Here is a 115,343-nt window from a genome sequence, read left to right on the forward strand (position 1 = left end):
CTCGTCGTGGACCCAGTCGTGCAGCGGGGAGCCGAGATCGGTCGGTGACGTGGCGCCGCCGCTGCCGGTCACGATGCTGCGGAAGCGTTCCGGCGCCCGTGCGGCGGCGAACAGGGAGGCGCTCGTGCCGACGTCGGGGGCGACGACGTGCGGCCGGTCGAGCTCGAAGGCGTCGGCGATTTTCAGGAGGAAGTCGCCCATCCGGCTGGGGGACAGCAGGTCCTCGCGCAGTTCGGAGTGGCCGAAGCCGGGCAGGTCGACCGCGATCAGGCTCGCGTGCTCGGCGAGCCTCGCCCAGGTCGCGTCGTAAGCGTAGATGCTCTCGGGCCACGGACTGAGCAGGAGTGCGGCGGGCTTGGCGCCGCCGCTCACGGCGTAGCGGACGGACAGGCCGTCGATGGTGCGGAACCTCGGGTTGATGTCGCTCATGGGTTCAATATGACCGGTCGTCTTGGATTGCGTCAAGGGGGTTGAGACGATCGGTCATATTGGGTCGGTGCGGGGTGCGGGGTGCGGGGTGCGGGGTGCGGGGTGCGGGGTGCGGCGTGCGCGGAGTCGGCGCGACGCGTTCGCCGCGGCTCGCGATGGCCGCCGCCGGCGCTTCGTCGCCGGTGGAGAGGCGCTTGGTAGGTGTCTCCAGCAGCCGTTGCCGGCCGCAGGGCTGCGGTCTCAGTGCAGGAGGGTGCCGAAGACGACCGTGAAGAACGCGCCGAACGACGCCCCGTCCTTGGCCGCGCGTTCGCCGACGATGGCGCCCTCCCACGCGTTCAGCACGAACCTCGCCAGCGTGCTCGCGCCCTGGGCGGTCCTCAGCGACCCGTCCGCCTGGGCCTCGTGGATGACGGCCCCGATCGCGTCCGCCCAGTGGTCGAAGGCGGCTTTGACGCCCTCGCGGATGGCCGGGATGTGGTCCGCGGCCTCGGTGCTGAAGTTGCCGAAGACGCAGCCGCGTTCGTAGCCGACGTCCTCGATGTCGCTCGCGAGCGCCTCGAAGTGGTCGCGCAGCCTGGTGAGCGGCGGGGTGCCCGCCGTGCGGAGCAGGTTGAGGTGCCGGGTCTCGCCGTAGCGGTCCATGATCACGAGAGCGAGTGCTTCCTTGCTCTCGAAGTGGTTGTAGAACGAGCCCTTCGGCACGCCGGCGCTGTCGGTGATCAGCTTGACCCCGCACGCGTTGTAGCCGTGCCGGTGGAACTGCTCGAACGCGGCGTCGACGATCTGCTCTCGCACACTTGCCCTGGGCATACCGCCAATATGAGCGGTCGTCTCGGTCGCGTCAAGTGAACGCCGTCCTTTCCGTTGGATGGAAAGCGCCATCGACTCGGGCGGGGTCGCTTGCCTAGCGTTCGATCACGTGACAGCCAGCCAGCACGAGATCAGCGACGAGATCGCGAAGATCCAGGCCGACTCACCGGGAGGTGCGCCGCTGCTGGACTTCGCGCCGTACCGCAGCACGCTCCTGCGCCACCCCACCAAGGAGCCGCGGCACGCCGACCCCGAGGGCGCCGAGCTGCTCGCGCCGGTCTTCGGGCACTCCGACGTGGACGCGGTCGAGTCCGATCTGACGATCCAGCGCGGCGGCGAGCCGATCGGCGAGCGCATGCGCGTGCACGGCCGCGTCCTCGACGGCGACGGCCGTCCGGTGCGCCGCCAGCTCGTGGAGATCTGGCAGGCCAACGCCGCCGGCCGGTACTCGCACCAAGGCGACCAGCACCCGGCGCCGCTGGACCCGAACTTCACCGGCGTCGGCCGCTGCCTGACCGACGACGACGGCTGGTACTCGTTCACCACGATCAAGCCCGGCCCGTACCCGTGGCGCAACCACCACAACGCCTGGAGACCTGCGCACGTTCACTTCTCGTTGTTCGGCACCGATTTCACCCAACGGCTGATCACGCAGATGTACTTCCCCGGCGACCAGCTGCTGGCGCTGGACCCGATCGCCCAGTCGATCACCGACCCCGCCGCCCTGGCGCGGTTGATCGCCTCCTACGACCACGCGCAGTCGGAGCACGAGTGGTTGCTCGGCTACCGCTGGGACATCGTGCTGACCGGCAGCCACGCGACCTACCTGGAGCCGTCCGATGACTGACTCGACTCCCGGCCAAACCGTGGGCCCGTTCTTCCACCACGCCCTGGCGTTCCCCGGCGACTCCGAACTCGTGCCGTTCGGCTCGGCGGGATCCGTGGTGCTGCACGGCTACGTGCACGACGGTGACGGTGCCGTCGTGCCGGACGCGATGATCGAGATCCGCCAGGCCGACGCGGCCGGTGTCGTGCCGCGCGTCGGAGGCTCGTTACGGCGGCGGGGCGCCGGGTTCACCGGGTGGGGCCGGTCCTGCACGGACGGCGCCGGCCACTACTGGTTCAGCACGGTGGAACCCGGCCTGCCGTTCTTCGCGGTGACGGTGTTCGCCCGCGGCCTGCTCGACCGGTTGTTCACGCGCATCTACCTGCCGGGAGCCGAAGGCGCCGTCGACGGACTGGTCGCCGTGCGGGAACCGGACGGGCGGCTGCGGTTCGACATCCACCTGCAGGGACCGTCCGAGACCGTGTTCTTCAAGTTCCCGCGGACGTGACCGTGCTCCCCGGATCTCATCGCGCCGCCGGCCTCCTCGACGACGCCGCCCTCGTGCGGGCGATGCTCGCCGTCGAGGTCGCGTGGGCTGAGGTGCTCGGTTCGCAGCTCGACTTGGGCGACTGGGTGCCGTCGCTGGACCCGGTGGAGGTCGAGGCCGCGGGCAATCCCGTGCTGCCGCTGGTGAAGGCCTTGCGCGCGCGGGTTTCCGTGACCATCCACACCGGACTCACCAGCCAGGACGTCCTGGACACGGCCTTCATGCTGCTCGCACGTGGTGCGCTGGAACGGGTCTCGGCCGATCTCCGCCGGGTGGCCGCCGCGCTCGCCTGGCTGGCGATCGAGCACCGGTCCAGCGTGATGGCGGGCCGGACGCTGACCCAGTTCGCCGTGCCGATCACGTTCGGGCTGAAGGCCGCCCGCTGGCTGGCCGGTGTGCTGGACTCGCTCGACGAGCTGGACGCCGTGGCGCGTTCGTTGCCCGTGCAGTGCGGTGGTGCCGCCGGGACGTTGTCGCGGGTGGCCGAACCTGCTGCTGTGCCGGCGTTCGCCGCTTCGCTGGGCCTGGTCTGGCCGGGGATGCCCTGGCACACCTACCGCGCGCCGGTCACGCGGCTCGGCGACGCGGTGGTGCGGGTCTGCGACGCGCTCGGGGTGGTGGCGGCGGACCTGCTGACGCTGGGACGGCCGGAGATCGGTGAGGTGCGCGAGGGGGCCGTCGCGGGCCGCGGCGGGTCGTCGACCATGCCGCACAAGCGGAACCCCGTGCTGTCGGTGCTGGTGAACAGCGCGGCTCTGCGGGCTCCCGGGCTCGGGGCGCAGCTGCACCTCTGCGCGGCGCGGGCCGTGGACGAACGGCCGGACGGCGCGTGGCACGCGGAGTGGCCGGCGCTGCGGGCGTTGCTGGAGCTGGCGGTGGTGGCGTCGTCCCAGGCCGCCGAACTGGTGGAGGGGCTGGAGGTGCACGCGGACGTGATGGCGCGCCGGGCCTCCGAGGCCGCGGGGGAGCTGCTGGCGGAACGGGGCGGTGGCACGGATCCGGCGTCCTACCTCGGCCTGGCGGAGACGTTCGTGGACGGTGTGGTGCAGCGGTGGAAGGGGAGTCGGTGACGTGTCTTACGACGACGGCATGAAGGTTCGGCGCGAGGTGCTGGGGGACGCGCACGTCGACCGGGCCGCACCGGACGCTTTCACGCGCGACTTCCAGGAGTTCATCACGAAGTACGCGTGGGGCGAGGTGTGGACGCGGCCGGGGCTCGACCGGCGGACGCGGAGCGCGATCACGTTGACGGCGTTGATCGCGCGCGGCCACTGGGACGAGTTGAAGCTGCACGTCGCCGCCGCGGTGCGGAACGGGCTGAGTCAGGACGAGATCGCCGAGGTGATCTTGCAGAGTGCGATCTACTGCGGGGTTCCCGCGGCCAACCACGCGTTCTCGGTGGCGCGGCAGGTGTTGCGGGAGGAGCAGTCGTGACGCGCACGCGGGTCGGGATCGTCGGGGCGGGCCCTGCGGGGTTGATGTTGTCGCACCTGTTGTCGCTCAACGGGATCGACAGCGTTGTTGTCGACAACAGAACCCGGACGGAGATCGAGAACACCGTGCGGGCGGGCATCCTGGAGGCCGACAGCGCACGGCTGCTGGTGGACACCGGCGTGTCGGACCGGGTGCTGCGGGACGGGCATCCGCACGAGGGGATCGACCTGCGGTTCGGCGGCGAGAGCCACAGGATCGACTTCCGCGCGCTGGTGGGCGAGTCGGTGTGGCTGTACCCGCAGACCGACGTGTTCGTCGACCTCGCCGATGCGCGCGAACGCGACGGCGGCGACGTGCGGTTCGGCGTCAGCGACACGTCGGTCGACATCGCCGAGCCCGCGATCAGGTTCGTCGATGCCGACGGGGTGCGCCAGGAGGTGCGGTGCGACCTGCTCGTCGGGGCGGACGGGTCGCGGTCGATCTGCCGCGAGCAGGTGCCGGAGGCGTTGCGCACGCACAGCCGGCGTGAGTACCCGTTCGCCTGGTTCGGGATCATCACGCAGGCACCGCGCAGCGCCGACGAACTGGTGTACGCGCACTCGCCGCGCGGGTTCGCGCTGATCAGCCAGCGCACGGAGACGCACCAGCGCATGTACTTCCAGTGCGACCCGGGGACCGACGCCGCGCGGTGGTCCGACGACCGGATCTGGGAGGAGCTCCAGGCCAGGGTCGCCGGGCCGGACGGGTTCACCCTCAAGGAGGGCCCGATCACCGAGCGGACCGTGCTGCGCTTCCGGTCGTTCGTCGCGGAACCCATGCGGCACGGCAACCTGCTGCTCGCCGGGGACGCCGCGCACACCGTGCCGCCGACCGGGGCGAAGGGGCTGAACCTGGCGCTCGCCGATGTGCGCGTGCTCAGCGAGGTGATCGAACGCGCGTTGCTCAAGAACGACGGGGACGCGCTGGACGAGTACGGGCCGCGCGCGCTCGCCAGGGTGTGGAAGGCGCAGCACTTCTCGTACTGGATGACGACGATGCTGCACGCGTTGCCCGAGGCGTCGGACTTCGACGTGCGCCGGCAGCTCGGCGAGCTGGGGTCCGTGACCGGGTCCACCGCCGGCTCGAAGTTCCTCGCGGAGGGCTACACCGGCTGCCGGCCCGCTTGAGCGAGGCTGGAGCGCGGTCGGCCATGCTGGCCCGATGGACATCGCGGCGCTGCGCCTCGGCAACATCGGGCGGCTCCAGTCGGCGGAGGACGTCGTGCGCTCGCTCGGCGCGATGCAGGGCCAGGACTACGGCCAGTCGCTCTGGGCGATCGGCCTGCGCACCGACTCGGCCCGGATCGCCGACGTCGAGGAGGCCCTGCAGTCGGGGCGTGTCGTCCGCACCTGGCTGATGCGCGGCACGATCCACTACGTCCTGGCCGAGGACGTCCGGTGGATGCTGGGCCTCTTCGGCGCGCGCGATCTGGCCCGCCTCACCCCGAAGGCGTGGGCGTACCACCACATGACGCCCGAGCTGATGTCGTTGGCGCGCAAGACCTTCGTCGAGGCGCTGACCGGCGGCGGCTGCCTGACGAGGCGCGAGATGATCGACCTGATGGCGGGCGTCGGCATCCCGGACGACCGGCAGCAGAGCTACTTCACGTTCATCCACCTCGCCCAGGAGGGCCTCGTCGTGCCGGGCCCGCCGCGCGGCAAGGAGCAGACCTTCGTGCTGCTGGACGAGTGGGCGCCCGCTCAGCGCTCTCTCGACGGCGACGAGGCACTGGCCGTGCTGGCGGGGCGGTTCTTCGGCAGCCACGGCCCGGCGACCCTGGCGGACTTCGCCAACTGGTGCGGCATCGGCGTCCGCGAGGCGTCGCGCGGCCTGGACGCCGTGAAGTCGTCGCTGGTGTCCGAGGTGGTCGACGGCAAGGAGTACTGGCTGCCGCCGGACCTCACGCCGGGCTCCGGCGCGTTCATCGTGCCCGCCTACGACGAGCTGGTGATCGGCTACAAGGACCGCGCCGCGTTCTTCGGCCGCTACGACGAGATCCCGATCTCCACGTACAACGGCATGTTCTACGCGACGATCATCGAGGACGGCCAGATCGCCGGACTGTGGCGCCGGGTCATGAAGAAGACCTCGGTGGACGTGGAGCTGCGGCCGTTGCCCGGCTTCGACGTCGACCGCCTCGCCGCGCACGTGGAACGCTTCGGCGACTTCCTCGGCCTGCCGGTGCGCACGGTCGTGAAGGACGCACCGGAGTCGGGTTCGTCGAAGGTCAGCTGGCGCTCCCGGAAATGAGCTCGACCTCCCCGCCCTCGTAGCCGGGCGGCACGACCGCGAGCACGTCCGCCAAGGCCGCACCCCACAACGACCCGGGCTGGTCGTGGCCCACCGGTGTCACCCCGCCGCCTGCTCGCGTGACCGGGACCAGGCGGGTGTCCCGGGGGTGAGCGCCGGGGTTGTCGAGACGAGCGGTGATCTCCGGCCCGGGGGTGTGGCCGCCGAGCGCGTCGAGGAGTGGGTGCAGGAGGGTCAGCACGGCGGCGTAGGCGGCGAACGGGTTGCCGGGCAGCCCGACGACGCACCGGCCGTCGGGGAGCGCGGCGAGCAGCATCGGGTGACCGGGCCGGCAGGCGACGCCGCTGACCAGGATCTCCGCCTTCAGGTCCGCCAGAACGCCGCGCAGGTGGTCGGCCGGACCCTTCGAGGTGGCGCCGCAGGTGACCAGGACGTCGGCGTTGTCGCAGGTGAGGGCGTCTTTGAGTGCGGACGGGTCGTCGCGCAGGTAGGTGGTGCCGAGGAGATCGGCGCGGGTGAGGAGGCCGGGGAGCAGCGGGCCGATGGCGTCGCGGACCCGGCCCGGGGCGGGTGGGCCGGACCGGAGGAGTTCGTCGCCGGTGACGATCACGGCGACCCTCGGCCGTCGGTGGGCCAGCAGGGTGTCGTGGCCTGCGGCAGCGGCGAGGCCGAGGACGGCGGGTGTGATGAGAGAGCCAGAAGGGATGAGTTCGTCGCCCGCCGACCAGTCCTCGCCGCGGCGGCGGATGTGTTTGCCGAGCGGCTGTGGCGGTGCGGAGGAGAGATGTGAGGTGCCTGGTGGCGGCTCACAGGCATCTGTCGCACCGGAGGTGTGGTGCAGCGTCGTGCCGTCGGCAGAGCAGTGCTCCACCGGGACCACTGACTCCGTGCCCGCCGGAACCGGAGCCCCCGTCGCCACGCCGAACGCGTCGCCCGGCCGCAGCACCACCCGCGGCTCCGGCTCTCCCGCCGCCACCCGCCCCACCACCGTCCACGGCCCCGGCCCGCACACGGCGTACCCGTCCATCGCCGACGTGTCGCAGGTCGGCTGGCTCGCCAACGCCCGCACGGCCGACGCCAGGGCCAGGCCCAACGCGTCGGGCAGGGGGAGTTCGGCCGCGTCCAGCGGCTTGGCCGCGGCGCGGGCCGTCTGGCGGGCGAGCTTCCAGGGCATGTTCATCAGGGCTCCCGTGGTATAGCCTACCGGATACTGTATGCAATCCTCGGGACGGGGTGAAGGGCATGCCAGTCGCGACTTATGTCCGTGATCACGTCGGCAGGCTCTACCGGGTGGGGGAGACCGACGTCGAGGTGTCCGGGCGCTCTCGCCGCACCGTGTTGTGGGCCGCTTGGGCGGCCATGCTCGCGGCCGGTGTCGGGCAGTACGGCTTCGGGGCGCTGATCCCGCAGTTGCAGGACCGGTGGAGCGTGCCGGAGTTGTTCTGGGCGCTGGCCCTGTGGACGTTGTGCCAGGCGGGCACGGCGTTCCCGGTGGCGTGGCTCAGGGAGCAGAAGCGGCTCACGTCCAGCGGCGCCATGTGGATCGGCGCGGTGCTGTGCGGGGCCGGGCTCGTGACGCTCGCGCAGGGGCAGCTGATCGGGTACTCGATCCTGGGCGGCGTGGGGGCCGGGCTGGTCTACGCGACCTGCCTGAGCACCGTCGTCCGGTGGTATCCGGAGAAGGTCACGCGGAAGGTCGCGTTCGTGAGCGGCGCGTTCGCGTACGGGTCGGTGCCGTTCGTGCTGGCCGCCGGGGCCTTCTTCGGGCAGGAATTTCTTTGGCAGGCAGGCGTTGTCATCGCTCTCATCACGGCGACGGCGGGTGCGGTGATGAAGGATCCGCCCGAGCACTGGTGGCCGCCGGACGTCGCGCCGCGCGAGTGGGCGCTGGACCGGGCGCGGGTGCCGAACCGCAGTGCGCTCAAGGAGTTCCGCACGCACGAGGCCATGCGGTGCGGCACGTTCTGGTGGCTGTACGGCGGGGTGGCGTTCGCGGCGGCGGTGTCGTTGTACGACCTGGTGTACCTGCCGTTGTTCGTGGGGGACCGGGCGCTGGGCGTGGTCGCGCTGGCGACGCTCGCCGCGGCCACCGGCACCGGGCGGGTGCTGGTCGGGTGGATCTCCGAGCGGATCGGGCGGCGCAGGGCGCTGGTCTGGACGCTCGCGACGGGCGGGCTCGCGCAGTTCGTGTTGCTGTACTCGCAGAACGTCGCGGGGCTGATCATCGGCGCCACGCTCGCGGGCCTGGGCACCGGGTGCTGCTACTCGTTGCTGGTGGGGGTCAGCCGGGAGTACTTCGGCGAGACCAACGGCGCGCAGAACTTCGGCGTGCTCTACACGGCGAAGGCCGCGGGCGCGCTGATCGCGGCGGTCGTGCTGGCGTCGCAGGGGCCGATGTTCGCGTTCACCGCGGCCGGCGTGCTGGGGCTCGCGGGCGCGGTGCTGAGCAAACACCTGTCGCAGCCGGGAAGGCCGCGGCTGTGAGCCGGGTGCCGCGGCTCGCCAGGGGCTGGCACCAGACGCCCGCCGACGGGTGCTGCCTGATGGAGCTCACGTCGGTGCTCGCCGGCGAGGTGTGGTCGGACCGGCCCGCCTGCGTGCACCCGGTGCTGGCGTGCGTGGCCCGGTGCGTGAACGACCAGTCCACTGAGGAGGGACGGCGGAAGCTCCTTCCCTTCGCCACCAGGGTGATCGGCACGCGCAGAGCATCAGCGGACCTGCTGGTCGCGCACTGCACGAGGAGAGCCGGGATCGCCGTCCCGAGGTGGTGGCCGCGCAACTGGGTGGTGGCCAAGGCGGTCAGGGCGTTGTCCGGGGACGAGGTGTTGCGGCGCTTGCTCGACGAGTGCGTCGCGATCTGCAGGGAGGTGAGCCGTGGGACGGGTGACGAGCAGGCGGCGTGTGGTGCGGCTGGTGGACGACGCGGCCACCGCGCGACCGGACACGCTGGCGGTCGAGGAACCGCTGGAGATCCGCGTGCGGGGAAGGTCCCTCGCCGTGACCATGCGCACGCCGGGTGACGACTTCGACCTGGCGGCGGGCTTCCTGGTCAGCGAGGGCGTGGTGCGGGCGCCGTCCGACATCGCGGCGATCCGCTACTGCGCGGGCGCCACGGCCGATGGGAGCAACACCTACAACGTCCTCGACGTCGGCCTCGGCGAGGGCGTCGCGCCACCGGACCCGAGCATCGAACGCAACTTCTACACCACCTCGTCGTGCGGCCTGTGCGGCAAGGCGAGCCTCGACGCGGTGCGCACCGTCGCGACCTGGCAGGTGGCGAACGACCCCATCCGCCTCGACCCGAAGCTGATCACCGAGTTCCCGGCGAAACTCCGCGCCGCGCAACGGGTCTTCGACCGCACCGGCGGCCTGCACGCGGCAGGCCTGTTCGACGAGCACGGCAACCTGCTGTGCCTCCGAGAAGACGTCGGCCGGCACAACGCCGTCGACAAGGTCGTCGGCTGGGCCACCCGCAACGGCCGCCTGCCGCTGACGAGCACCGTGCTGATGGTCAGCGGCAGGGCGTCGTTCGAGCTCGTGCAGAAGGCCGTCATGGCCGGAATCCCCGTGCTCACCGCGGTGTCCGCGCCGTCGTCGCTCGCCGCCGACCTCGCCGAGGAGATGGGTGTGACGCTGGTCGGCTTCCTGCGCGGCTCCTCGATGAACGTCTACACCGGCGGCCACCGGCTGGGGGTCGCGGCCGGCGCCCGCTAGTGGATGACCAGGCCGCCGACCGGGACCGCAGCGACATGCCCGGTCGGCGGCCTCCCCGCCGCCAGCGCGAGACCGACGTCGACCAGGGCCGCCCGGCGCAACGACGGCACGTCCGCGAGCGGTGTCCACACAGGATCGGTGGTCGACCCGTTCGGCTCCGGCCGCGGCTCCCCGGTGACGCGCACCTGGTAGAAGACGCCGATGTTCTGGTGCACGCCCTTCTCCGGCAGGTGCCGCTCCGCCGCGGGGATGACCCGCGAGTCCACGCCGAGCAGCCGTTCGACGACGCCGGTGCAGCCCGTCTCCTCCAGCACCTCGCGCACGACCGCGTCGAACGGGTCCTCGGCGTGCTCCACGGCGCCACCGGGCAGCGACCAGTGGCCGTCGTCGAACGCCGAGGTGCACCGGACGAGCAGCACGCGGTCGTTCTGGATGCTCACCGCGTAGGCGGCCAGCCGGAAGGTCGTCATGCGCGCACGTTAGCCCGGAAGGGGTCCTCCGCGAGGATGATGCCGCGCGGCGGACGCGATCTTGGTGTCCGCGATCTACCGTTCTGCCCATGTTGACCGTCAGGGGGATCAGCCGGAGCTTCGGCGATCACAAAGTGCTGGACGAGGTGAGCTTCGACGTCCGGCCCGGCCGGATGACGGGCTTCCTGGGAGCCAACGGGTCGGGCAAGACGACCACGATGCGCATCGTGCTGGGGGTGCTCGCCGCGCACGGGGGCGCGGTGAGCTGGAACGGCCAGGAGCTCGACGCGCAGAGCAGGCCCGACTTCGGCTACATGCCGGAGGAACGCGGCCTCTATCCGAAGATGAAGGTGCGCGAGCAGATCACGTGGCTCGCGCGGTTGCACGGCGTGGACCGCGAGACCGCGCAGCGCAACACCGACGCGCTCCTGGAGGACCTGGAGCTGACCGGCCGGGCGAACGACCGGCTGGAGGAGCTGTCGCTCGGCAACCAGCAGCGCGTGCAGATCGCGGCGGCGCTGGTGCACGACCCCGCCGTGCTGATCCTTGACGAGCCGTTCTCCGGCCTCGACCCGATCGCCGTCGAGACCGTGCTGGACGTGCTGCGCAAGCGCGCCGCCGCCGGCGTCCCGGTGCTGTTCTCGAGCCACCAGCTGGCGATCGTGGAACGGCTCTGCGACGACGTCGTGATCATCTCAAAGGGACGGATCGTCGCCAACGGGTCGCGGGAGGACCTGCGCGCCCGGCACGCGGGCAGCCGCTACGAGATCGTCGTCGAGCAGGACGCGGGCTGGGTGCGGGACGTGCCCGGCGTGCGGATCATCGAGCTCGACGGGCCGCGCGCGGTCTTCGACGGGGAACCCCAGCAGGTCCTGCGGGCCGCACTCGACCGGGGCGAGGTGCGCGCGTTCACACCGGTCGTGCCGACGCTCGACGAGATCTTCAAGGAAGTGATCTGACATGGCACGCGCCTCCTTCGGTCAGGCGACGTGGCTCGTCGCCGAACGCGAGATGAAGACCCTGGTCACCACCAAGGGGTTCTGGATCGGCTTCGCCTTCACCATCGTCGCGTTGTTCGCGCTCACCGTGCTGCCGACCGTCTTCGGCGGGGACGACCCCAAGGTCGCGGCGGTCGGCTCGGCCGCGCAGGCGGTGCAGGGCAAGGCGCTCGACGTCAGGGAGGTCTCCACCGTCGAGGAGGCGGCCGGCCTGGTCAGGTCCGACGACGTCGAGGCCGCGATCGTGCCGGACGGCGCCGGCATCAAGGTCCTCGCGCTCAACGACCCGCCCAACGACGTGATCCGCCAGCTCGTCGAGTCGCCCCCGGTGGAGCTGCTCGACCCGTCCGCGGTGACCTCGGCCCAGCGGTCGGTCACGGTGATCGTGTTCGGGCTGGTGTTCCTCATGTTCGGCATGGGCGGCGCGGCGATCGCGCAGAGCACCGTGACCGAGAAGCAGACGCGGATCGTGGAGATCCTCGTGTCGACGGTGCCGGTCAGGGCGCTGCTCGCCGGCAAGATCCTCGGGCACACGATCCTGACGCTCGGCCAGGTCGTGGTGCTGGCCCTGGTGGCGCCGATCGCGTTGCGGGTGGCCGATCTCGGCACTCTGCTGGGGGTGGTGGCGCCCGCGCTGGGCTGGTTCGTGCCGTTCCTCATGTTCGGGTTCGTGCTGATCTCGTCGATGTGGGCGGTCGCGGGCGCGCTGGTCAGCCGTCAGGAGGACCTCGGCTCGACCATGGGCCTCGTGATGATCGCGGTGATGGGCCCGTACTTCGGCGTGCAGTTCTTCTACGAGAACCCGACCGTGCTCAAGGTGATGTCGTTCGTGCCGTTCACGGCCGGTGTCGCGATGCCCGTGCGGCTGTTCTCCCAGCAGGCGCAGGCCTGGGAGGCGCTGCTGTCGCTCGTCGTCCTCGCCGGCACCGTCGTGGTGATGCTGCTGGTCGCGTCCCGCCTCTACACCGGCTCGCTGCTGCAGACCGGCGCGCGGGTGAAGCTGTCGAAGGCGTGGGCACCGGCAGAATAGGCGCATGATCGCTGACCCGATTCGCCTCGCCGTCGTCGGCCTGGGAGCCATGGGCACCCGGATGCTGACGGCGGCGCAGGCACATCCCGAGTACACCGTGGTCGCGGGCGTCGACGTCGCACCCAAGGCGCTCGACGTCCCCGTCGTCACGAACCTCGACGACGTCCTGTCCGAAGTGGACGCCGTGTACGTCTCGACGCCGCCCGCCTCGCACGCCGGGCTGGTGCTGAAGGCGTTCGCCGCGGGCAAGGCGGTGTTCTGCGAGAAGCCCCTGGCGGTCGACCTGGACGAGGCCCGCGCGATGGCGGCCGCGGCCGAGGGACGGCCGAACGCGGTGAACTTCGCGCTGTCGGACATGGTCGCGACGGTCGAGATCGAACGCCGGTTGCCCGACCTGGGCACGCTGCGGGGTGTCGAGATCCGGCTGCAGTTCCCGGTGTGGCCGCGCGCGTTCCAGGCCGAGGCCACCTGGCTGTCCCGGTCCGAGCAGGGCGGGTTCGTGCGCGAGGTGCTGTCGCACTTCGTCTACCTCACGGATCGGATGCTCGGGCCGCTCACCGTCGAGTCGGTGTCGTCGGACTTCCCCGGTCCCGGTGCGGCCGAGGTCGCCGCGCGGGGTGTGCTGCGGGGGAGCGGCGTGCCGGTGCACGTGTCGGCGTTCTCCGGGCTGGCCGGGCCCGAGATCTACGAGTGGACCGCGTGGGGCACCGAACGGTCGCTGCGCCTCGGCCAGTGGGCGTTGCTGTCCACTTCGGACGGCGGCCCGTGGGAGCCGGTGCCGCTGGAGCAGACCGGTTCCGACTACGCGCGGCTCACGCTCTTCGCCCAGGCGATGAGGGGCGAGCACCCGCGTGACCTGGCGGACTTCGCGAGCGGCCTGCGGGTCGCCGAGGTGATCGAGGCGTTCCTGCGGTAATTCGCTTGCGCGCGTTCGGCAGGATCAGGGCAATGGGGATCCTGTTCGTCACGCTTGCAGGCCATGGCCACGTCACGCCGACCCTCGCGGTCGTCGCGGAGCTGGTCGCAAGGGGTGCCGACGTCGAGTACGCGACCGGCGCCGAGCACGCCGAGGCGGTGACCGGAGCGGGCGCGCGGTGGGTGGAACTCCCCGCGCTGCCCGACTTCCGGCCCGTCACGGCCAACCCGATCGACGAGTGGTTTCCGCACTACTTCCGGGCGATGGCCGCGACCTACCCGGTCCTGCTCGACCACTGCGTCGCCACGAAACCCGGCCTGATCTGCTACGACTCCACCAACTGGCCAGCGAGGCTGATCGCGCACGCACTCGGTATACAGGCTGTACGCACGGTGCCGCACACTGCATCCAACGCGCATTACAGCCTCATGGACGCGAGCGTCGCGCAACATATTGCCGACGACCTCGCGCGCTTCGTGGCTGAATACGACGTCGACCTCGACATCCCGAGCACGATCGAGGCGCCCGAGGCGTGCAGCATCGTGTTCGTGCCGCGCGAGTTCCAGCCGTACGAGGAGACGTTCGACGACTCGTTCCACTTCGTCGGGCCGGTGCTGGGGGACCGGGCCGCCGAGAACTGGCGGCCGCACCACGCCGACCTGCCGTTGCTGTTCGTCTCGCTCGGCTCGGTGATGAGCGACGCGGACTTCTACCGGGCGTGTCTCGACCAGTTCGGCGACGGCGCCTGGCAGGTGGCGATGACCGCTCGGGACGTCGAGGGGACCGAGCACGTCGACGTGCGGCCGTGGTTCCCGCAGCCGGCGGTGCTGAAGCACGCCAGCGCGTTCATCAGCCACGGCGGCATGAACTCCACCATGGAGGCGCTGCATGCGGGAGTGCCACTGGTCGTCGTGCCGCAGACGCCGGAACAGGCCGCGAACGCCGACCGCGTCGTCGAACTGGGCCTGGGCGAACGGGTCGACGACCACGCCGGCCTGCGCGCGGCCGTCGACCGGGTCGCGGCGAGCGGCACGATCCGGCGCAGTCTCGACCGGATGCGTGCCGCCGTGCACGGCAGCGGCGGCGCTGAACGGGCCGCCGACGTCGTTCTCAGCCGAACACCTCGCGGAGCTTGACCGCGAACTCCTCCGGCTTGCCCGCGTAGCCGTACTCGCCGCCGATGAACCCGCCGTGGTGGCTGGGGAACACGACGGCCTCCTGGCCGAGCAGCCGTGCCGTGTGGACGGCCGTGCGCGCGGTGAACGCGTCGCCGGTCTCCTCACCGACGGCGATCACGATCCGCGTGGGCGAGGCGGCCAGGTCGTCGACGCGCGGGTGGTAGTCGGTGATGGCGAGCGAGGCAGTCCCGAGCAACGGGTCGTCGCGCTTGCCGTCGTCCTCCGCCGGCATGCCGAACTGCGCGGGATCGGGCAGCGGCAACGCGAAGTACTCGTCGGTGTACTCGCCCTGGTACGAGCTCATCTGCATGAACGCCGCCATGCCCGCGCCCCAGCCCTTGGCCTGGTACGCGTCCATGAACCCGTCACGGGCCTTGCGCGCGGCGTCCGCGTCGGGCAGCACGTTGATCAACGGCGGTTCGTGCGCGACGAGCGTGACGACGTCGTTCGGGTGCGCCGCGACGAGTTCGAGCGCCGTGACCGCGCCGCCGCTGGACGCGAACAGGTCGACCGGGCCGCCCACGGCCTCGATGACCGCGTGCACGTCGCCCGCCTGGATCTGCGGGGTGTTCTCGGTGAGACCGTCCGAACGGGTGCTGCGGCCGAGGCCGCGCGGGTCGTAGGTGATGACCGTGCGGTCGGGGAACTGGGCGCGCAGCGCGGTGAAGCCGCTCGCGTCCATCGGCTGGCCGATCATCATGAGTGGACGGCCACCGGAGCCGCTCACGTCGTACGTGATGATCGCGTCGTCTGTGTCAAGTGTGCGGGTTTCCATTGTGATTCTCCCCAGCGGAGTCGGGTGTGAGCAGCCTAGTCACAGACGTGAACCGCGCTGGGCTGACAAGCCGATCGACCTGCGTGTATTCCACTGTTAAGAAAGAGCGCATGACGCGTACAGCAGTGGTGACCGGCGGCGGCACGGGCATCGGCAAGGCAGTGGCGGCCCGGCTCGTCGAGCAGGGCCTCGACGTGGTGATCACGGGACGCCGGGAGGACGTCCTGAAGGCGGCGGCGGAGGAGATCGGCGCGCGGGCGGTCGTGTTCGACGCTGCGGACCCGGACTCGGTGGAGGCGGCGCTGAGCGACCTGCCGTCCACTGTGGATGTCCTGGTGAACAACGCGGGCGGCAACATGACCCGGCGCCTGCCTGCTCCGCGGAACCTGACCGACGTGAAGAACCTGTGGCTCGCGAACTACGAGTCCAACGTGGTCAGCGCCGTCCTCGTGACGACCGCGCTGGAGCCGCGCCTCGCGGACAACGCCCGCGTGGTGACGCTCGGGTCGATCGCCGGACGGCGTGGTTCGGGTGCGTACGGCGCGGCCAAGTCCGCGGTCGAGGCGTGGACGGCGGACCTCGCGTTCGCCCTGGGGGCACGAGGCATCACGGTCAACGTGGTGTCGCCCGGCGTGGTCGAGGACACCGAGTTCTTCGGCGGCACGCTGTCGGAGGAACGGCGCAAGAAGCTCGTCGGCAACCCGGCGAACGGCCGCGCGGGCACCCCCGCCGACGTCGCCGCGGCCATCACGTTCCTGACCACACCGGAGGCAGGGCACATCACCGCCCAGGTCATCGGCGTGAACGGCGGAGCCGGGCTCGGACGCTGAACCCGATGACCGCGAGCAGCACGACCAGCAGCGCGACCCACGAGAACTCCGCGAGGTAGTGCTCGGCGGCCTCTCCGACGAAGTAGACCGCCGCCGTCGTGCCGCCGGCCCACGCAACGCCGCCCGCTGCGTTGGCCAGCAGGAACTTCCCGTAGTGCATGCCCATGGTGGCCGCGAGCGGACCCGACAGGATCCGCAGCAACGCGACGAACCGGCCGAAGAAGACAGCCCAGGCGCCGTACCGCTGGAACAGCGCCTGGGCTCTCCCGACCTTGTCCGCGCTGAAGTGGCTGGGGAACTTCTCACCCGCCCAGCCGAAGATCCGCGCGCCGAACCGCTTGCCCAGCGCGTACCCGATGCTGTCGCCGATGATCGCCCCCGCCGACGCCGCGACGCCGACCCACAGCGGTGAGACGCCGTCGTGGTGCGACGCCATCAGCGCGGCCGCGACGAGCACGACCTCGCCCGGCAGCGGGATTCCCATGCTCTCGACCCCGACCACCAGGCCTACGACCACGTAGACCAGCAACGGCGGCACGGCGTGGAGCCACTCGGTCAGCACACCCGCGATCTTCCTCCAACCGGGCGCGATCGGCCACGAGACGGGGCCGTCTCGGTGGTGTGGTGGTCGTTCGGCTGGGAACGGGGTGGCTCGGGCCTCGGGCCCCAAGACCCGAGCCGGCCCGTCTGCTCAACCGGCCAGAGCCGGCGCGGTCTCAGCTGGTCAGGATCGCGCGGGCGAGCGCCGCGGTCTCGGACGGCGTCTTGCCGACCTTGATCCCCACCGCCTCCATCGCCAGCTTCTTGGCCTCCGCCGTCCCCGACGAGCCCGAGACGATCGCACCCGCGTGCCCCATCGTCTTGCCCTCGGGCGCGGTGAACCCGGCGACGTACCCGACGACCGGCTTGGTCACGTTGTCCCGCACGAACTCCGCCGCGCGCTCCTCCGCGTCCCCGCCGATCTCGCCGATCATCACGATCAGCTCGGTCTCCGGGTCGGCCTCGAACGCCGCGATCGCGTCGATGTGCGTGGTGCCCACGATCGGGTCGCCGCCGATGCCGACGCACGTGGTGAAGCCGAAGTCCTTCAGCTCGTGCATCAGCTGGTACGTCAGCGTGCCCGACTTCGACACCAGGCCGATCGACCCGGGCTTGGTGATGTCGGACGGGATGATCCCGGCGTTCGCCTTGCCGGGGCTGATGATCCCGGGACAGTTCGGGCCGATGATCCGCGTGGACTTGCCCTGGGCGTGCGCCCAGAACCGGGCCGTGTCGTGCACCGGGACGCCCTCGGTGATCACCACGGCGAGCCCGATCCCCGCGTCCACCGCCTCGATCACCGCGTCACCGGTGAACGCGGGCGGCACGAAGAGCACCGACACGTTCGCGCCGGTGGCCTCCATCGCCTCCGCCACCGTGCCGAACACCGGCAGCGTCACGTCGTCGAAGTCGACGGACGTCCCGGCCTTGCGGGCGTTCACACCGCCGACCACCTGCGTGCCGGCCGCGAGCATCCGGCGGGTGTGCTTCGCACCCTCCGAGCCCGTCATGCCTTGGACGATCACACGGCTGTGCTCGTCGAGGAAGATCGCCATCAGGACTCCTTACCAGCGAGGGCGGCGGCACGGCCTGCCGCGTCGTCCATCGTGTGCGCCACGGTGATCAGCGGGTGTCGTGCCTCGTCGAGGATGCGGTGGCCCGCCTCAGCGTTGTTGCCGTCGAGCCGCACGACCAGCGGCTTGTCGGCCTTCTCGCCCAGAATCCCCAGGGCCTGCACGATTCCGTTGGCCACCGCGTCGCACGCGGTGATGCCGCCGAACACGTTCACGAACACGCTGCGGACCGACGGGTCCGAGAGGATCACGTCGAGGCCGTCCGCCATCACCTGGGCCGACGCGCCGCCGCCGATGTCGAGGAAGTTCGCGGGCGCGGCTCCCGCCAGCGCCACGACGTCCAATGTGGACATGACGAGGCCCGCGCCGTTGCCGATGACACCGACGGTGCCGTCGAGCTTGACGTAGTTCAGGCCCTTCTCGGCGGCCCGCACCTCCAGCGGGTCACCGTGCACGTCGTCCGAGGTTCGAGAGTGCCGGAACGACGCGTTGTCGTCCAGCGTCACCTTTCCGTCCAACGCGACGATTCGCCCGTCTTTCGTGCGTGCCAACGGGTTCACCTCGACCAGGGTCGCGTCTTCGGAGACGAAGACCTTCCACAACGCGGAAGCGACCTCGTTGATCTGTGAAGCAATTTCCGGGGGGAACACTCCAGCTGCGTCGAAGGACGAAGCCGGCATCCGGGTGATGGAGTCCGTCATCTCCTCGATCTCCATGCCGCCCGTGGCCGATGCCATCCCGATGAACGTCCTGTTGGCACGGTCGAGCAGGAACGACAGGTAGTACTCCTCGGCGATCTCGCTCGCCTCGGTGACCAGAACCTTGTGCACCGTGTGGCCCTTGATGTCCATCCCCAGGATGGCCGTGGCCGCGGCGAAAGCTTCGTCGGGCGTCGAAGCGAGCTTGATGCCGCCGGCCTTGCCGCGGCCGCCTGTCTTCACCTGGGCCTTCACGACGACCGTGCCGCCCAGGCGGGAAGCGGCCTCGCGCGCGGATTCAGGAGTGTCCGCCACGAGACCACGCGGAACGGGCACCCCGTACCGCTCGAAGAGGTCCCGCGCCTCGTGTTCGAAAAGATCCACCGTCTACGTCCTCTCGCCGAAAACTTGCGGCCATCTATGGACATCCGGTTGGTAGCGGAGTAACGATATGCCTACCTCATACGGTATGCAATCTACAGTCGAAGCGCCAAGGGGAGCTGATCGCCGATGACGAGTTCCGCGGAGCCGGAGTCGATTCCTGAGTCCATCTCTGGTGGCCACCTGGTGGCGAAGGCACTCAAAGCTGAGGGCGTCGACACCATCTTCACGCTGTGCGGCGGGCACATCATCGACATCTACGACGGCTGCGTGGACGAGGGCATCGCCGTCATCGACGTCCGGCACGAACAGGTCGCGGCGCACGCGGCCGACGGCTACGCCCGCATCACCGGCAAGCCCGGTTGTGCCGTCGTCACCGCGGGGCCGGGCACCACCGACGCCGTCACGGGCGTCGCCAACGCCTTCCGCGCGGAGAGCCCGATGCTGCTGATCGGCGGCCAGGGCGCGCTGAGCCAGCACAAGATGGGCTCACTGCAGGACCTCCCGCACGTCGACATGATGACGCCGATCACCAAGTTCGCGGCGAACGTCCCGCACACCGCCCGCATCGCGGACATGGTGTCGATGGCGTTCCGCGAGGCCAACGCGGGCGCGCCGGGGCCGTCGTTCCTGGAGATCCCGCGCGACGTCCTGGACGCCAAGGTGCCCGTCTCCCAGGCGCGGGTACCGGAGGCGGGCCACTACCGCGCGTCCACGCGCAGCCTCGGCGACCCGGCGGACGTCGAGAAGCTCGCCGACCTGCTGGTGAACGCCCGCAAGCCCGCGATCCTGCTGGGCAGCCAGGTGTGGACGACGCGCGCCACGGACTCGGCCATCGAGCTCGTGCGCACGCTCAACATCCCCGCCTACATGAACGGCGCGGGTCGCGGCACCCTCCCGCCCGGCGACCCGCACCACTTCCAGCTGTCGCGCCGCTACGCCTTCGACAACGCCGACGTCATCGTGATCGTCGGCACCCCGTTCGACTTCCGGATGGGGTACGGCCGCAGGCTTTCCGCGAACGCGACGGTCGTCCAGATCGACCTCGACTACCGCACCGTCGGCAAGAACCGCGACGTCGACCTCGGCGTCGTCGGTGACGCCGACCTGGTCCTGTCCGCCGTCACGCAGGCCGCCTCCGGCCGCGAGGACAACGGCGCGATGGGCCGCAAGGTGTGGCTGGAGGAGCTCCAGGCCGTCGAGGAGAAGGCGCGGCAGAAGCGGGCAGAGCACCTGCTCTCCGACGACACGCCGATCCACCCGTACCGCCTGGTGAGCGAGATCAACGACTTCCTCACCGAGGACTCGATCTACATCGGCGACGGCGGCGACATCGTCACCTTCTCCGGCCAGGTGATCCAGCCGAAGTCGCCAGGCCACTGGATGGACCCCGGTCCACTCGGGACGCTCGGCGTCGGCGTCCCGTTCGTGCTGGCCGCGAAACTGGCCAGGCCGGACAAGGAGGTCGTGGCCCTGTTCGGTGACGGCGCGTTCAGCCTCACCGGCTGGGACTTCGAGACGCTGGTCCGCTACGACCTGCCGTTCGTCGGCATCGTCGGCAACAACTCGTCGATGAACCAGATCCGCTACGGCCAGGCGGCCAAGTACGGGCTGGAGCGCGAGCGCGTCGGCAACACGCTCGGCGACGTCAAGTACGACCAGTTCGCCAAGATGCTCGGCGGCTACGGCGAGGAGGTGCGCGACCCCAAGGACATCGGGCCGGCGTTGCGGCGCGCCCGCGAGTCCGGCAAGCCCTCGCTGATCAACGTGTGGATCGACCCCGACGTGTACGCGCCCGGAACCATGAACCAGACGATGTACAAGTAGGTGAGCTGAGATGGCCAAGGCCCTGGAGGGCGTCAAAGTCCTCGACATGACGCACGTTCAGTCCGGACCGTCCTCGACCCAGCTGCTCGCCTGGCTGGGCGCGGACGTCATCAAGCTGGAGACTCCCGGCAAGGGTGACATCACCCGGGGGCAGCTCCGCGATCTGCCCGAAGTGGACAGTCTCTACTTCACGATGCTCAACTGCAACAAGCGGAGCATCACGCTCAACATGAAGTCTTCCGAGGGCAAGGAGGTCTTCGAGAAGCTCATCGGAGACGTCGACGTCCTCGTCGAGAACTTCGGCCCCGGCGTCGTCGAGCGGTTCGGCTACCCGTGGGAGAAGCTCCAGGAGATCAACGAGAAGCTCGTCTACGCGTCGATCAAGGGCTTCGGGCCCGGCCGCTACGCCGACTTCAAGGCGTACGAGGTGATCGCGCAGGCCATGGGCGGCTCGATGAGCACCACCGGGTTCGAGGACGGTCCGCCGCTCGCCACGGGCGCGCAGATCGGCGACTCGGGCACGGGAATCCACCTGGTGGCCGGAATCCTGGCCGCGCTGTACCAGAGGACGAACACGGGACGCGGCCAGCGCGTCCAGGTGGCCATGCAGGACGCCGTCCTCAACCTGTGCCGGGTGAAGCTGCGCGACCAGCAGCGGCTCACCCACGGGCCGCTGGGGGAGTACCCGAACGAGCAGTTCGGGGACGAGGTGCCCCGCTCCGGCAACGCATCCGGTGGTGGCCAGCCCGGCTGGGCGGTGCGCTGTGCCCCCGGCGGCCCCAACGACTACATCTACGTGATCATCCAGCCCGTCGGCTGGGCCCCGCTGACCGAGCTGATCGGCAGACCCGAGCTCGCCGACGACCCGGCCTGGGCCACGCCGGAGGTGCGGCTGTCCAAGCTGGACAAGGCGTTCGCGCTGATCGAGGAGTGGACGGAGAAGCACACCAAGTGGGAGGTGATGGACAAGCTCAACGCCCACAACATCCCGTGCGGACCCATCCTGTCCACCAGGGAGATCATCGAGGACGAGACGCTCGCCGAGCTGGGCACCGTGGTCGAGGTCGAGCACCCCGAGCGCGGCACGTTCAAGACGGTCGGCAACCCGCTCAAGCTCTCGGACAACTCGGTCGAGATTCAGCGTCCGCCGCTGCTCGGTGAGCACAACGACGAGGTTCTCGGAGCACTCGGCTACAGCGCGGACCGCGTGGCGGGCCTGCGCGCCGCCGGCGTCATCTAATCCTCGAGGGAGAAGAACTCTCATGCCGGACAACGGCTACGACCGCGCCGCGGTCGAGAACGTACTCGCGAAGGTGCGGGCCGAGGGACGCAGCTCCCTCACCGCACCGGAGGGCAAGCGGGTGTGCGACGCCTACGGGATCGCGACCCCGGCCGAGGCGCTGGCGAAGTCGTCGGAGGGCGCCGTCGCGTTCGCCGAGGAGATCGGCTACCCGGTCGTGCTGAAGATCGTCTCACCGGACATCCTGCACAAGACCGAGGCCGGCGGCGTGCTGGTGGGCCTCAAGAACGCGGCCGAGGTCGCCGAGGGCTACCGCACGATCATCCACAACGCCAGGAACTACAAGGCGGACGCCGACATCACCGGCGTCCAGGTCCAGCAGCAGCTCCCGACCGGCAACGAGGTCCACGAGGTCATCGTGGGCGCCACCACCGACGAGACGTTCGGCAAGATCGTCGCGTTCGGCCTCGGCGGCATCCTCGTGGAGGTGCTGAAGGACGTCACGTTCCGGCTGGCGCCCACCAGCGCCGAGGAAGCGCTCTCCATGGTGAACGGCATCGCGGCCGCCGAGATCCTCAAGGGCGTCCGCGGCGCCGAGGGGGTGGACGCGGGCAAGCTCGCCGACCTCATCCACCGCGTGTCGGACCTGGTGACCGACTTCCCGCAGCTCGCGGAGGTCGACCTCAACCCGGTGCTGGCGACGCCGGCGGGTGCCACCGCCGTCGACGTCCGCATCCTGGTGGACGAGGACGCAGCCAAGGAGCCGGTCCGGTTCACCCAGGACGAGATCCTCGCCTCGATGAACCGGATCATGAAGCCGTCCGCGATCGCCGTGATCGGTGCCTCGAACGAAGAGGGCAAGATCGGCAACTCGGTGATGAAGAACCTCGTCAACGGCGGCTACGGGGGCACGATCTACCCGATCAACCCCAAGGCGGACGAGATCCTCGACATCAAGGCGTTCGCGAGCATCGCCGACGTGCCGGGGGACGTCGACGTCGCGGTGTTCGCCATCCCGGCCAAGTTCGTGCCCGCCGCCCTCGAAGAGGTCGGCAAGAAGGGCGTCGGCGGCGCGATCATGATCCCGTCCGGCTTCGGCGAGACCGGGAACGTCCAGCTGCAGAACGAGATCGTGGAGATCGCGCGCAGGCACGGCGTCCGCATCCTCGGACCGAACATCTACGGCTACTACTACACGCCGGAGAACCTCTCAGCGACGTTCTGCACGCCGTACGACGTCAAGGGCGGCGTCGCCCTCACGTCGCAGAGCGGCGGAATCGGCATGGCGATCCTCGGGTTCAGCCGGTCCGCGGGCATGGGCGTCTCGTCCATCGTGGGCGTCGGCAACAAGGCCGACATCGACGAGGACGACCTGCTGACGTTCTTCGAGTCGGACCCGAACACCCAGCTCGTCGCGATGCACCTGGAAGACCTCAAGGACGGTCGTTCCTTCGCGGAAACGGCGAAACGCGTCTCGGAAAAGAAACCGGTCGTCGTGCTCAAGGCCGGCCGGACCGACCAGGGCGCCAAGGCCGCGAGCTCGCACACCGGCGCGCTCGCCGGCAACGACCGGGTCTACGACGACATCCTGCGGCAGAGCGGCGTGATCCGCGCACCCGGCCTGAACGACCTGCTGGAGTACGCGCGCGGCATCCCGCTGCTCGCGACGCCGAAGGGCGAGAACGTCGTCATCATCACCGGCGCGGGCGGCTCGGGCGTGCTGCTCTCGGACGCCTGCGTGGACAACGGTCTCAGCCTGATGAGCATCCCGGACGACCTGGACGCGGCGTTCCGGGAGTTCATCCCGCCCTTCGGCGCGGCGGGCAACCCCGTCGACATCACCGGCGGGGAACCGCCCTCGACGTACCGGAACACGATCGCGCTCGGTCTCGCCGACGAGCGGATCCACTCGTTGATCCTGGGCTACTGGCACACCATCGTCACGCCGCCGATGGTGTTCGCGAAGCTCGTGGTCGACGTCGTGGAGGAGTACCGGGCGAACGGCATCCACAAGCCCGTCGTCGCCTCGCTCGCGGGGGACGTGCAGGTCGAGGAGGCCAGCGAGTACCTGTACCGGAACGGAGTGGTTGCGTATCCGTACACAACGGAGAAGCCTGTCGCAGTACTGGGTGCCAAGTACCGCTGGGCTCGTGCTGCCGGCTTGCTGTAGTTAGTCGGTCGTGGGTGGTTTCTCTGCTCTGGCAAGGAAACCGCCCACGACCTGCAAGGAAGGGATGGCCCGTCCGCGACCGCGACACGCCCGCGGTCGCGAACCCGCCAGGGAGGTCAACGAAGACAGCCGGTCCTCTGGAGGTTGTTAACCGTGGATGATCCAAATCTGGCAGCCCGCACGGAAACCAGTTCGCCTCCTGCGAAGGAGCGCACCTGGGCCGCGGGCAAGCTGGAAGCGATGCCCATCAGGAAACTCCCCGACGCACCACCGTCGATCCACCTGCTCGGTCCCACGGTGTTCCTGGTGGCTCTTGGCGTGGGCATGGGCGAGTCCTACATGTGGCCACGACTGGTGCTGGTCTTCGGACCGGACATCAGGTGGCTCTTCCTGGTCGGCGTGACGCTGCAGGCCGTCGTCATGCTCGAGATGGCGCGGTACGCGATGGCGACGGGGGAGAGCATCTTCTTCGGCGCCGCACGCGTGTTCAAACCGATCATGTGGTTCTTCTTCGTGGTCGCGATACTCGTCTACATCTGGCCGGGTCACCTCTCGGCCGGTGCGGCGGCGCTGGAAAAGATCACCGGCATACCGTGGACGGTCTCGGCGTGCGTGGGACTGATCCTGGTCGGGGTGCTGTTCAGCCTCGCCAAGGTCATCTACAACCTGCTGGAGAACCTGCTGTCCATCCTCATCGGACTGCTGGTCGTCAGCACGGCCGTGGTGGCGGCGATGGTCGGCACCTGGGGCGACCTGACCAGCACGATCAGCGGCATGTTCCAGTTCGGGTTCTTCCCGGCGCAGGCCATGTCGCCGGAGTGGTTCCCGATCATCGTCGGCTCGATCGCGTTCGCCGGCCCGTCCGGCATGCAGCAGATGTGGTACACGCTGCACCTGCGCGACAGCGGCGCGGGCATGGGCGCGCACATCCCCAAGCTCCGCGGGCTGCGGCACGCGGGCGAAGAGGAGCAGATGCCCAGCCGGGGCTTCATGTTCGACACCGAGGACAAGGACGAGCTCGCCAAGTGGAAGGGCTGGCGGCGCTGGGTCACGTTCGACGCGCTGCTCCTCTTCTGGGGCATCACGATGCTCGTCACGGTCTCGTTCACGGTTCTCGCGCAGTCGGCGTCGCGGACGTCCCCGGACGTCAAGGCGCTGATCGAGTCCGGTGAACGCGAAGCGGCGTTGAACGCGATGTCGGACGCGTTCGCCTCCGCCGGTGGACCGGTGCTCGGCGGGGTGTTCCTCGGCTTCATCGCGTTGATCGGCCTGAACGCCACGCTCGGCCTGTTCGACTCGTTCTCCCGCGGCCAGGCGGACATGACGTACCACTTCGTGAAGGGCGCGAAGAAGTTCCGCATGTCGCACCTCTACGCGGGGTTCCTCTGGGGTGTCATCACCTTCGGCATCCTGATCCTGCTGTTCGGACCCGCCGACGGGCCGGGCGCGATCCTCGACGTGCTCGCGTTCCTGTCGACGTTCGCCATGGGCGCCTACTGCGTGGTGCTCCTGCTGGTGAACAACCGGATGTTGCCCAAACCCATTCGCCCCAAGCTGGTCACGAACATCATCATCGGCTTCGGAGCGTTGTTCTACCTGGGCATGCTGTTCTTCAGCCTCATCAAGTTCGGTGTGGTGGTGGGCTGAGATGCAGATCCGCGAAGGGTTTCTGAAGGAAGCGGTCCCCGGCGCGTTCGTCGGGCTGGCCGCCGGGCTCATCGCGGGAGGGCTGGCCGCGCTCGTCGGCCAGCCGCTCGGGTGGGCTCTCGTGACGATGGTGGCGCTCGGCCTGCCGCTGGGCGCGTTCGGTGGCGGGTTCGGCCTGCTGACGGCGTCGGGCCGGCTGCCGGCCGGGCGGTTCGCTCCCGTGGCGCTGTACTGGCTCGTGGCGTTCCCACTGGCCAGACTGATCCACGAGACGACCGTGAGCCTCGTGCTCACCGGGCAGGTCCGCCTGCCCGCCGATCTGGCCGGTTTCCTCGCCTACCAAGGGATCGTGAGCTTCGGCTGGGCCATCGGTTTCCTGTGGCTGCACGAACGCATCGCCATGCGGCTGCGTGCACGGGCCACCGCCTCCCGCTGACCTTCCCTTCCGCCGAAGGAGCCACGGATGTTGGATCTTCCTGTCTGGGTGTGGATCGCGACGATGGGCGGTATCGCCGCCATCATCGCGTTCGACTTCTACCTCGTAGTCCGCAAACCGCACGAGCCGTCGTTCCGCGAGTCCCTCTACTGGGTGCTCTTCTACGTCGGCCTGGCCATCGTCTTCGGACTCGGCGTCACGGTGTTCGCCGGGCCCGGCCACGGTGGCGAGTTCTTCGCCGGCTGGATCACCGAGTACTCGCTGAGCGTCGACAACCTGTTCGTGTTCGTCATCATCATGGCCCGGTTCGCGGTGCCACGTGAGTACCGCCAGAAGGTGCTGATCGTCGGCATCATCCTGGCGTTGTTGCTGCGCGCCGTGTTCATCGCCGCCGGAGCACAGGCGATCGCACGGTTCGACTGGCTGTTCTACTTCTTCGGCGCGTTCCTCATCTTCACCGCGTGGAAGCTGTTGAAGCAGGACGAGGCCGAGGAGGCCGACGTCAAGGAGAACGCCGCGTTGCGCGCGGTGAAGAAGTTCCTGCCGGCCACGACGGTCTACCACGGTGCGGCGTTGACGACGCGCATCGACGGGAAGCGCGTCGTGACACCGATGCTGATCGTCATGGTCGCGGTGGGCACGACCGACCTGTTGTTCGCGGTGGACTCCATCCCGGCGATCTTCGGGCTCACCAAGGAGCCGTACCTGGTGCTGACCGCCAACGCGTTCGCGTTGATGGGCCTGCGCCAGCTCTTCTTCCTGGTGGGCGGTCTCCTGGATCGCCTGGTGCACCTGAGCAAGGGCCTCGCGGTGGTGCTCGCGTTCATCGGGTTCAAGCTCATCTTCGAGGCGATGCACCACCACGGCGTCTCGTGGGCTCCGGAGATCCCGATCGTGGTGTCGCTCGGGGTCATCGTCGTGACGCTCGTGATCACGACGGTGTGGAGCCTGCACACCTCGCGGCGGGCAGCCCAGTCCGCCGTGGAGGATGCCGAGAGTGCGCGCAGGAGCGAGGAAGACGCTCCCGTGAAGGACTCTCAGCCGTGAATCGTGTGGCCTTCGGCGTCCTTGCGGAGCGTCTTGGCCACAGCCGCCTGGGCCTCGGCGTCCTTGCGCTGCTCCGTCAGCGCGGTGGACAGTCCGAGGCCCAGCGCGCGGCCGTCCGCGGAAGCGCCGTTGCGGGGCTCCGTGAGCGAACGCGCGAAGTTCTTGAAGCGGGACATGGTCTTCCTCCTGACGATGGTGGCCCCCAGGGCGCGCAGAACCTGACCAGGCAGTTGCCCGGTGGGCGCTGCGGCACGGGAGGAGCAGGGGTGCGGCCGGGGTCTGTTCCACCGGATGCCCATTGCGTGGATACCCGGCGGGAAACCTCTTGCGGGTCTCCGTTGACCCCGCCCCTGACGCGATTCAGCATACTGCGTTTTGTATGCAATCGTCTGCCATCGTGTCGCGGATCACCCGTACGGTACCAAATGACCGATTTGGGTGATCCGAGAGTGATCGATCAGTCGCTGTCCGTGGAACTTTCGGACATCTTGCGGTCGTGGTACGTCTGGCGGGTCTGCTCCGCGTGGTTGTGCATGACCTCGCCGGCCCGTTCCGCGTCGCCCTCGGCGATGGCCGCGACCAGCTCGGCGTGCTCGTTCCAGGAGTCACGGCTGCGCGGGCGGGCGATCGGGGTGTAGTACCAGCGCACCCGGCGGTCGACCAGCCCGATCATCTCGGACAGGACCTTGTTGCGGCCGATCGCCGCGACGGCCGCGTGCAGGTCGGCGTTCGCCTTGACCAGGCGCTCGACGTTCGCGGCCACCAGGGCCTCCTCGCCCGCCTTCTGCAGCTTCCTGAGGAGCTTCACGTCGGCGGCGGTGGCGTGTTCGGCGGCGAGCTTCGCCGAGTACGTCTCCAGCACGCTGCGCACGGCGAGCAGCTGGTCGGCTTCTTCCTCGGTCGGGGTGTGGACGAACGCGCCCTGAGCGGGCCGGAGGTCGACCCAGCCGTCGGTCTGCAGGCGCTGCAGGGCCTCACGCACCGGTTGCCTGCTCACGCCCAGGTACTCGGCGAGCTCCGCCTCGACCAGGTGCTGACCGGGGGCGAGGGTGCGGTTGACGATGAGTTCCAGCAAGGCGTCGTAGACGGCTTGTCGCAGCGGTGCGGGCCGTTCGACCCTGCGGGTCGCCGCGGCGCTGAGCGAGCCGCGCGGTGCCCGGCGGCCACTGGGCGAAGAGGTCATGTCGGACAGCCTACAGCTTTTCGTATGCAAAAAGCACTTCTGGAACAATGCGGGTGTCGTACGTATACTGTATGCAATCTTGCCGTGTGGCAGAGCGGGGCGTGCTATGAAGATCGCTGTTCTCGGAGCCGGGGCGATCGGTGCCTACGTCGGTGCGGCGTTGCACCGGGCCGGCGTGGAGGTCCACCTGATCGCGCGAGGAGCCCATCTCGCCGCAATGCGCGAGCACGGCGTGCGGGTGCTGAGCCCGCGCGGTGATTTCACCGCGCGTCCACATGCGACCGACGATCCCGCCGAGGTGGGGGAGGTCGACTACGTCTTCCTCGGTCTGAAGGCGTACTCCTACGCGTCGTCAGGCGATCTGCTGGCCCCGCTGATGGGGCAGGACACCGCCGTGATCGCGGCGCAGAACGGGATTCCGTGGTGGTACTTCCACGGCATGACCGGACATCCCTTGGAGGGGCACCGGATCGAGGCCGTGGACCCCGGCGGGTCCGTCACCGCCGTGCTGCCGATGGAACGGGCGATCGGCTGCGTCGTCTACTGCTCGACGGAGATCGAGGAGCCAGGCGTGATCCGGCACCTGGAGGGCACCCGGTTCTCGATCGGCGAGCCGGACCGCAGCATCTCCCCGCGGTGCGTCGCGCTGAGCGAGGCGATGGTCGCGGGCGGGCTGAAGTGCCCGGTGGAGAAGGACGTCCGCGAGGACATCTGGATCAAGCTCATGGGCAACGTCGCGTTCAACCCGTTGAGCGCGTTGACCAGGGCGACGATGGTGGAGATCTGCGACCACGACGACAGCCGCGACCTGGTGGCCCAGATGATGGCGGAGACGCTGACCATCGCCCGTGCCGCGGGCTGCGACCCGCAGATCTCCATCGACAAGCGCATCGACGGCGCCCGCAGGGTCGGGCACCACAAGACGTCGATGCTGCAGGACCTGGAGGCGGGCAAGCGGCTGGAGCACGACGCGATCATCGCTGCGGTGGTGGAGATCGCCGAGCTCACCCGCGTGCCGGCACCGACGCTGCGGCACGTCTACGCGGCGATCGACCTGCTCTCCCGCACGTCGCTGGTGTCCTGAGTTGTTGCTGCGACAGCTGGAGTACCTGGTCGCCCTGGCCCGCGAACGCCACTTCGCGCGTGCCGCCGCGGCCTGTCACGTGTCCCAGCCGTCGTTGTCGGCGGCGATCAGCAAGCTCGAACGCGAGCTCGGGGTGCCGATCGTGTCCCGCGGCCGCCGGTTCGAGTCGCTGACGCCGGAGGGGGAACGGGTCCTGCTGTGGGCGCACCGCATGCTCGCCGACCGCGACGCGCTGCGGCAGGACCTGTCCCGCATGAGGGAGTCGCTGTCGGGAATCCTCCGGATCGGGGCGATCCCGACAGCGCTTCCGACCGCGCCGCTGCTGACGACCCCGTTCTGCGAGCGCTACCCCCACGTCCGCGTGACGCTGGAGTCGTTGTCCTCGCAGGAGATCGCGCGGGGGCTCGAGGAGTTCGAGCTCGACCTCGGCATGACCTACGTGGACAGTTCGGTGCGGGCCATGCCGTTGTACGAAGAGCGGTACGTCCTGCTGACGCCCGCCGACGAGGAGATCGCCGAACGCCCGGTGGCGCGGTGGGCGGACGTGGCCGCGCTGCCGCTGTGCCTGCTGACGTCCAAGATGCGCAATCGCCGGATCTTGGACGGGGTGTTCGCCGACAACGGCGTGCAGCCCGTGCCGGTGATCGAGGCGGACACCGTGGCGACGTTGTGGGCGCACGTGGCGACGCGCAAGTGGTCGAGCGTGATCGCGCACGCGTGGTTGCAGATGTTCGGCACGCCGGAGGGGATGCGGGTGGTGCGCATCGAGGATCCCCAGCGCGTGCCGCGGATCGGGCTCGTCGTGGGGGACCAGGAACCTGTGTCGATGCTGGCGCGGGCGATGCTCGGGCTGACCCGCGGCCTGGACGTGCGCGGGGAGCTGGACCGCATGCTGCACAAGCACCTCGACCGCCGGGACCTGTGACGGTGGTGGAAAAAACGGGGACCGGAGCGTCACCCACCGGTCCCCGTCCCCCCTTCCCCCGGGTCTCAGCCGACGGTCACCTCGCGGTGTCCCCACGGCGTCACGCGGGCGTTCCCTCGGTTTTCCCGGCCGCGAGGTGTGCAGCCCCGGCCGGACGGCGCCGGCTCTGCCGCCGTGCTGACGGCGGCAAGCATCCTTCCCATCGTGGAATCCCCCTCCATTTGTCTCAGTTCATGAGGCAGCCCGCCGCAGTAAACTGAGATGTCCAGCCGCTGTCAACTGGTGTGCGGGAGAAGGCACTCTTTCGTGCCACGGGAGTTCATGAGCTGATCGGTAGGATGCCCGCATGTCAGAAGACGAAGGCGTGCTCGCGTCGCGGGTCGACCACCTGTTCCGCACGGTGCGGGCGGACGACGGCGGCGAGTACACCTTCGAGGAGGTCGCCGAGGCGATCAGGGCCAAGGGTGGCCCCACGATCTCCGCCACCTACCTGTGGCAGCTGCGCAAGGGCGTGCGCGACAACCCCACGAAGCGGCACGTCGAGGCGTTGGCCGGCTTCTTCGGGGTGCCGCCCGCGTACTTCTTCGACGACGACGAGGCGGCCCGCATCGACGCCGAGCTGTCGCTGCTCACCGCGTTGCGCGACGCGCCGGTGCGGCGGCTCGCCCTGCGCGCGAGAGGACTCTCGGACAAGAGCCTCGCCACCATCGCCGAGATGGTCGAGCGGGTGCGGGAGCTCGAAGGCCTGCCCCAGGAGGACGGCTCGAAGTGAGCGCCCGGAGGCTGAGAAGGCTCCTGCGCGGTCTGGACGTCCCGGTCCCGTTCGACGTGAGGTCGTTCGCGGACCGCATCGCCGCGCGCCGCGGCAGGCCGATCCACCTGATGCCCGTCGCCGGGCTCACCGGCGTGTGCGGGCTGTGGATCGCCACCGACGACGCGGACATGATCTTCTTCGAGGAGGAGACCGCGCCGTTCCACCAGGAGCACATCGTGCTGCACGAGCTGAGCCACGTGCTGTGCGACCACTACCCGGCGTCGGCGAGCCTCACCGAGCTCGCGGAGCTCCTGCTGCCCAGCCTCGACCCGGCGCTGGTGCGGCGCGTGCTCGGCCGCGCGGGCTACTCCACGGCCGAGGAGCAGGAGGCGGAGCTGCTCGCCACGATGATCCGCCAGCGCGTGCACACGGGCACCACGCTGGCCGACCGCCTCCGGGACACGTTCGACGGTTTCCATGGGTGAGCTGCTGCTGCGGTACGCGCCGCCCGCCGCCGCGTGGCTGCTGGTGTTCAGCTGGCGCGGTGGCCAGGACGCGATCCGCCGCCTGTTCCTGGGGCTCGCCGTGTCGCTCACCGTGCTCACCCCGGCGGGTCAGCACGTGCTGGAACGCCTGACCGGGCTGGAGACGTTGTCGCGGTTGCTCGGGCACGCGGGCATGGTGCTCGTGGCGTGGTCGGCGCACGACCTGCTGGCGCACCTCAACGGCCTGCGGCGCAGCCGGTGGAGCGCGTGGTGGACGGCCGGCATGTTCGGCGTGATGTGCCTGTTCTTCGCGCTGGCGCCGAGCCTGCTGCCCCAGGCGCCGTGGGTGCTCGAGTACTGGGTGGCGTACCTGCTGACGCTCACGCCCGCGTTCGGCAACGTGATCCGGCTCGGCCTGCGGTACGCCCGCACCACGTCCGACCGCGTGCTGCGGCTGGGGCTGCACCTGATCGTGACGGGCGCGGCGATGGCGTTGGTGTACCTCGTGAACCGGGTCGTGCGGGTCGGCGCGAGCCGGTTCGAGTACTCCTACCCGCTGGGGTGGAGCTTCTGGATGAGCGCGGTGCTGCCCAACGCCGCCCACGCCGTCGTGCTCGCCGGCGCCGCTCTGCCTGCCGTCGCGGCCTGGCGGCGCCGGCACCGCCAGTACGTCCGGCTCGCCCCGCTCTGGCGGGCGCTGGCCGACGCGGACCCGCGGATCGCGCTCAACCCGCGGGTCGGCTGGTGGAACACGCGGATGCGGCTGTACCGGCGGGTGATCGAGATCCGCGACGGCCTGCTCGACCTCCAGCCGTGCCGCGACGCCGGCGTGGCCGATGCCGCACGGGCTCTCGCGGCGAGCCCGGCGGAGGTCGAGGCGGAGGTCGTCGCCGCGGCCATCGACGCGCGCGGGGTGCCGCCGGCCAGGGTCGAACCCGGTGCGGGGGCACCAGATCTGGACGGGGACACCGCGTTTCTGTGCGAGGTGTCGGACGCCTTCGCACGCTTGGGTGATCGCCGCGCCGGCGCGTCTGCTTAGATTTCTCCGAGCCCGTTCGCGGGCGCGATTCTGGGGGAACACGTGAACACGAGGATTTGTGCTGCCGTCGTGGCGGTCGTCGCGCTGACCGCCGGGTGCGCCGGCGAACCCGCCGCGGCGCCGCCGGCCGCGACCACCACCACGACGACGGCGGCACCGACGCCCGCCGAGCTGAACGAGCGGGCCAAGGCGGCGATCGCCCCGCCGGACGCCTTCGCCGCCGTCGGCGGCCAGGTCAAGACGAACACGCCCGCGACCGACGCCGAGATCGGCGCGGAAGGCCAGGCCGTGGCCATGATCTGCGGCGGCCGCGAGATCCACGCCGACGGTGCCTCGGTCGCCCGGTCCCGGCTCTGGACGGGGCGGACGACGGTCTTCCAGCAGGTCCACGCCATGGCCGATCGCCCGGCGGCCGTGCTGGTGAAGGGTGTGGAGACCGGGCTCGCCGCCTGCGCCGGCACCAGGAGCGTCGAGCAGCTCACGACGCTCGCCAAGCCGGAGGGCGTGGACGACTTCTACGCGTACTGCGAGGCCACGCTCGACCAGACCGTGGCGCCGTTCGCCTGCTACGCGTACCTGGGTCGCGGCACGCTCATCTCCGAAGTGATCATGTTCGGTCGGACCAAGGCGGAGGCCGGGGCCGAGCTCGCATCTGTGCTGCCGGCCTTCGTTCCGTCGTTCACGAAGGCGTGACGCACCGGCCGGGCTCGAGGGCCCGGCCGGGTTCCGTTCACGCGTTCAGGAACTCCGACACCTGTTCGACGAACAGCTCGTGGTGCTGGAACAACGCGCCGTGGCCCGCATCCGGGTAGATGCTCAGCCGGGCGTTGGGCAGGTGCTGCGCCAGGGTGAACGAGCTGAGCGTCGGCAGCATGACGTCGTTGTCCCCGTTGACGACCAGCACCGGCTGCCGCACGGACGCGAGGCCGTCGGGCGAGCCGTGCTCCCACTTGGCGAGCGCGGCCGCCTGCGCGCCGATGGTCTCGTTCGTGACCTCGGTGTCGCGGTCCTCGGTCCGCTCGTTCAGCCTGGCGAGGAACTCGTTCGCGGCCTGCTGACTGGTCGCGGTGGGGGAGAAGAACAGCAAGTGCTTGGGGTGCTTGCCTTCCGCCGCCGACTGCTGCAAGGCGCTCTGCAGCAACGCCAGCGCGTTGGCGGGTCCGGCGTCGCCGGCGGGTGAGGTCCCGGCGAGCACGATCCTGCGCACCAGCACCGGTTCCCGCTGGGCGAGCACCTGGGCGATCATGCCGCCCATCGACACTCCGAGCAGGTCCACCTCGGTGAGCTCCAGTGCCCGCAGGAACCGCGCGAGGTCGTCGGCCATCGCCTCGACGCTGTCCGGCGTCGTGCCACCGGAACCGCCGACGCCGCGCAGGTCGACCAGCACCACGCGGCGGTGCGCGGCCAGGCCGTCCACCACGGCGGGGTCCCAGTCGTCGAGCACCGCCGTGAAGTGGTGCAGGAACACCAGCGGCACCCCTTCCGACGTGCCGACCTCGCGGTAGGCGAACGGCGTTCCGTCCACGTCGACGGTGCGTGTGACAGCGGAGTTCGCGGTCATGGTCCCCTCGGATTCATAGAATAACGATCGCTATGTAACGAGCGTTATCGTATGATCATGACCCCGGTGGGAGTCAAGTGGGGAGCTCGGCGTGCGGTACGCGAAGGACCACAAGGAGCAGGCCAGGGCCGCGATCCTGGCCGCCGCCGCGCGTCCGTTGAAGGAGAAGGGCTTCCACGGCGTGGGCGTCGACGCGCTCGCCGCCGCGGCGGAGGTCACCTCCGGCGCGATCTACTCCCACTTCGGCAGCAAGGAAGGCTTCCTGGAGCAGGTGATCCGCGCCAACGTCAGTCCGGAGTTCGAGGCTCTCGACGTCGCCGACGAGGACGAACGGCGGCGCGCGCTGCTCGCGTTGGTGCGTGCCTACCTGAGCGCGGAGCACTGCGAGTGCGTCGCCGACGGGTGTGTGCTGGCGGCGCTCACCGCGGACGTCGCCAGGGCGGGCGACGCGGTGCGCGAGGTCTACCAGCTGCAGGTCTCGCGGATGGTCGCGCTGATCATGCCCGCGCTGCCCGGTGAGTCCGACGAACGCCGGCAGCGCGCGTGGACGGTGGTGGCCTGCATCATCGGCGCGGTGACCGTCGCGCGGGCGTTGCCGGCGGGGGCGCACCGCGATGCCGTTCTCCAGTCGGCGTTGCGGTCGATCGAGGACTCGCTCGCGCACGGCTGAGCCCGGTCGTCAGCACCCTTCGCAGACGCGATCTATGGGTAGACGCGGGTGCCCAGCCCGTCGGCGCGGCGGGCGGCGTCGAGGTCGCGCGGGTCGTCCGACGCGGCCGAGTGCGTGCCCAGGTTCAGCGTGATGCCCAGCGACGCCACCCCGCGCGACCGCAGTTCCTGCGCTGCCAGGCCGTGCGCCAGCAGCAGGTGGTGCGTGGCGCGCATGGCCTCGGCGAAGTTCGTGCGGCCGGGAGCGTGCCTGCCGGTGTCGTAGCCGAGCATCGCGGAGCACCACGGCTCGTTCAGCGTCGTCCACGTCGGCACCCGGTCACCGAGCGCGTCGTGCACGAGGCCCGCGTCCTCCAGCTCCTGCGGCAGGTCCCAGTGGTAGAGCGTGAGCCACGGGTCGACGCCCTTGGCGTTCACCGGGCCGCGGCCGCCGGGCTGGATGTGCGGCCACGACTCAAGCGCTGGAACGTTTTCCGGCCGCGGCCCGCGGTCAAGAAACCGCAACGGGGGCTAGCGCGGACTGAAGATTGCATACAGTATGTGGGGAGGAGGTGCAGACGATGAGCAGGCGGAAGAAGACCGAGCCCTACGTGCGGCTCACCCAGCCCCTGGTGCGTGATGCGGGCGTCCTGCGACCGGCGAGCTGGGACGAGGCGCTGGACAAGGCAGCGGAGGGCTTCCGCAGGAACGTCGCGCTCGGCGGCCCGGACGCGTTCGGGATGTTCTCCTGTGCGCGGGCCACCAACGAGATGAACTACATGGCCCAGAAGTTCACCAGGGCCGTCATCGGGACCAACAACGTCGACTCGTGCAACCGCACGTGTCACGCGCCGAGCGTGGCCGGCCTCGCCAAGGTGTTCGGCAGCGGCGGCGGAACCTCCTCCTACCAGGAGATCGAGGACGCCGACCTGATCGTCCTGTGGGGGTCGAACGCCCGCGAGGCGCACCCGATCTTCTTCCAGCACGTGCTGAAGGCCGTGCACAAGGGCGCGAAGCTCTACGTCGTCGACCCGCGGCTGACCAGCACCGGCAAGTGGGCGCACAGGTGGTTGCGGCTCAAGGTCGGCACGGACATCCCGCTGGCGCACGCCATCGCGCGCGAGATCATCGCGTCGAACCTGACGAACATGTCGTTCGTCGAGCGCGCCACCGAGGGCTTCCAGGAGTTCGTGAAGGCCGTCGAGCCGTGGACGTTGCCGGTGGCGGAGCTGGAGACCGGGGTGCCCGCCGAGCTGATCCGCGAGCTGGCGCACGCCTACGCCAAGGCGGACCGCGGCCAGCTCAGCTGGACGCTCGGCATCACCGAGCACCACAACGGCACCAACAACGTGCTGAGCCTCATCAACCTGTCGCTGCTCACCGGCCAGGTCGGGCGCTACGGCGCGGGCCTGAACCCGTTGCGCGGCCAGAACAACGTGCAGGGCGGCGGCGACATGGGCGCCATCCCCGACCGGCTGCCCGGCTTCCAGGACATCACCGACCCCGCCGTCGCCAAGAAGTTCAACGACGCGTGGGGCTCGAACTTCAAGGCCGCCAAGGGCTGGAACCTCACCCAGATGCTCGAGGCGATGGAACGCGGTGACATGACCACCGTGTACATCATCGGCGAGAACCCGGTGCAGTCCGAGGCCGACTGCGAGCACACGATCAAGCGACTGTCCAACCTGGACCACGTGGTGGTGCAGGACATCTTCCTCACCAAGACCGCGCAGCTCGCCCACGTCGTGCTGCCCGCGGCGGCCGCCTGGTGCGAGACCGACGGGACGTTCACCAACAGCGAGCGCCGGGTCCAGCGCGTCCGCAAGGCGTTGACGCCACCGGAAGGCGCGCGCGACGACATCGAGATCATGGGCGAGATCGCTCACCGGCTCGGCGCGGACTGGCAGCACAAGACCGGCCAGGACGTGTGGGACGAGCTGCGCGGCCTCTCGCCGATCCACACCGGCATGACCTACGACCGGCTGGAGGAGCTCGGCGGCATCCAGTGGCCGTGCCCGGACGAGGACTCCCTCGAACCCAGCTTCCTGCACGGCAGGCTCTGGGAGGAGGACCCGGTGAAGCGCGGCATGCCCGCGACGTTCTCTCCGGTGCCGCACAGCCCGCCCGTCGACGAGCTCACCGAGGAGTTCCCGTTCCGGCTCACCACCGGCCGCCGGCTCGACTCCTACAACACCGGGGTGCAGTCGCACGGTTTCGAGTCGCCGTTGCGCGTCGGCGAGACGCTCGACCTGTGCCCGGAGGACGCCCGTGCACTCGGGGTGGAGGCAGGCGAGGAGGTGTCGATCACCAGCCGGCGCGGGCAGATCGTCGCGCCGGTGCGGATCGACGAGGGTCTCACGCCGGGGCTCGTCTTCATGACGTTCCACTTCCCGGACGAGATCGACGTCAACGTCCTGACGATCGAGGCCACCTGCCCGATCGCGGGAACCGCGGAGTACAAGGCCGCGGCCATCCGAGTCGACAAGCTTCCGGTGAAGGTGGGCTGAGTGGATCTCAAACTGCTCGACGTCGAACCGTCCGAGGCCGAACGCGTGGTCGTCGACCTGTTCGCGGGGATGGGCAGGGACCAGCTCCTGCCCGCCCTGCACGCGGTCAACGACCGGGTCGGCTGGATCAGCCAGGGCGCGCTGAACCACATCTGCCGCGTCCTGCACGTCCCGCCCGCCGAGGCGTACGGGGTGGCGAGCTTCTACTCGTTGTTCTCGCTGACCGAACGCCCGGCGAGGGTCACGCACGTGTGCGTCGACCTGGCCTGTCAGGTCAACGGCGCGAAAGCGTTGTGCGACAGGCTGACCAGCGAGCTCGGACCGGCGGGGGCGAAGAGCGGTTGGTTGCGCAGCCCGTGCCTCGGGGTGTGCGAGAAGGCTCCGGTGGCGCTCGCGTTCGAGGCGGGGGAGGTGGCGGCGGAGCAGCTCCTGGCGCCCACCACCGCCGAGGAGGTGATCGCGGTGGCGGCCGCCGGTCCCTCTCATGTGGACGGTGGGCGCGCGGAGCTGCCGCAGGCCGGATCCCCTGGTCTGCGGCTGCTCAAACGGGTTGGCGTCGTCGATCCGGAGTCGCTCGACGACTACCGGGCGACGGGCGGCTACGCGGCGTTGCGGACAGCTCTCCTCCTGGGGCCGTCCGGGGTGATTCGCGAGGTCACCGACGCGAAGCTGATGGGCCGCGGCGGTGCGGCGTTCCCGACAGGACGCAAGTGGGACGCGACCGCCCGCCAACCCGTGCGACCGCACTACCTGGTGTGCAACGCGGACGAGAGCGAGCCCGGCACGTTCAAGGACCGCCTGCTGATGGAGGGCGACCCCTACGCGGTGATCGAGTCGATGACGATCGCCGGGTTCGCGGCCGGCTGCTCGCGCGGCTACCTCTACCTGCGCGGCGAGTACCCGAGGGCGTTGCACCTGCTGCGCAATGCGATCGCGCGGGCGAAGGAGCGCAACTTCCTCGGCGAGAACATCATGGGCCACCAGGGTTTCTCGTTCGACATCGAGATCCGGCGCGGCGCCGGCGCGTACATCTGCGGCGAGGAGACGGCGATCTTCAACTCGATCGAGGGCTACCGCGGCGAACCGCGCTCGAAGCCTCCGTTCCCGGTCGAGTCGGGCCTGTTCGGCAAGCCGACGGTGGTCAACAACGTCGAGACGCTGGTCAACGTGCCGGTGATCCTCACGGAGGGGTGCGAGGCCTACACCGCCATCGGCACCCCCGGCTCGGCCGGGCCGAAGCTCTTCTGCCTGTCGGGCAACGTCAGTCGTCCGGGCGTGTACGAGGTGCCGTTCGGCACCACGCTCGGAGAACTCCTCGATCTGGCGGGTGGCGTGCCGCCAGGCCGGGAGCTGCGAGCGGTACTGCTCGGCGGGGCGGCAGGCGGGTTCGTTCGCCCGGACGAGCTCGACCTGCCGCTCACCATGGAGGACGCGCGGGCGGCGAGCACCACGCTGGGATCCGGCGTCGTGCTCGTCCTCGACGACACGGCCGACCTGGGCGCCTTCCTGCTGCGCATCGCCGCGTTCTTCCGCGACGAGTCGTGCGGGCAGTGCGTGCCGTGCCGGATCGGGACCGTGCGCCAGGAGGAGGCGATGGCCCGCCTGGTGGGCAAGCGCCCGCTGAGCACGTCGGCAGAGGACCTCCAGCTGTTGAAGGAGGTCGGGCAGGTCATGCGCGACTCGTCGATCTGCGGTCTGGGCCAGACCGCCTGGAACGCCATCGAATCGGCCCTGTACCGGCTCGGCTACGCGGAGGAGGCGGCATCGTGACGATCGTCGAAATCGGCTTGCCGAAGCGCTTGGTCGAGCTGACGCTGGACGGCGAGTCCGTCCGCGTGCCGGAAGGCGCCACGATCCTGGATGCCTGTACGGCGCAGGGGAAAGCGATCCCGACGCTGTGCTACGGCGACACGCTGAAGCCCGCAAACGCTTGCCGCGTCTGCATGGTCGAGGTCGAGGGATCGCGCACGCTCGTGCCGTCGTGCTCGCGCAAGGCCGAGCCCGGCATGGTCGTGCACACCGACTCCGACCGCACGAAGCACAGCCGCAAGCTGGTGCTCGAACTCCTCGGGTCCGCCACGGACCTCTCCACCACGCCGCACGTGGACGAGTGGATGTCCGCGTGCGGTGCCGACCCCTCCCGCTTCGGTCCCTCGGCACCGCCGTCGACCGACCGGGACGACCGCCGGCCGGGTGAGCACGACGAACCCGACGGCCAGACCGCCGCCACCGTGCGGCAACCGGCCAAAGTGGACAACCCGCTGTACGTCCGGGACCTCAGCAAGTGCATCATGTGTTACAAGTGCGTGGACGCGTGCGGCGACCAGTGGCAGAACACCTTCGCGATCTCGGTCGCGGGCCGCGGGTTCGACTCGCGGATCTCCACGGAGTTCTCCACGCCGTTGCCTGAAAGCGCTTGCGTCTACTGCGGCAACTGCATCGAGGTCTGTCCCACGGGTGCGCTGAGCTTCAAGCGCGAGCACGACAAGCGCGAGGACGGCACCTGGGACGAAGAGGCCCAGACGCAGACCACGACCATCTGCACGTTCTGCGGGGTCGGGTGCAACCTCACCCTGCACGTGCAGGACAACGAGATCGTGAAGGTCACGTCTCCGCACGAAAGCACTGTCACGCACGGAAACCTCTGCATCAAGGGTCGTTTCGGCTGGCAGCACGTGCAAAACCGCTGATCGCGCAACACCGGGAGGGCGCTCCGATGTCGTTGATCCTCAAGCCTGGAACCTCTTGGAACGACGTGTACGCGCGGTGCGTTTCGGTGGCACCGGAAGCGTTCCACGAAGACCGGCTGCTCAACCACTTCGGCGGCGAGTGGAGTCGTTCCGGCGAACCGATGCCCGCCACCAGCCCGGTCGACGGTTCCACCATCGCGGGCCCGCCGTTCCTCGACTTCGACGTCGCGGGACGGGCGGTCGTAGCGGCCGTCGACCAGCACATCGAGTGGCGCAACGTCACCCTGGCCGACCGCAAGGCCAGGGTGACCGAAGCCCTCGACGCCCTCACCGAGCACCGCGACCTGTTGTCGTTGCTGCTGGTGTGGGAGATCGGCAAGCCGTGGCGGCTCGCGACGGCGGACGTGGACCGGTGCATCGAGGGGGTGCGCTGGTACGTCGAGGAGATCGACTCGATGCTGGCCGGCCGAGGACCGTTGAACGGCCCGGTCAGCAACATCGCGTCGTGGAACTACCCGATGAGCGTGCTGATGCACGCGATGCTGGTGCAGGCGCTGGCGGGCAACGCCGTCATCGCCAAGGCGCCGACCGACGGCGGCGTGAGCTGCCTGACGCTGGCGACCGCGCTGGCCGTCCGTTCGGGGTTGCCGCTGACCCTGGTGTCCGGAAGCGGGTCGGAACTCGCGCCGGTGCTGGTCGGGTCCTCGTTCCTGGGCTGTGTGTCCTTTGTGGGCGGTCGCGATGTCGGCAGCGCCATTGCGACGCGCCTGGTCGACTCGAACCGGCGGCACGTCCTGGAGCAGGAGGGCCTGAACTGCTGGGGTGTCTGGGAGACCGACTCCTGGGACATGCTCGGCACGCAGATCCGCAAGGCGTTCGACTACGGCAAGCAGCGGTGCACCGCCTACCCCCGGTACGTCGTGCAGCGGTCGTTGTTCGACAAGTTCCTCAGCGTCTACCTGCCCGCGGTGCGGGACGTGAAGTTCGGGCACCCGCTCGCCGTCGCTTCGCCCGGCGACGAGCTGCCCTCGCTGGACTTCGGGCCGTTGATCAACGACGCGAAGGCCAAGGAGCTGGGGGACGTCGTCGAGGAGGCGGTGCGGGCGGGCGGTGTGCCGTTGTACCGGGGAACGCTCGACGGCGGGCACTTCCTGCCGGGGCAGCAGACCGCGGCCTACCTGGCGCCGGTCGCGATCCTCGACCCGCCGCGGTCATCGCCGCTGCACCACGCGGAGCCGTTCGGGCCGGTCGACACGATCGTCCTGGTGGACACCGAGGCCGAACTGCTGGCCGCGATGAACGCCTCGAACGGTGCCCTGGTCGCATCTTTGGCTTGCGACGACGAGGCCACGGCCCGGCGGCTGAGCGAGGACGTCCAGGCGTTCAAGGTCGGCATCAACAAGCCTCGGTCGCGGGGTGACCGGGACGAGGTGTTCGGCGGTCGTGGTGCCTCGTGGCGCGGTGCGTTCGTCGGCGGTTCGTTGCTGGTGCACGCCGTGACGGAAGGCCCGCCCGACGAACGGCCGTACGGCAACTTCCCCTCCTACTCGCTCTACCCACCGACGTGACCTACCGGGCGGACCTGCTCCGCATCGTGCAGACGGTGGTGGCGCCGAACGCCGCGGACGTCGACCAGCACTCCAGGTTCCCCCGCGCGGCGTTGAACGCGTTGGGTGCCAAGGGGTTGCTGGGGATGACGATCTCCCGGACGGTCGGCGGGGGCGGCCAGGACGTGCGCTCGGCCGGCCGGGTGGTCGAGCAGGTCGCGCGGGTGTGCGCCGCGACCGCCTCCGTGTTGCGGTCGCACTACTCGGCGGCGGCGGTGCTGGACCGGTCGGGCCCGCACTGGCTGCGGGCCGAGATCGCGGCCGGACGGCACCTCTCGACGCTGGCCGCCTTCGGTTCGGCAGGCGAGGCGTCGTCGCACGGTGACGTGGTGCAGGTGCGGGCGCGCAAGAACTGGGTGATCGCGGCCGGCGAGGCGGACAGCTACGTCTGGTCGTGCGGCGCGGCGTTGTGGCTCGTGCCCGCCGAGGCACCGGGGCTGCTGGTGCCCGCCGACCACGCCGGGATGGGGCTGCGCGGGACCGTCGCCACGTGCGTGCGGGCCGATCCCGTGCGGGTGCCTGCGTCGAACCGGCTGTGGTCCGAGGAACTCGCGTTCCCGTGGTTCATGGTGCTCGGGGCCGCGGTCTCCCTCGGTCTGATGGAGGGGGCGTTGGCGGCGGCCGTCGGCGTGCTGGGCCGCGACGACCCGCGCACGCGGCCGGACCTCGCGCGCATGCGGTTGCGGACGGACTCGGTCAGGGTGCTGTACAACGACACCCTGTCCGCGGTGACGTGGCATCCGGAACGGTCGCTGGACCGCGTGCGGCTGCTCGCGGTCACCGCGACCGAGGCCGCCGTGGCCGTGACGGACCTCGCGATGAAGGTGTGCGGGGACGCGGCGTTCCGCCGTGACCTCGGCATCGAACGCCGGTTCCGGGACGCGCGGGCGGCGGCCGCGATCGAGCCTGCCGTCGACGTGCTGCTGGACTCAGTCGAGATCTGAGGCCAGCGGCAGGAAGTAGACGAGTGCGTCGTCCACGCCGTCGAGCCCGATGACGTCGTGGGCGATGTCGTCGTAGAACCCGCCCACCAGCCCCGTCCGGATGCCGAGGTTGGCCGCCGTGACGGTGAGGTTCTGCGCCAGGTGCCCCGCCTCGGTGAACGCGAACCGCAGCGCCCGCAGTCCGTAGGTCTGCCGGAGGCTGCCGAGCCGGATGTAGAGGGCCAGGACGGCCGGGGTGCCGGCGAGTTCCGTCGTACCGGGGCCGAACCACATCGACGTCGCTTCGAGGTCCTCGATGGACGGAGCCTCGCCGAACCAGGTCAGTGCGCGCTCGACCTCGTTGACCTCGTAGCGGCCTCTGGCGAGGCCGTCGACGTTCAGGGCGATGAGCCTGATCCTGGCGCAGTACTGGGCTCCGGCGCTCGGGTACGGCCACCTGCCGTTGGTCGGGGACATGGCGTTCCAGAGCAGGGTGCCGAGCTGTTCCGCGGTCAGGTCGCCGGTGAGGTCGCGGCTGGTCCTGCGCGCTCTCAGCGTGTCGGTGTCCACTGTGGACGGCAGTGAGGTGGTGGCCGGCCACGACTGCCTCGGCGTGCTCGACTTCCTCGGCAGCTGGTCGGTGAAGCCCGGCAGGAACTTGCTCGCTTCGAGGTAACGGCGGTCGGGCGCGGTCTCGTTGTCGTCGTGGAAGTCGGTGAGCCCGTTGGGGGACATGGCGGCGGCCGCGGTGGTCCAGCAGATCATGCGCTCTTCGTTGGGGGTGATGCCCATGCGGTTGAGCAGCATGTGCAGCTGCGACGCCCAGACGTAGGGCAGCCAGCCGCCGATGCGGTCGTTGGCCTCCTTGATCGTGGTGCGCCAGTGGGCGATCGCGCCACGCGGGTCCCGGTGCCACCTCGCCGCCAGGTCACGGCCGCGCTTGGCGAGGAGCTGGTTGGCGGCGTGCTGCGAGCCGATGGTGGGGGCCGGTGCCTGCTCCTGGACGTTGCGCCAGCCGGAACCGAGGCTGCGCAACCAGCCCGCGGCCTGCGGGAGGGTGAGGTCGAGCGCCCTGGCCGTGGCGATGGTGAGGTCGATGGCGGCCGTCAGCCTGGCGCTGTCGGTCTTCGTCGCCTTCAGGACCGCGATGACCACCTGGGTGCTGTGGCAGAACACCTCTTCCGCGATCGGCAGCGCCTTCGGGCCGCCGTACCGTTCGGTCTCGGGGACGTACTCGACCTCTCGGACGTCGCCGTGGGGGAGCCAGCCGGGTTCGTCCTCCGCCTGGTCGAAGCTCTGGTCGGCGATGAGCTTTTCGAGGGTCTCCTTGAGCTTATCGGCGGCGGTGGCGTCCTTGAAGCGGACGCGCAGGTGCGGCCCGGTCTCCCAGTAGCGCAGGAAGTACCACTCGTGGCCCGCCATCGCGGGCGCCAGCGACTCGGCGACGAAGGTGTCGAGGTCCGCGCGGTTCCAGTTCACCCTGCAGTGCAGGCCGGTCCAGGTCACAGCTTCACTCCTCAGGGGAACGGGTGGGGGTGCGTCTGCCTGGGGACGAGCCGGTCGAGGCCCTTGGTCCTGCGGTGGCCGAACGTCATGGGCAGCGCGCCGGGCACGACGACCTTGGCCGCGTGCAGGCCGAACGTGTTCACCGTGTGCGGGTCCGACTGGTCGACGGCGATCACCTCCAGGCTCATCGCCCTCGTGCAGCTGTCGAGCAGGTGCTTGAGGTCGGTGTGCGTCCTGGTGTCCGCGAGCTCTTGCGGGGGTTCGTCGCCGACGAGGAACGTCCACCGGTCTTTGGCTTCGTCGAGGGTGTTCACGGCGACGTGGTCGTCCATGGTCCTGACCAGCCTCGGGTCTTCGAGCAGCCTCTTCAGCCGTTCCGGCTCGTAGTCCTCCGGCTTGGTCCTCACCCGGTCCGCGAAGGCTTCGACGTCCACCGCCACCTCGACGGCCGCCGACCGCATGGCCCTGACCGGGTCGGGGCTGGCGCCGGCCGCGAAGAACGCCTGGGGCAGGCCTTTTCGCCTCGCTCTGGCCAGGGTCATGACGGCCGGGATGCGCAGGTCGTTGGTGGCGTTGAGGAAGAGGAGCTCGTAGCCGAGCTCTTCGAGCCGGTCGGTGAGGTGGTGCAGCAACGGGTCGTCCGGCAGCTTGATCCTTCCGAGCGGCGTTCTCCCGTACCAGGCCATCAGGAACGCGTCCCGTTCGGCGACCTCGAACAGCCCGTGCAGCACCGCCTCCGTCAGGCTGTTGCCGAGCCCGCAGCCGTTCGACGTCTCGTGCACGAACCTCTCACCCGGCGCACCCCAGTACGCGATCTGCTCCGGCACCAGGACGTTCTTCTTCTTCGTGTACGACCAGCCCTCGACCCAGCGCATTCTTCTTGCGGGGTGGTAGGTGTCGTTCTCGTCGTCGAGGCCGAGGGTGCTCGGATCCACCGCTCGTTCCGGCCCGAGTTCGGCGAACGACGCTTCCGCGGCCGGTTTCGTGCGGGGCCGCATGCCGTTGATCCGTTCGATCAGCTCGAAGATCGCGGTTCGTTCCGCCTCCTCGAACGACGTGGTGCGGCCGTAGCCGACCGTGTGCGCGTCCAATTCCGCCGTGACCGTGGCCAACGGCAGGTGCCCGCTCTTGAACAACGCCGTCACGGGCCCGTGCCGGAAGTCGACCATGGCGGCCTTCAAGGCCTTCGCCGTGGTCTTGCTGTTGGGTGTGCGGAGTTCACCGTTGGGTGTGGCCGTGTTCTCGACGGCCTCTTGCACCGGCTCGCAACAGACGCCCGGCTTGATCCGGTGCGTGGACACCAGCCCGAGGTCGCTCCGGATCGCGACGACCGCGTCACCGCTGTCGATCGCCGCGACCAGCGGCGCGAACGCCGGCGCCGTGAGGCCTCCCAGGTTGAGGATCTGGCGTGGCGCCTGGGCGAGCCGCGCGTTCTCCGCACACCTGGTGCAGACGCCCGTGCCGGGACCGACGAGTGTCAGCGCGCCGTCCGCCCTGACGACCGGCGGGTCCTGCGTCGTGTAGGTGATCATCGGTACGCCCTCAGCCCTGCGGCCCGGAGTTCGGGATCGAGTTCCACCGGCCGGATGCCGATGCCCGGCATCCGTGCGATCGCCTGCTGGAGCTGCTCTTCGCGCTCCCGGACGTCCGCGGGCCAGTGCCACTGCCTGGTGACCCACGCGGGCTGGTCGGCCGTCCTGGCGGGCGCGGCCCCGTTGAGGTGCGCGGTCCCCGCCTTCCCCGCCTGCGCGAACCCGGTCGCGCCGAGCGCCGCGAACGCCACCGCGTCCGCGGCGCTCGCCTCCACGGCCCAGGCCAGAACCCGGTGCTTGTCGCGGATCTCGGCCCGGTGGACCCCGTCCGCGAGCCGCTCGACCCTGACCACGGCCGCCACGCCGAACCGCGCGGTCAACGCCTTCCACCACCGGTGCGCGGTCGGATCGCCCGTCCACTCCTCGGGATCGGCCGGTTCACCCCGGTGGTGCCGCACCGCCTGTCTCAAGGCTGCTCCGCGCGCATGAACGTCGTCGATGCCGATGACGCCGTCGGACTTGAGGGCGTTGAGGGCGGCGTCGAGGCGGGCGGCGGCAGCGGTGGTGCCGATGCCCAGTGCCGTGCCGGAGGTGGCGAGGTTGGCCGGGACCTGGGGGAGGGCGCCGAACTCCGGCGTGTCGACGGGGCCGAGTTCGGCGTCGGTGAGGGCGTCGAGGGCCTGCCACGGGTCTTCGGCCGGTGTGCCTTGGAGGATCGGGTGGTAGGTGGCGGTGAGCGGGGACGCGTGGGCGACCAGGGCCATCGGACAGGCGGGGAGGTCGGCGAGTCCATTGGCCGGGTCGGGCAGGCCGGCGATGGCGCAGACGAGCCGGTGCACGGTGGCGCTCCCGATCAGGGTCGCGAGGACGCCGGTGGGTTCGCCGGTGAGGCCGAGCCTGGCGGAGGTGCGCATAGTGGCTTCAGTGTTGAGTGAAAGAGATGCCTCGGTGGCGGGCGGCAGGACGTAGCCGGCTTCGGTACCGCACTCCGCCACGACGGTAAGACCGCCGGCAGAGAGGGAGAGTTCGCGGGCCGAGGGGGAGAGTTCGCGGGTGGAGGGGGAAAGCCCACGGGCCGAGGGGGGAAGCCCACGGGCGGAGTGGGAAGGTTCGCGGGCGGAGTGGGAAAGTTCGCCGGTGGAGGTCGGCTCGGGTTCCTGCGGGATTTCTCCACCTTCCGAGGCCGCCGAGCCATCCGCCCGCCCCGCCGCTTCTACCGCCAGCCCCACCGCGTCCGCCGCCTGCACCGCCGCTCTGGCCAGCACCTCGTTCCCCGACACCACCACCGTGACCCCGCGCAACCGACGCCACGCCTCCACCGGTTCCGCGGCCGCCGACTCCAGCCAGGCCACCACGTCCGGCGAAGGCGCGTCCGCACCCCAGCCGGGCATCTCGACGAGCATGTCGTGCTCCCACAACTGCTCCACGATCAACGCCACCGCCGCCCGCAACCCTGGTGCCGCGTCGACCGGCGCCTCCAGGTCGGCCCGCACCACACCGGCCGACAGTTGCGGGGCCAGGCGTTGCCACAGCTTCCACAGGCCCGCGCCGCCGGACAGGGTGCAGCTCGACGTCCAGCCGCGCAGGTGCAGGCCGTCGGGGGTCTGGGTGGCCTGGACGACCGGGCGCAGCCGGACGAGCACGGGCGTCACCCCGTCTTCCTGAGGGCGGCGAACTGGTCGGACCAGGTGGTGCCGAGGACCTGTTGCGCCGCCTGCGCCAAGAGGTGGGCGGCCGCGTAGCGCTCCATCGGCGTCACGTCGCAGAGGGCGAGGAGTTGGTAGAGGACGTTGGTGCCGAGGCGGTAGACGGTCATGGCTCGCGCCACGGGCGGGGACGAGAGGTCGACCGTCCACATCGCTGTGTGGTAGTCGGTGAACGTGGTCCGCTCGCCGTAGTTGTAGCGGCGGATGGCGTCCGGGTCGCCCACCTCGTAGGCGCGTTCGCCGTGGCGGGGGTTGGGGTCCGGGCTCAGGTCGCCCGCGTCGTAGCTCTCCTCTGCGGCCAGGCGCAGGGCGATGGTCCACGTCTGCCAGGCCGCTTCCAGATGGGTGGTGGGGTGGCCGAGAGCGACTTGGGATACCAGAGCGCAGGCGGTGGAAGCGTTTGCGGACCAGATCTTGTCCAGTGTGGACCGGACGGCACCGTCCGGATCACTGGCGAGGAGGAAGTCCTCCACGTGCGAGAGGAACGAGTGGTAGCCGTACTGGAGGCCGCCCGGGTAGCGGCTGGCGTGCACGGCCATCGCGGTCAGGGCCAGCAGAGGGCGGGAGACTCCCAAGGACGGGCGCAGGAGCGGCACGCCCAGGCGGAGGCCGTGGGCGCGCAGGGCCACGTGGGCCGGCGGGAGGAACGCCGAGGCCCGCGAGGTGTCGGTCGGTTCGACGTGCACGGAGTTGTTGGGGTGGAACGGGGTGAACGGCGGCAGCAGCAGTTCGGCCACCGCGGCGGTCTCGGCGTGCGCCAGCAGTTCGTCCGGGGAGAGCTCGACGGTGGACGGCGAAGCGGCCAGGTGGGAGCGCAGCAGGGTGGCCACCAGCAGGGCCGCCGTCGAGCTGGACGGACCGTCGAGCACGACGCGGACGTGCGGGCCGTGCAGCCAGTGGCGTTCGACGTGGCCGACCGTGTCCGGGAAGGCCGAGGTAGCGGCGGCGAGGGCCGGCAGCACGCCGTCGCGGAGCAGCGGGGCCTTGACGGGGTCGTGGTAGTAGCAGACGACGTCGGTCATCCGGCCCTCCGATAGGTCTCCGCCACCACTTCGAGCACCTGGCCCGCCGGCACGGGCAGCGCCTCGGTCAGGCGGACGTGCGCGCCGTAGCGGGAGACCAGGCGCGGGAGGCAACGCAGGTGCAGGGCGTTCAGGAGGTCGACGTACTGCGGTTTCTGGCCGTTCACGCGGGCCTCGAAGTCCTCGCGGGACGTGATCACCCCGCCCATGCCCGCGAACAGCGAGGACGGCAGGCCGAATCGCGCGCGCAGAGCAGTCGCGCCCGGCACCGAACCGAACGCCTCGTCCAGCATCGCCGAGGGGAAGTCCCAGTACCGGCGGCCCAGCACCACGTCGCGGTACCGCAGGCGCGAGGCCACCCGGACGTCACCGTCCAGCGACACCGGTTGCAACGGGGTGAGGTCGGCGGCGCCGCACGACAGGTCGGTGTGCAGGGCGGCGGCGCGGTCCGGCAGGGAGATCGGCATCAGGTAGCCGAGGTACAGCACGTCCAGCAGCGCGCCGTTGTCGCGGCGGCGCAGGCGCAGCTCGTCGTTCTCCTGGTCGTGGAAGACCTCCAGCGCGTCCGGCGTGTGGTCGGCCCAGCGCGGGTCCTCGCCGATCTCCGCACGGCCCAGCAACGGGTGCAGGTTCGGGTTGAAGCCCTGCACCGGCCGGTACTCCAGGAAGCCGCGCGGGAACACACCGTCCAAAGTGGCCCGGACGGTCGCGTAGGCCTCGGGCGGCAGCAGGTCGAGGAACCGGCCGGGGAAGCGGCCGAACCCGTCGTAGATGTGGTTCACCACCAGGCCGTCGGGCGACGGCTGCGCGAAGAACGAGTACGAGACCGGCCGCGTCTTCATCCACGCGGGCACCAGGTCCGCGGCGGCGTTCACCGCCTCGTCGGTGATCACGCCGTCCTGCACCAGGTCCGCCACCTGGGCCCGGCTCGCGCCCAGCCCACCGGTCGGCGCGCCGGACATGGCCTCGTGCATCAACGGCGCGCACTCGGCCGGCCGGGCGACACCGCCACGCCCGAACGCGGACACGAAGAGGTCCCGCGAGTGCCGGCGGATCGCCAGGTGCCGGTCGAACAGCATCAGCAACGGCGTCAGCCCTGCCAGCGACCGCACCCCGTCGTACCCGTGCGCACGACCGAGCCGCACCGGCTGCGGCAGCACGACGTCCTCGCTCAACGGCGTCACGTCACCCAGCTCGACGCCGGCCAGAGCCCCCAGCGCCTCCCAGGCGGAGAACAACGCGGCCAGAGCGGCAGGCCGGGCCGAAGCCCCTAGCTCGGCGAACGCCACCGTGTCCCGATAGATGCCCAGCACGTGATCGGCCAACGCCGACCGCCCGGTGTCCCGCAGCCACGAAGCCAGAGCGGGACAGGCCGCCGGGTCCTGCGGATCCACCGGCAGCACCGGCATCAGGAGCTTGATGTCGAGCAACAACGCCACGTAGTGCTGCGCGCGGTCGGATTCGCCGTCGGGCAACCGGGTCGCCAGCGCGCTCGCCAGCTCGGCCGGGCTGATCCCCTTGGGGTTCGCCCCGGTCAGCCCGACCAGGAACTGCAACGGCGCGCTCGACGCCAGTTCCACGTCCTCCTGGATCCCGACGTACGCGCGCAACGGCCCGCGAGCGGGCACGTCCCGGCGGAACTTCGCCTGGCCGTCCTCGAAGTGCACGTCCGGTGCCAGCCGGTGCGGATGGTCGATCACGTGCGCGCGATCGGCGAGCAGGGCCGCGATCAACCGCGACAGCAGCACCTGGTTCACCCGCGTCACCGCGACCGGGGTCCCGAAGTCGGGCTCCGGCGCGTCGGGCGACCAGGTGCCCCAGCCGACCGCCGCGTACCAGGACAGGGGACTGGTCTTGGACGTCGCACGCAGGGCGTAGCGCAGCACGGCCGGCTCGGCCTTGCGGGCGCGCTTGTCGGACGAACCGGCCCGCGCGAGCCCCTGCCAGAGGTCACGACCGCTGAACACGGCCGCCTTGCGCACGGACTCGTCCCCGCACAACGTGGCGAGCACGGCACGTTCGGCGTCGAGCGCCTCGGGCAGCAACCGCTCGACCTCGGCCACGGCCGAGACCCTGGCGTCCATCGCGGACAGCCAGGAACCGAGCTGCGGGAACCGCGAGACCAGTTCGGCGGCCTCGGCGAGCAGTGCCGCGCGCGGCATCCGTCCGTTGTGGACGTCGCGGCGCAACGGCAGCACGACTGCGCGGTGGTAGGCGTCGGAGTGCGTGCCGGCGCTGTCGTGCAACAGGTCCGACACCGGACCCGCCAGTGACAGCAGCGTGGCTTCGAGCGCCGCCAACGTCTCCACCGCCCGCCGGAACGGCGCTGCCGTCGCAGCGCCGTCCGGGTGCGGCAGGGCCGCCAGGCGCACGAGTGCGTATGGCGCTGTTTCTCCCTGCACGCGTTCGCTCATGCGTTCTGGGCGGGAAGCTGGGGCTGGGTGCAGCTGCTGCACGACGAGCTGCCGCACGAGCACGACGAGGCGCCTCCGGAGGCTCCGGACTCCGGCAACGCGACCGAGTCGCGCAGGGAGGTGACCGCGAGGTCGCCGAGCTCCAGGTCGTCAGGGTCGAAAGAGAGATCCTTCATGCCGTGTCCTCACGTCTTCAGTTGTTGTGACCAGGCCCCAGAAGGGCAGTCAGCCCAGGCTGGAGAAACGCGATACGGCACGGATCGCGCTTTGCTTGATCGGCCGGTCAAAGCCGGGCGCGGACCTCGTCCGCCTTGGGCTCGCCGAGCTCCTCGAACACCGTCGCGGACTCCAGCCAGCACTTCTCCGCGCCGCGCCGGTCACCGAGCCCGTCGAGCGCGAGCCCGAGGTTGTCGAGCGACTCCGCCTGCCCGTACAGGTCGCCGATCGCGCGGAACGTCTCCAGCGCCCGCTCGACGTGCGCCACGGCCTGCTCGAAGTCGAGCATCCCCCGGTACACCTCGCCGACGTTGTTGAGCAGGATCGCCTCGCTGTACGGGTCCTTGATCTCCTGCCGGATCTCCAGCGCCCGCAGGTACCGCGCCAGCGCCACGTCGAACCGGCCCGCGTCGGCGTGCAGCAGCCCGATGTTGTTCAGCAGCACGGCCGCCGTGTGCAGATCGCCCAGCTCGCCGGCGATCTCCGCGGACTGCTCGTAGCACGCCAGCGCGGCCTCCGGCCTGCCCTCCGCCATGTGGACGATGCCGATGTTGTTCAGCGTCGGCACCTGACGCGACCTGTCGCCGGTGGCGCGGAAGATCGCGAGCGCCTGCTCGTAGCACTCGATCGCCTCGTCGTGCCGCCGCACCTCGCGCAACGCGATGCCCAGCGTGATCAGCATCCGGCCCTCTGCCGACCGGTCACCGACCGACCGCGCGGCCGCCAGCGCGACGCCGTGCGTGTCGAGCCAGTCCGCCCAGTGCTTGCGCAGGTTGAAGAAGTCCCACAGGCATTGAGCGAGGCTCCACGAGTGCTCCGGCAGGTCGTGCTCGGCGGCGTCGCGGATCGCGGCCACCAGGTTCGCGCGTTCCGTGTCGCACCACAGCAGCGCCATGTCCCGGTCGGCGAACGAGCGGGGGTGCACGGCCGGGTCGGCCGGGCCGATCTCCAGCTGCCGCTGGGGGTTGAGCAGCTGCGCGCTGCGCCACGACGTGTGCACGTACCAGTCGAGCACGCGGCGCCGCGCCAACGTCCTGGCGGGCGGCGGTTCGGCGGCGTTCACCTGCTCGACGGCGTACGCGCGCAACAGGTCGTGCAGGCCGTAGCGGTCCGGAGTGTGTTGCTGCAACAGGTGTTCGTCGAGCAGCGTCTCCAGCAGGTCACCGGCCTCGTGCGCGGTCAGCCCGGCGAGGGCGGCGGCGGAGTCGGCGGTGACGTCCTCGCCTGGGTGGAGTCCGAGGAGGCGAAACAGACGCCTCTGGTTCTCCGGCAGCGCCTGGTACGAGAGGTCGAACACGCCCCGAGCACCGAGACCGCCTCCCCGTTCGAGCCGGTCCACCAGGTCCCGCACGGTCCACTGCGGACGGCGGGCGAGGCGTTTCGCGGCCAGTGCGACGGCGATCGGCAGGTGCCCGCACATCTCGGCGATCCGTTCCGCCGCCTCGCGGTCGGCGTCGACCCGGTCGTGCCCGGCGATCCTCGCCAGCAGCGCCAGTGCCTCCGGTGGCGTGAAGACGTCGAGGAACACCGATCGGGCCCCGTCCAGCTGCAACAGCGTGCGGCGGCTGGTGATCAGCACCATGCACGTCGCGCTGCCCGGCAGCAACGGCCGCACCTGGTCCTCGCCGGCGGCGTTGTCCAGCAGCACCAACGCGCGCTTGCCCGTCAACCGGTCGCGGTAGAGCGCGGCCCTGTCTTCCAGCGAGGAGGGGATCTGCCCGCCGGGTACGCCGAGCAGCCGCAGGAAGCTCTCCAGCACGGCGGCCGGGTCGGCGGGCAGCTCGTCCGCGTCGAACCCGTGCAGGTCGGCCCACAGCTGCACGTCGGGATAGCGCCCGGCCAGCTGGTGCGCGGCCCGCACGGCGAGCTTCGTCTTGCCGACCCCGGCCATTCCCTCGATCGCGGAGATCACGACCGTGGTCTGCGGCCCCGGCTCGACGAGCTTGCGCAGCTCGGACTCGCGCCCGGTGAACTCGGCGATGTCCATCGGCAGCTGCCGGTGCGCGCTCAGCGCCGCGGGCGAGGGCACCCGGCTCTCCAGGACCACCTGGTGCAGCTGACGCATCCGCGCGCCCGGCTCGACGCCGAGCTGCTCGACCATGTGCCTGCGGGCCGTCGCATAGGTCTCCAGCGCCTCGCCCCGGCGGCCGGAGCGGTCCTGCGCGAGCATCAGCAACGCCCACAGCTCCTCGCGCAACGGGTGCGCCGCCGTCTCACGGCGCAGCCGGTCGATCACGTCGTCGAACCTGCCGAGCTCCAGCGCGGCCTTGGCGAACCGCTCGACGGCCGTGAGCCTGCGCTCCTGCAACCGGGTGAGCTCCGCGCGCAGCAACGGCCCCGCGTTCAGCTCGGCCGTCGGAACGCCGTGCCACCTGGCGAGCGCCTGCCCGAACAGGTCCGCGGCGGACTCCGCGTCGTTCTCGGTGAGAGCGTTCTCACCTTCGCGCACCAGCAGTTCGAACGCGTCGAGGTCGAGCTCGCCCTGCTCGACGGTGAGCAGGTAGCCGTGCCCGGACCGGGTGACGAGCCGGTCGCCGACGACCTTGCGCAGCCCGGCGACGTACGTGCGGAGGTTCGACTCGGGAGCGGCCGGAGGGGAGTCCCACACGGCCTCGGTCAGCTGGGCCGAGCTGACGGCTTCGTTGGCGTGCAGCAACAGCATGGTGAGCACCGCGCGCTGCCGGGGCCCGCCCAGCTCCAGCAGTGTGCCCGACCGCCGTACCGCAAGCGGGCCGAGCAGCAGGAACTCCACAGGTAGATCGCTCCTCGATGATCAGGACTTGGGGTGCACACCCATCCTGGCGCACTTCCTGACCGTCTGTGCACAGCCTGGGCGAAATCTGTGCACGGCGCCTGTCATCTTTGTGTCCAGATCCGGTACCTGCGCCGCCAGGCCCGAACACCTGGGAATGGGGGTCGGCGCAGTTGCCGGGTTCGGTTCCCCCAGAACCCGGCCGGCGTGTGAAAGTCACCGCGCACGTCGGCCACCTACCGCAAGACCGGTGGCCCGGACGGGTCCCCCAGACTGAACCGGGCCACCACCTTGCGGTCACCGACCCCAGCGAGCGCGCAGGGTCGCCGTGAACATCTCGAACTCCGCCGTCATGGACACCTGGTCCGGCTCCAGCAACCACTGCTGTTGCAGCCCGTCGATCACCGCGATCGTGGTGCGGACGATCGCGGTGATCGGCGCGTCCCGCGCCATCTCGCCTTCGCGCTGACCTGTCGTGATCGCCTCGGTGAGCCACTGCCGGAGACCGTTGTAGTGCTGATGAATCCATCGGTGGGCGGGGTGCGCGGGTTCGGTCGCCTCCGCCGCCAGCCGCACGAACAGACCCACCAGGTGCGGCCGGGTGGAGTTGCGGGCCACGAGAGCGGCCAGCGCGTCGAACGCCGCCCAGCCGAGCGGCGGGCCGTCGCTGCCGGCCAGGAAGTCGCCGTCCTGCCTGTCGCGTTCCTCCAGCACGGCGGTGAGCAGCGCCGCCTTGCTGGGGAAGTGGTGCAGCAGACCGGACTGAGAGAGCCCGGTCCTCGCCGCGACGGCCGCCACCGACGTGCCGTTGAACCCGGTCAGCGCGAACAGCTCCGTCGCCACGGCCACGGCCTTCGCGCGTGACTCCTCGCCGGAGACGTCCACGCGGGACCTGGCCCGGTACCTGGGCGGGACGGACACCGCGTCACCTCACTCCTGATCAGCGGGCAGGGTAACGCGGACGTCGCCGAGGCCGCGGGCGATCAGGACCTCGCCGGTGACGGGGTGCCAGCCGCCGTCCCACCTTCGTTGGGCCCGGGGGTCGCAGGCGACCTCGACGCGCACGGTCTCGCCGGGCCGGACGTCGGCGGTGGCGAAGCCGATCAGCCGAACCGGCTCGCCGACCGGCCGCAGGTACACCTGCACGACTTCGCGCCCCGGCCGTGAACCGGTGTTCGTGATCTCCGCCGTGACCTCGCCCGCTCCGGTCCAGGACGCGGCGCCGTACTCCCACGTCGTGTAGCCGAGCCCGTGCCCGAACCAGAACAACGGATCCGTCGCACCCCGGTACCCGAAGGCGGTCCCCTCCGAGTAGACCAGCTCCCCGTCGACGGGCACCACCGGCAACGCGTCCGCGTCCGTCCGGGGGAACGTCGTCACCAGCCGCCCGGCCGGTTCGATCTCGCCCAGCAACGCCGCCGCCACCGCGTCCCCGGCCTCCTGCCCCGGCAACCCCGCCCACAGCACCGCGTCGACCTGCCCGAGCCACGGCATCAGCACCGGGGTCGCCGCGTTCACCACCACGACCGTGCTCCTGGCGGCCGCCGCCACCGCCGCGACCAGCGCGTCCTGCTCGCCCGGCAACGCCAGCGTCATCTTGTCGAAGCCCTCGGTCTCCTGCTCCTCGGTGAGCCCGACGACCACGACCGCCAAGTCCGCCTCGCGTGCGGCCCGCACGGCGGCACCGATGGCGTCGGCGGGAGCGCGCGGCACGGGCTGGGTGATCAGGCCGGCCAGCGCGACCGCCCCGCGCACGCGGGCCGTGATCCGGTCGCCGGGGGAGAGCAGCACCTCGGCCGTCCAGTGCGGCGGCTTGAGCAACGCCTCCTCGACGATCCCGTCGCCCCTGGCCAGCACTGCGGCGTGCCGGCGCCCGGCCACGTCGACCGTCCAGTCGCCGAACCCGCGCACGCCGATCAGCATCCGCGCCGGCTCGTCCAGCACGACCTCGCCGGACACCTCGATCGACGCCGCGCCCTGCGCCCAGCCCCCGTACGCGGCCAGTTCGGCGATCTCCATGTCCCGCGACGCCAGCACCTCGCCGTCCGCGTCGTAGGTCGTAGCGCGGATGTCCTTCAGCACGCCAGGAGCCGGTGCGGCGTACCGCTGCCGCACCTCCACACCGTCCACAACGGACACAGAGGACCCGAGGCGCGAGGTCAGGCCGTCCGCGATGCTGATCACGTGCGGTGGCCGCACGCCCGCCGAACCGCCGCCCTGCGCGACGGTCGCGACCGCGTGCCGTCCGATCAGCGTGACCGAGGACTCCTGCAACGGCAGCACACCGGAGTTCTTCAGCACGGTCATGCCCCCGGCCGCGAACCTCCGCAGCTGCTCGCGGCGCACCGGGCTGTCCGGCGCGGGCAGGTCAGAAGGCCACGACCGCACTGAGCCGAAGGCACCCGTCCGCGACGCCAGGAGCAGCAACCGGGACACGTGGTCGTCGATCACGGACTCGGCGACCTCACCGGCCTGAACGGCCGCGACCAGCTTGTCCTCCCACGGCCCGCCGGGACCGGGCATCGCGAGGTCGAGGCCGCCGTTCGCGCTCGCCGCCGTCGACTTCGTGGCGAACCAGTCGGACATCAGCAGGCCGTCGAACCCCCACTCGCCCTTCAGCACGCCCTCGACCAGGTCGGTGTGCTCGGTGGCGGGAACACCGTTGACGTTGTTGTACGCCGCCATGATCGCCCACGGCGCGGAGTCCGCGACCACGATCTCGAACGGCAGCAGGTAGACCTCGCGCAACGTCTTCTCGTCGAGCACCATGCTCGCCGTGCGCCGCTCGGTCTCGGACTCGTTGGCCACGTAGTGCTTCGGCGTCGCCGCGACGCCCTTGTCCTGCAGGCCCCGCACGTACGCGGCCGCGATCACGCCGGTGAGCAGCGGATCCTCGCTGTAGGCCTCGAACAGCCGCCCGCCCAGCGCGGTGCGGTGCAGGTTGATCGTCGGGCCGAGCACGACGTGGACCTGCTGCGCCGCCGCCTCGTCCGCCAGCACCTCGCCGACCTCGCGGGCCAGCGCGACGTCCCAGTGCTGGGCGAGCAGCGTCGCGTTCGGCAGCACGCACGCGATCGTGCCGCCGCGCAGCTCGGCGCCGCGGACACCGGTCGGGCCGTCGGAGAGCTTCAGCGACACCAGCCCGATCTCCGGCTCTGCGTGCAGCGCGAACAACGCCGACCCGGTCAGCAGCCGGACCTTCCGTGCCAGGTCAAGCCGTGCGACGGCCTTCTCGATGTCCATGCCTGCGAGCACACCAGAAGCACCGACTGAGTGGTCGGTCGGTATATCTTGCTGTGATCATTCGGTTATCGGGCGGTGATGTTCCGCCGCGCGGCACACCCGTGGCACGCCTTCAGTCATGTCCAAGGGGAGGGGAATCTGATGAAGATCGAGGTGCGGCTGCTCGGGCCGCTCGAAGTCCGCGGCCCGAACGGTCCCGTGCACTTCACGGGTGCGCGGCGGCGTGCCGTGTTCGCGTTGCTGGCGTTGCGGACCGGGCGGCTGGTGTCGCGGTCGGCGCTGGTCGACGGCCTGTGGGGCGAGGACGTGCCGCCGACGGCGACCAAGACGTTGCAGGGGCACGTCGCGAAGGTCCGCCGGGCGCTCGAACTGGCGGGCGCGGACGGCGTCGTGCTCACCCGCGAACCCGGTTACCTGCTCGACGTCACGCAGGTCGTCGTCGACGTCGAGGAGTTCGACGAGCACCTGCGGCACGGCAGGTACGCGGAGGCGTTGAGACTGCACAGGGGCGAGCCGCTCGCGGACTGCCCGGTCGAGGGCTGGGCCGGCGCGGAGCTCGTGCGGCTGCGGGAGGCGGTGGCGTTCGCGGAGGAGAACCACGCGGGCGCGCTGTGCCTGAGCGGCCGGTACGCGGAGGCGATCACGCAGCTCGAACGGCTCGTCGCGCTGTACCCGCTGCGGGAGTCGTTGTGGGAGCTGCTGATGGAGGCCCAGCACCGGGCGGGTCGCGCGGGTGACGCGCTGCGGACGTACCGGCGGGTGCGGGCGCTGCTGGTCGAGGAGTTCGGCATGGAACCCGGGATCGCGTTGCGCCGCAGGGAGGCCGCTGTGCTGGCGGGATAGCTGGCACGGCGGCCCGTGTCGGGGGATGCGGGCCGCCGTGCCGACGCCGTGGTCCGGTCTGGGGGACGAACCACGGCGTCTGCCTTCAACCGGGCGATGCCGCCCCCTCGGCGGCACCGATCGGCTCTAGAACGGGCTGTGCAGTTCCTTCGACTTGTACGTCTTGGTCGACGTGCGGGTGTCGAAGAGGCGGGCGCGGGCGTAGAGCTCGTCGCCGCCGTCCGAGTCCTCGTCCAGGGCGTTGTACGGGACCTGGATGTAGAACTGAGCGCTCAGCCCGTTGTCCGTCGCCCGCACCCAGGAGACCGGGATCCGGAACTCGGCGTTGTCGAACCAGTCGGCACCCATCGCCCACGCGTCGACGGGGTCACCGGGCTGGTCGATGATGTTCTGCGCGTCCGCGCGGGACATCCTGGCGTCGAGGCCGACGCTCACGTCGTAGGTGTCCGAACCCACCTTGGTGATCGTGAAGCAGATGGTGTGGTTCGTGCCCGTCGAGCACGTCTGCTTCGCCTCGGCCGCCCCCGCCGTGACGGTCATGATGCCGAGGGCCGCGAGACCCATCACGCCGAAACGCGTGAAGCGCCGCAGCACTCCCTGCTTGTCCATTGTTCTCCTCGTGCGGTGTGTGGCGCCCCACCGGCGCCCCCCGTGCACAAGAGACTGCTCGCCGCCGGTGGCGAGCCAACGGCCGTGCGGTGGTCAAGATCAGCCGGGCTTGTACGAGCAGCGGTAGCCCGTGGTCACCGTCTCGCGCAACGCGTCCGCTGTGGACTGCTCGGTCGCCGCGATGGTGTCGATGGCCCGCCGGATCGCTTTGCGCACAGCGGTTCTGGCGCGTTCGGCCGGGCCGGCGAAGTTCCTGCCGCGCCCGCCCATGCCGGTCTCGCGTTCGAGGTGGCTGAGCAACGCCTCCAGCTCGGCCTCGAGCCGCGGCGACGGGGTGTCGTCCAGCTGGGCCCGCAGATCGCGGATGCGGGTGAGATAAGCCGCGCGTGCCACGGGATCCAGCAACGGCTGGTTGCCGCTGTCCTGCCCGCCCACCAGTTCCAGCGCCGCGATCTCGGTGCCCGGATCGGCCACGAGCCGCGCGAGGTAGCGCATGCCGACGAGGTCCTCGACCCGCGTCTCCTTGCCGTGGTGGGACACCACCCACCACACGTTCTCCTTGCGGATCACCACCCGGTCGGAGAGCCCGTCGCGGTGCCGGGCCCACGCCTGCGCCCGCGCTGTCATGCCGATCGCGTTGGCGTCGTTGATCGCGACGTCGAACAACGCCTTCGCGCGCTCGCCCTTGACCGTCTGGGCGAGCGTGGCGCGGGCGTAGGCCGTCATGGGCAGGTTGCCGAGCCGGATGTTGGTGGTGACAGCGCGTTCCAGGTGTCCCGCGGCCTTCTCGGGCTCGCCGAACGTCGTCGCGGCGATGCCCAGCAGCAGTTCGGTCGACCCGAAGCAGACGATCGCGGTCGCCGGCACCACCGGCTGGTCGGCGAACGGCAGCAGCAGCTCGTAGGCCTCGCGCGCGATGCCGGCTTCCTGGAGCGCCGCGGCCACGTGCACCACGCAGAACATGCAGGTGATCCACGTGCTGGACAGCGGAACGGCCGCGAGTCCGTTGATGGTCAGCCGGTGCAACGCCGACCGCGCGCGATCCCGTTGTCCCGCTTCGAGTGCGAGCAGTGCCAGCGCGGCCTCGAAGCTGAACTCCAGGTCCGGCAACGTGGGGGAGTGCGTGACCTGCTCGGCCAGGTCGACGAGCTCGCCGCCGCGGCCCTGGAGCCAGCGGATCGCGAACAGGTGCGTGCTGTGGAACGTCTCGGCGTCCACGTCGCCCGCCGCCATCCCCAGCTGGGCGCAGGCCAGCGACTTCTGCTCGGCCTCCGCGAACCTGCCCGCGCGGATCGTGCGCATGACGTCCATGGCGGCGTGGAAGAACATCAGGCCGGGGTAGCCGGCGGCTCTGCGAGCGAGCTCCGCCTGCGAGCGTTCGGCGTGCGGGTCGCCCAGGGTGAACAGGTCCATCGTGCGGCGGCACAACCCGCTCAACGCCAGCAGGTCGAGGCCCGCGGCGGAGGCGACGGTGATCAGCTCGTCGGCGAGCTCGCGGCGGTGGGCGTTGTGCGGCGGGGACCACAGGGCGTGATGTGTCAACGACAACGCTTCGGCAAGGGTCAACCGGTCACCGGTGGATCTGGCCTGTTCCAACGCTGTCAGGACGCTCTCGGTCTCGCGCCGGTCGTAGGCGTGCTCGGCGGTGAGCCTGGTGCTCAGGCGGGTGCGCAGAGGCTCGGAGGGGCCGCGGTCCAGGGCTTCGCGGAGGCGGGCGATGGCGAGGGCGCGGTCGGCTCTGGCGCGGAACTTGTTGACCCACATGCCCGGCAGGCCCAGCGCGGCTTCGGGGTCGCCGTCGCGGGCGGCCTGGTCGAGGAGGTCGCGGGCCTCGGTGACGCGGCCTTCGGCGAGGGCTGCGTGGGCCTGGTCGACCAGACGGACCGTGGACGTGACAACGATGACGACGGGCAGCCGGTGCACCCGCTCCGCCACCGCCTTCAGCAGCCGCACCGCGTCCTCGCCCGCCAGGTCGAGGTCGTCCACCAGCACCAGCGCGGGCCTGGCCGCCAGCACGTCGGCGACCTTCCGCGCACACACCTCCGGCTCGGCGTCCAGCACCGCGGCGTCGCCACCCAGCCCGGCGAGGACCGCGTGCCACGGCCAGTACGGCGGCGCGTCCGCCCGGCACGTCGTCCACACGACGGCGAACCCGCGCGCCTGCGCCCGTTCCACGGCCTGGAGCAGGTCCTGCGTCCGTTCCGGGCCGGGCGGCGCGGTCACCGCGACGAGCTGCCCAGACCCCAGTTTCGCCTGTTCGAACGCCGACTCCGGCAACCGCACAGCTTCACCCTCGAATGCACTTTCTCAGCCAGGACCGGGGAAACCTAGCGGAGGACGGCGACCGGCACGTACGCGGTCAACACGCATTTAAGGGTGGAGCGACGCGAACAGCGGATCGGTGTGCTCCGTGACGCGGGCGTGGTCGGCGGCGATCCGCGCGTACGTCCCGGCGGCCGCGGACGGCGTGAAGACGTCCGCCGTGGTGACCATCGCCTTGACCGCGCTGTCCCAGTCCGGGTGCACGCCGCTGCCGACGGCCGCGCAGATCGCGGCGCCCAGACCCGCGGCGTCGCTCATCCGCGTGCGCCGCACCGGCCGGGCGAAGACGTCGGCGAAGATCTGCATCATCAGGTCGGAGCGGGAGCCACCGCCGGAGACGATCAGCTCGGGGAACTCGCGGTCCAGCGCCTGCGCCATCGCGTCGCCGTGCCGCCGCATGGTCAGCGCGATGCCCTCCAGGATCGAGCGGTAGACGTGGAAGCGGCCCTGGGTGCCGTCGAACCCGAGCAGTGCGCCGCGCCGGTACGGGTGGTCGCCGGGGGCGAGCCAGTCGAGCACGGTCAGCAGGCCGCCGCAGCCCGGTTCGACGGCCGCGGCACCGGCCTCCAGCTCGCCCAGGTCGGCGTCGACGAGCTGGCGGTACCAGCTGACGGTCCACATGCCGCGCCGGATGCCGTTGCTCTCGTACAGGTACTTCCCCGGTACAGAGCCGAAGTTCGCCCAAAAGCGACCGGTCGGGTCCACCACGTGCTCGGAACCCGTGGTCATCGAGGCGATGTAGGTGCCGAGCGACACCAGCAGCTCGTCCGCGAGGCCGCTGCCGAGCGCCTCGACGGCCTTGTCGTTCGAGGTCGCGAACACCGGCAGGCCCTCAGGCAGGCCGGTCGCCGTCGAAGCCTCGGCTGTCACGTGCCCGAGCAACGCGCCGGGGTCGACCAGCTCGAACAGCTGCTCGCGGCGCATGCCCGTCGTTGCGTAGCCGGGGGAGGAGTCCGGCCAGCGCCATGTCTCGTGGTCGATCGGCCACATGCCCTCGTAGTTGCCGGCCGTGTCGCGGCGCTCGCCGGTCAGCCGCAGCGTCACGTACCCCGACGACGGCGAGACGAGCCGGATCGCCTCGCCGTGCTCCTGGGGCTGGGCCAGCCGGTCGTCCATCCAGCTCAGCAACGGCTCGGTGAGGCGGCCGTCCGCGTCCATCAGCGCGCGGCAGAACCGGATCGTGCACAGGCCGACGCCCGCGATCTCGCCAGGAGCGCCGGTGAACCGCTGCATCGCCTCGGTGCAGGCCTCGGCGATCGAGTCCCACACGTCGTCGTCCGGGTGCACGACCCGGCCCGGCCGCGGGTGCACGTACGGGCGCAACGGGCGCTGCGCCGACGCGTGCACGCGGCCGAACTCGTCGACGATCGACACCTTCGTGCTCTGCGAGCCGTTGTCGATCGCGATCAGGTAGCTCATGACACCGGGAAGATCGTGCCGGCGTTCATGATCCCGTTCGGGTCGAAGCCGCGCTTGAGGACCTCGAGCATGCCGTACGCGCTGCCGTGCTCGTCGCGCGTCCACGGCGTGCGGTACTTGCCGATGCCGTGGTGGTGCACCATCGAGCCGCCGAGCCGCAGCGACTCCTCGACGATGATCGCGTTGAGCGGGATGTGGTACTCGGTGATCTCCTGCTCGGGTTCGCAGGTGATGTCGTAGTCGTAGACGAAGTACAGGTTCGTGCCGGTCTGGTAGCTGTGCGACGAGTGCGCGCCCAGCATTGTGAGATCGGCGAAGCGCGGGAACTCCGCGCGCACCCGGTTCATGATCGCCTCGTACAGCGGCGTCACGTTCGACCAGTCGACCGAGACCTCGGTGGTGTAGCCGAGGTGCCGGGTCTCCAGCATCGCGCGCTTCTCGGCGTCGATCTTGTCCTGGCCCCAGTTGAGGTTGTCGAACCACTTGACGATCAGCTCGGGGTCGACGGCCTCGGTGCCCGCGAACGTCTTCTCGATCGCCTCGGCCGTGGCCCGCGCGATGCCCTCGGGGCCCTCCGCGACGAGCACGACGACGTTCTTGTTCTGCGAGAAGTGGCTGAAGTGCTGGTTCGCGTCCTCGGGGGAGTAGACGCGGCACACGGACGGCCGGTAGCCGTCGGTGATCAGCGTGCGCAGCCGCTCGACCGCGTCACCGAAGTCGTCGGTGAGGAAGCCGAAGTAGTGGTTGTGCTCCGGCTGGTACTTGAACAGCTTGACGGTGACCTCCGTGATCACGCAGAGGGCGCCCTCGTTGCCGATCACGACGTGCCGGATGTCCGGCCCCGCCGCGCGCCGCGGCACGTTCTTGATCCGGCTGACCGTGCCGTCCGGGAACACCGCCTCCAGCCCGACGACCATGTCCTCGATCCCGCCGTACAGCGTGGAGAACTGGCCGATCGACCTGGTCGCGACGAGCCCGCCCATCTGCGCGAGCGGCTTGGACTGCGGCGAGTGACCGGTGGTCAGGCCGCGTTCGCGCAGCGCGTCCTCCAGGTGCTGCAGCGGAACGCCGCACTGCGCGGTCACCATCATGTTGACCGGGTCGATCCGCACGATCGAGTCCATTGTGGAGCCGTCGAGCACGATGGTGTCCTCCACCAGCGTCTCCAGCCCGCCCTCGGTCGCGGTGCGGCCGGTGCGCGGGACGACGTTGATCCGGTGCTCGTTCGCGAACGCCAGGACCTCGCTGACCTCCTCGGTGCTGCCCGGCGTGACGATCGCGGCCGGGATCGGGCCGGTGAAGATGCCGTGCACCGAGGTGTACTTGCGGAACCTGTCGACGCTGGCGTCGCGCAGGTCCTGCTCGTCGGTGGAGACCTTCGCGGCGCCGAGGAGGTCGGTGAGGCCCGCGACGATCTGCTCGCGGGTCAGGTCGGAGGCGGAGGGGACGGAGGGCGGCGGTGCAGGAAACATGGCTCTGCCTTTGAAGAGGGAGTCAGCGAACGAGATAGCCGCCGTCGACCACGAGCGTGTGGCCGTTGACGTAGTCGGAGGCGCGGCAGGCGAGGAACACCAGTGCGCCCATCAGGTCGCTCGGGTCGCCCCAGCGGCCGGCCGGGATGTGGTCGATCACGCGCTGGTTGGTCTCGGGGTCCGACCGGGTCGCTTCGGTGATCTTCGTGGCGAAGTAGCCCGGTGCCAGCGCGTTGACCTGGATGTTGTGCTGCGCCAGCTCGTCGCAGTACGCCTTGGTGAAGCCGGCGATGCCGTGCTTCGTCGCGGCGTAGGCGGGGGACTGCCGACCGCCGAGGAACGTGAACAGCGAGGCAATGTTGATGATCTTGCCGGAGCGTTGCGGGATCATGTACCTGGTCGCCTCGTGCGCCAGCTCGAAGGCCGCCGTGAGGTTCACCGCGATCATCGCGTCCCACTTGTCGCGCCCGAAGTTCTCGACGTCGTCCAGCAGGCTGATGCCGGCCGAGTTGACCACGATGTCGACGGACCCGAACTGCTCGAAGCAGGTGTCCACAACGGACGCGCACGCGCCGGGCTTCGTGATGTCCGCGGTCATCGACGAGAACCGCTGGCCCTGCGCCTCCACGAGCTTCTGCGTCTCGCCGTCGTCGTCCACGAGGCTCGGCACGAACACGTCGGCCCCTGCGGCGGCCAGGCCGAGCGCGAACGCCTGGCCCAGCCCCGTGTTGCCGCCGGTGACGATCGCGTTCTTGCCTTTCAGCGAGAACAGGTCCAACCCGAAGTCCATCAGATGCTCCCAAACGGGTCGGACACTGCGACATAAGTGGTTTCGAGGTACTCCTCGATGCCCTCGGCGCCGCCTTCGCGGCCGATGCCCGAGTGCTTGACGCCGCCGAACGGCGCGGCGGGGTTCGACACGATGCCGGTGTTGAGGCCGAGCATGCCGGTTTCGAGGGACTCCGCGAGCCGCAGACCCCGGTTGAGGTCACGGGTGTAGGCGAAGCACACCAGCCCGTACTCGGTGGAGTTCGCGATCCGGACCGCTTCTTCCTCGGTCTCGAACGTGACGACCGGCGCGACCGGGCCGAAGATCTCTTCGGAAAGCATCCGCGCGTCGGCAGGAACGCCCGACAGCACGGTCGCCTCGAAGAAGAAGCCCTTGCCCTCCAACGCCGCTCCGCCCAGCGCGAGCTCGGCGCCGCGGTCCAGCGCGTCCTCGACCAGGCCGGTGACCTTCGCGCGGGTCTTCGCGTCGATCAGCGGCCCGAGCGGGTACTCCTTCATGCGCGCCGCCAGCTTCGCCGTGAACTCCGCCGCGACCGACGAGTGCACCAGGAACCGGTTGGCCGCCACGCACGCCTCGCCGCCGTTGCGCAGCTTGGCGAGCACGGCGCCGTCCGCAGCCGCATCGATGTCGGCGTCCTCGAACACCAGGAACGGCGCGTTGCCGCCCAGTTCCATGGACACCCGCAGCACCTGGTCGGCGGACTGCTCGATCAGCTTCTTGCCGACCGCGGTCGAGCCGGTGAACGACAGCTTGCGCAGCCGCGGGTCCCGCAGCAGCGGCCCGGTGACGGCACCCGGATCGGTCGTCGTGATCACGTTCAGCACGCCCGCCGGCAGTCCGGCCTCGGTCAGCACGTCGGCGAACAGCAACGCGGTCAGCGGCGTGAGCTCGGCGGGCTTGAGCACCATCGTGCAGCCCGCCGCGATCGCCGGGGCGATCTTGCGCGTGGCCATCGCCAGCGGGAAGTTCCACGGCGTCACGAACAGGCACGGCCCGACCGGCCGCTTCACCGTCACGAGCCTGTTCCTGCCGTCCGGCGCGGTGGTGAACCGGCCGGAGATGCGCGGCGCCTCCTCGGAGAACCACCGCAGGAACTCGGCCCCGTAGGCGACCTCGGCCCGTGACTCGGCGAGGGGCTTGCCCATCTCCTTCGTGATCAGCTGCGCGAACTCCTCGGTCCGCGCGGTGACCAGCTCGAACGCCTTGCGCAGGATCTCTGCCCTCACCCGCGGAGCGGTCCTGCCCCACGCGGCCTGGGCGGCGACGGCGGCGTCCAGGGCCTTCGCGCCGTCCTGGGGAGTGGCCTCGGCGACCTGCGCGAGAACCTCCTCAGTGGACGGATCGAGCACCTCGAACGTGCGGCCGTCACTCGCGTCGAGCCACTTGCCGTCGATGTACAACTTGGTGAACATGGCTTGTCCCCTCACAGCCTCAGGTCGACCCCGATGAGGTCCTCGTAGAGCTTCACCGGGGTCATCTCGCCTGCCTTGTCGCCGTAGGAGGCGCGGGCACGGCGGAAGATCTGCTCGACCAGCGCGGACAGCTCGGCCGGCACGCCGACGGACGCGGCGAGGTCGGTCGACAGGCCGAGGTCCTTGCAGGCCAGCGCGATCGCGAAACCCTCGTCGTAGTCGCCGTGGTCCAGAATGGACAACACGTCGTTCTCGACGAAGTTGCTCTGGGCAGGGCTGTTGACGAGCGCGTTGCGCAGCACACCCAGCTCGACTCCCGCCTTCACCCCGATGGCCAGCACCTCGGCCGTCGCGACCAGGTGCGAGAACCACAGTTGGTTCAGCATCAGCTTCACGGTGTAGCCCGCGCCGTGACCGCCGACGTGCAGGATGCGTTCCCGGTCGCCCATGGCCTCAAACACCGGGAGCAGGCGGTTCACGTCATCGTGGTCGCCGCCGACGAAGATCTGCAACGTGCCGTTGGCCGCGCCGACGGACATGCCGCTCACCGGCGCGTCCAGCACGTGCAGGCCGGGGTTGCGCTTGCGCACCTCGTCCGCGACCTCGGGGACCGAAGTGGACATGTCGATCCACGTGCCGCTCGGCACCATGCCGGCGAGCACACCGGCCTGGCCGTTCAGCACCTCGTGCACGTGCTTGGGGGTGGGCAGCATGGTGATCACCAGGTCGCTGTCGGCGGCGACCTCGGCGGGGGTGTCGGCCCAGCGCGCCCCGCCGTCGATCAGCTCGTCGGCGGCCTCGCGCCGGACGTCGTTGACCACCAGGGAGAAGCCGGCCTTCTGGAGGTTCCTGGTCATGCCGGAACCCATGCTGCCGAGGCCGATGAAGCCGACGGTGGGAGTGCTCACGCTCTCTCCTCGGATGGCGTGTAGAAGGGGTTGCTCGGGGTGTTCCGCGCGGCGAGGACGTCCGAAGTGGACGGCAGGTCCTTGGCGCCGTTGGCCAGCGCGGTGCGCGTGGCCTCGCGGTTGTTGCGGTACACGGTGTCCGCGTCGTCGGCGCCGGGATTGACCCAGACCGCCGCGATCAGCACGTGCGTGGACATGTCCGGCTCGGGGATGCTGCCGTCGGCCACCGCGTCGGCGACCCCGGCAGCCACTCCCGCCTGGGCGGGACCCCAGATCAGCAGGCCGTGGTCGTCGTTCGCGGGGGCGGCCTTGGTGACGAACAACGTCATCGGCTTGACCGGCAGCGACGGCCGCAGCACCGCGACGAACGGGACGTGCCCCGCGGACGGGGTGGCGAGGGCGGTGGCCCACGCCGTGCCGGCCGGTCCGTCGCGGTGGCCGAGCACGGTGTTGATGTGGGCGGCGTTGACGCCGTCGCCGACGAAGCTCTCTCCGATCTGCATGGTCAGATCAGCCCCTGCGCGGTCAGCCACTCCTGCGCGACCTCGTCCGGCTCGTCACCGTCGACGTCGACCTTGGCGTTGAGCTTCTGCATCTCTTCCGTGGTCAGCTTGTCCGCCATCGGCTTGAGCACGTCCGCGATCTTCGGGTGGCTCTTCAGCACGTCCGCCTGCAGCGTGAAGCCGCCCTGGTAGATCGGGAAGAACGCCTTGTCGTCCTGCAGCACGGTGAGGCCCAGCGCGGCGATGCGGCCGTCGGTCGCGAACACCTCGCCGAAGTTGCAGTCCTTGCCGTCCTTGGTGGCGGTGTAGATGACGCCGGTGTCGAGCAGCTTCACGTTGTCCTTGGCCGCGTCGAACGCGTACTCCTTCGAGACGCCGGGCCAGCCGTCGTCACGGGTGGAGAACTCGCTCTCGATGCAGAACGTCCGCTCGTTCGCGGGCAGCTTGGCGATGTCGCTCATCTTGGAGACGTTGAGCTCCTTCGCCTTCTCGTTGCGGATCGCGAAGGTGTAGGTGTTGTTGAACGGCGCCGGCGCGACCCAGGCGATGTTCTTGGCCTCGTCGGCCTTCTTGACCGCGTCGAACTGCTCGGACTCGGTCTTGATCGGCTGCGTCTGCTTGTTGTAGGTGATCCAGGACGTGCCGGTGTACTCCCAGTAACCCACGAACTGCTTGTTCTCCAGCGCCTGCCGCACGTTCGCCGAGCCCACCAGCTTGGTGTTGGCCTCCAGCGTCGCGCCGTGGGCGTTGAGCAGCTTGGTGGTCAGGTGCGCGAGGATGTACTGCTCGGCGAAGTCCTTGGACCCGATCTGGCCGGACAGGCCCGCGAGGTCGCTGCCCTTCGACTCGGTGGTCGCGTCGGGGGAGCTAGAACAGGCGGCCAGCCCGAGGGCCAGCACGCCGATGAGGGCGCGCTTGTACATGGAAGGTCCTTTGTGGCGTTCGGCGGAGGTGGGTTACAGACCGCGGGGGCGGACGAGGTCCTCGACGAGACCGGCGGCCCAGTCGATGAGGACGGCGATCGAGGCGACGAGCACGGCGCCGACGACGATCACGGGGTAGCGCTGGAGCTTCAGGCCGTTGACGATCATGTCGCCGAGACCGCCTGCGTTGATGAACGTCGCGATGGTCGCGACACCGACGGAGAACACGAGAGCGGTCCGCAGTCCGGCCAGGATCACCGGCGAGGCCAGCGGGAGCTCGATGCGCCAGAGGACCTGGCGCGGTGTCATGCCCATGCCCCTGGCGGCCTCGCGGGTGGCGTGGTCGACCTGTTCGAGGCCGGTCAGGGTGTTGCGCAGCACGGGCAGGAAGCAGTAGGCGACGAGCGAGATCAGGGCGGTGTAGAAGCCCGTCTGCCACACGATCGCCAGCAGGATCACCACACCGACCGCGGGCGTCGCCTGGCCGATGTTGCCGAGGCCGATGACGAACGCGCGCACCGCCTTGGACTTCACCCGGTAGGCGGCGATGCCCGCGGGGATGGCCAGGAGAGCGACGAGGGCGGAGGAGACCACGGTGAGGACGAGGTGTTCCCAGGTGCGGTCGATCAGGTAGCCGGAGTTGAGGGTGCGCTGCTCGATGGAGTCGAGGGTGAGGGTGCTGAGCCAGAGGAACAGCACCGCGAGCACGACCACGACCGCCAGCGGAGTGCCGAACCGGCGGAGGGAGAGTCGAGGCGCGGCCGGGGGATTCGAGCTCGTGGAGGGACGGCGGGTGACCTCGGGCTGGGCGGTCATGACGCCTCCACCGGTTGCCGGGCCTTGCCCAGCGCGGCCGAGATCTTCGCGTGCGTCAGCGATCCACCGCCACCGGACACGTTCACCCTGTCCGCGCCCGTCACCATCAGCAGGTCCAGCGCGTCCCGCAACGACGCGTCCGCGTCCACCGCCGGCGCCGACGCGTCCGGCGCGTCCAGCTCCACGTCGCTGATCGGGATCAACGCCAGGCGCATCAGGCCCGCGCCGTGCCCGATGAAGCTCGACACGTAGTCGTTGGCGGGGTTGGCGAGGATGTTCGCGGGCGTGTCGAACTGCTCGATCTGGCTGCGTTCGCTCAGCACCGCGATCCGGTCGCCGAGCCGGATGGCCTCGTCGAAGTCGTGCGTGACGAAGATGATCGTCTTGCCGATGTCGGCCTGCAGCTTGAGGAACTCGGCCTGCAGCTTCTGCCGGGTGATCGGGTCGGTGGCGCCGAACGGCTCGTCCATCAGCATCACGGGCGGGTCGGCGGCCAGTGCCCGGGCGACGCCCACTCGTTGCTGCTGGCCGCCCGAGAGCTGCTTGGGGTAGCGGTGCGCGAACACGGCGGGGTCGAGCTGGACGGTGCGCAGCAGCTCGTCGACGCGCGAGGCGGTCTTGTCCTTCGACCAGCCGAGGAGCTTCGGGACGGTGGCGATGTTCTCCGCGATCGTCATGTGCGGGAACAGGCCGATCTGCTGGATGACGTAGCCGATGTGCCGGCGGAGTTCGTTGGGGTCCAGCGAGAGCACGTCCTGGCCGTCGATCGTGATGGACCCGCTGGACGGCTCGATGATGCGGTTGATCATCTTCATCGTCGTGGTCTTGCCGCAGCCGGACGGCCCGACGAACATGACGAGCTCGCCCGGATGCACGCTCAGCGAGAAGTCCTCGACCGCTGCTTGCTGCTGGCCCGCGTACCGCTTGGTGACGTGGCTCAGCTCGATGCCGACTCCAGGCTCAGACACGGAGACCCCTCGAGGTGCTGTAGCGGGCGATGAGGACGAAGGCGCCGTCGATCAGCAGGGCCAGCAGCACGACGCAGACCGTGCCGGTGAGCGCGAAGTTGAGCGCGTTGACCGAACCGAGCGAGGACAGGCCCTTGAAGATGTAGAAGCCGAGACCGGGACCCGCGACGTACGCCGCGATCGCCGCGATGCCGACGGTGAGCTGCGCCGCGACCCGGATGCCGGTCACGATGACCGGCCACGCGAGCGGCAGCTGGATGCTGAGCAGGGTCTTCACCGGCGTCATGCCCATGCCGCGGGCCGACTCCACCAGGTGGGCGGGCACCTCCCGCAGGCCGACCACCGTGTTCCGCACGATCGGCAGCAGCGAGTAGAAGACCAGCGACACCACCGTCGGCGCCCACCCGAGCCCGAGCACGGGGCTGAGCAGCGCGAGCAGTGCCAGCGACGGAATGGTGATCGCGATACCGGCGGCGGTGAGCGCGATCGAGCGCGGAACGTTCTTGTCCCACACCAGCAATCCGATCAGAACGCCGAGCACGGTGGCGATGGCGAGGCTCAGAGCCACCACGGCGAGGTGTTGCAGCGTCAGCGTCACGAGATCTTCCCAGCGGCGGGCCAGGAAGTCGTCGAGCTTTCCCATCTCAGGGGGCCTCCTTTCGGCGACGGTGCCGATGGCCGGGAACGGTAGGTTTCGTGTGGTCTTATGCACAACAGGTGTTGGCAATATGGCAACGCCCCTCGTAAAGTGCCCCGCCATGCAGGGATCACGACGCAACTCGGCAGGCCTGGCACGCGACATCGAGGTGCTGGAGGTGCTCGGCCGGCCTGAAGCGGTTCAGTCGGGAGGCCTCGGTGTCGTGCGCATCGCCGCGCTCGTCGGCCGCGACAAGACCGTCGTCTCGCGCACGCTCGCGACCCTCGCCGAGAGCGGCCTCGTCGACCGCGATCCGGACTCGCAGGCTTACCGGCTGGGCTCTCGGTTGTTCGCCCTCGCTGCCCGCACCGCCGAGGGCGCGCTGGCGTGGAACGCCCGGGCCCCTCTCAAGCACCTCGCTCACGTGACCCGCGAGACCGCGCACCTCTGCGTGCTGCGCGGCGGGAACGTGCTGACGCTGCTGAGCGAGCTGAGCCCGAACCGCTTCCACACCACCGGCTGGGAGGGTGTGACGACGGCGGCCTGGCGCACCCCGTCCGGGCGTGCGCTGCTGAGCGACTGGGACGAGGGTTCGTTGGAGGTCTGGTACGCCGAGCACGGCCACGACGAGGGCGTGCTGGAGGCGGGGGAGCGGGCCGACTCGACGTTCGCCGTCCTCGCCCAGCCCTCGCCGCGGCCCAACTCCATCACGGACCTGGACTCGCTGGTCGGCGAGCTGCGGCGGGTGCGCGAACGCGGTTACGCCACGTCGGACGAGGAGCTGGAACGGGGTGTGGTCGCGGCCTCGGCGCCGGTGTACGACTTCACGTCACGGGTGGTGGCGGCGCTGAACGTGTCGGCGCCCAAGGAACGGATCGGGGCGCAGCTCGACAAGCTGGGCCGGATCGTGGCGGGTGCGGCGCGCGATCTGTCCGCCGCGCTGGGGCATCAGGTGTGACGCGGGAACATCGCGTACGACAGGTCGTCCGTCAGCGGCGTGGAGAGATGGCCCTCGCCCGTGGTGTCCTCAAAGGACAGGAGTGAGCCGGGGCCGAACTCACGCCGTTCACCGCTCGAGACGGTGACCGCGGCACGCCCGGTGAGCACGACCAGCCACTGTTCCCTTGGCGCCACGTGCAGTTCCCACTCCGGGGTGCCGCCGTCGGGCTGCTCGACGACCAGCATCCGGGACGCCGGGAACGGGCCGGACACCAGCAGTGGAGGCACGCCCTCGACCGTGACCGCCGGCGTGCCCCGCACCTCGACGTCCTCGAAGGCCGACCCGCCGTTCTCGTCCGCGAAGATCCGCACGTACCTCATGATCGCGAGGCTACTCGCGGTCCTCCAGGTAGCGCCCGTGGTCGGCCTGGCGTTGCGCGTCGGCCGCGTGGAACCGCTCCGCCGTCCTGACGGCGTCCGCGTGCAGCAGGTCGAGCTGCCGCACCAGTTCCGTGCCGGAGCCCTTCGCCGCCGCGTACCACCACGGCAGGTTCAGGTAGCTCTGCACGGACAACGGCAGATCGGTGCCGACGAGCCGGGTCACGGCGTGCAACGCGTCGGGGTCGGCCCGCAGCTCGCGGGGCCGGTCCAGCATGCCGCGCAGCACCTCGGCGATCTCCCCGATCCTCGGTTTCGCCTCGTCCGGCACGCGCAGGCCGTGCACGCGCAGGACCAGCGCGTCCAGCTCCGACCGCAGCGCCCCTGCCTCCTCGACCGGATCGGTCACCAGCGTGACGCGCTCGGGCGGGGCGACGAGCGCGCCGACGCAGTACAGGCCGATCACCACGAGCACCCAGTAGGAGCCCGCCAGGCCGGCGAAGTGCAGCAGCAGGCCGGCCAGGCCGAGCGCGCAGCCGGCGAGGTTCTTCCAGGAGGCGAGATATCTACTGATAGCCACGGATCTCCTTGAAGGCGGCGGAGAGCGAGCGGCTGCGGGCGTCGAACACCTTGCCACCGCTGATCTTCGCCACCTGCTCCATCTCGGTCGTGGCGCTCTCGCCGAACAGCACCGGGAAGATCGGGATGCCCTTGAGGTTCGCCGGCAGGCCGTCGTGGAACCGGGAGAACTCGTTCACGTCCTCGCTGCCGGTGTTCTCGCCGTCGGTCATCAGCACGATCGACGTGAACCGGTCGGGGTCGGCGTCGATCTGCTGCCGCAGCACGTCGTAGCCGCCCCGCAGGCTGCTGTAGATCGCCGTGCCGCCCGAGGCCTCCAGCGACGTCGCCGTGGACCGGATCTGGTCGAGGACCTGTTGAGGGTTGTCCTGCGGCACCTCGTACTTCATCGCCGGCTTGGCGCTGCTGCTGAACGGCAGCAACGTCACCTGCTCGCGGCCGTGGAACCGGCTGAACTTGCCGGCGAGCGACGAGTCGGCACCGGTGAGGCCGGTCAGGGCCTGGCGCAGGCCGTCGATGCGGTCGCCCTGCATCGAGCCGGACGTGTCCAGCACGTAGAGCGTGCGCGACGGGCGGCGCAGCTGGTCGAAGTACGTGGTGATCAGACCGTCCACAGCGGACTGACTGCCGGGGAAGGGCAGTTCCACCAGGTCCTTCACCGTGAACTTGCCGTCCAGCGGCACCTGCGGCACCCCGGGACGGCGGTGCGTGGTCTCCATGATCTTGCGCTGGGCGTCCGGGCTCTTCAGGTAGTCCGAGAGCTTCTGGTGCGCGTCACGGGCCTCCGAGGACGCCGACGTCAGCAACGTCAGCGGGTAGTCGGCGGTCACCACGCCGTCGTTCGGGTAGATCAACGTCAGCGGCTGCGGCAGCGACAGCAGCACCGACTCGTAGTTGATCAGACCGTCCACTTTGGCCCCGGGATCCTGACCGCCGGCGCGCCGCACGTACGCCTCGGAGAGCCACCCGGACGACCCGGCCGACAGCGTCTGGGCCGAGAAGAACTGCTTGAGCTGCGGCGCCACCGCGTCGATCCTGGCGGCGTCCAGCGCAGAACCCGAGCCGGACAACGCCGCCGCCACGCCCACCAGCGCGGAGAAGCCGGAGTTGGACGCGGACGGGTCCGTCATGCCGTAGGTGAACTTCTGCGCTCCCGCGGCCGCCGCGATGTCGGCCCAGCCGACCCGCTTGCCGTCCCAGCCGAGCTCGGTGACCTTCGCGGCGGGCAGGCCCAGCACGACGGGGGAGGACATCACCTTGGTCGGCGTGCCGAGGCGCTTCTGGGCGTCCGGCACGAGCTCCAGGTAGCGGTTCGAGGAGAACCAGACGGCGTCGAAGCCCTTCTCGGCCTCGCCGCTCGCGACCTTCTCGGCGCCCTCGATGGTGCCGCTGAAGCTGAACTTCACGCTGACGCCGGTCGCCTTCGCGGCCTCCTCGAGGACCGGCTGGAGGTCGGCCAGCTCGCTGCCGGCGAGCACGCGCAGCACACCCGGCGAGGCCTCGCCGACGGGCTGGGCCGGGTCGCCGGAGTCGGAACACCCCGCCAGCAGGGCCACGATGCCCAGGACGGGGAGGAAGCGGCGGATCATGCTGTCTCCTCTGCGCCGCGCACGCGGCTCAGGTGGTCGTGGGCGCGCCGGATCTCGGCGTCCAGCGCGGACACCGTCGTGGACATCGAGTCGGCGGCGCGGGCCTTGAACGTGTCGATCGCGTCGATCGCCGCGTAGATCTGGTCGAACGACGTCCGCACGGCCTCGATGCCGACCGCCGGGGTCGAGGCGATGCGCTGGACGTCCTGCCCCTGCAACGACATCAGCGCCGCGTTCGACTGGAGCAACGAGTCGGTGAGCCCGCGCACGGCGTCCACCTGGTCGATCACCTCGCGCTGCCCGGCCAGCGCCGCCGCGACCGCGACCCCGATCCGCAACGCCGTGACGGTCGTGCTGACCGCCCGTTCGATGCCCTTGATCAGCTCGTCGTTGTTGCGGCGCACCACGTCCAGCGCCAGGTACCCCTGCGCGCACACCGCGAGCTGGGTCAGCAGGTCCTGGTGGCGCTGCCGCAGTCCGAAGAGGACGTCCGCGCGCAACGCCTGCGCCCGCGCGGGTTCGGCCAGGTCGAAGATCGCGACCTGCCGTTCGACGGCCTCGTCCATCTCCCCGGCCAGCGCCGCGTCGGCGGACAGCTTGGTCATCAGGTCCCACAACCGCTGCCGCTCGCCTTTGATGGCCGCGTTGTCCCGCTTCAGCGCGTCCTGACCGGACCGCAGCTTCAGCACGATCCGGTTGATCGGCTCGTCCGCCGCCCGCAACCGCGCCAGCACGCCCCGCGCCGCGTTGCCGCCGGGGAGGAACCCGAGGATCTTGCGGCCGGTCAGCTTGCTCAGGTCCTGCGGGTCGAGCTCGCGCACCGACCGGCGCAGGTCGGTCAGGCTGGTCGACACCTGCGCGCCGTGCGGGGACGACACGGACGCGAGTGTGCGGTCGAGCATCCGGCCCGCGATCTGCGCCGCGAGCCGCATCTCCGCCTCGCCGAGCACCAGCGCCTCGTCCACGATCCGGCTGAAGTCGGGCGACTGAGGGTCGACGGCTCCGAGCGCCGCGATGAACCCCTCGGCCTGGGACGACAGCTCGACGCGGGCCTCGTCGCCGACGGGGATCAGCCCGGCGGCGCGGTCGACGGGCACGGGCTCGACGGGATCCGGTGGGGTGAGCACGAAGTCCGTCATGTCAGTACTGCTTCGCGATCGCTTCGAGCATCCGCTCCAGCGTCTCGTGCGCGGGCGGTTCGACCACGTCCACGATCGTCTGCGGCACGGTCAGGTTCTTCTCCTTGACGATGTCGTTGAAGTACTTGGGATCCGCGGTCCGGAAGCCGAACGTCGCGGCGAGCTTGCCGAGCTCGGGATCGGACTGCAGCAGCTGCCCGACGCGGTCACCGGCCTCGCGCAACGGCACGAGCGTGTGCTTCGACAGCACCGTCGGCGCCGGGTAGAGCAGCTTCATGTCCGGCCGCACGGACGAGTCGCCGCGCACCACCCGGTCCACGAACTGCGCCTCGTACGCGAGCACCAGCGGCGTCTTGCCCATCCCGGCGGACAGGTAGTCCTCGAACGGGCCTTCGGTGCTGCTCTGCGTGTACCCCTGGTCCAGGAACAGCTTCGTCACCGCCGGCAGCACGCGAGCCTCGGCGTCGGGCGAGCTGACGACCCCGCCGTTCGCGACGAACGACGTGATCGCGAGGTACATCGCGGCCGAGTTCGAGTCGCGCGGGTCGGTCGTCGTGACGAGCAGGTTCTTGCGCGCCGGGTAGGAGCTGTTGCCCGGCAACTGGTCCCAGCGCGTGCCCTTGGCCGCGAGGTCCAGATAGGCCTGCACGTCGAACGTCTGGTAGCCCGGACCCGACTTCACCACGCCGGCCTGCGTGAGCAGGTCGATGATCGGGTCGAACGAGGCGATGACCATCGGCGACGAGAAAGGCGCGTACGTCCGCGCCGCCTTGCGGTCGCGCTGGATCTTCTCCGCCGCGGGCGCGCTGGACGGGAACGCGAAGTCGTACGAGTTCAGATCGGTCGCGGTCGCGATCTGCCGCGACCCCGCCGGGTCCACCTCGACCTTGAGGCCGTTGCGCGCGAACTCGTCCTTGACCCGCTGGTCGGCGAAGAAGGCGAGCTTCTCCGACCCGATCACGCCGCGCACGGTCTGCAGCGCGACCGTGTCCCCGCCGCCCTGGCCGAGCACGATGGCCGTGATGACGCCTGCGAGCAGCACTACCGCAAGACCGATGCCGAGCGTTCTCTTCACTGTCCACCTCTGCGAAAAAGCCCTGTCAGGGAACAGATCTTTCGTCACTTCGACGCCCGAACAGGGAGCGTGGTCGCAATCGTGAGGTGAACAGTCGGTGAACGGGCCGATGAGTTTCGAGCGCACGCGAAGTCGGTATTGCTGAAGAGTCCGGAATGAGGAGGTTCAGCGGTGAAGTTCGTGACGATCGGCTACGGAGAGCGTTCGGGCTATGACAGGACCGACCCGGTCATCCGCGACGAGGCGCACGCCCACGACGAACGGCTGCGGGCGGCCGGAGCGGAGATGGGCATCGCCGGGCAGCCCGTGCAGGTGCGCAACCCCGGCGCGACCGGGACGGTGGTCGACAAGGGCGCGTTCATGACGTCGGCGCTGCCGATCGCCGGGTTCGCGCTCATCGAGGCGGACTCGCTGGAGGAGGCCGTCGACATGGTCGCCAAAACGCCGTGCGCGGTGGCGCACGGCGTTGTCGAGGTGTGGCCGTTGCAGGACTAACGGCGGCGCAACCGCTTGTCCTGGATGACCGGCGTGAGGATGAACGCGTCCTTCTGCCGCACGTTCGTGCCGGGGTACACGATCTCATCGATCCGGTCGAGCATGTCTTCGGTGAGCCGGAACTCCGAGTGGTCCAGCAGGCTCGCGAGGTGCTGCGGCTTGCTCACGCCGAGGAGCACCGACGTCACCGCCGGGTGGTTGAGCACGAACGCCGTCGCGAGCGTCGGCAGCGGCACCCCGGCCTCGGCGGCGAGCTTGGCGAACTGCTCGACGGCGGCGAGCTTCACCTGGTTCTCGCGGTCGTCCCGGTCGAACATGCCGCCCCACGCCGACCGCGTGGCGCTGCCGGCGGCGGGGTCGACCCGGCCGGAGAGCCACCCGCCGGCGAGCGGGCTCCAGGTCAGCACGCCCATGCCGTGCCGCTGCACGGCCGGCAGCACGTCGGCCTCGATCGCGCGGTCGAGCAGCGAGTACTGCGGCTGCTCGGTGCGGAACCGCTGGTGGCCGCGCTTCTCGGCGACCCACTGCGCCTCGACGATCTCGCTCGCGGGGAACGCCGACGAGCCGATGCTGCGGACCTTGCCCGCGCGCACCAGGTCGGTGAGCGCCGCCAGGGTGTCGTCGATGTCGGTGTGCTGGTCGGGGCGGTGCATCTGGTAGAGGTCGATGTGGTCGACGTCCAGGCGCCGCAGGCTGTCCTCGACCGCCTGCTTGACCCAGCGCGCGGCGCCGCCCCGCGTGTTGGGGTTGTCGCCCATGGGAAGGCCGAACTTGGTGGCGAGCACGACGTCGTCGCGGCGGCCCTTGATCGCCTTGCCGACGATCACCTCCGACTCGCCCTGCGAGTAGATGTCCGCGGTGTCGATGAAGTTGATGCCGGCGTCGAGCGCGGTGTGGATCATGCGGATCGACTCGTCGTGGTCGCCGATCGCGAAGCTGCCGAACGTCATCGCGCCGAGCGCGTAGGAGCTGACCGTGATGCCGGTCGTGCCGAGAATCCTCTGTTCCATGTCTCCACTAGAACCCCGGTCCCTGGTCGCGTGGCAGGGCCTGTCAGTACCCCGCACGGCGCGGCGAACCGTCCTACGCTGGAGTGGTGAACACCGAACTCCGCGAGTTCCTCCGCTCCCGCCGGGCCAAGGTCACGCCAGAGGAGGCGGGGCTGCCCGCGCTGCCGGGCACGCGCCGGGTTCCCGGGCTGCGCAGGGAAGAGGTCGCGCAGCTCGCGGGCGTGAGCGTCGACTACTACGTGCGGCTGGAACGCGGCCGCGACGTGAACGTCTCCGAGTCCGTTTTGGACGCGTTGGCGAGAGCGTTGCGGCTCAACGAGGTTGAGCGCGCCCATCTGTACACAGTGGCCAAGCCGACCCGCAAGGCCCGTGCGCTGCCACCGCAACGAGTCCGGCCTGGCCTGCTCAGGGCGTTGGACTCGATGGCGGACATCCCGGCGATGCTGCTCGGCCGCCGTTCGGACGTGCTCGCCACGAACGCGCTGGCGAAGGCGCTGTACCTGGACTTCGGGGGCGAGCAGGACGACCGCAACGCGGTCAGGTTCATGTTCCTGAACCCGGCGGCCCGCTCGCTGTACGACGACTGGGAGGCCAACGCCCGGCTCGCCGTCGCGCACCTGCACATGTACGCCGGACGCCACCCGCACGACCCGAAGCTCGCCGCGCTCGTCGGCGAACTCTCCGTGCGGGACCAGGACTTCCGCCGCTGGTGGGCCGACAACGACGTGCACCTGCACGCCCACGGCACGAAGACCCTGCACCACCCGGTCGTCGGCGAGATCACCGTGGCCTACGAGTCGCTGACGGTGGACGGCGACCAGGAGATGTCCATCGCGCTGCACACGGTGGAGCCGGGGTCGCCGTCCGAGCAGAACCTGCGCCTGCTGGCCAGCTGGAACCTAACCGAGCAGCGCAGCGACGTCGCGCACTAGCGCGTGCCGCCAGCCCGCCCGGTCGTGCCCGGCGGGGGAGCGGTGCACGCTCACGGCCGCACCCGCCTGCGCGGCCAGCTCTTCGACCGCCTCGCAGTGCCGGTGCATCCGCGGCTCGTGCTCGCCGACGTCGAACGCGACGCGCAGCCGGGACAGGTCAGGCAGGACGCGCAGCCGTTCCGCGATGTCCCCGCCGGCCGGCCCGTCCAGGGAAAGACCGTGCTGCGGCAGGTCCCGCGCCCACCAGAACGACCCGGACTGGCACGCCACCTTCGTGACGAGATCGGGGAAGTCGAGGGCGGCCCGGAACGCGCTGAGCCCGCCCAGGCTCTGCCCGGCCACCACGAACTTCTCCAGGTCGACCGGGACACCGTTCTCCGCGAGCAACGGCAGCAGCTCGTCCCGGATCGCCTGCCACAGCCCGGGGGAGCTGTACTCGGCGTCGCGATCCCTGGGCGTGGGCAGGAAAACGAGCGTCGCGGGCGGCATCTCGCCGTTCTTCACCGCCGACTCGAACGCCGCCACCGCCGGGTGCACGTACATCCAGTCGTCGCCGTCGAGCAGCAGCACGACCGGCTCGCCGCCCTGGTGCACGCGAACCGTCTTGCGCCCCAGCGAACCGTTCCACCGGATGCGCGACGACGGCAGGTCGAACACCTCGTCCGGCCCCACGACCGGCCAGTGCGGCTGCGGGTCCAGGCCGGGCGTGGTGAAGATCGACCGGTTCGGCCCGGCCGCGTCGGGGTTGCGCGGGTCGGCGTGCTCCTCGCCGCCGGCGTCGACGAAGTGGTAGGTCACGCGCAGCCGTGCGGGCAGGTCGACCTCGGCCGCCCAGACGTCGCCCTCCCGCGTCAGCTCGACGGGCTCCAGCACGTCCTCGAAGCGGAGCGTGGCCGGGCCGGTCCACTCGAACCTGGTCATCGGGCCACCGCCAGCTGGTAGGAGGAGTCGCGGCCGAGCAGTTCGCGGTGCGTGCCTTCCGACGTCACGACGCCCTCGTCCAGCACGATCACTCGGTCGGCCACGTCGAGCAGCGCCGGGCTGCTGGTGATCACGATCGTCGTGCGCCCGCCGCGCAGCGCGACGAGGTTGCGCGCGATGAGCTGCTCGGTCACCGCGTCCACGGCCGTCGTCGGGTCGTGCAGCACCAGGATCTCGGGGTTCGCGGCCAGCGCCCGCGCGAGCGAGAGCCGTTGCCGTTGCCCGCCGGAGAGGTTCGCGCCCCGGTCGCGCACGGCGTAGTCGAGGCCTTCGGAGTGCAGGGCCACGACGTCGGTCAGCATCGCGGCGGCCACGGCCTCGTCCACCGACGCGCTGGTGCCGGACGGATCCACGTTCTGCCGCAACGTTCCCGCGAACACCTCGTGGTGCGACGGGTTGACCAGCAGGTGAGTCCGCACGCCCTCGATGCTGAGCGCCGCGACCTCCTGCTCGCCCACCCGCACCACGCCGTCGTACGAGGCCGGTGGCACGTCGACGGACAGGATCGACACCAGTTCGGCGGCGGCCTGCGGCTGGTAGGCGGCGATGGCCACGAACTCGCCCGGCCGCACCGCGAAGGTGAGGTCCCGCAACGTCCCGTGCGTGACGCCGTCGACGTCGAGCCCGCTGTCCGGGGCGGGTTCCTCGGTGCCGGGAGTCATCCGCGGCGGTGCGGCGAGGATCAACGCCATCCGGTCGGCCGACGCCCGCGCGATCATCACGTACTTGGGCATCTCGGAGAACAGCTTCAGCGGTTCGATCAGGAACTGCGCGAGGCCGACGACCATGACGAGCTGGCCGACGTTGATCTCGCCCTGGAACGTCAGCACGCCCGCCCAGAGCGTGACCGCGGCCGCCAGCAACGAGTTGAGCGCCAGCCCCAGTCCCGCGTAGACGCCGTTGACCCGCGCCACGACGATCGACTGCTTCTTCGCCTCGGTGCTCACCCGCCGGTACGCCTGGAACGCCGCGTAGCTGCCGCCGAACCCGTGCAGCGGCCGCAGTCCCGCGATCAGGTCGGACACCTTCGCACCGGCCCGCGCGACCTTCGCCTGCTGCACCTGCGTGCTCGCGCCGATCCGCCGTGACATGACGCTCAGCACGGTGAGGATCGCGGCCGTGCCGGCGAACACCAGCACGCCCAGCGGCACGCTGATCACCGCCAGCACCACCCCGGTGATCACCACCGACACCAGCGAGCTGACCAGCAGCGGCACCACCTCGATGATGTCCGCGGTCTGGTCGGCGTCCTCGGTGGCGATGGTGAGGACCTCACCGGACTTGAGGTCGACCTCGCGCGCCACCGGCTGCAGGCCGCGGTCCGCGACGGCGACGCGCCACCGGTGCGCCTCGGTCGTGTTCGCCTTCTGCAGGATCCGCATGCCGAAGCGCCACGAGTACGACACCGTCGCCATGACGAGCCCGAGGGCGAGCAGCGCCAGTCCCAGGGAACTGAGCTGCCCGCCGCGCAGCGCGTACTCGACGATCACGCCGAGCAGGATCGGGACGGCGGTCTCCGCGGCCTGGTAGCACCCCATGAGCAGGGTCCCGGCGGCCATGGCTCCGCGGTTGCGGCGCAGGGCGATCCGGAGGATCTCCTTGCCGGTGCGGACTTCAGTGTTCGTCAACGTGGCGCGCAATCGCTTCGGGGGTGGAGAGGGACATCAGGTTGCGGATCGTGACGACCGGGCCGAACTCGCGGCGGAGCAGGCCGATGAGCCGCACGGCGAGCATCGAGTGCCCGCCCAGCTCGGTGAAGCCGCTCGTCATGCCCACCTCGTCGTCGTCCAGGTCGAGCGCCTCCGCGAACAGCTCGCGGACGACGGTCTCGGTCTCGGTCAGCTCGCGGTCCTCGGCCTTGGTCATCAGCGTGCCGAGCGGACGGGCCTCGGGCAAGGCCGAGGTGTCCGCCTTGCCGTTGACCGTGAGCGGGATCGCGTCGACCTGGGCGTAGTGCGTGGGCCGCAGGTAGTCCGGCATGCCGGCGCCGACCTCGGCCGCGATCGCCGGGATGTCGGCCCCGGGTTCGAGCACGAGGTAAGCGGCGAGCCGGTACGCGCCGTCGACCTGCGGGTCCGGCTGGGCGACGGCGGCGACGAACCTGACCTGGTCGTGGGCCGCGAACCTGGCCTCGACCTCGCCGAGCTCGACGCGGTGGCCGCGGATCTTGACCTGCTTGTCGGTTCGGCCGAGGTAGAGGAGGTTGCCGTCCTCCCGCCTGATCACCAGGTCGCCCGTGCGGTACATCCGCTCGCCCGGGACCCACGGGCAGGCGACGAACCGTTCCGCGGACTGCCCCGGCTGGCCGAGGTAGCCGCGCGCGATGCCGGCACCCGACACGTACAGCTCGCCGGGGACGCCGTCCGGCACGTGCCGCAGCCACGGGTCGAGCACGTAGACGTCGGTGTTGTCGATCGCCACGCCGACCACCGGGTCGACGCAGTCGAACGTGCCGACGCCCAGCGTGTTGATCGTGTACTCGGTCGGGCCGTAGAGGTTGTAGCCGATCGTGCCGGGGGTGTCGGCGAGCTGCTGCCACAGCGTCGGCGTGACCGCCTCACCGCCCAGCAGCACCAGCGCGGGCCTGTGCTGCTCGGCCGCGAGAAGCCCTTCCGCGACGAGCTGCTGCGCGTAGGTCGGCGTCACGTTGATGACGTCGATCTCGTGGGCGAGGCAGTACTCGACGAGGCCGGTCGCGTCCCTGCGCAGCTCCTCGTCGCAGATGTGCACCTCGTGGCCGTCCGCGAGCCAGAGCAGCTCCTCCCACGACATGTCGAAGGCGAACGACACGGTGTGCGCGATCCGGAACGTCCGGTGCCCGTGCTCGGCCAGCACCGGCTCGAAGATCCGCCGCTGGTGGTTGACGAGCATGTTGGTCAGGCCCGCGTACTCGGTGACGACGCCCTTGGGCTTGCCGGTGCTGCCGGAGGTGTAGATGGTGTAGGCGGCGTGCTTGAGCCGGTCGGGGTCGTTGAGGTCGAACGTGCTGACCGGTTCGGCGTCGGGCCACGGCTCGTCGAGCTTGAACGTGTCGCTCTTGATGCGCGGGGCGACGTTCGTGGTCGTGATGATGAGTTTCGGCTGCGCGTCGTCGATGATCGCGGCGATGCGCTCGTCCGGGTGGTCCAGTTCCAGCGGCACGTAGGCGGCGCCGCAGCGCAGGATGCCGAACAGCGCGACGACCCAGTCCAGCGACCTCGGCACCGCGATGGCGACCGACGTCTCCGTTCCGATCCCCTTCGTCTTGAGGACGCCGGCGAGGTGCCGGCTGCGGTCCCTGAGCTCCGCGAACGTCATCGTCCTGCCGTGCGCGACGAGGGCGGTCCGGTCGGGGCCGCGATCGGCGGCCTGGTCGAACAGGTCGACGACGGTCAGGTCGCCGAAGTCGGTGGCGGGGTTGAGCTCCGGCTCCGGCCCGGTGCCCCTGATCGCACCGAGGCCCTGGCTTTCCGTGAGATCGCTGAGAATCCTCACGTACTCGTCGAAGAGTCGTTGTGCCGTCCTGGGTTCGGTGACCTCCGGCCGGTACTCCAGCTTGACGGTGAGCTGCCTGCCCGGCGTCACGACCCAGGTGAACGGGTAGTGCGTCGAGTCCTCCGACTCGTGGTCGATGATGCCGTTGCGGGCGTTGAGCTCGTCGAACGTGCTGTCGTCCAGGAAGTTCTGCAGCACGAACAGGTTGTCGAACAGCTGGTCGTGCCCGCTGGCCCGCTGGATCTCGCCGAGCCCGACGTGCTCGTGCTCCATCGCGTCGACCCGTGCCTTCTGCACGTTCGCCAGGAAGGTGCTCGTGTCGTCCTGCGGCCGGGCCGAGATCCGCATCGGCACGGTGTTGAGCAGCACGCCGACGATGCCCTCGGTGCCCTCCTCCTCGCGCCCCGAGACCGTGACGCCGAAGACCGCGTCCCCGCGTCCCGTCTCGCTGCCGAGCAGCAGCCCGAGCGCGCCCGTGACGACGGAGTTGAGCGTGACCCCGTACCTGCTCGCGGTCCTGCGGATCCTCTCGGAGTCCTCTTCGGACAGCGTGCGGACGATCTTCGTCGGCAACGTGTCCGAAGTGGACCCGTCGCTGAGCAGCGTCGTCCCCGGCAGGTCCTTCAGGTATTCGGCCCAGAACTGTTCCGCGGCCTGCTGGTCTCTGGTGGCGAGCTGCCGGCAGTAGTTCTCGAAGCTGGGCGCGGTGGTGGGCTGCGGCGCTTCACCGGCGAGGAGTGCCTGGTAGGCCTCGAACAGGTCGCGCAGCACGATCTCGCGCGACCAGCCGTCCCACAGCAGCAGGTGGTAGCTGAACAGCAACGCGTCCCGGCCGTCCGGCAACCGGAGCACGGTGAGCCGGACGAGCGGCGGCCGTTCGAGGTCGAAACCCGCGGCCCGGTCCTCGGTGCGCAGCGAGTCGACCGCGTCCTGGTTGAGCACGTCGACCGTGCGCACCTCGACCCGGCCGCGCTGGTTCAGGACCTGGACCGGCGTGCCGTCCTCGTCCGCGAACCCGGCCCCGACCACGGGGTGCCTGGCGATGACGTGCTCCAGCGCCTTGCCGAGCTTGTCCGCGTCGAGCCTGCGGTCGAACGTGAAGTAGCTCTGCGCCACGTAATGCCCGGCGGCGCTGAGAGCCTGGAAGTACAGCCCGCGCTGCAACGGCGACAACGGCGCCGTCCTGGTAGCGGTCGTCGAGGCGTCCGCGATGCGTTCGAGGGCCAGCAACCACCGCGCCGCCACCTCGTCCGACACGTCCTCGGACAGTGCGAACGTGGCCTTCAGGCTGTTCGTGTCGACCCAGCAGTTGACCTCGACGGCGTACGGACTCGGCTGCGCCCCCATGTCGAGGTGCAGCGCCAGCGCCTCACTGCCCCGCCCGAGGTAGTTGAACAACACCTGCGGCCTCGGCAGCGCGGCGAGAACGGGCGCGGTCTGCGGGTTGAGGTACCGCAACTGCCCGTACTGCACGTGCGTCTCTTCGGTCGGTTGCCGCTCGGCGAGCTCACGTGCTGCTGCGATGGGGTCCGTGTGCGCGGCGAGCTTCACCGGCGCGATGGACGTGAACCAGCCAACGGTGCGCGTGTAGTCGTGATGGTTGTGGACCGGCACACGACCGTGCCGTTCCATCTCGATCACCAGGTCCGTGGGGGCCGCCTGGATCTCGGTGAGGGCGGTGCGGAGCGCGCCCGCCAGCAACTCGGTCAGGCCGAGGTTCAGGGCCTGGGGCGCGGTGTGGACGACCTTGTCCGTGATGGCGGCGGACAGCGTGACGGTGACCTCGCGCTGGTCGCCGATCCGCGGGGTGAGCGACGGCGTGTCGAGCACCTCGATCCAGCGGCGCAGACCGGTCTGCGCCTGCGCCTGGAGGGCGAGGGCGCTGGTGTAGGTGCCGAACGGGGTGGTCGTGGGTGCGAGGTCCTGGTGCTGGAGGGCGGTCTGGACGTCGTCGAGGAGGATCAGCCAGGAGACGGCGTCGACGGCCAGGTGGTGGACGACGATGACGAGGGCCTGGGTGGCCTCGACCCAGGTGAAGGCGGCCATGACGCCGGCCTCGGGGTCGAGGCGGCGGGCCGCGTCGTTGGCGGCGGCGTCGAGGTCGTCGGTGGAGGCGACGGTCGGCGGCTCCGTGCCACCTTCTTCGAAGGCCCACACGCCGTCCGCGACGGTGAGCCGCATGCGCAGGGCCGCGTGCGCCTTCACCACCGCCGAGGCCGCCCGCCGGGCATCGGCCAGCGACGCGCACGCCACCTGCCGCGCCTGCGCGAACAGCCGCAGCTCCCCGCCCAGCTCCCGCTGCCGCAGCACGATCGGCGTCGGCACCACCGGCAGGTCCGCGACCTCCGCGACCGCGGCGGGAGCCGGCGCGGCCGCGAACTGGGCCGCCAGCGCCCGAGGCGTCTTGTGCAGGAACAGGTCCCGCGGCGCGATCCGCACCCCGGCCGCCCGCGCCCGGTTCACCACGCCGATCGCGATGATGCTGTCGCCGCCCGCCACGAAGAAGTCCGTGTCGGCGTCCACCCGCACACCCGGCAGCACGTCGGCGAAGATCGCGACCAGCGCGTCGACCGCGGGAGCGTCCCCGACAACCGGCGCGACGTCGGCGTCCAGCGCCTGCGCCTCCAACGCCTTGCGGTCCAGCTTGCCGTTGACCGTCAAAGGCAGGGCTGCCAACGAAAGCACGCGCGCCGGCACCATGTGCGCGGGCAGCGAGGAACCCAGCGCAACGGCCAGGTCGACCGAAGGCGTGCCCACGACGTGAGCCACGAGGTGGTCGGCGGTAGAGGCGACCGTCACGGCCACGTCCACGACGCCGGGCACCGCGCGGATCGCCGACTCCACCTCGCCCAGCTCGATCCGGAACCCCTTGAGCTGCACCTGGTCGTCGGCACGCCCCACGAACTCCAGCGAGCCGTCCAGGGTGCGCCGCGCGAGGTCGCCCGAGTTGTACATCAGCGAGCCGTCCGCGGCGAACGGGTCCGCCACGAAGCGCGACGCCGTCAGGCCCGGGCGGTTGTGGTAGCCGAGGGAGAGCTGGGATCCGGCCACGTAGATGGCGCCGATCTGGCCGGGAGCGACCGGACGCAACGAAGCATCCAGCAGGTACGTGCGCAAGCCCGGGATCGGGCCGCCGATCGGCGAGACGTCGCGGCCCGAGGCGAAGTCCGCGTCGTCGAGGACGCGATGCGTCACGTGGACCGTGGTCTCGGTGATGCCGTACATGTTCACGAGTTCCGGGCGCGAGACCCCGTAGCGCTCGACCCACGGCCGCACCCGCGACAGTTCGAGGGCCTCGCCGCCGAAGATCACGCGACGCAACACCGGCAGCGGCTCGCCCAGGCGGTCTGCCTCGATGAACTGGTAGAAGGCGGAAGGCGTCTGGTTCAGCACGGTCACGCCGCGCGAGCGCACCAGGGCGTGGAAGTCGACCGGCGAACGGGTCAGGCCGTGGTCGGGGACCAGCAGCTCGCCACCGAAGACCAGCGCGCCCCAGAGCTCCCAGACGGCGAAGTCGAAGGAGTAGGAGTGGAACTGGCTCCACACGTCGGACGGGCCGAAGTCCATGTCCGGCTGGGTGTTCGCGAGCAGTGAGACGACGCTGGAGTGCGGGACGACGACGCCCTTGGGCTTGCCGGTCGAGCCCGACGTGTAGATCACGTACGCCGGGTTGCGCCAGTCGAACGAAGGCAGCCGCGCCTCGCCCGCTACTTCCTCGCCGTACACCAGCACGCGCGCCGAGACGCCCGCGGCCTCCAAGAGCCTTTCGAAGCGGGCGCGGTGTTCGCGTTCGACGAGAACGACCTGAGGAGCGGAGTCGGCGAGAACGTACTGCAACCGCTCGTCGGGGTACGCGAGGTCCAGCGGCACGTAGGCGGCACCGGCCGACACGATGCCGACCAGGGCCACGACCTGCTGCAGTGAACGGCCGATCGCGACGGCCACCCGGTCACGCGGCGAGACACCGGCGTTGACGAGGGTGCGGGCCAGCCGGTTCTTGGCGTCGGCCAGCATGCCGTAGGACAGGCCCTCGGCGCTGCCGTCGAGGTGGCACATCGTCACGGCGCGCGCGGACGGGTCGCGCGACGCGGCGGCGTCGAACAGCTCCGCCAGCGTCCGCGGAGCGACCTCGGCCGCCGCACGGGTCGTGCCCAGCGTCACCGAAGGGACGTTCTCCAGGCGCAGCAACGAGTCCAGCGTGTCGGAGAACGCCCGCACGATCGCCCGGGCGACCTCTGAGCGCACCACGGTCGTGTCGTGGATGAGGTTGAAGCGCAACGCGCCGTCCAGCGCGCGCTCGACCACCAGTGTCAACGGGTAGTGCGACGCGCCCTCGTTCACCACCGAGTCGATCTTGAACGGGCCCTCCAGGGCCGCCAGGTCGGTCGCCACGTCGAACACGACGAGCGTGTCGAACGCCGAACCGTGCGGAGCCTGGCGCCCGATGCGGGTCAGCGACACGTGCTGATGCGGCAACACCGCGGTCTGATGTGAACGCACCGCATCGAGCAACGACCGCGCGGAAGAGCCGGCGGACCAGCCCACGCGCACCGGGATCGTGTTGATGAACAGGCCGACCATCTCGTCGATGCCCGGCACGTCCGCGTCACGACCCGACACCGTCGAGCCGAACACCACGTCCTGGCTGCCCAGCAACGACCCCAGCGTCACGCCCCACGCGCTGTGCACGGCCACGCTCAACGGCACCCCGGCCGACCGCACCGCGGCGTCCAAGTCAGGGGACGCGTCGAGCAGCATGTCCGCGAACAGCTCGGACGGCTCGTGGCCCTCCGCCACGAACGACGGACCGGGCAGCCCGGCCAGCTCAGCCGCCCACACGCGGTCGCTCTCCGCGGCGTTAGCGCTAACAAGCCAGCGGACGTACGAGGAGTAGCTCCCGCGCGGGTGCACGGAGCCAGGAGCGGAGTACTCGGCCATCAACGCGCGCAGCATCGGCGGTACCGACCAGCCGTCCGCGATGATGTGGTGCACGGTCTGCACGAGCACGAACCGCTGCGGCGCCACGCGGATCAGCGTGTACCGCATCAACGGGCCGCGAGCGAGGTCGAACCCGGCCACGCGGTCGCGTTCGGCGTACTGGGAGATCTCCTCGTCGGTCATGCCCTGGCCGTCCACGGTGGCGAACGCGGGGCGCACCCCGGACTCCAGCACCGAGACGACCCGCCCGTCGTCCAGCCCGACGAACCGGGCCGCGAGGTTCGGGAACAGCTCCAGCAGCCGGGTGGCGGCCGCCTCCAGCGCCCGCGCGTCGACCGGCCCGGTCAACGTCAGCAGCTGCTGCTCCACGTACCGGTGCGCCGACGAGTCGTCGAACACGGAGTGGAAGTACAGCCCCTCCTGCAACGGCGTCAGCGGTAGAACATCCCGCAACGCCAAGGAGTCCAGCGAGTCCACATCGGACTGCGCCAGCGGCACGAGGTCGAAGTCGCTGGGGGAGTGGCCGCCGGACGTCAGCGCGGCCAGACCCTCCAGCGCCTCCACGAAGTACGAGCCGATGGCGGCGACGTCCGAGTCGGAGAACACCCCGTCCGGCCACGAGACCACGGTGACCAGTTCTGGCGCGCCGTCGGCACCGGGCTCGGCGGAGGCGTTGAACTCCAGCGCGCGCGGCAGCCGCATCGCCGGGTCGCGCTTCTCGCCGAGCTGCCCGGCGTTCTCCGCGAGCTGCCAGTCACCCGAGGCGCCCCCGGCGAACCGGCCGAGGTAGTTGAACAGCACCTGCGGCCGCGACGCGTCGAACCGCGCGTCACCGAGGTACCTCAGCGCCCCGTACGAGACACCGTTGCTGGGCACCTGGGCGAGGTCTTCCTTCACCCGCTTCAACGCCGAGGCGAGGTCCCCGGCACCGGGATCGACCACCACCGGGAACAACGTCGTGAACCAGCCGACCGTGCGCGACAGGTCGGGGTCGAGCGGCACGAACCGGCCCTCGCGGCCGTGGCCCTCCAGCTCGATGTGCGCGAACGTCTGGTCCTGGCCGAGGTCGCGCCGCCACCGGGCGAGCGCGACCGCGAGCCCGGTCAGCAGCACGTCGTTGACCTTCGCGTGGAACAACGCGGGCACGTCACCCAGCAACGCGGCGGTGGCCGCCGACCCCACTGTGAACGTGCGCATCTGTTCGCGCGCAACGACATCCGAGTCTGACAACGAGCGGCGACCCAGCGGCTGATCGATCCCGGGAAGCGCACGCGAGTAGTAGGCGCGGTCGCCGGAGAACGAGGCCTGCTCCAGCAGCTGGGTCCACCGCCGGAACGACGTGCCCACCGGGCGCAGTTCGACCGGCGAACCGGACGACACCTGCTGCCACGCCAACGCCAGGTCGTCGAACAGGATGCGCCACGACACACCGTCGATCACCACGTGGTGGATCACGATCACCAGCTGCCGGGCGGCAGGTCGCCACACCGCGCGCAGCATGATCCCGGCGTCCGGGTCCAGCCCCTCGGTGGCCGCCGCCACGCACGACTCCAGCGGAGCGTCGCTCTCCTCCCACAGCGCGGACCCGTCCGCGGGAATGTCGAACGACCAGGCAGCACCCCGCACCAGCCGCGCGCGCAACATGTCGTGCCGCGCGACCACAGCGTCCAAGATCTCCGTCAACGCATCAGCGGAGAGCGAAGCAGGCGTGTTGAGCACGACCGACTGCACGAACCCGTCAACGGCGCCGGTGGTCTCGCCGAGCCACTGCACGATCGGCAACCCGGCCACCGGCCCGGTCGGCACGTCGTCGTGGTCGACGGCGGCGGCGCCGTCACGAGAGGCGACCGCGGCCAGCGCCCGCGGGGTGCGGTTCACGAAGATCTGGGTGGCGGTGACGAACACGCCCTCCGCCCGCAACGCCGACAGCAGCGAGATCGCCAGGATGCTGTCGCCGCCGAGCTCGAAGAAGTCCTGGTCGGCACCGACCTGCTCGACCCGCAGCACCGACGCCACGGCCGCGCAGATCACGGCCTCGTCGTCGGTCTCGGCTGCGGTCACCGGCCCGGTGTCCACGACCGGCTCCGGCAACGCGCGCCGGTCGAGCTTTCCGTTGGCGGTCAACGGGAACTCGCTCATCACGACGATGTGCGTGGGAACCATGTACTCGACGAGGTTCGCGGAAGCCCACTGCTTCACGGCGTCCGACGTCAGCGAGGAGTCCGACGGGACCACGTACCCGACGAGGTAGTTGCCGCCCGCCGAGTTCTTCCGCACCACGACGCACGTGTGCCGCACCTGGGGGTGCTCGGTGAGCGCGACCTCGACGTCCTCCAGCTCGAGCCGCATGCCGCGGATCTTGACCTGGTTGTCGACGCGGCCGAGGAAGTCGAGGGAGCCGTCCTGCGTGAACCGCGCCAGGTCGCCGGTCCGGTAGAGGCGCGAGCCGTCGGCGGCGAACGGGTTCGCGACGAACCGCGACGCCGTCAGCCCGGGAGCGTTCACATACCCGCGTCCCAGCAGGAACCCGCCGATGTACAGCTCACCGCCGACGCCGACCGGGCACGGCCGCAGCTCGTCGTCCAGCACGTACAGGTCGGTGTTCGGGTTGGCCTTGCCGATCGACGTCGACAGCCGCTCCGCCTCGCCGCGGTAGATCACGTGCGAGACGCCGATCGTGGCCTCGGCCGGCCCGTACCCGTGGTACATCGGGATGTCGAGCTGCGCCCGGAACCGGTCGTACAGCTCGGGAGTCAGCACCTCGCCGCCGCACCACACGTGCCGCAGGCTCGCCAGCTCGCCGTCGCCCGCGATGTTCAGCAGCACGTCCAGCATCGACGACACCAGGTACACGAACGTCACGCGGTGCCGGGCGATCGTCGCCAGCAGGTGGTGCGGGTCGCGTTCGCCACCGGACCGCACGACCACGGTCCGCCCGCCGCACACCAGCGGCAGGAAGATCTCGTTGATCGAGATGTCGAACGACAGCGGCGCCTTGAACAGCGACGCGTCGGAGTGTCCGAAGTGGAGGATCTGGTGCACCTGCCACAGCAGGCGCTCGCTGATCGCCTCGTGCCGGATCATCGCGCCCTTGGGACGGCCGGTCGAGCCGGACGTGAACATCACGTACGCGAGCTGCGCACCCTGAACGACCACGTCGGTGGGCGAGCCCGAGTACGACGAGAAACCCCAGTCCTCCAGGTCGACGGCGACGGCAGGAGGCTCATCGGCCCCGCCCGCACCGAGGAGCAGGACGACCTGCGCGTCGGTGATCACGGACTCGCGCCGCGAGGCCGGCCACTGCGGGTCCAGTGGCACGAACGCGCCACCGGCCTGCAGCACGGCCAGCAGACCGACCACCATCTCGGCGGAACGGTCGAGCGAGATGCCGACGACCTGCTCGGTGTCCAGCCCCAGCGACAGCAGGTGCCGGGCGAGCTGGTTCGACCGCTCCAGCACCTCGCCGTAGGTGAACGCGCGGTCCCCGTCGTTGATCGCGACGGCCTCGGGACGTTCGAGGGCCTGCGTGCGGAACAACGCGACGATGCTCGGCCGTTCGCGCGGGAACTCGTTGTCGTTCCAGCGAACGAGATCCGCGAGCCGCTCGTCCAGCGTCTGTGAGGTCAGCGAACCCAGCGCGCGGTTCGGGAACTCGGCGAGGTCGTCCAGCACGCGTTGCGCCTCGGCCAGGTCGACCCCGTCCGGAACGGGCACCGCCCAGCCGCCGGGACGTTCGATCACGCCCCACGCCTGGCCCTTGTCGGCCCACACGAGCAGGTCGCTGAACAACGACGTCGGCGTGAGCTCGAAGCCTTCGACCGCCAGCCCGGGGTTCGCCCAGAACGACAGCGCTACGCCACTCGCCACGGCGATGGTCCGCTGCGGGTACTCACCGGCACGGCGCCGGATGGAGGCGATCCGGGCGGTCGAAAGAAGTACGTCACGGTCGGCCATCTGTTCCATCGACGACTCAGCCATCCCTTCACGATCGGTGAAGGTAGCCTAACCTAAGTATTTGCGGTTCCGAATCGCCAAGCGGCCCAAAGTGCCGCGTAACGCCCGTCACGCGCCACAAGTTCTTCGTGAGTTCCCTGTTCCAGCACACGACCTGCGTCGAGCACGGCGATCCGGTCCGCGGCGATGGCCTGCGTCAACCGGTGTGCGACCAGGAGTGTGGTGCGGCCCCGGCAGGCCGCGAGCGCGGCTCGTTCCAGCGCCGCCGCACCCTGGCTGCCCGCCTCCGCCGTCGACTCGTCCAGCACGACGACGGGGGAGCGGCCGAGCACCAGCCGCGCCAACGCGATCTGCGCGATCTTGGTCACGTCGAGGCGTTCGCCACCCTCGCCGACGTCCGTCCGCAACCCGGACGGCAACGCCGAGACCCACGAGTCCGCGCCCACGGTCCGCAACGCGTCCATCAGCTCGTCGTCGGTCGCGTCCGGCGCGGCCAGCCGCAGGTCCTCGGCCAGCGGACCGGCGAAGACGTGCGCCTCCTGCGTCAGGATGCTCACCAACGCCCGCGCGCCCGCCTCGTCCAAAGAAGAGAGATCAGACGACCCGATGTGCACGGATCCGGTCAGCGGCGTGCCCGTCCCGGCCACCAGCGCGGCCAGGGTCGTCTTGCCCGCACCGGTCGCGCCGACGAGCGCCAGCGACGTCCCGGCGGGGATCTCCAGGTCGATGTCCCGCAGCACGTCGTGCTCGGAATCGGGGTAGCGGAAGGAAAGCCCGCGCACCGACACCGGCAGCGGCCGTGCGTCCGCGTCGACCGCCACCGCGCTGCGCACGAGGTCGTCGCCGTCGGACTCGGTGAGCACGCCCACGAGTCGCGTCAGCCCCGCGCCCGACTTCTGCGCCTCGTCGAAGAACGCCATGATCAGGCCCAGTGGCACGAACAGCTTGTGGAACAGCAGCGCGGCGACGGAGACCTGGCCGAGCGACGACTGCCCGTTCGTCACGAGGAAGTAGCCGACCACGATGATCAGGCCGAGGCCGATGAACTCGGCGCGGTTCTCCCGCCCGATGAACCGGCCGAAGAACCGGAAGACCTCGATGCCGATGTTGCGCACCCGCCACGACTCAGCGGTCACCTTGTCGCGGAAGGCGTTCTCCAGACGGTACGCGCGGACCGTGTCGATGCCGTCGAGGCCGCTGATCAACGCCTGTGCGCGGTCGGCCTGCGCCTCGGACCTCGCGCGGTAGAGCGGCTGCGAGCGCGGCAGGTACCAGCGCAGCGCCAGCCAGTACGCGGGCAGCGCGCACGCACCGGCGAGACCGAGCCGCCAGTCGAGGCCGAACATGCCCGCGGTCGCGATCACGACCAGCACGACCGCCGAGAAGATCGTCGGGATGGCCGTGCGGAAACCCTTGGAGATGACGGCGACGTCGTCACCGACGCGCGAGAGCACGTCGCCGCGGCCGACCTCCTCGATGCGCGCGCTCGGCATCCCGAGCACCGCGCGGACCGCGCCTTCCCGCAGGCGCGCCAGCATCTCCGCGCCCACCCGGCCGACGAGGTACGTCGACACGGCGGTCATCGCCGCGCCGGCGAGTGCCGAGACGACGGTCGCGATGCCGATGGTCCAGAGGATCGACGCGTCCCGGCCCTGCGCGACGCCGTCGACGACGGTGCCCAGCAGGAACACCGGGACGATCTGCAGCACCGCCCCCACCACCGTCGCCAGCACGGTGGCGATCGGCAGGGCGGGGGCGGAGCGGCAGTGGTCGTACACCCAGCGGGAGGCCTCCCGCCCGGACGCCGTGCGCAGGATCTTCGCCGGGGCGCCGGACAGACTCGTGGTCACGAGGGGAGGCCTCTCACTGGAACTGTTGTGTCGGAACGGAGATCAGCCGGCGGACTTGGCGGCCTTGACGAGCTCGTCCACCGCGTACGGCATGGACGCGAGGGTCGCCTGCGAGATCGCGGCACCGACGGCGGGGCCCTCGCTGTCGAGGATGTAGTGGACCTTGCCGGCCTTCACCGCGGGCAGGTTGGTGAAGAGCCCGAAGTTCTTGAGCGCCTTGGTGTCCGCGTCGTCGTTGATGATGAAGATGCGGTCCACGTTCATCACGTCGATGCGCTCGGGCGACAGCGACACGAAGAACTTGCCGGCGGCGAGCTCGTCGACCTTGGTGTTGCCCTTGAAGCCGATGCCGGTGAGGACCTGGCCTCGCACGTCGGTCGTGGAGAACGGGCCGATGGCGTCCTTGTACCAGGACGCGACGACGGCGGTCTCGTTCGCCCAGGCCGGGTTCGCCTTCTTGGCCTCGGCCATCTTGTCGTCGATCGCCTTGATCGCCTTGGCGCCCTCGTCGGCCTTGCCGACCGCCTTCGCGATCTGCAGCGCGTTGTCCTGCCACTTGGCGGAGAAGGGCTCCTTCTCCTCCTTGGTGCGGCCGACCGTCGGCGCGATCTTGGAGAGCTTGTCGTACCACTCCTGGGTCGCCTCGGAGTACACGGCGACGATCAGGTCGGGACGCAGCTGCGCGATCTTCTCGAAGTTCGGCTCGGTGTCACCGTTCTTCATGATGACCTCGGGCGTCGTCGAACCCCACTTGTCCTTCACCCAGGCCCACTGGGTGTTGATGTCGGGCTTCGTGCCCTCGGGGTTCGGGTACTGGTCGACCATGCCGACCGGGACGACGCCGAGCGCGAGCAGCGTCTGGTCGTCGGTGTAGCCGAGGGAGACGACGCGCTTGGGCGCTTCCTTGATCTCCGTCGTGCCGAAGAAGTGCTCGACCTTGGTCGGGAACGTGCCACCGGCGGCGTTGTTCGTGCCGGGGGTCGTCGCAGGCGTGGAAGAACCGCACCCTGCGAGGACGCCGGCACCGACCAGTGCGGCTGCTGCCACGGCGGTCAGCCGCTTCCAGGTCATGGTCGTTCTCTGGCCCATTCGGCACCTCGTTCTTCGCTGCCCACGCGGCGGGGGAAATTAGGACAGCCGAACCTTATCACCCAGTTAGGGCAGGCTAACCAAGGTCTTGGTCACTCTTCGATACCACGTGGGTCCGGCCGATGGGGACGATCAACGGCCGCTCGCTCACCGGGTCGTCGATCACCTTCGCCTGCAGGCCGAACGTGTCCAGCAGCAGCTCGCTGGTGATCACGTCACTCGGATGTCCTTGCGCGACAATCGATCCCGACTTCATCACGATCAGGTTGTCGCTGTACCGGACGGCCAGGTTCAGATCGTGCAGCACCATCACGATCGTGCAGCCGCCCTCGTGCAGGTCGTCGACGAGGTCGATCACGTCGATCGCGTGCGCCAGGTCCAGATAGGTCGTGGGCTCGTCCAGCAGCAGGAGATCCGTGCCCTGGGCGAGCGTCATGGAGATCCACACGCGCTGCCGTTGCCCGCCGGACAGCGAATCGACCGGCCGGTGTGCGAGGTCGGCCACACCGGTCATGTGCAGTGCCTTCGCGACGACCTCCGCGTCGTCGCTCGACCACTGGCGCACCCAGCTCTGGTGCGGGTGCCGGCCGCGCGCCACCAGGTCGGAGACGGTCAGGCCCTCCGGAGCGATCGGCGTCTGCGGCAGCAGGCCCATCCGCTTCGCGACGTCCTTGGTCTTCAGCCGCGCGATGTCGTGACCGTCCAGCAGCACCGTGCCCTGGCGCGGTTTGAGCAACCGCGACAGCGTCCGCAGCAGCGTCGACTTGCCGCAGCCGTTCGGGCCGATCACCGTGGTGATCACCCCGGTCGGGATCGCGACGTCCAGGTTGTCGAGCACGACCCGGTCGGCGTACCCGACCGTGACGCCCTCGGCACCCAGGCGGGCGGCATCGTTGCGCAACGCGGTCATAGGACAACCTTACTTAATGGAGGCTTACCTCAGGCAGCGCGCTTGGTGTTCGCGCGCACGAGCAGGAAGACGAGGAACGGGCCGCCGATGATCGCGGTCACGATGCCGACGGGCAGGTCGTTGGGCAGCACGACGCGGGCGATCAGGTCCGAGCCGAGCAGCAGCAACGAGCCGAAGAGCCCGGACGCGATCAACGGAGGCACCGGCGACCGCATCAGCCGCATGGTGATCTGCGGCGCGACCAGGGCCACGAACGGCACCGGACCCGCCGCGCTCACCGCGACACCGGCCAGCAGCACCGCGCACAGCAGCAGCACCGCGCGCACGGCCGAGTACCGGACGCCGAGACCGGCCGCGACGTCGTCACCGAAGTGCATGGGCTGCATCTGGAACGACACGACCAGCACCACGAGCACCAGCGCCAGCATGATCCACAGCGAGCTCCACACCTGCGGCCACGACCGCGAGTCGAGCGACCCGACCAGCCACGTCTGGGCGCGCGCGACGTCGCGGATGTCCGCCAGCGCCAGCAGCCACGTCGTGAGCGCCTGCATGACCGCGCTGACGGAGATGCCGATCAGGATGAGCCGGAACCCGTCGATGCCCCTCTTCCACGCCATGAAGTAGACGAGGAACCCGGTCAGCAGACCGCCGGTGAGCGCCGCCGCGGGCAGTCCGATCGCGCCGCCGATCGCCGCGCCACCGCCGGCCGTCACGACGAACACCGCCGTCGCGCTCGCGCCGCCGGTGATGCCGAGGACGTCCGGGCTGGCCAGCGCGTTGCGGGCGATCGACTGCGTCAGCGCGCCGGAGATGCCGAGCGCCGCGCCGGCGATCAGGCCGATCAACGACCGCGGCAGGCGCAGGTCCATGATCACGAACTCGTCGACCCGCTCGCCCTGCCCGATCAGCGTCCTGAACACCGCGGGCAGTTCGATGGTGAAGTCGCCGACCGCGATCGACACGCAGAAGACGAGGAACGTGAGCGCGGCCAGCACGACCGTGACCAGCACGATCCACGGCCGCCATACCCAGGACCAGCCGCCGACGCGGACGCCGCGGTGCAGGGCGGGAGCTTCGTTGATCATGCCTGCCTGAACTTCCCGAGCCAGACCAGCACCGCGAAGAACGGGGCGCCGATGAGGGCGATGACGATGCCTGCCTGGAGCTCGCCCGGCCGCACGACCAGCCGTCCCGCGATGTCGCCGAGCAGCAGCACGGCCGCGCCGAGCAGCCCCGCGTATGGGACGAGCCAGCGGTAGTCGGGACCGGTGAACCACCTCGCGACGTGCGCGACCATCAGTCCGAGGAACGCGATCGGCCCGCACGCCGCGGTGGCCGCGCCCGCGAGCAGGGTGACCGCGATCACGCCGACGGTCCGCCCGGCCACGATGTTCACGCCGAGACCGCGCGCGACGTCGTCACCGAGGTTGAGCAGGTTGATCACCGGCAGGTTCACGGCCGCCAGCACCAGGCCGACCCCGACGAACGCCGCCGCCACGCCGATCACGTCGAACCCGACGCCCTGCACCGACCCGGCGTTCCAGAACCGCAGCACGGAGAGCGCCTGCGTGTCGCCGAGCGCGACCGCCGTGGTCATCGCCGCCAGGAAGACGGTGACGCCCTGACCCGCGAGCGCGAGGGTCAGCGGGTTGCCGGCGCCGCGGCCGAGGCTCGCGAGGCCGAACACCACCACGCCGGCGACGGCGGCGCCGATGAGCGCGAACCACAGGTACTGCAACGGGTTGCGCAACCCGAACAGGGAGATCGCGAACACCACGGCGAACGAGGCCCCGGCGTTCACGCCGAGCAGGCCGGTGTCCGCGATGGGGTTGCGGGTGTGGCCCTGGATCAACGCGCCCGCGACGCCGAGCGCGAGCCCGGCCAGCAGCGCGAGCACCGTGCGCGGCACCCGCAACGTCTGCACGATCAGCGTGATCTCGGTGAGCCGCTGGTCCCCGGCGGCATCGCCGAACAGGCCCTGCCACACCTCGGAGGGCGTGAGCGACCGCGTGCCGACCACCAGGGACAGCACCGACGCGACCGCCAGCAGCACCAGCAGTCCCGCCAGCCCGAGACGGCGGCGCCGGTGCGGGTTCTCCGGCGCCGGCGCGGGGTCGAGCCCGCGTTGTTCCACGACCATGCTCACGACGGGCTACGTTAGCTCCCGCCCACCGGATTGACCTAGGGCACCCTTACCTAAGTGCGGTGTCAGCCGGCTGACGCCGCACTAAGCCCTCGCCTCGACGGCTCGCACGGTCTTCTCCAGCGCGCCGCCCAGCACCTTCCTGCCGAACAGCCCGAGCACGAACCCGAGCAGCTTTCCCTTGAGGTTCTTGCCTTCCCGGACGACCTGCGCGTGCACCACCGTTGTGCCGTCGTCCTTCGTGAACGTGTAGGTGTGACCGGACCGTCCGCCCCAGACGTTGGAGTCGACGGTGGTGAGCACGATCCTGGCCGGATCGGACCAGTCGTAGCGCAGGCGTTCCCAGATGCCGCCGGACCCCTCGGTGACGTCCGCGAACGTGTCGCCGCGGTCGTGCACCCGCAGGTCCGCGTCGGCGCTGTTGGGGAAGAGGTCCGCGCGGCCGGGGCCGAAGTCGGTGAGCGCCGCGACGAACTGCGCGGGTGACGCGGTGGTCTGCTGGGTCAGGGTGATGGTCGGCATGTCAGCTCCTCGTTGTTTCGCTGAAGCCAGACTTCCGCCACCAGGGGGTCGTTCGCGCCCGTGAGTCACCCTGGTCCGACGGACCCCAGTCGGTCGCGCACGCGGGCCGCCTCGTCCTCGCGGTCCTGTCGTTCCAGCAGCACGAGTGCCCGGCGCCACACGTCCGCGGCCTGGTCGCGGCGGCCGAGCGCGAGGTGCGGGTCGCCCAGGTTGATCAGCGTGTTCGCGCTGCTGTAGTCGTCGCCTTCTTCTTGGAACAGCTCCAACGCGTGCTCGTAGTGGGTGATCGCCGTCTCGTGGTCGCCGCACTCGTGCTCGATGCGGGCCAGGGTGTCGAGGGCGGTCGCCTCACCGTGCCGGTCCTTCAGGTCGTGCAGGAGGGCGAGCGCCTTGGCCGAGGAGAGCCTGCCCTGCGCGGTGTCGCCCACCTCCACCGCGCAGTGCGCGATGTTGTTGTGCGCCATGGCGATCAGCATCTGGTTGCCGGACTTCTCGTAGTGCGGCAGCGCGGCCTTCGCGTGCTCGAACGCCCGTGCGTGCTCGTCGCGGCTGGCCCACAGCCACGCGAGCGTGCCGTGCGCGTCGGCGATCGGGAGCGCCTCGCCGACCTGTTCGGCGATCGCGACCGACTCGCTCAGGTGGTGCAGGGCCTCGTCGAAGCGGCCCACCTGGCCGAGCGTGCTGCCCACGATCCGGTGCGCGACGACCCGGTCGGCCGGGTCCTGCGCCGCGTCGAGGGCCGTGCGCCACATCGCGAGCTCGTCGTCGAGGTGCCCGCGTTGCTGGTGGTAGGCGTGCGAGACCCTGGCCAGCAGCACGACCTCGTCGTTCCAGCCGTGCAGCGCGGCGGCGCGTTGCACGGCACGGCGGGTGTCGCGTTCGGCGTCGAACCACGCGAGCGCGCCGGCCTTGTCCCCGGCGGTGACGACGGGGGTGGCCGGTGCGCCGAGCGTGATCAACGGGCGGTACGGGTCGATCAGGCGGTCGTGGGCGTGCGCGGTGTGCACGTGGTGGTCCACCAGGCGCCGCAACGCCTCCTCGCGGCCGTCGGCGGTCTGGGCCGCCGCGTAGGTGCGGACGAGGTCGTGCATCCGGACGCGGAACTCGCCGCTGATCGACACCAGCGAGGCCTGTTCCAACGACCTCAACGTGCTCTGAGTGTCCTCAATGGACTCATCGGCGAGGCCGGCGGCGGCGGTGAGGCCGATGTCCTCGCCGGGAGCGATGCCCAGCAACGTGAACAGGCGCCGTTGCCGGTCGGTCAGCCTGCGGTAGGACCACGAGAGCACGACGGGGACGCTGACGCTCGGGTCCGCGTCGAGCGCGCCGAGGCCGAGCTCCTCGAGCTGGCGGGCGATGGCGGCGAGCGACAGGTCGGGTTCGGTGAGCAGGCGCGCGCCGACGATGCTCAACGCGAGCGGCAGCCCGCCGCACAGGTCGATCAGCCGCGCCACGGCGAGGGGTTCGGCGGTCAGCCTCGTCGCGCCGATGCGGGCCGCGAGCAACGTGCTCGCGTCATCGTCGGCCAGCACCTCCAGCGCGACGGCGGTGCCGAGGTCCATGCGGTTGCGGCTGGTCACGAGCACGCGGCAGGTGTCGCCGCCGGGCAGCAGCGGCACGACCTGCTCGGCGGTGGCGGCGTTGTCGATCACGACGAGCAGCCGCCTGCGGGCCGTGAGGTCGCGGAACAGCCGGGCGCTCGCGCGCGAGCCTGCCGGGATCGCGTTCTGGTCGGCGCCGAGCGCGGGCAGGAAGCCGCGGATGGCGACGTCCGGGTCCATCGGCGTCTCGTCGGGGCTGAAGCCGCGCAGGTCCACGAACAGCTGGCCGTCCGGGAAGCGGTGCAGGTTCCGGTGCGCCCACTGCAACGCGAGCCACGTCTTGCCCATGCCACCGGCGCCCGCGATCGTCGCCACGGCCGAGTCCCGCAACGCGTCGTCGAGCGCGGTGAGGTCGTGGTCGCGGCCGACGAACTGCGTCGGCGCGGACGGGAGCTGGCGCGGGACCGCCCGGCGGGGTTCGGGATCGCTGAGCAGCTGCTCGTGCTGGGCGCGGAGCAGCGGGCCGGGTTCGACACCGAGCTCGGCCTTGAGCCGGGAGCGGACGGCGCGGAACTCCTCCAGCGCCTCGGGGACCCGTCCGGCCTGGGCGAGGGCGCGCAGGTGCTGGGCGGCGACCCGTTCGTCCAGGGGGAACGCGGCGGCACGGCTGGAGATCGCCGCGAGCAGCTCGGGGCCCTGGCCGAGGCCGAGCCGGGCGTCGACGAGGTCCAGCTCGGCCTCGGCGCGTTCGCGGACGAGCCGGTCGCGGGTGAGCTCTGCCCAGTCGCCGGCGACGCCGGTGAGCGGTTCGCCGTGCCACAGGCCGAGCGCCTCGGTGAGCACGCGGGCCTGGTGCTCGTCGTCGCGAGATCTGGCTTCCTCGCGGAGCTTCCTGAACCGCATCAGGTCCACAGAGGACTCTTCGGCCTCCAGCACGTACCCGGCGGGGGTGGCCGTGAGCGTGACGCCCAGGGCGTGCCGCAGCCGGGACAGGTAGCTGTGCAGCGTGGCCCGGGAGCTCGCGGGCGGGCCGTCGCCCCAGACCCGTTCGACGAGCCGGTCGACCGCGACGACCCTGCCGACGTCGATCGCGAGCGCCGCGAGGACGGTGCGCTGCCGGGCGGGCCCCAGGTCGGCGGGCCGTCCGCCGACCCGTGCGCCCACCTCACCGAGCAGGACGATCTCCAGGGCGCCGATCAGCTGTCCTTCTTCGCGGTGAGCAGCGAGACGACGGCCAGCCCCGTGTTGACGGCGGAGATGACCGTGGTCAGCTTCGCCGCCTTGGCCGGCAGCTCACCGCGCCTTCCCGCGTAGACGGCCGCGGCCGTGTCCGTGGCGTGGATCAGCACGGCCTGCTGGAGCACGCGGCGGGCGTTCGCGTCGGAGCTCTTCAGGGTCAGCAGGTCGACGCCGAGCACGAGCGTGCGGATGCCGAACATGCGCGCGGGGTAGACGAACCGCCTGTCGTCACCCAGCTCGTCGCCGAGGCTCTTCGCCATGCGGTCGGCGGCGAACAGCCCCAGCGCGCCGTTGAAGATCCGGACGCAGGCCAGTGTGGTCCGCGTGACATCGCCGAGCTTCATCTTCCGCCACCTCGTTGTTGATCTCCGGTCCGCCTGGGGAGTCTAGGAGAGGAGCGCCGCGAGCCACCGCTCGACGTCCTGCCGCGCGGCCCGCGCCACGGCCGTGTCGCGGCGGGTGAAGCCGTGCCGCGACTCGGGGTAGACCTTGAGGTCGACCTGCCCGCCCGCGGCGATCGCGCGGGCGGCCAGCGCGAGGTTGTCGTCGAGCAGCACGTCCTGGTCACCGACGACGATCAGCAGCGGAGGCAGTCCGCGCAGGTCGGCGTAGACGGGGGAGAGGTCGGGGTGGGTGCGGTCGGGCGCGCTGCCCGCGTAGGCCTCGATGAAGTACTCGTCGCTGATGAGCCGCCCCGCCGGGGTCTGGCCGCTCAGGTCGTAGGTGCCGAACTGCAGGGCCGCCCCGGCGAACGCCGTTCCGCTGCCCTTGTCGCGCAACCGCAGCACGGTCGTGACGGCGAGGGTCGCGCCGGCCGAGAAGCCGCCGATCACCAGCCGGTCGGTGCCGAACTCCCGCTCGGCGTTGTCGATGAGCCATGCCGCCGCGGTCTCGGCGTCGTCGGGTGCGGCGGGCCACGGGTTCTCGGGTGCCAGGCGGTAGTGAACGCTCACAACCACGGCTTGGAGAGCATTGGCGAGCTGCTGGTTGCGGGCGTCGTCGTCCGCCGCCGAGCCCAGGTAGAAGCCGCCCCCGTGGAAGTCCAGGTAGACGCCCTTCGGTTGGCCGTCCGGCCGGTGCACGCGAACAGGAACCTGCCTGCCCCCGGCTTCGACCAGGGTGTTGTCGTCGGGTTCCGGCGTCCTGAGCTCCAGCACCTCGGCGAGGCTGCCCGGCCCTCTGCGCGTGCCGCGTTCGGCGTTCGACCTGCGCGCCTCCTCGACGTGCGCGGCGAGCCCGGGGTCGGCGAAGGTCCGGAGGTCCATGCGCAAGTCTTATCGTGTGGGCATGAGGCGGGGCAGGGCGGCCGTGGTGCTGCGCAGGAGGTTCGACAGCGCGTTCGGCTGGACCGTGTCGCTCGCGGCACTGGTCACGTCCGCGTACGTGCTGCTCAACCCGTTCCCCGGCAACGGCTTCGGCCAGCAGCTGGAGTTCGTGGCGATCATGGCGCCGCTGATCTGGTTCATGTGGATGGTCGGCGCGCACGCCGTCGTCGAGGTCCACGACTCCGGCGTGCTGGTGGTGAACTGGTTCCGCCGCTACTGGGTGCCGTGGGCCGCGCTCGAATCGGTCGAGGCGACCCGCGAGGTCGCGCTCGTGACCACCTCCGGCGAGCGGATCAACGTCACCGTGGGAGCGTTCTCGGCCGCGAGCACCCTGCGCGGCAACCGGGTCCAGGCGGAGATCCGCGAGGCGATCGAACGCCATCGCCCCAGCCCGGCTCCGGAAGGCCCCTCGGTTGTGCACAAAAGAATCGACCTCGCACCCTTGCACTTCGCCGCCGTGGTCGCCATCCTGCTCGCCGTAGCTTTGCTCGGCCTGTGGCTCGCCTGAGCCTTGAGGAAGGGGCTCGCGATCAAGACGAAGCCGGACACGAGGACTGGCGGTCACTGGAAGTGGATCTCCGCGGCACTCGGGGTCGCCCTGGCGGGCGGGACAGCCGTCTTCCTGAGCGAACTGCGGGACTCCGGCGAGCAGGCGGCGGCCGACACACCACCGGCCAGCGCCCCGACGAGCACGACGTCCGGTGAGGAGTGGTTCGACCTCACCGCGCACGAGCCGGTCGAGTCCGGCGAGGGCCAGGAGGTCGCCCAGGCGATCACCATAGGCAAGGAGTCCTACCCCCGCGGCCTGCGCGGCACCGGCGTCGCCCCGGCCAACTACCGGAGCTGGCTGATCAAGAACAGGTGCTCGCGCCTGTCCGTGTGGGTCGGCAAGGACGCGGCCTCCGACGGGGAGGGCTCCGGGCAGTTCGTGATCAAGACCGACGGCGTCGAGATCGCCACCCGCCAGGCCGGCGCGGGCGACGCCCCGCAGCACGTCGAGATCGCCCTCGCCGACGTCGACCTGCTGACGTTGCAGGACGTGAGGGGTGCTCGCGACGCCGACAACGCGTGGGGCACGCCGAGGGTGTACTGCGCCGCGGCACCCGGTGCTCCCGTAACGCGCTGATCACTTTCGCCGACAGACGCAACAGCGGTCCCTCGCCGTTGTCCGGTGTGGACGGCGGCGGGAAGTCGTTTCGTGCCAAGCAACTTCGGAGCGCGGCGGGCCGCGGGGACGTGTCGGGTGGACGGTCGGGGGCGGAACAGTGGCGCGCGGGCACCTGCTGGTGATGTTGTTGCTGCTCACGGCGTGCACCGCCGAACCGGCCGCGGAGGAGCCCCCACCTGCGCCGACGCCGTCGTTCACGGCGCCGACGCTGGTCGGCAAGGTCGTGCCGCCGCAGGACGTGCTCACCGTGGTGCGCGACGTGATCGACGGCAGGACCGTCGAGTTCGTCGACGGCACGCGGGTGCGCGTCGCCCTGCTCGCCGAGCCCAAGGAGTGCTTCGCGAAGGCCTCGCTCGACTTCGCCAGGTCGACCCTGCTGGCGACCTCCGTGCGGTACACGGTGCTGACGCTCGGCGAGGTGAACCTCGAACTGGAGGACGGCACGGACTACGCGGTGCTCGCGGTGCAACGGGGCGCGCTCCGCCCGGAAGGCGTCGACGGCGGGCCGCTGGTCGCCGCGCAGGAGGAGGCGAAGGCCGGCAAGCGCGGGCTGTGGGGGCCGCCGTGCGAGGGATCGGACACGTCCAAGCCCGTGCCGACGACGACCACGACCACCCCGCCACCGCCGACCACCACCGCTCCGCCGCCTCCCCGGCCGGCGAAGGCGTGCTCCGTCTCGTACCGGATCACCGGGCAGTGGCAGGGCGGGTTCCAGGCCAGCGTGATCGTGCGCAACACCGGCACCGAGAAGGTCACCGGCTGGTCGCTGCTGTGGACGTTCTCGAGCGGCGAGAGCGTGCGGGACGCCTGGGACGCCTCGGTGCGGCAGTACAGCTCGCTGGTCAGCGCGTCGAACACCGGCTACAACCAGCAGATCGCGTCCGGCGGGTCGGTGCAGTTCGGGTTCAACGGCAGCACGCGCGGCAGCGCCCGGCCGCCGACGGCGTTCGTGCTCAACAACGTGAAGTGCGCGATCGAGTAGAGATCAGCTCACGGTCGTACGCCGTGATCGTCCTTCAGGACGACTCGCGATGACTCCGAACGGCCGTAGGTTCGACGCATGCCCACTTCGATCGCCTTGTCCGAAGAGCACGTGCGATGGCTTGAGGGAGGCGGCCTCGTCCTCGTGCTGCTGGGCTCGCTCGCGTTGCTCGTGTTCTGGATCGCCGCACTGGTCAGCGTGCTGGCCGCGCCGGTCGGCTGCGGCGCGAAGATCCTCTGGCTGCTCGTCGTGTTCGCGCTGCCGTTCGTCGGCAGCCTGCTGTGGTTCGTCGTCGGACGCAGGACGACCCCGGTGAGTTAGACATCCACAAAGGACTGACTGTCGAACGCCGCGGCCGCGTTCGACAGTTCTGTTCGACGGCGTTCGACTGCGTTCGACGGTCGTGCTTGACGCTCGCGGTGCCCCGGTTGCAGACTCCGGAAAGCGTTTTCCAGACGACGGGGTCAGGAGCACATGAGCGCTCTCGACGAACTGCGGCACCTCCGCCGTGACGGCGTTCAGGTGCGCAAACGCGACAACAAGGCGGCGTTCTGGTTCCTGGCGCCGTGGTTCGCCGGACTGCTGTTCATCACGATCGGGCCGGTGCTCGCCTCGTTCGGGCTGGGCTTCACGCGGTACAACCTGATCCAGCCGCCGAGGTTCATCGGCTTCGACAACTTCGCGCGCGTCCTCACCGATCCGCGCCTGCACAACGCCTTGCGGGTCACGTTCACGTACGTGCTCGTGTCGGTGCCGCTGCAACTGGCGTGCGCGCTGGGAGTGGCGTTGCTGCTCAACCGGGGGCTGCGCGGCCTCGCGTTCTACCGCTCGGCGTTCTACCTGCCGTCACTGCTCGGGTCGAGCGTGGCGATCGCGGTGCTGTGGACGCAGGTCTTCGGCACCGACGGGCTGGTCAACCGGGTGCTGGGGTTCTTCGGCGTGCAGGGCAGGGGCTGGATCTCCGACCCGGACACGGCGTTGTCGACGCTGATCGTGCTGAACGTCTGGACGTTCGGCTCGCCGATGATCATCTTCCTGGCCGGGCTGCGGCAGATCCCGCGGGTCTACCACGAGGCGGCCGCGATCGACGGCGCCGGGAGGTGGCAGCGGTTCTGGCGGATCACCCTGCCGCTGCTGTCGCCGATCCTGTTCTTCAACCTGGTGCTGCAGATCATCCACGCGTTCCAGTCGTTCACGCAGGCGTTCGTCGTCTCCGGCGGCACCGGAGGGCCGTCCGACTCGACCATGTTCTACACGCTCTACCTGTACCAGCAGGGTTTCAGCCGGTTCGACATGGGTTACGCGTCGGCGCTGGCCTGGTTCCTGCTGCTGATCATCGCGGGCTTCACCGCGATCAACTTCTGGGCGGCGAGGTACTGGGTCTTCTATGACGACTAGGACGCTGTTCAAGCACGCGGGCCTGGTCGTGATCGGGTTCGTGATGCTGTACCCGGTGCTGTGGATGGTCGCGAGCTCGCTGCGGCCCGACGACGAGATCTTCCGCAGTCCCGGCCTGGTCCTGGACGGGCTGCGGACGGAGAACTACACCGAGGGCTGGAACGCGCTCACGCCGTCGTTCGGCACCTACCTGGTCAACTCTTCGGTGCTGGTGCTGGGCTGCATCGCCGGCAACCTGGTGTCGTGCTCGATGGCGGCGTACGCGTTCGCGCGCCTGGACTTCCGCGGCAAGCGGTGGTGGTTCGGGATCATGCTCGGCACGATCATGCTGCCGATCCACGTGATCATCGTGCCGCAGTACGTGCTGTTCTCGAACATCGGCTGGGTCAACACGTTCCTGCCGATCATCGTGCCGAAGATCCTCGCCACCGACGCCTTCTTCGTGTTCCTGATGGTGCAGTTCATCCGCGGGCTGCCGCGCGAGCTCGACGAGGCCGCGCGCATCGACGGCTGCGGGCACCCGCGGATCTTCCTGCGGATCGTGCTGCCGCTGATGAAACCGGCGCTCGCGACCACGACGATCTTCACGTTCATCTGGACCTGGAACGACTTCTTCAGCCAGCTGATCTACCTGACGGACCCGGACCTCTACACGGTGCCCGTCGCCCTGCGCTCGTTCGTCGACTCGACGGTCGCCACGTCGTGGGGCTCGCAGTTCGCGATGAGCGTGGTGTCGCTCCTCCCGATCTTCCTCGCGTTCCTGGCCGGCCAGCGGTACCTCGTGCAGGGCATCGCGACGACCGGGGGCAAGTAGCCGAAAGGACAGCTCATGTTCAGAGGTGTTCGCCGCGGTGTCACGTGGGCGGTGCTGCTGTCGCTGACCGCGTCCCTGGCGGCGTGCGGGTCCGGTTCCGGCGCGGGCGGCGACCTGACGACCGAGAAGGTCACGCTGCGCTTCACCTGGTGGGGCGCTGACGACCGGCACAAGCGGACGCAGCAGGTCATCGAGATGTTCCAGCGCAAGCACCCGAACATCACCGTCAAGGGCGAGTTCAAGGAGTGGAACGGCTACTGGGACAGCCTCGCCACCACGATGGCGGCCAACGACGCGCCGGACGTCATGCAGATGGACGAGCTGTACATCGCCTCCTACGCCGAGCGCGGCGCGTTGCTGGACCTGAACGAGGCGCGCAAGCACCTCGACACCGCGAACTTCGACCAGAAGGCCCTGGCGACCGGCGCGATAGCGGGCAAGCAGTACGGGCTGCCGGTCGGGCTCGGCATGTACTCGATCATGGCCAACCTCGACCTGCTGGCGAAGTACCAGATCCCGGTGCCGGACGACACCAAGTGGTCGTGGGACGACCTCGAGCGGATCGGCGACCAGGTGTCCAAAGCGGCCGGCGGGGCGGCGTTCGGCGTGCAGTCGCCGGGCATCAACGACGCGGCCGGGCTGAGCATCCGGGCACGTCAGCAGGGCAAGGCGATCTTCGACGCCGACGCCAAGGTGGTGCTGCCCGAGGAGATCGCGCGCGACTACTGGCAGTACATCCTCGACCTGTCCAAGACCGGTGTCGCGGCGCCGCCGTCGGTGACGATCGAGAAGGCCTCCGCCGGGCTCAACCAGTCCGCCACGGCGACCGGCACCGCCGCGTTCGGCCTGTGGTGGAACACGCAGCTGACCGCGTTGACGGCGGCCAGCGGCGCCAAGCTGAAGCTGATGCGGCTGCCCGGCGAGACACAGGGGACGGCACCCGGCGCCTACTACAAGCCGTCGATGTTCTGGTCGGTGTCGGCACGGTCGGAGCACCCGGCCGAGGCGGCGGCGTTCGTCAGCTTCCTCGCCAACGACGAGGAGGCCGCGAAGGTCCTGCTGACCGAACGCGGCGTGCCCGCCAACCAGAAGATCCGCGAGGCCATCGCCGGGCAGCTCAAGGACACCGACAAGGCGGCCAAGGAGTACCTCGACACCGTGCCGGTGAGCGACCCGCCCAGGATCACGCCGAACGGGGCCAGCACCCTCGACACGATCCTCAAGCGGCACACCGAGGACGTGCTGTTCGGCCGGACCACGCCCGACGCGGCAGCCCGGTCGTTCGTGCGGGAGGTCCAGTCCGAAGTGGACGCGGCGAGGTGAGGCGCGCGGCCGTCGTCGGCACGGGCGGGATCGCGGCGGCGCACGCCGAGGCGTTGCGGGAGATGGGAGACCGGATCGAGCTGGTGGCCGTCGCGGACGTGGACGAGGGCCGGGTCGGGGCGTTCGCGCGGGAGTGGGACGTGCCTCGGACGTATCCGGGGCTCGCGGAGATGCTCGACGCGGAGACCCTGGACCTGGTGCACGTGTGCACGCCACCGCGAGATCACGTACCGCTCGCGCTCGACTGCCTCGCGGCGGACGTGGACGTGCTGGTGGAGAAGCCTCCGGCGATGTCGTTGAGCGAGCTCGACACGTTGATCGCGGCCGAACGCGCGTCGGCGGGGCACGTGGCGACGGTGTTCCAGCACCGCTTCGGCCCGGCCGCGCTGCGGTTGCGGCGGCTGATGGCGGAGGGGGTGTTCGGGCGGTCGCTCGTGGCCCGGTGCGACACGCTCTGGTACCGCGGCGACGCCTACTTCGAGGTGCCGTGGCGCGGGACGTGGGCGAGCGAGGGCGGCGGCCCGACGATGGGGCACGGCATCCACCAGTTCGACCTGCTGCTGTCCGTTCTGGGGCCGTGGCGGGAGATCCGGGCGGTGGCGGCACGGCAGGCCCGTGCCGTGCAGACCGAGGACGTCTCGATGGCGCTGGTGACGTTCGCCGACGGCACCCTGGCGTCGGTGGTGAACTCGCTGCTCTCCCCGCGCGAGACCTCGCAGCTGCGGCTGGACTTCGACCGCGCGACGGTCGAGGTCGAGCACCTGTACGGCTACACCGACGCGCACTGGACGGTCACCCCGGCGCCCGGCCACGAGGACGTCGCGGTGCGGTGGCAGGAGGGGCGATCCGCCGTGGTGAGCGGGCATCGGTGCCAGCTGGAGGCGTTCCTGGACGCCGTGGACCGCGGTGCGCCGCCGCCGGTGACCTTGGCCGATACCCGCCGGACGATGGAGTTCGTGGCCGCGCTGTACGCGTCCGCGTTCACCGGTGAGGTCGTGAAGGCCGGGGAGATCGGCGCGGACAGTCCGTTCTACGCGACGATGGAAGGCAACGGTGCGCCGTGGAGCCGGTGATCGAGTACGACGACGAGGTGCTGACCGCCCGTGCGGGTGGTGTCGAGCTCTTCCGGTACGTCCACCGGCCGTCGACGCCGGCGTTCGAGGGCCCGAAGCCGTACCTGCACCCGGTGCGCACGCTCGCCGGTGACGTCGTGACGGCGTTCCGGCCGCACGATCACCGCTGGCACAAGGGCGTGCAGATGACCGCGACCGACGTGTCGGGCGAGAACTTCTGGGGTGGCGTGACGTACGTGCGCGACCAGGGGTACGTGGCGCTGCCGAACGTCGGGACCATGCGGCACGAGGAGTTCGCGGTCGACGGGGCCAGGGTCGGTGAGGTGCTGTCGTGGTTCACCGAGGCGGGCGAGCACTGGATCACCGAGCGGCGTGCCTTCGCCGTGCGGGACGTCCTCGAGGGATCGTGGACGCTGGAGTTCGCGACCTCGCTGACGAACCTGCGCGCGCAGCCGTTGGTGTTCGGCAGCCCGACGACGAACGGGCGTGAGCTCGCCGGGTACACCGGGTTCTTCTGGCGTGGCCCGCGGTCGTTCACCGGGGGCGAGGTGCTCGCGGCCGGTGGGGGAGCGGGGCAGGAGCTGATGGGCTCGGCCGCGGCCTGGCTCGCGTTCGTCGGTCAGCACGACGAGGTGGACCGCGCGTCGACGTTGGTGTTCATCGACCATCCGGAGAACCCCGGCACGCACTGGTTCGTGCGCAGCACGCCGTTCGCGGCGGTCAACCCCTCGTTCGCGTTCCACGACACGGTGGAGCTGGGGCCGGGGGAGACGATGAACCTGCGCTACCGGCTCGTGGTCGGCGACGGCGCGTGGACCCGGGAGCAGATCGAGTCCTATGTGGAGGAACATCCGTGGTGACGCCGTTCCCCGGCGGGGTCGGGATCTCCGGCCTGCGCGTGTACGACTGGCCCGCGGTGGACGGGGTGTGCGGTGGGTCGCCGCACGTCCACCTCGCCTGCTCGGAGGCCTACTTCGTGATCTCGGGGACCGGCAGCGTCCAGACGCTGACCCGGCGTGCGTTCACCGAGACGCCGTTGAGCGAAGGGGTGGTCGTGTGGTTCACGCCCGGCACGATCCACCGGCTGGTGAACGACGGCGACCTGCGCATCGTCGTGATCATGCAGAACAGCGGCCTGCCGGAGGCGGGTGACGCGGTGTTCACGTTCCCCTCTGATGTGCTGGCTGATTCCGCGCGCTACGCGGAGTGCGCGCGGGCCGATGACGAGGAGTCGGCGCGGCGGCGCCGGGATCTCGCTCTCGAAGGGTTCCTGGAACTGCGGCGGGGGAGGCCCGCGGCGCTGGAGTCGTTCTACGAGGCCGCTGTGCGGATGAAGCAGGACGGCCTGGACGCGTGGGAGGAGCGCTGGCGGGAAGGGGCGCTGGCGTCGGCCGAACGCACCGGGGAGCACCTGGAGCGGTTGCGGGACGGGGACATCGGGCACCTGGTGGAGGCGGACGTCCAGGTGGTGCACGGGAAGGGGCCGAAGTTCGGCATGTGCGGGCGGCTCGACGTTTTCTGATCGAATTCGAGTCGAACTGGGCCGCTGCCGGTGCGTTCGACTCGTTCGACGCTAGCGTCACCGGCATGAAACGTTTCAATTCTCTAGTGCTGGCAACGGTTCTGGCACTGGGTGGCGTGCCGGCGGTGGCGGACGAACCGCCCGAACGCGGGCTCATCAGCATCAGGTCCGTGCACGGCGGCGGGAACTTCGTGTCGTGGCGGCTGCTCGAATCGGACGCGGCCGACGTCGCGTTCCACGTCTACCGCGACGGCGTGCGGGTCAACCGGGCGCCGATCACGACGGCGACGAGCTTCCTCGACGAGGGTGCTCCCGCGACCGCCTCCTACTCGGTGCGCGCGGTGGGCGGAGGCGTGGAACCGGCGGCGGCCACGCGGTCCGTCGGCACGCTCGCGACGAGCAGGGACGTCCCGCTGCAGATCCCGGCCGGCGGGACCACGCCGTCGGGCGAGTCCTACACCTACGTGGCGAACGACGTGTCGGCCGGCGACCTCGACGGTGACGGCGAGCAGGACCTCGTGCTGAAGTGGGATCCCACCAACGCCAAGGACAACTCGCAGTCCGGCTACACCGGCAACGTCTACCTGGACGCGTACCGCCTGAACGGCACCAGGTTGTGGCGGATCGACCTCGGCCGCAACATCCGGGCGGGCGCGCACTACACGCAGTTCCAGGTGTTCGACTACGACGGTGACGGCCGCGCCGAGGTGGTGGTGAAGACCGCGGACGGCACCCGGTCGGGCACCGGTCAGGTGATCGGCAACGCGAGCGCGGACCACCGCAACAGCAGCGGGTACGTGCTGGCAGGGCCCGAGTACCTGTCGGTGTTCCGCGGCACGGACGGCGCGGTGCTCGACACCGAGAACTACGTGCCGCCGCGCGGGACCGTGTCGTCGTGGGGCGACAACTACGGCAACCGGGTCGACCGCTTCCTCGCCGGAACGGCCTATGTGGACGGTTCACGCCCGAGCATCGTGATGGCGCGTGGCTACTACACCCGCAGCGTGATCTCGGCGTGGGACTTCCGCGGCGGCCAGCTGACGCAGCGGTGGACGTTCGACTCCGCCACCCAGTCGAACCGCGCGGCCTGGGAGGGCAAGGGCAACCACCAGCTGTCGGTGGCCGATGTGGACGGTGACGGCCGCGACGAGATCGTCTACGGCTCGATGGCGATCGACGACAACGGCCGCGGCCTCTGGCAGAACGGCACCCGGCACGGCGACGCGTTGCACGTCGGCGACTTCATCCCGTCCCGGCCGGGCCTGGAGGTCTTCAAACCGTCGGAGTCCACCACCGACCTCGCGCACTGGATGGGCGACGCGCGCACCGGTCAGGTCATCTGGAGCGCGCCCTCGTGCGGGTGCGACAACGGCAGGGGAGTGGCGGCCGACATCTGGGCGGGCAATCCCGGTGCCGAGGCGTGGTCGTCCGCGGTCGGCGGGCTGCGCAGCGCCACCACGGGCGCCCAGGTCGCGGCGCGCAAGCCGGGGTCGGCCAACTTCGTGATCTGGTGGGACGGCGACGCCCAGCGCGAGCTGCTGAACGGCACCACGATCGACAAGTACGGCCCCGACGGGGACACGCGCCTGCTCACCGGGTCGGGCGTGGCCTCCAACAACGGCACCAAGTCCACTCCCGCGCTGTCCGCCGACATCCTCGGCGACTGGCGCGAGGAGGTCGTCTGGCGCACTTCGGACAACCGGGCGTTGCGCATCTACTCGACCACCGAGCCGACCTCGATCCGGCGCGTGTCGCTGCTGCAGGACCGGCAGTACCGGGTGGCCGTGGCGTTCCAGAACACCGCCTACAACCAGCCGCCGCACCCGAGCTTCGCCTCGCCCTGATCCCAGGAGGTTGTTGTGCTGTCGAGACTTCTCCGAACATTCGTGGCCTTCCTGGTGCTGGCGGCCTGCGTGGCCGTCACTCCCGCCGCGGCCGCCGCCCCCACCCGGATCATGGCGCTCGGTGACTCGATCACCGGGTCTCCCGGCTGCTGGCGGGCGTTGCTCTGGAAACACCTGCAGGACACCGGGCACACGAACGTCGACTTCGTCGGCTCGGTGCCGGGTGACGGCTGCGGCTTCGCCTACGATGGTGAACACGAGGGCCACGGCGGTTTCCTCGCGACGAACATCGTGCGGGACAACCAGCTCCCCGGCTGGCTCTCGTCCGCCCGGCCGGACGTCGTCCTGATGCACCTCGGCACCAACGACGTGTGGAGCAACATCCCCGCGAGCACGATCCTCGGCGCCTACACGACGATGCTCGGCCAGATGCGGGCGAGCAACCCCGCGATCAAGCTGGTCGTCGCCCAGATCCTGCCGATGACCCCGGCGAACTGCTCGGCGTGCGCGCAGCGGGTGGTCGACCTGAACAGCGCGATCCCGGGCTGGGCGCGGTCGAACAGCACCGCGGCCTCGCCGATCACCGTGGTGGACCAGTGGACCGGGTTCGACACCGCGGTCGACACAGGTGACGGTGTGCACCCGAACAGCACCACGGGCATCCAGAAGATCGAGAGCCGCTGGTACCCGGCCGTGGTGGCGGCGCTCGGATCGTCGGCGGCGGTCGGGCTGCACGTCGAGGGCACACGGGTGGTCGAGGCGAACGGGTCCCCGTTCGTGATGCGCGGGGTCAACCACGCGCACGTCTGGTACCAGAACCAGACCAGGGCGTTCGCGGACATCAAGTCCTTCGGCGCCAACACCGTTCGCGTGGTGCTCGGCAGTGGGCAGCGGTGGGGACCGACGCCGGCCTCCGAGGTGTCGAGCGTCATCTCGCTGTGCAAGCAGTCCCGGCTGATCTGCGTGCTGGAGGTGCACGACACCACCGGGTACGGCGAGCAGAGCGGCGCCGCCTCGCTGGACCAGGCGGCGACCTACTGGATCAGCGTCGCCTCGGCGTTGCAGGGCCAGGAGAACCACGTCGTGATCAACCTCGGCAACGAGCCGTTCGGCAACAACGCGCAGGTCAGCGCCACGTGGGCGAGTGCGACGAGCAGTGCGATCAGCCGGTTGCGCGGCGCCGGGCTGCAGCACCTGCTGATGGCCGACGCGCCGATGTGGGGCCAGGACTGGGGCAACATCATGCGCGACAACGCGGCATCCGTGCTGGCCGCGGACCCGTTGCGCAACACCGTGTTCTCCATCCACATGTACGGCGTCTACAACACGGCGGACAAGGTGAACGCGTACTTCGACGCGTTCCGGACCGCCGGGCTGCCGCTGGTGGTGGGGGAGTTCGGGCACAACCACAGCGACGGCGACCCGGACGAGGACACGATCATGGCCCAGGCGCAGGCGCGCGGCCTGGGGTACCTCGGCTGGTCGTGGAGCGGCAACAGCTCCGACGTCGGCTACCTGGACATGGTCAACTCGTTCAACCCGGCGAGCTTGACCTCGTGGGGTGAGCGGTTGCTGAACGGCGCCAACGGTGTTCGCCAGACCTCGCGGGAGGCGACGATCTACGGCGGGTCGGCCGACACGCAGGCGCCGTCCACTCCGGGCACTCCGGCGGCGTCGGGCGTGACGTCGTCAGGGCTCTCGCTGAGCTGGGCCGCGTCGACCGACAACGTCGGCGTGACCGGGTACGACGTGCTGCGCGCTCTCGGCAGCGGGACGTTCGCGCAGGTCGGCTCGTCGGCGACGGCGTCGTTCACCGACTCCGGCCTGAGCCCGTCGACGACCTACCGCTACCAGGTGCGGGCCCGGGACGCGGCCGGCAACGCCTCCACGGCTTCGGGCATCGTGTCGGCGACCACGAGCGCCGGCGGTGGTGGCGGCGGGTGCAAGGTCGGGTACTCCGCCCAGAACTGGGGCGGTGGCAACGGCTTCACGGCCAGCGTGACGATCACCAACACGGGTGTTAGCGCTATCAACGGCTGGACGCTGACGTTCGGCTACGCCAACGGCCAGAAGGTGACGCTGCCGGGGTGGGGAGCGACGTTCGCCCAGTCCGGTGCGGCGGTGAGCGCGACGAACCTGGCGTGGAACGGCACGCTCGCGCCGAGTGCGTCGACGAACATCGGCTTCAACGGCACCTACAGCGGCTCGAACCCGGCGCCGACGTCGTTCAGCCTCAACGGTTCCGCCTGCACCACCGGTTGACATTTAAACGATACAACCAGCCTGTCCGATTCCGGACAGGCTGGTTCGCCGTTCCTTGACACCGTCGCCGCCTGCCCAACACCCTGGCTGTCGCCTCGGAAATTGAAACGTTTCATCCAGCGACG

General features: G+C 70.4%; 98 protein-coding genes (1 of these 98 cut by a window edge). 47 read left to right on the forward strand and 51 right to left on the reverse strand.

From position 1 onward, the window contains the following. A protein-coding gene (locus ACQEU1_RS44100) for an alpha/beta fold hydrolase (RefSeq protein ID WP_433216547.1) crosses the window boundary here: on the reverse strand, positions 1 to 429 show its 5' portion. Its footprint begins 384 nt before the window's first position; only the first 429 of its 813 coding nucleotides appear in the window; the start codon lies at positions 427 to 429; its stop codon lies off the left edge, out of view. 240 nt (positions 430 to 669) lie between these two features. Further along, positions 670 to 1,242 (reverse strand): TetR/AcrR family transcriptional regulator, encoded by a 573-nt coding sequence (locus ACQEU1_RS44105; protein WP_433216550.1) that lies wholly within the window; start codon positions 1,240 to 1,242, stop codon positions 670 to 672. Positions 1,243 to 1,351: 109 nt separating this feature from the next. On the opposite strand from ACQEU1_RS44105, the gene pcaH reads away from it, so the two are divergent. Genes pcaH through ACQEU1_RS44135 form a run of 6 tightly spaced genes read left to right on the forward strand, consistent with a single transcriptional unit; the run spans position 1,352 to position 6,338 of the window. Continuing rightward, entirely contained in the window at positions 1,352 to 2,089 is a 738-nt protein-coding gene (pcaH, locus tag ACQEU1_RS44110; RefSeq protein ID WP_433216553.1) for a protocatechuate 3,4-dioxygenase subunit beta, read from the forward strand. Continuing rightward, on the forward strand, positions 2,082 to 2,576 hold the full coding sequence (locus tag ACQEU1_RS44115) for a protocatechuate 3,4-dioxygenase subunit alpha (protein ID WP_433216556.1): 495 nt from the start codon (positions 2,082 to 2,084) through the stop codon (positions 2,574 to 2,576). Before pcaH ends, ACQEU1_RS44115 begins: the two co-directional genes overlap by 8 nt. After that, positions 2,573 to 3,685, forward strand: coding sequence for a lyase family protein (locus tag ACQEU1_RS44120; protein WP_433216559.1), 1,113 nt, complete (start codon positions 2,573 to 2,575; stop codon positions 3,683 to 3,685). The genes ACQEU1_RS44115 and ACQEU1_RS44120 overlap by 4 nt, the downstream gene beginning before the upstream one ends. A gap of 1 nt (position 3,686) precedes the next feature. Beyond that, complete coding sequence (pcaC, locus tag ACQEU1_RS44125; RefSeq protein ID WP_433216562.1) at positions 3,687 to 4,049, forward strand: 4-carboxymuconolactone decarboxylase; 363 nt, start codon at positions 3,687 to 3,689, stop codon at positions 4,047 to 4,049. Further along, entirely contained in the window at positions 4,046 to 5,215 is a 1,170-nt protein-coding gene (locus ACQEU1_RS44130) for a 4-hydroxybenzoate 3-monooxygenase (protein ID WP_433216565.1), read from the forward strand. The genes pcaC and ACQEU1_RS44130 overlap by 4 nt, the downstream gene beginning before the upstream one ends. A 34-nt stretch (positions 5,216 to 5,249) precedes the next feature. Continuing rightward, entirely contained in the window at positions 5,250 to 6,338 is a 1,089-nt protein-coding gene (locus tag ACQEU1_RS44135; RefSeq protein ID WP_433216568.1) for a winged helix DNA-binding domain-containing protein, read from the forward strand. On the opposite strand, the gene ACQEU1_RS44140 is transcribed toward ACQEU1_RS44135, so the two are convergent. Then, entirely contained in the window at positions 6,316 to 7,518 is a 1,203-nt protein-coding gene (locus ACQEU1_RS44140) for a molybdopterin molybdotransferase MoeA (RefSeq protein ID WP_433216571.1), read from the reverse strand. The two genes, ACQEU1_RS44135 and ACQEU1_RS44140, sit on opposite strands and share 23 nt — an antisense overlap. A 62-nt stretch (positions 7,519 to 7,580) precedes the next feature. Here ACQEU1_RS44140 and ACQEU1_RS44145 point away from each other — a divergent pair, with 62 nt between their 5' ends. Together ACQEU1_RS44145 and fdhD are read left to right on the forward strand one after the other, a co-directional pair. Further along, positions 7,581 to 8,822 carry an MFS transporter gene (locus ACQEU1_RS44145; RefSeq protein ID WP_433216574.1) on the forward strand — a complete coding sequence of 414 codons (1,242 nt, stop codon included), beginning with the start codon at positions 7,581 to 7,583 and terminating at the stop codon, positions 8,820 to 8,822. 390 nt (positions 8,823 to 9,212) lie between these two features. After that, complete coding sequence (gene fdhD / locus ACQEU1_RS44150) at positions 9,213 to 10,052, forward strand: formate dehydrogenase accessory sulfurtransferase FdhD (protein WP_433216577.1); 840 nt, start codon at positions 9,213 to 9,215, stop codon at positions 10,050 to 10,052. Here fdhD and ACQEU1_RS44155 read toward each other — a convergent pair. After that, complete coding sequence (locus ACQEU1_RS44155) at positions 10,049 to 10,522, reverse strand: NUDIX hydrolase (RefSeq protein WP_433216580.1); 474 nt, start codon at positions 10,520 to 10,522, stop codon at positions 10,049 to 10,051. The two genes, fdhD and ACQEU1_RS44155, sit on opposite strands and share 4 nt — an antisense overlap. 89 nt (positions 10,523 to 10,611) lie before the next feature. Between ACQEU1_RS44155 and ACQEU1_RS44160 the strand changes: the two genes are divergently transcribed. Genes ACQEU1_RS44160 through ACQEU1_RS44175 form a run of 4 tightly spaced genes read left to right on the forward strand, consistent with a single transcriptional unit; the run spans position 10,612 to position 14,602 of the window. Continuing rightward, on the forward strand, positions 10,612 to 11,481 hold the full coding sequence (locus tag ACQEU1_RS44160) for an ABC transporter ATP-binding protein (protein WP_433216583.1): 870 nt from the start codon (positions 10,612 to 10,614) through the stop codon (positions 11,479 to 11,481). Position 11,482: 1 nt separating this feature from the next. After that, on the forward strand, positions 11,483 to 12,550 hold the full coding sequence (locus ACQEU1_RS44165; RefSeq protein WP_433216586.1) for an ABC transporter permease: 1,068 nt from the start codon (positions 11,483 to 11,485) through the stop codon (positions 12,548 to 12,550). A gap of 4 nt (positions 12,551 to 12,554) precedes the next feature. Beyond that, positions 12,555 to 13,466, forward strand: coding sequence for a Gfo/Idh/MocA family protein (locus ACQEU1_RS44170; RefSeq protein ID WP_433216589.1), 912 nt, complete (start codon positions 12,555 to 12,557; stop codon positions 13,464 to 13,466). Positions 13,467 to 13,498: 32 nt separating this feature from the next. After that, positions 13,499 to 14,602: a macrolide family glycosyltransferase gene (locus ACQEU1_RS44175; protein WP_433216592.1), complete on the forward strand. Its 1,104-nt coding sequence runs from the start codon at positions 13,499 to 13,501 to the stop codon at positions 14,600 to 14,602. On the opposite strand, the gene ACQEU1_RS44180 is transcribed toward ACQEU1_RS44175, so the two are convergent. Next, positions 14,577 to 15,419, reverse strand: a complete 843-nt coding sequence (locus tag ACQEU1_RS44180) for an alpha/beta fold hydrolase (protein ID WP_433216595.1) — start codon at positions 15,417 to 15,419, stop codon at positions 14,577 to 14,579. The genes ACQEU1_RS44175 and ACQEU1_RS44180 overlap by 26 nt on opposite strands. A gap of 110 nt (positions 15,420 to 15,529) precedes the next feature. On the opposite strand from ACQEU1_RS44180, the gene ACQEU1_RS44185 reads away from it, so the two are divergent. Further along, positions 15,530 to 16,249: an SDR family NAD(P)-dependent oxidoreductase gene (locus tag ACQEU1_RS44185; RefSeq protein ID WP_433216598.1), complete on the forward strand. Its 720-nt coding sequence runs from the start codon at positions 15,530 to 15,532 to the stop codon at positions 16,247 to 16,249. Here ACQEU1_RS44185 and ACQEU1_RS44190 read toward each other — a convergent pair. From ACQEU1_RS44190 to sucC, 3 genes are all read right to left on the reverse strand, one after another. Then, complete coding sequence (locus ACQEU1_RS44190; protein ID WP_433216601.1) at positions 16,212 to 16,811, reverse strand: DedA family protein; 600 nt, start codon at positions 16,809 to 16,811, stop codon at positions 16,212 to 16,214. The two genes, ACQEU1_RS44185 and ACQEU1_RS44190, sit on opposite strands and share 38 nt — an antisense overlap. 154 nt (positions 16,812 to 16,965) lie before the next feature. Continuing rightward, positions 16,966 to 17,844, reverse strand: coding sequence for a succinate--CoA ligase subunit alpha (gene sucD, locus ACQEU1_RS44195; RefSeq protein ID WP_433216604.1), 879 nt, complete (start codon positions 17,842 to 17,844; stop codon positions 16,966 to 16,968). Further along, entirely contained in the window at positions 17,844 to 18,944 is a 1,101-nt protein-coding gene (gene sucC, locus ACQEU1_RS44200) for an ADP-forming succinate--CoA ligase subunit beta (protein ID WP_433216607.1), read from the reverse strand. The genes sucD and sucC overlap by 1 nt, the downstream gene beginning before the upstream one ends. A gap of 126 nt (positions 18,945 to 19,070) precedes the next feature. Here sucC and ACQEU1_RS44205 point away from each other — a divergent pair, with 126 nt between their 5' ends. From ACQEU1_RS44205 to ACQEU1_RS44230, 6 genes are all read left to right on the forward strand, one after another. After that, positions 19,071 to 20,768 carry a thiamine pyrophosphate-binding protein gene (locus ACQEU1_RS44205; RefSeq protein WP_433216610.1) on the forward strand — a complete coding sequence of 566 codons (1,698 nt, stop codon included), beginning with the start codon at positions 19,071 to 19,073 and terminating at the stop codon, positions 20,766 to 20,768. Between the two features lie 10 nt (positions 20,769 to 20,778). Then, a complete protein-coding gene (frc, locus tag ACQEU1_RS44210; protein ID WP_433216613.1) occupies positions 20,779 to 22,008 on the forward strand; it encodes a formyl-CoA transferase in 1,230 nt (409 codons plus the stop codon). A 22-nt stretch (positions 22,009 to 22,030) separates the two neighbouring features. Next, complete coding sequence (locus tag ACQEU1_RS44215; protein WP_433216616.1) at positions 22,031 to 24,178, forward strand: acetate--CoA ligase family protein; 2,148 nt, start codon at positions 22,031 to 22,033, stop codon at positions 24,176 to 24,178. A gap of 240 nt (positions 24,179 to 24,418) precedes the next feature. After that, positions 24,419 to 25,825, forward strand: coding sequence for an Nramp family divalent metal transporter (locus ACQEU1_RS44220; RefSeq protein ID WP_433216619.1), 1,407 nt, complete (start codon positions 24,419 to 24,421; stop codon positions 25,823 to 25,825). Position 25,826: 1 nt separating this feature from the next. Continuing rightward, a complete protein-coding gene (locus ACQEU1_RS44225) occupies positions 25,827 to 26,261 on the forward strand; it encodes a hypothetical protein (protein ID WP_433216622.1) in 435 nt (144 codons plus the stop codon). 30 nt (positions 26,262 to 26,291) lie between these two features. Further along, positions 26,292 to 27,308 carry a TerC family protein gene (locus ACQEU1_RS44230; RefSeq protein ID WP_433217089.1) on the forward strand — a complete coding sequence of 339 codons (1,017 nt, stop codon included), beginning with the start codon at positions 26,292 to 26,294 and terminating at the stop codon, positions 27,306 to 27,308. Here ACQEU1_RS44230 and ACQEU1_RS44235 read toward each other — a convergent pair. Both ACQEU1_RS44235 and ACQEU1_RS44240 read right to left on the reverse strand, forming a co-directional pair. Then, a complete protein-coding gene (locus tag ACQEU1_RS44235; RefSeq protein ID WP_382438481.1) occupies positions 27,299 to 27,484 on the reverse strand; it encodes a hypothetical protein in 186 nt (61 codons plus the stop codon). The two genes, ACQEU1_RS44230 and ACQEU1_RS44235, sit on opposite strands and share 10 nt — an antisense overlap. Before the next feature lie 281 nt (positions 27,485 to 27,765). After that, entirely contained in the window at positions 27,766 to 28,491 is a 726-nt protein-coding gene (locus ACQEU1_RS44240) for a GntR family transcriptional regulator (protein WP_433216625.1), read from the reverse strand. A gap of 106 nt (positions 28,492 to 28,597) precedes the next feature. Here ACQEU1_RS44240 and ACQEU1_RS44245 point away from each other — a divergent pair, with 106 nt between their 5' ends. The 6 genes from ACQEU1_RS44245 to ACQEU1_RS44270 all read left to right on the forward strand — a co-directional run bounded on the left by ACQEU1_RS44245 (position 28,598) and on the right by ACQEU1_RS44270 (position 33,471). Then, entirely contained in the window at positions 28,598 to 29,575 is a 978-nt protein-coding gene (locus ACQEU1_RS44245; RefSeq protein ID WP_433216628.1) for a 2-dehydropantoate 2-reductase, read from the forward strand. Between the two features lie 4 nt (positions 29,576 to 29,579). After that, positions 29,580 to 30,500 carry a LysR family transcriptional regulator gene (locus tag ACQEU1_RS44250; RefSeq protein WP_433216631.1) on the forward strand — a complete coding sequence of 307 codons (921 nt, stop codon included), beginning with the start codon at positions 29,580 to 29,582 and terminating at the stop codon, positions 30,498 to 30,500. Positions 30,501 to 30,846: 346 nt separating this feature from the next. Beyond that, the gene (locus ACQEU1_RS44255; RefSeq protein WP_382438485.1) at positions 30,847 to 31,272 is read left to right on the forward strand and encodes a helix-turn-helix domain-containing protein; all 426 of its coding nucleotides are present in this window, start codon (positions 30,847 to 30,849) and stop codon (positions 31,270 to 31,272) included. Next, positions 31,269 to 31,739 carry a hypothetical protein gene (locus tag ACQEU1_RS44260; RefSeq protein ID WP_433216634.1) on the forward strand — a complete coding sequence of 157 codons (471 nt, stop codon included), beginning with the start codon at positions 31,269 to 31,271 and terminating at the stop codon, positions 31,737 to 31,739. Before ACQEU1_RS44255 ends, ACQEU1_RS44260 begins: the two co-directional genes overlap by 4 nt. Beyond that, positions 31,732 to 32,778 (forward strand): MAB_1171c family putative transporter, encoded by a 1,047-nt coding sequence (locus ACQEU1_RS44265; RefSeq protein ID WP_433216637.1) that lies wholly within the window; start codon positions 31,732 to 31,734, stop codon positions 32,776 to 32,778. Before ACQEU1_RS44260 ends, ACQEU1_RS44265 begins: the two co-directional genes overlap by 8 nt. A 42-nt stretch (positions 32,779 to 32,820) precedes the next feature. After that, positions 32,821 to 33,471, forward strand: coding sequence for a hypothetical protein (locus ACQEU1_RS44270; protein ID WP_433216640.1), 651 nt, complete (start codon positions 32,821 to 32,823; stop codon positions 33,469 to 33,471). A 37-nt stretch (positions 33,472 to 33,508) separates the two neighbouring features. Here ACQEU1_RS44270 and ACQEU1_RS44275 read toward each other — a convergent pair whose 3' ends face one another. Then, positions 33,509 to 34,339, reverse strand: coding sequence for an alpha/beta fold hydrolase (locus tag ACQEU1_RS44275; RefSeq protein ID WP_433216643.1), 831 nt, complete (start codon positions 34,337 to 34,339; stop codon positions 33,509 to 33,511). 91 nt (positions 34,340 to 34,430) lie between these two features. On the opposite strand from ACQEU1_RS44275, the gene ACQEU1_RS44280 reads away from it, so the two are divergent. Beyond that, positions 34,431 to 35,009 carry a TetR/AcrR family transcriptional regulator gene (locus tag ACQEU1_RS44280; protein WP_433216646.1) on the forward strand — a complete coding sequence of 193 codons (579 nt, stop codon included), beginning with the start codon at positions 34,431 to 34,433 and terminating at the stop codon, positions 35,007 to 35,009. A gap of 32 nt (positions 35,010 to 35,041) precedes the next feature. On the opposite strand, the gene ACQEU1_RS44285 is transcribed toward ACQEU1_RS44280, so the two are convergent. After that, complete coding sequence (locus ACQEU1_RS44285) at positions 35,042 to 35,512, reverse strand: family 1 glycosylhydrolase (RefSeq protein WP_433216649.1); 471 nt, start codon at positions 35,510 to 35,512, stop codon at positions 35,042 to 35,044. 56 nt (positions 35,513 to 35,568) lie between these two features. Between ACQEU1_RS44285 and ACQEU1_RS44290 the strand changes: the two genes are divergently transcribed. From ACQEU1_RS44290 to ACQEU1_RS44310, 5 genes are all read left to right on the forward strand, one after another. After that, entirely contained in the window at positions 35,569 to 37,494 is a 1,926-nt protein-coding gene (locus ACQEU1_RS44290) for a molybdopterin oxidoreductase family protein (RefSeq protein WP_433216652.1), read from the forward strand. Beyond that, positions 37,495 to 39,264 (forward strand): NAD(P)H-dependent oxidoreductase subunit E, encoded by a 1,770-nt coding sequence (locus ACQEU1_RS44295; RefSeq protein ID WP_433216655.1) that lies wholly within the window; start codon positions 37,495 to 37,497, stop codon positions 39,262 to 39,264. Continuing rightward, positions 39,261 to 40,184 carry a 2Fe-2S iron-sulfur cluster-binding protein gene (locus ACQEU1_RS44300; RefSeq protein WP_433216658.1) on the forward strand — a complete coding sequence of 308 codons (924 nt, stop codon included), beginning with the start codon at positions 39,261 to 39,263 and terminating at the stop codon, positions 40,182 to 40,184. The genes ACQEU1_RS44295 and ACQEU1_RS44300 overlap by 4 nt, the downstream gene beginning before the upstream one ends. An 86-nt stretch (positions 40,185 to 40,270) precedes the next feature. After that, a complete protein-coding gene (locus tag ACQEU1_RS44305; protein WP_433216661.1) occupies positions 40,271 to 41,752 on the forward strand; it encodes an aldehyde dehydrogenase family protein in 1,482 nt (493 codons plus the stop codon). Beyond that, complete coding sequence (locus ACQEU1_RS44310; RefSeq protein ID WP_433216664.1) at positions 41,749 to 42,735, forward strand: acyl-CoA dehydrogenase family protein; 987 nt, start codon at positions 41,749 to 41,751, stop codon at positions 42,733 to 42,735. The genes ACQEU1_RS44305 and ACQEU1_RS44310 overlap by 4 nt, the downstream gene beginning before the upstream one ends. Here the strand turns inward: ACQEU1_RS44310 and ACQEU1_RS44315 are convergent. The 9 genes from ACQEU1_RS44315 to ACQEU1_RS44355 all read right to left on the reverse strand — a co-directional run bounded on the left by ACQEU1_RS44315 (position 42,721) and on the right by ACQEU1_RS44355 (position 57,105). Then, complete coding sequence (locus ACQEU1_RS44315; protein WP_433216667.1) at positions 42,721 to 44,220, reverse strand: thiopeptide-type bacteriocin biosynthesis protein; 1,500 nt, start codon at positions 44,218 to 44,220, stop codon at positions 42,721 to 42,723. The two genes, ACQEU1_RS44310 and ACQEU1_RS44315, sit on opposite strands and share 15 nt — an antisense overlap. Positions 44,221 to 44,231: 11 nt before the next feature. Beyond that, positions 44,232 to 45,752 carry a YcaO-like family protein gene (locus tag ACQEU1_RS44320; RefSeq protein WP_433216670.1) on the reverse strand — a complete coding sequence of 507 codons (1,521 nt, stop codon included), beginning with the start codon at positions 45,750 to 45,752 and terminating at the stop codon, positions 44,232 to 44,234. Next, positions 45,749 to 47,404 (reverse strand): hypothetical protein, encoded by a 1,656-nt coding sequence (locus ACQEU1_RS44325; RefSeq protein WP_433216673.1) that lies wholly within the window; start codon positions 47,402 to 47,404, stop codon positions 45,749 to 45,751. Before ACQEU1_RS44325 ends, ACQEU1_RS44320 begins: the two co-directional genes overlap by 4 nt. Beyond that, positions 47,401 to 48,480 carry a hypothetical protein gene (locus ACQEU1_RS44330; protein ID WP_433216676.1) on the reverse strand — a complete coding sequence of 360 codons (1,080 nt, stop codon included), beginning with the start codon at positions 48,478 to 48,480 and terminating at the stop codon, positions 47,401 to 47,403. Before ACQEU1_RS44330 ends, ACQEU1_RS44325 begins: the two co-directional genes overlap by 4 nt. Beyond that, entirely contained in the window at positions 48,477 to 50,894 is a 2,418-nt protein-coding gene (locus tag ACQEU1_RS44335; protein WP_433216679.1) for a lantibiotic dehydratase, read from the reverse strand. Before ACQEU1_RS44335 ends, ACQEU1_RS44330 begins: the two co-directional genes overlap by 4 nt. After that, positions 50,891 to 51,070 carry a thiazolylpeptide-type bacteriocin gene (locus ACQEU1_RS44340; RefSeq protein ID WP_266040363.1) on the reverse strand — a complete coding sequence of 60 codons (180 nt, stop codon included), beginning with the start codon at positions 51,068 to 51,070 and terminating at the stop codon, positions 50,891 to 50,893. Before ACQEU1_RS44340 ends, ACQEU1_RS44335 begins: the two co-directional genes overlap by 4 nt. Positions 51,071 to 51,177: 107 nt before the next feature. Beyond that, complete coding sequence (locus ACQEU1_RS44345) at positions 51,178 to 53,862, reverse strand: BTAD domain-containing putative transcriptional regulator (protein ID WP_433216683.1); 2,685 nt, start codon at positions 53,860 to 53,862, stop codon at positions 51,178 to 51,180. Positions 53,863 to 54,159: 297 nt separating this feature from the next. Beyond that, on the reverse strand, positions 54,160 to 54,783 hold the full coding sequence (locus ACQEU1_RS44350; protein WP_433216686.1) for a TetR/AcrR family transcriptional regulator: 624 nt from the start codon (positions 54,781 to 54,783) through the stop codon (positions 54,160 to 54,162). Positions 54,784 to 54,792: 9 nt separating this feature from the next. Further along, positions 54,793 to 57,105, reverse strand: coding sequence for a glycoside hydrolase family 3 C-terminal domain-containing protein (locus ACQEU1_RS44355; RefSeq protein ID WP_433216689.1), 2,313 nt, complete (start codon positions 57,103 to 57,105; stop codon positions 54,793 to 54,795). A gap of 141 nt (positions 57,106 to 57,246) precedes the next feature. On the opposite strand from ACQEU1_RS44355, the gene ACQEU1_RS44360 reads away from it, so the two are divergent. After that, on the forward strand, positions 57,247 to 57,948 hold the full coding sequence (locus ACQEU1_RS44360) for an AfsR/SARP family transcriptional regulator (RefSeq protein ID WP_433216692.1): 702 nt from the start codon (positions 57,247 to 57,249) through the stop codon (positions 57,946 to 57,948). Between the two features lie 126 nt (positions 57,949 to 58,074). Here ACQEU1_RS44360 and ACQEU1_RS44365 read toward each other — a convergent pair whose 3' ends face one another. From ACQEU1_RS44365 to ACQEU1_RS44420, 12 genes are all read right to left on the reverse strand, one after another. Next, complete coding sequence (locus ACQEU1_RS44365) at positions 58,075 to 58,557, reverse strand: hypothetical protein (RefSeq protein WP_433216695.1); 483 nt, start codon at positions 58,555 to 58,557, stop codon at positions 58,075 to 58,077. A 99-nt stretch (positions 58,558 to 58,656) separates the two neighbouring features. After that, on the reverse strand, positions 58,657 to 60,840 hold the full coding sequence (locus tag ACQEU1_RS44370; protein ID WP_433216698.1) for a hypothetical protein: 2,184 nt from the start codon (positions 60,838 to 60,840) through the stop codon (positions 58,657 to 58,659). Between the two features lie 87 nt (positions 60,841 to 60,927). Next, positions 60,928 to 62,298, reverse strand: coding sequence for an FGGY-family carbohydrate kinase (locus ACQEU1_RS44375; RefSeq protein ID WP_433216701.1), 1,371 nt, complete (start codon positions 62,296 to 62,298; stop codon positions 60,928 to 60,930). Then, complete coding sequence (locus tag ACQEU1_RS44380; protein ID WP_433216704.1) at positions 62,295 to 63,770, reverse strand: FAD-binding oxidoreductase; 1,476 nt, start codon at positions 63,768 to 63,770, stop codon at positions 62,295 to 62,297. Before ACQEU1_RS44380 ends, ACQEU1_RS44375 begins: the two co-directional genes overlap by 4 nt. Before the next feature lie 22 nt (positions 63,771 to 63,792). Further along, complete coding sequence (locus tag ACQEU1_RS44385) at positions 63,793 to 64,560, reverse strand: SDR family oxidoreductase (protein ID WP_433216707.1); 768 nt, start codon at positions 64,558 to 64,560, stop codon at positions 63,793 to 63,795. Further along, on the reverse strand, positions 64,560 to 65,972 hold the full coding sequence (locus tag ACQEU1_RS44390; protein WP_433216710.1) for an NAD-dependent succinate-semialdehyde dehydrogenase: 1,413 nt from the start codon (positions 65,970 to 65,972) through the stop codon (positions 64,560 to 64,562). Before ACQEU1_RS44390 ends, ACQEU1_RS44385 begins: the two co-directional genes overlap by 1 nt. A gap of 11 nt (positions 65,973 to 65,983) precedes the next feature. After that, positions 65,984 to 66,880 carry an NAD(P)-dependent oxidoreductase gene (locus ACQEU1_RS44395; RefSeq protein ID WP_433216713.1) on the reverse strand — a complete coding sequence of 299 codons (897 nt, stop codon included), beginning with the start codon at positions 66,878 to 66,880 and terminating at the stop codon, positions 65,984 to 65,986. Continuing rightward, positions 66,877 to 67,383, reverse strand: coding sequence for a formaldehyde-activating enzyme (gene fae, locus ACQEU1_RS44400; protein ID WP_433216716.1), 507 nt, complete (start codon positions 67,381 to 67,383; stop codon positions 66,877 to 66,879). Before fae ends, ACQEU1_RS44395 begins: the two co-directional genes overlap by 4 nt. 2 nt (positions 67,384 to 67,385) lie before the next feature. Further along, complete coding sequence (locus ACQEU1_RS44405; protein WP_433216719.1) at positions 67,386 to 68,306, reverse strand: glycine betaine ABC transporter substrate-binding protein; 921 nt, start codon at positions 68,304 to 68,306, stop codon at positions 67,386 to 67,388. 33 nt (positions 68,307 to 68,339) lie between these two features. Continuing rightward, positions 68,340 to 69,122: an ABC transporter permease gene (locus tag ACQEU1_RS44410; protein ID WP_433216722.1), complete on the reverse strand. Its 783-nt coding sequence runs from the start codon at positions 69,120 to 69,122 to the stop codon at positions 68,340 to 68,342. Beyond that, on the reverse strand, positions 69,119 to 70,090 hold the full coding sequence (locus ACQEU1_RS44415; RefSeq protein ID WP_433216725.1) for an ABC transporter ATP-binding protein: 972 nt from the start codon (positions 70,088 to 70,090) through the stop codon (positions 69,119 to 69,121). The genes ACQEU1_RS44410 and ACQEU1_RS44415 overlap by 4 nt, the downstream gene beginning before the upstream one ends. After that, the gene (locus ACQEU1_RS44420) at positions 70,083 to 70,733 is read right to left on the reverse strand and encodes an ABC transporter permease (RefSeq protein ID WP_433216728.1); all 651 of its coding nucleotides are present in this window, start codon (positions 70,731 to 70,733) and stop codon (positions 70,083 to 70,085) included. The genes ACQEU1_RS44415 and ACQEU1_RS44420 overlap by 8 nt, the downstream gene beginning before the upstream one ends. 115 nt (positions 70,734 to 70,848) lie before the next feature. Between ACQEU1_RS44420 and ACQEU1_RS44425 the strand changes: the two genes are divergently transcribed. Next, positions 70,849 to 71,685, forward strand: a complete 837-nt coding sequence (locus tag ACQEU1_RS44425; RefSeq protein WP_433216731.1) for an IclR family transcriptional regulator — start codon at positions 70,849 to 70,851, stop codon at positions 71,683 to 71,685. On the opposite strand, the gene ACQEU1_RS44430 is transcribed toward ACQEU1_RS44425, so the two are convergent. From ACQEU1_RS44430 to ACQEU1_RS44450, 5 genes are read right to left on the reverse strand one after another with little or no spacing between them, the layout of a single operon-like run. Further along, entirely contained in the window at positions 71,676 to 72,047 is a 372-nt protein-coding gene (locus tag ACQEU1_RS44430) for a hypothetical protein (protein WP_433216734.1), read from the reverse strand. The two genes, ACQEU1_RS44425 and ACQEU1_RS44430, sit on opposite strands and share 10 nt — an antisense overlap. A gap of 10 nt (positions 72,048 to 72,057) precedes the next feature. After that, positions 72,058 to 72,624, reverse strand: coding sequence for a hypothetical protein (locus tag ACQEU1_RS44435; RefSeq protein ID WP_433216737.1), 567 nt, complete (start codon positions 72,622 to 72,624; stop codon positions 72,058 to 72,060). Further along, a complete protein-coding gene (locus ACQEU1_RS44440; RefSeq protein WP_433217092.1) occupies positions 72,611 to 74,209 on the reverse strand; it encodes a substrate-binding domain-containing protein in 1,599 nt (532 codons plus the stop codon). Before ACQEU1_RS44440 ends, ACQEU1_RS44435 begins: the two co-directional genes overlap by 14 nt. After that, on the reverse strand, positions 74,209 to 75,351 hold the full coding sequence (locus tag ACQEU1_RS44445) for a toxic anion resistance protein (RefSeq protein WP_433216740.1): 1,143 nt from the start codon (positions 75,349 to 75,351) through the stop codon (positions 74,209 to 74,211). Before ACQEU1_RS44445 ends, ACQEU1_RS44440 begins: the two co-directional genes overlap by 1 nt. 1 nt (position 75,352) lies before the next feature. Then, positions 75,353 to 76,426: a hypothetical protein gene (locus tag ACQEU1_RS44450; RefSeq protein ID WP_433216743.1), complete on the reverse strand. Its 1,074-nt coding sequence runs from the start codon at positions 76,424 to 76,426 to the stop codon at positions 75,353 to 75,355. 171 nt (positions 76,427 to 76,597) lie between these two features. On the opposite strand from ACQEU1_RS44450, the gene ACQEU1_RS44455 reads away from it, so the two are divergent. After that, the gene (locus ACQEU1_RS44455) at positions 76,598 to 76,921 is read left to right on the forward strand and encodes a YciI family protein (RefSeq protein ID WP_433216746.1); all 324 of its coding nucleotides are present in this window, start codon (positions 76,598 to 76,600) and stop codon (positions 76,919 to 76,921) included. Here the strand turns inward: ACQEU1_RS44455 and ACQEU1_RS44460 are convergent. Next, positions 76,918 to 77,931 carry an aldo/keto reductase gene (locus ACQEU1_RS44460; protein ID WP_433216749.1) on the reverse strand — a complete coding sequence of 338 codons (1,014 nt, stop codon included), beginning with the start codon at positions 77,929 to 77,931 and terminating at the stop codon, positions 76,918 to 76,920. The genes ACQEU1_RS44455 and ACQEU1_RS44460 overlap by 4 nt on opposite strands. A gap of 86 nt (positions 77,932 to 78,017) precedes the next feature. Here ACQEU1_RS44460 and ACQEU1_RS44465 point away from each other — a divergent pair, with 86 nt between their 5' ends. Next, complete coding sequence (locus ACQEU1_RS44465) at positions 78,018 to 78,863, forward strand: helix-turn-helix transcriptional regulator (RefSeq protein ID WP_433216752.1); 846 nt, start codon at positions 78,018 to 78,020, stop codon at positions 78,861 to 78,863. Here the strand turns inward: ACQEU1_RS44465 and ACQEU1_RS44470 are convergent. The 12 genes from ACQEU1_RS44470 to ACQEU1_RS44525 form a co-directional block, all read right to left on the reverse strand. Then, complete coding sequence (locus tag ACQEU1_RS44470) at positions 78,831 to 79,784, reverse strand: alpha/beta hydrolase-fold protein (RefSeq protein WP_433216755.1); 954 nt, start codon at positions 79,782 to 79,784, stop codon at positions 78,831 to 78,833. The two genes, ACQEU1_RS44465 and ACQEU1_RS44470, sit on opposite strands and share 33 nt — an antisense overlap. Further along, positions 79,781 to 81,472 (reverse strand): ABC transporter ATP-binding protein, encoded by a 1,692-nt coding sequence (locus ACQEU1_RS44475; protein WP_433216758.1) that lies wholly within the window; start codon positions 81,470 to 81,472, stop codon positions 79,781 to 79,783. The genes ACQEU1_RS44470 and ACQEU1_RS44475 overlap by 4 nt, the downstream gene beginning before the upstream one ends. Next, entirely contained in the window at positions 81,459 to 92,234 is a 10,776-nt protein-coding gene (locus tag ACQEU1_RS44480) for an amino acid adenylation domain-containing protein (RefSeq protein ID WP_433216761.1), read from the reverse strand. The genes ACQEU1_RS44475 and ACQEU1_RS44480 overlap by 14 nt, the downstream gene beginning before the upstream one ends. 29 nt (positions 92,235 to 92,263) lie before the next feature. Next, complete coding sequence (locus tag ACQEU1_RS44485; RefSeq protein WP_433216764.1) at positions 92,264 to 94,060, reverse strand: ABC transporter ATP-binding protein; 1,797 nt, start codon at positions 94,058 to 94,060, stop codon at positions 92,264 to 92,266. A gap of 42 nt (positions 94,061 to 94,102) precedes the next feature. Further along, positions 94,103 to 95,149 (reverse strand): iron-siderophore ABC transporter substrate-binding protein, encoded by a 1,047-nt coding sequence (locus ACQEU1_RS44490; RefSeq protein ID WP_433216767.1) that lies wholly within the window; start codon positions 95,147 to 95,149, stop codon positions 94,103 to 94,105. A gap of 76 nt (positions 95,150 to 95,225) precedes the next feature. Further along, positions 95,226 to 96,059, reverse strand: a complete 834-nt coding sequence (locus ACQEU1_RS44495) for an ABC transporter ATP-binding protein (protein WP_433216770.1) — start codon at positions 96,057 to 96,059, stop codon at positions 95,226 to 95,228. Between the two features lie 29 nt (positions 96,060 to 96,088). Further along, positions 96,089 to 97,147 (reverse strand): FecCD family ABC transporter permease, encoded by a 1,059-nt coding sequence (locus tag ACQEU1_RS44500; protein ID WP_433216773.1) that lies wholly within the window; start codon positions 97,145 to 97,147, stop codon positions 96,089 to 96,091. Then, entirely contained in the window at positions 97,144 to 98,202 is a 1,059-nt protein-coding gene (locus tag ACQEU1_RS44505) for a FecCD family ABC transporter permease (RefSeq protein ID WP_433217095.1), read from the reverse strand. The genes ACQEU1_RS44500 and ACQEU1_RS44505 overlap by 4 nt, the downstream gene beginning before the upstream one ends. Positions 98,203 to 98,289: 87 nt before the next feature. Beyond that, the gene (locus ACQEU1_RS44510) at positions 98,290 to 98,727 is read right to left on the reverse strand and encodes an SRPBCC family protein (RefSeq protein WP_433216776.1); all 438 of its coding nucleotides are present in this window, start codon (positions 98,725 to 98,727) and stop codon (positions 98,290 to 98,292) included. A 65-nt stretch (positions 98,728 to 98,792) separates the two neighbouring features. Further along, a complete protein-coding gene (locus ACQEU1_RS44515; RefSeq protein ID WP_433216779.1) occupies positions 98,793 to 101,432 on the reverse strand; it encodes a BTAD domain-containing putative transcriptional regulator in 2,640 nt (879 codons plus the stop codon). Between the two features lie 32 nt (positions 101,433 to 101,464). Next, a complete protein-coding gene (locus ACQEU1_RS44520; RefSeq protein WP_433216782.1) occupies positions 101,465 to 101,851 on the reverse strand; it encodes a hypothetical protein in 387 nt (128 codons plus the stop codon). Between the two features lie 42 nt (positions 101,852 to 101,893). Then, positions 101,894 to 102,772 carry an alpha/beta hydrolase gene (locus ACQEU1_RS44525; RefSeq protein ID WP_433216785.1) on the reverse strand — a complete coding sequence of 293 codons (879 nt, stop codon included), beginning with the start codon at positions 102,770 to 102,772 and terminating at the stop codon, positions 101,894 to 101,896. A gap of 22 nt (positions 102,773 to 102,794) precedes the next feature. Here ACQEU1_RS44525 and ACQEU1_RS44530 point away from each other — a divergent pair, with 22 nt between their 5' ends. The 12 genes from ACQEU1_RS44530 (at position 102,795) to ACQEU1_RS44585 (ending at position 115,218) form a co-directional block, all read left to right on the forward strand. Next, positions 102,795 to 103,340, forward strand: a complete 546-nt coding sequence (locus ACQEU1_RS44530) for a PH domain-containing protein (RefSeq protein WP_433216788.1) — start codon at positions 102,795 to 102,797, stop codon at positions 103,338 to 103,340. A gap of 3 nt (positions 103,341 to 103,343) precedes the next feature. Then, complete coding sequence (locus tag ACQEU1_RS44535) at positions 103,344 to 103,958, forward strand: NPCBM/NEW2 domain-containing protein (protein ID WP_433216791.1); 615 nt, start codon at positions 103,344 to 103,346, stop codon at positions 103,956 to 103,958. A 139-nt stretch (positions 103,959 to 104,097) separates the two neighbouring features. Next, positions 104,098 to 104,982 (forward strand): cellulose binding domain-containing protein, encoded by an 885-nt coding sequence (locus tag ACQEU1_RS44540; RefSeq protein WP_433216794.1) that lies wholly within the window; start codon positions 104,098 to 104,100, stop codon positions 104,980 to 104,982. Positions 104,983 to 105,060: 78 nt separating this feature from the next. After that, positions 105,061 to 105,303, forward strand: a complete 243-nt coding sequence (locus ACQEU1_RS44545) for a PLD nuclease N-terminal domain-containing protein (RefSeq protein ID WP_433216797.1) — start codon at positions 105,061 to 105,063, stop codon at positions 105,301 to 105,303. 153 nt (positions 105,304 to 105,456) lie between these two features. Then, on the forward strand, positions 105,457 to 106,380 hold the full coding sequence (locus ACQEU1_RS44550) for a carbohydrate ABC transporter permease (RefSeq protein ID WP_433216800.1): 924 nt from the start codon (positions 105,457 to 105,459) through the stop codon (positions 106,378 to 106,380). Beyond that, the gene (locus ACQEU1_RS44555) at positions 106,370 to 107,194 is read left to right on the forward strand and encodes a carbohydrate ABC transporter permease (protein ID WP_433216803.1); all 825 of its coding nucleotides are present in this window, start codon (positions 106,370 to 106,372) and stop codon (positions 107,192 to 107,194) included. The genes ACQEU1_RS44550 and ACQEU1_RS44555 overlap by 11 nt, the downstream gene beginning before the upstream one ends. Before the next feature lie 15 nt (positions 107,195 to 107,209). After that, on the forward strand, positions 107,210 to 108,517 hold the full coding sequence (locus tag ACQEU1_RS44560; RefSeq protein ID WP_433216806.1) for an ABC transporter substrate-binding protein: 1,308 nt from the start codon (positions 107,210 to 107,212) through the stop codon (positions 108,515 to 108,517). Further along, positions 108,514 to 109,590: a Gfo/Idh/MocA family protein gene (locus ACQEU1_RS44565; protein ID WP_433216809.1), complete on the forward strand. Its 1,077-nt coding sequence runs from the start codon at positions 108,514 to 108,516 to the stop codon at positions 109,588 to 109,590. The genes ACQEU1_RS44560 and ACQEU1_RS44565 overlap by 4 nt, the downstream gene beginning before the upstream one ends. Continuing rightward, positions 109,578 to 110,450, forward strand: coding sequence for a PmoA family protein (locus ACQEU1_RS44570; RefSeq protein ID WP_433216812.1), 873 nt, complete (start codon positions 109,578 to 109,580; stop codon positions 110,448 to 110,450). The genes ACQEU1_RS44565 and ACQEU1_RS44570 overlap by 13 nt, the downstream gene beginning before the upstream one ends. After that, positions 110,444 to 111,112 (forward strand): cupin domain-containing protein, encoded by a 669-nt coding sequence (locus tag ACQEU1_RS44575; protein WP_433216815.1) that lies wholly within the window; start codon positions 110,444 to 110,446, stop codon positions 111,110 to 111,112. Before ACQEU1_RS44570 ends, ACQEU1_RS44575 begins: the two co-directional genes overlap by 7 nt. A gap of 65 nt (positions 111,113 to 111,177) precedes the next feature. Next, a complete protein-coding gene (locus tag ACQEU1_RS44580; protein ID WP_433216818.1) occupies positions 111,178 to 112,956 on the forward strand; it encodes a rhamnogalacturonan lyase in 1,779 nt (592 codons plus the stop codon). A 42-nt stretch (positions 112,957 to 112,998) separates the two neighbouring features. After that, positions 112,999 to 115,218 carry a cellulase family glycosylhydrolase gene (locus ACQEU1_RS44585; protein WP_433216824.1) on the forward strand — a complete coding sequence of 740 codons (2,220 nt, stop codon included), beginning with the start codon at positions 112,999 to 113,001 and terminating at the stop codon, positions 115,216 to 115,218. Positions 115,219 to 115,343 lie beyond the last annotated feature (125 nt).

This window comes from Lentzea sp. CA-135723 (assembly GCF_050936595.1).
Lineage (GTDB): Bacteria > Actinomycetota > Actinomycetes > Mycobacteriales > Pseudonocardiaceae > Lentzea.

Excerpts from the sequence above, each read along its gene's own strand:
- ACQEU1_RS44105 (WP_433216550.1), bottom strand. The coding sequence starts at position 1,242 with ATGCCCAGGGCAAGTGTGCGAGAGCAGATCGTCGACGCCGCGTTCGAG.
- ACQEU1_RS44115 (WP_433216556.1), top strand. The coding sequence starts at position 2,082 with ATGACTGACTCGACTCCCGGCCAAACCGTGGGCCCGTTCTTCCACCAC.
- ACQEU1_RS44135 (WP_433216568.1), top strand. The coding sequence starts at position 5,250 with ATGGACATCGCGGCGCTGCGCCTCGGCAACATCGGGCGGCTCCAGTCG.
- ACQEU1_RS44140 (WP_433216571.1), bottom strand. The coding sequence starts at position 7,518 with ATGAACATGCCCTGGAAGCTCGCCCGCCAGACGGCCCGCGCCGCGGCC.
- ACQEU1_RS44145 (WP_433216574.1), top strand. The coding sequence starts at position 7,581 with ATGCCAGTCGCGACTTATGTCCGTGATCACGTCGGCAGGCTCTACCGG.
- ACQEU1_RS44155 (WP_433216580.1), bottom strand. The coding sequence starts at position 10,522 with ATGACGACCTTCCGGCTGGCCGCCTACGCGGTGAGCATCCAGAACGAC.
- ACQEU1_RS44160 (WP_433216583.1), top strand. The coding sequence starts at position 10,612 with ATGTTGACCGTCAGGGGGATCAGCCGGAGCTTCGGCGATCACAAAGTG.
- ACQEU1_RS44165 (WP_433216586.1), top strand. The coding sequence starts at position 11,483 with ATGGCACGCGCCTCCTTCGGTCAGGCGACGTGGCTCGTCGCCGAACGC.
- ACQEU1_RS44170 (WP_433216589.1), top strand. The coding sequence starts at position 12,555 with ATGATCGCTGACCCGATTCGCCTCGCCGTCGTCGGCCTGGGAGCCATG.
- ACQEU1_RS44175 (WP_433216592.1), top strand. The coding sequence starts at position 13,499 with ATGGGGATCCTGTTCGTCACGCTTGCAGGCCATGGCCACGTCACGCCG.
- ACQEU1_RS44180 (WP_433216595.1), bottom strand. The coding sequence starts at position 15,419 with ATGGAAACCCGCACACTTGACACAGACGACGCGATCATCACGTACGAC.
- ACQEU1_RS44185 (WP_433216598.1), top strand. The coding sequence starts at position 15,530 with ATGACGCGTACAGCAGTGGTGACCGGCGGCGGCACGGGCATCGGCAAG.
- sucD (WP_433216604.1), bottom strand. The coding sequence starts at position 17,844 with ATGGCGATCTTCCTCGACGAGCACAGCCGTGTGATCGTCCAAGGCATG.
- ACQEU1_RS44205 (WP_433216610.1), top strand. The coding sequence starts at position 19,071 with ATGACGAGTTCCGCGGAGCCGGAGTCGATTCCTGAGTCCATCTCTGGT.
- frc (WP_433216613.1), top strand. The coding sequence starts at position 20,779 with ATGGCCAAGGCCCTGGAGGGCGTCAAAGTCCTCGACATGACGCACGTT.
- ACQEU1_RS44215 (WP_433216616.1), top strand. The coding sequence starts at position 22,031 with ATGCCGGACAACGGCTACGACCGCGCCGCGGTCGAGAACGTACTCGCG.
- ACQEU1_RS44220 (WP_433216619.1), top strand. The coding sequence starts at position 24,419 with ATGCCCATCAGGAAACTCCCCGACGCACCACCGTCGATCCACCTGCTC.
- ACQEU1_RS44225 (WP_433216622.1), top strand. The coding sequence starts at position 25,827 with ATGCAGATCCGCGAAGGGTTTCTGAAGGAAGCGGTCCCCGGCGCGTTC.
- ACQEU1_RS44235 (WP_382438481.1), bottom strand. The coding sequence starts at position 27,484 with ATGTCCCGCTTCAAGAACTTCGCGCGTTCGCTCACGGAGCCCCGCAAC.
- ACQEU1_RS44240 (WP_433216625.1), bottom strand. The coding sequence starts at position 28,491 with ATGACCTCTTCGCCCAGTGGCCGCCGGGCACCGCGCGGCTCGCTCAGC.
- ACQEU1_RS44245 (WP_433216628.1), top strand. The coding sequence starts at position 28,598 with ATGAAGATCGCTGTTCTCGGAGCCGGGGCGATCGGTGCCTACGTCGGT.
- ACQEU1_RS44255 (WP_382438485.1), top strand. The coding sequence starts at position 30,847 with ATGTCAGAAGACGAAGGCGTGCTCGCGTCGCGGGTCGACCACCTGTTC.
- ACQEU1_RS44265 (WP_433216637.1), top strand. The coding sequence starts at position 31,732 with ATGGGTGAGCTGCTGCTGCGGTACGCGCCGCCCGCCGCCGCGTGGCTG.
- ACQEU1_RS44275 (WP_433216643.1), bottom strand. The coding sequence starts at position 34,339 with ATGACCGCGAACTCCGCTGTCACACGCACCGTCGACGTGGACGGAACG.
- ACQEU1_RS44290 (WP_433216652.1), top strand. The coding sequence starts at position 35,569 with ATGAGCAGGCGGAAGAAGACCGAGCCCTACGTGCGGCTCACCCAGCCC.
- ACQEU1_RS44320 (WP_433216670.1), bottom strand. The coding sequence starts at position 45,752 with ATGATCACCTACACGACGCAGGACCCGCCGGTCGTCAGGGCGGACGGC.
- ACQEU1_RS44330 (WP_433216676.1), bottom strand. The coding sequence starts at position 48,480 with ATGACCGACGTCGTCTGCTACTACCACGACCCCGTCAAGGCCCCGCTG.
- ACQEU1_RS44335 (WP_433216679.1), bottom strand. The coding sequence starts at position 50,894 with ATGAGCGAACGCGTGCAGGGAGAAACAGCGCCATACGCACTCGTGCGC.
- ACQEU1_RS44340 (WP_266040363.1), bottom strand. The coding sequence starts at position 51,070 with ATGAAGGATCTCTCTTTCGACCCTGACGACCTGGAGCTCGGCGACCTC.
- ACQEU1_RS44355 (WP_433216689.1), bottom strand. The coding sequence starts at position 57,105 with ATGGACATCGAGAAGGCCGTCGCACGGCTTGACCTGGCACGGAAGGTC.
- ACQEU1_RS44360 (WP_433216692.1), top strand. The coding sequence starts at position 57,247 with ATGAAGATCGAGGTGCGGCTGCTCGGGCCGCTCGAAGTCCGCGGCCCG.
- ACQEU1_RS44365 (WP_433216695.1), bottom strand. The coding sequence starts at position 58,557 with ATGGACAAGCAGGGAGTGCTGCGGCGCTTCACGCGTTTCGGCGTGATG.
- ACQEU1_RS44375 (WP_433216701.1), bottom strand. The coding sequence starts at position 62,298 with ATGAGCTACCTGATCGCGATCGACAACGGCTCGCAGAGCACGAAGGTG.
- ACQEU1_RS44380 (WP_433216704.1), bottom strand. The coding sequence starts at position 63,770 with ATGTTTCCTGCACCGCCGCCCTCCGTCCCCTCCGCCTCCGACCTGACC.
- ACQEU1_RS44385 (WP_433216707.1), bottom strand. The coding sequence starts at position 64,560 with ATGGACTTCGGGTTGGACCTGTTCTCGCTGAAAGGCAAGAACGCGATC.
- ACQEU1_RS44390 (WP_433216710.1), bottom strand. The coding sequence starts at position 65,972 with ATGTTCACCAAGTTGTACATCGACGGCAAGTGGCTCGACGCGAGTGAC.
- fae (WP_433216716.1), bottom strand. The coding sequence starts at position 67,383 with ATGCAGATCGGAGAGAGCTTCGTCGGCGACGGCGTCAACGCCGCCCAC.
- ACQEU1_RS44405 (WP_433216719.1), bottom strand. The coding sequence starts at position 68,306 with ATGTACAAGCGCGCCCTCATCGGCGTGCTGGCCCTCGGGCTGGCCGCC.
- ACQEU1_RS44410 (WP_433216722.1), bottom strand. The coding sequence starts at position 69,122 with ATGACCGCCCAGCCCGAGGTCACCCGCCGTCCCTCCACGAGCTCGAAT.
- ACQEU1_RS44420 (WP_433216728.1), bottom strand. The coding sequence starts at position 70,733 with ATGGGAAAGCTCGACGACTTCCTGGCCCGCCGCTGGGAAGATCTCGTG.
- ACQEU1_RS44425 (WP_433216731.1), top strand. The coding sequence starts at position 70,849 with ATGCAGGGATCACGACGCAACTCGGCAGGCCTGGCACGCGACATCGAG.
- ACQEU1_RS44430 (WP_433216734.1), bottom strand. The coding sequence starts at position 72,047 with ATGAGGTACGTGCGGATCTTCGCGGACGAGAACGGCGGGTCGGCCTTC.
- ACQEU1_RS44445 (WP_433216740.1), bottom strand. The coding sequence starts at position 75,351 with ATGACGGACTTCGTGCTCACCCCACCGGATCCCGTCGAGCCCGTGCCC.
- ACQEU1_RS44460 (WP_433216749.1), bottom strand. The coding sequence starts at position 77,931 with ATGGAACAGAGGATTCTCGGCACGACCGGCATCACGGTCAGCTCCTAC.
- ACQEU1_RS44470 (WP_433216755.1), bottom strand. The coding sequence starts at position 79,784 with ATGACCAGGTTCGAGTGGACCGGCCCGGCCACGCTCCGCTTCGAGGAC.
- ACQEU1_RS44480 (WP_433216761.1), bottom strand. The coding sequence starts at position 92,234 with ATGGCTGAGTCGTCGATGGAACAGATGGCCGACCGTGACGTACTTCTT.
- ACQEU1_RS44490 (WP_433216767.1), bottom strand. The coding sequence starts at position 95,149 with ATGGGCCAGAGAACGACCATGACCTGGAAGCGGCTGACCGCCGTGGCA.
- ACQEU1_RS44495 (WP_433216770.1), bottom strand. The coding sequence starts at position 96,059 with ATGACCGCGTTGCGCAACGATGCCGCCCGCCTGGGTGCCGAGGGCGTC.
- ACQEU1_RS44500 (WP_433216773.1), bottom strand. The coding sequence starts at position 97,147 with ATGATCAACGAAGCTCCCGCCCTGCACCGCGGCGTCCGCGTCGGCGGC.
- ACQEU1_RS44505 (WP_433217095.1), bottom strand. The coding sequence starts at position 98,202 with ATGGTCGTGGAACAACGCGGGCTCGACCCCGCGCCGGCGCCGGAGAAC.
- ACQEU1_RS44510 (WP_433216776.1), bottom strand. The coding sequence starts at position 98,727 with ATGCCGACCATCACCCTGACCCAGCAGACCACCGCGTCACCCGCGCAG.
- ACQEU1_RS44520 (WP_433216782.1), bottom strand. The coding sequence starts at position 101,851 with ATGAAGCTCGGCGATGTCACGCGGACCACACTGGCCTGCGTCCGGATC.
- ACQEU1_RS44525 (WP_433216785.1), bottom strand. The coding sequence starts at position 102,772 with ATGGACCTCCGGACCTTCGCCGACCCCGGGCTCGCCGCGCACGTCGAG.
- ACQEU1_RS44530 (WP_433216788.1), top strand. The coding sequence starts at position 102,795 with ATGAGGCGGGGCAGGGCGGCCGTGGTGCTGCGCAGGAGGTTCGACAGC.
- ACQEU1_RS44545 (WP_433216797.1), top strand. The coding sequence starts at position 105,061 with ATGCCCACTTCGATCGCCTTGTCCGAAGAGCACGTGCGATGGCTTGAG.
- ACQEU1_RS44550 (WP_433216800.1), top strand. The coding sequence starts at position 105,457 with ATGAGCGCTCTCGACGAACTGCGGCACCTCCGCCGTGACGGCGTTCAG.
- ACQEU1_RS44555 (WP_433216803.1), top strand. The coding sequence starts at position 106,370 with ATGACGACTAGGACGCTGTTCAAGCACGCGGGCCTGGTCGTGATCGGG.
- ACQEU1_RS44560 (WP_433216806.1), top strand. The coding sequence starts at position 107,210 with ATGTTCAGAGGTGTTCGCCGCGGTGTCACGTGGGCGGTGCTGCTGTCG.
- ACQEU1_RS44580 (WP_433216818.1), top strand. The coding sequence starts at position 111,178 with ATGAAACGTTTCAATTCTCTAGTGCTGGCAACGGTTCTGGCACTGGGT.